Raw genomic sequence first — 115,343 nt, 5'->3', positions numbered from 1 at the left:
GCATGATTCTATTTCATTAAAAATTGGGAAAAATGATAGCCGGCCGCTTATGTCGCCGGCTCGCTATTATCGTCTTTAGCGGCAAACACAAGCAGCAGCAACCAAGCCAGGATGAAGGCAACACCGCCCAGCGGCGTGATCATACCGAGCCATTTCAGCTTCAGCAGGACAAGCAGATAAAGACTGCCAGAGAACAAGAGAATACCGGTGAACATCAGCCACCCCGCCCAGCGTAACAGAGTCGACGCTGGCGACGCCCGACTGCAAACGGCGATCAGTCCAAGCCCTAAGGCATGCCACATCTGATAAGTCACCGCCGTCTGATAAACTGCCAACATTTCGGCCGTCAGCAGTTGTTTCAGGCCGTGCGCGCCAAAGGCGCCCATCGCTACGGCCACTAACGCCATCAAGGCGCTTAACATTAAAAAAAGGGAGCGCATTATTTCTCCATCAGTCTCGGCATTAACTGGACCAGGTTACACGGCTTGGTGCGATAATCCAGCTGTTCTTTGATTAATTCATCCCACGCGGTGCGGCAGGCGCCGGAAGAACCGGGCAGGCAAAACAGAAACGTGCCGTTGGCGACGCCGGCAAGCGCCCTCGATTGCATCGTCGAGGTCTTGATGTCGCGATAGGAAAGCATCCGAAACACTTCGCCGAAGCCGTCTAGCGTCTTATCCAGCAATGGCGCCACCGCTTCCGGCGTACCGTCGCGACCGGTCACGCCGGTGCCGCCAGTCGTGATAACGACATTGACCCGATCATCGGCAATCCAGTTGGACACCGCCGCCCTGATACGGTAGACATCGTCAGGCACGATGGTTTTTTGGCGCACTTGGTGACCTGCCAGCTCAACTCGCTCGGCCAAGGTCTGACCCGATACGTCATCGGCTTCTTGACGGGTATCCGATACCGTCAGTAAGGCGATATTCAAGGGTATGAATTGAGAGATTTGATTCATTTTAGGTTCAAGGTTCAAGGTTCAAGGTTCAAGGTTCAAGGTTCAAGGTTCAGATTTTACCCCGAACCTTTCAGCAATGTTATTTCAACACCAAAAAGAACGCCTCGCCGCCTCTTTGAATGTTGATTAACAAGGGCCGACGCGGATCAATAACTCGTCTCAATTCATCCAGATTCCTGGTCCGATAGCGATTAGCCGAAACGATGATGTCTCCGGGACGCAATCCAACACGCCAAGGGTAGGAACCCGCCTTGATTTTTTCCAACAAAACACCTTCGACCTGGCCTTTTTGCGTTGTCGCCAATATCGTCCCATCCAGCGTTCTATGCAACTGGTCGCCAGCCAACATCTGCCGCTGAGGCTTGCCGATGGTCGCACGAATCGTTTTTCTCTGCTCACCCCGAATCACGCCGATGTCGACATGATCGCCAATTTCCATCAAACCGATCATATTGCGGATCTGATGACTGCCTTTGACCTTGCGACCATTCAAGGACACGATGATATCACCCGGCTCCAGGCCGGCCTTGGCAGCAGCCGATGACGCCTCGACACGACTGATCACGGCGCCATGCTTGCTTTTTAGGCCGAAGGCATTGACCAATTCGGCCGTCAAATCTTGCGTCGTCACTCCCAGCAAGCCGCGCCTGACTTCACCGTGCTCAACCAACGAGTCTACCAACGTCATCACCATATTGGAGGGAATCGCGAAACCGATACCGACATTGCCGCCGCCGGGGGCCAAGATCGCCGTGTTCATACCGATAAACTCACCGCGCAAATTCACCAACGCGCCTCCGGAATTACCGGGGTTAATCGACGCATCGGTTTGAATAAAGTCTTCATAGCCCTCAATGCCTAGCCCGCTCCGCCCCAAGGCGCTGATAATGCCGGAAGTCACCGTCTGGCCGAGACCGAAAGGGTTGCCGATGGCGACGGCAAAATCACCGACCTTCAGCATTCTTGAATCGGCGATCGACAACGCGGTCAGATTATCGGCCGGTATCTGAATGACCGCGACATCCGCTTCCGGGTCGGCGCCCAATAATTCGGCATTAAACTGCCTCCCGTCGCTTAGTGTGACCATGATTTTATCGGCCTTATCGATGACATGATTATTGGTCACCACATAGCCTTTTTGACCATCGATAATGACGCCCGAGCCCAGGCTATTCTTCTGTTGGCGTCTAGGAGGATGCGGCAATTGGAAGAAATACCTAAAAAAAGGATCATTTAATAGTGGATTTTCCGCAACCGCCTTAGTCGTCGAGATGTTGACCACCGCCGGCATGCTGCGTTCCAACATAGGCGCCAACGAAGGCAAGGTTTTGCCCTCAACATTAGCCGGCAAGGCCGCCTCCGCGCCGACATTCATCAATAACAAGACCGCCAGCGCGGCGCCCCCTGTCAATTTCTTTACTAAATTCGTCATTCCCAAAATCCTTAATGTTTAATAATCAGCGCATAGGCTCGATATCGTCAGAAATATTTAGGCTTCATTACTATTTTGCCATATATTCAATATGAAGATGATTATTTGCTTTTAAAGGGCTAGACCTGGTCGGCCATCGATGCAAATCTTCCTCTAAAGGCGTATTTTCAGCTGGAAACAGCATAAATCTGCTGTTTTATTAACAGAACAAAGGCGCAATATGCTCTATCATTTGCCCTGAAACTCCAATCCGAATAGTTTGACTCTTTGCCATATGACTATTGACCCCCGTTCTAAAGAAGCTAGCGCGATTCGACAATTGATTCCGCTAAAAAGAATCCCTCAGGATTGCTTTGATGACCTCTGCGCACAGATTGCTGTCGCCGAGCTTAAAGCCGGCAGCTTCTTATTCAAACAAGGCGATGACGGAAACGATTTGTTTTATTTGCTAGATGGCCGTATCAGCTTGCAAACCGAAGAGTTCAAGGTGGAAACGATTAGCTCAGGCAGCGAGGCGTCGAAATTCGCGCTAGCCCATCAAATTCCAAGAAAAATCGACGCTCTAGCCGAAACAGACATTCGTTTTTTACGCCTTAATGCTGATATGATTAATCAAGAACATAATACGCCTTACCAAGAGGAAAAAAATTATATGGTCGTTGACGATCTTGAAGATAACGATGACTGGATGACAACGCTGCTAAAATCCCCTATTTTCAGAGCATTACCGCCCGCCAACTTGCAGCGCATTATCATCGGGCTTGAAGAAGTCTGTTATGAACAAGGCGAAAGCATAATCACCCAAGGGGAACCGGGTGATTATTATTATCTAATCAAAAGTGGTCAATGCCTGATCACACGCAAACCTACACCGACCGCCAAGGACATCAAGCTGGGGCAACTGAAAAGCCAGGAAACCTTTGGCGAGGATGCCTTATTATCCGGCGAACCACGCAATGTGACCGTCCGAGCCCTGACCAATGTGGTGTTATTGCGGCTCAACAAAGAAAATTTCATTAACCTGATCAAGAAGCCGACCCTACAATTCATCGATTATCCACAAGCCCAGACTGAAATAAGTCAGGGCGCCACGCTGCTGGATGTCAGGCCGCCTGACGAATATCAAAAAAATCATTTGGAACACAGCATCAATGCGCCATTTTTTTCCCTGCGCATGACCTTGAAAACACTGAACAAAAAGCAGCCAATCATCGTCGTCTGTGAAAACGGCAAAACCAGTGAGGCCGCCGCCTTCCTGCTGTTAAGAAACCGCATCAAGGCCTTTGTTCTGCAAGGTGGCATGGAGAAGGTTCCCGACCAGCCGGTTGATAAGCCAGCCACCTTCGCCGTGGACGAGCATGACGATGAAACGCCTTTAAGCGTCGATGAAGCGGCTAAAACAGCGGCCGAACAACCGGGACTCAATTCAGAACCCGATAGCGAACAACTGAAACAGACTATCGCGCAACTGGAAGTAAAATGCCAAACACTGAGGCAAGAAAGGGACGAGCTCGCCAGAAAATATAAGCAGCTATTCAAGCAATCTGAAAAAATGAAAGCCTTTCTGGACTCACTGAGAAACGGCAACAACCAATGAGCTCAGCTTTGCCTTGGAGGAAGGACGCCTTTGTCGATTCCGGCAAAGGCGCTTAAGCCATTACTTGATTTTGGCTTCTTTATACATCACATGCTTACGAACAACGGGATCAAACTTTTTGATCTCCATTTTCTCGGGCATGGTTCTTTTATTTTTTGTCGTAGTATAAAAATGACCAGTTCCTTCGCTGGAAACTAATTTAATTTTATCGCGCATTTTTCAGACTCCTTAAATATTTTCGCCACGTTTACGAATATCGGCCAAGACCTCATCGATACCTTTCTTATCGATGATACGCATCCCTTTGGCGGAAACTCTCAGACGAACCCAGCGATTTTCGCTTTCAACCCAGAATCTGTGCTGATGGAGGTTCGGACTAAAACGTCTTTTGGTTTTGTTTTGTGCGTGTGATACGTTATTTCCGGTAACAGGGCGCTTACCCGTTACTTGACATACTCTGGACATGATTACCTCTAATGCGTGCCTTTATTCAAAAGTTAGCCGCTCTTTATACCAAAAAATCTTTTTCAGGTAAACAACCCATAGCAAAATATATTTGGTAGAATTATCATTTTACATGGCTATCAATAACAACGCCGTACTTTTTAGCGCAGCGTGCTTACCCATTGTTTTTTCAAGATCACCGCCACCTCATGGCGCCTGATGATCAATCAGCAACAACCCGGGAAATTTAACCGCCATGTATCTATGCCGCGTAATTGACAGAATAACGCTCGAGCTTTAAAGAATCACTTTTTGCCTTATTCCTTAAATAACCAATCATTAACAGGCTGACCGATGCGCATAAAGTTAGGTATGGTGATGGACCCCATCGACCGGATCAATATTAAAAAAGACACCAGTTTCGCGATGCTGCTGGAAGCCCAGAGTAGAAATTGGGAGCTTCATTATATGGAGCTGAACGACCTTTTCTTGCATGACGGCCGGGTTTACGCCAGAACCCGGACTCTGCGGGTACAGCGAGACCCAAAGCGATGGTTCGAATTCATCGACGAACAGGAAATGGCGCTATCTGATCTCGATGTCATCATCATGCGCAAGGACCCACCGTTTGACCAAGAATACATCTATGTCACTTACCTGCTGGAACAAGCGGAGAAAGCCGGCAGCCTGGTCATTAACAAGCCACAATCGCTAAGAGACGCCAACGAAAAACTGTTTACCGCATGGTTTCCGCAATGCTGCGCTCCTACCCTGGTCGCCAGGGAACCGCAGCGCATACGTTCATTTCTGCAACAACACCGGGAAATCATTCTGAAGCCCTTGGACGGCATGGGCGGCGCCTCCATTTTCCATATCCGAGAAAACGACCCTAACCTTAGCGTGATTCTGGAAACGATGACCCAACACGCCAGCCGCTTCATCATGGCTCAGCGTTACCTACCCGAAATCAAGGACGGCGACAAACGTATTTTGCTGATCGACGGCGAACCGGTGCCTTATAGCCTGGCCCGTATTCCGGCTAGCGGTGAAACCCGTGGCAACCTCGCCGCCGGAGGCAGGGCGGAAGGCCGGGAGCTGACTGAACGCGACTGGTGGATAGCTCGTCAGGTTGGCCCAACCCTAAAGGAAAAAGGCTTGGCTTTCGTTGGTATCGACGTGATCGGTGCTTACCTGACCGAGATCAATGTCACCAGCCCCACCTGCGTCCAGGAACTGGATCGACAATTCGGACTCAATATTAGCGCCCAATTGATGGATTATATTGAAAACAGATTATCATGACGTCTTCATTTTCCTACAATCCCCCTCCGATATCGCATAGCGATTCATTGCTGACGGCGCTGTTCATCGCCGCCGTCGTCCACGCCATCATCCTGATGGGGCTTAATTTCAGCATTCCAGAACCGGAAAAAGTGGGCAAGTCGATCGAGATCACTCTGTCCAACACGCCGGCAAAAAAAGCGCCGAAAAAGGCCGAATACCTGGCTCAGGACAATCAAATCGGCGCAGGCAAGGAAAACAAAAAACCGGAGGCTCCCAAGCAAAAACTGCCCAGCCACAACAGCGGCAAGCGTCGGCAACCGGCGCCACGGAAAAGCGCGAGCAAAGCGGCGAAGGCCTCCAAGAAGGTAACCGTGAAACAGGCCGTGGAAAAAATCGAAACGGCTAACAAGCCGGTTATCCCGGCCCAGGCCAGCCAACCAAAACCGCAACTGACCGCCGCATCGTTGCAAAAGCAGATTGCCCAGCTAGGCGAACAGATTCGGCAAAGCCAGAGCAGCGCCGAACAAAACAAAATCAAATTTGTTAATTCCGTCAGCACCCATAAATATATCGCCGCTCAATACATGAAAGACTGGGAAAATAAGGTTGAACGCACCGGCAACCTAAATTATCCTGAAGTCGCGCGTAAAAAAGGCTTTTCCGGCACCTTGACGATGGACGTCGGCATCAACGCCGACGGCAGCATATACAGCATACGGATCACCAAGTCCTCAGGCAATCAAGCCCTGGATGACGCCGCCAAACGCATCGTACAGATGAGTGCGCCGTTTGCCGCGCTGCCGGCTGAATTGCTGCAGGAACTGGATGTCTTGGTCATCACCCGAGTATGGAAATTTTCTGACGAATCAGGCATGACAACCCGGTAAACAACCATGACTACAGCTAATTACTTGAACAATCAGTTTCTGATCGCCATGCCCAACCTAACCGACCCCAGCTTTAGTCATACCGTGACCTATTTGTGTCAACACAATGAGGAAGGCGCCTTAGGCATCGTCATCAATCGCTCAGCAGGACTGACTCTCAGCGATATTTTCGAACAAATGAAGATCAACTCCAGCGATGAACAGATCAATGAGACGCCGATTTTAATCGGCGGCCCGGTGCAGCAAGACCGCGGTTTTGTTCTCCACAGCTACCGCGACCAGAGCTGGGATTCGACGGTCGCCACCTCCGACACCACCGCCTTAACCAGTTCGCGCGACATCCTCGAAGCGATTGCCGCCGGCGAAGGCCCGGACCATTTCCTAATCGCGTTAGGATATGCCGGTTGGGGCAGCGGTCAGTTGGAAAAAGAAATCATCGACAACGCCTGGCTGAACACGCCCTGCGGAGAAAATATTTTATATGACATGCCGATCAATCAGCGCTGGAATGCGGCCGCCAGCCAACTGGGCGTCGACATCAACAAGCTGACCGCCCCAGCCGGACATGCCTAATAAAGATCCGTTGGCCAGTAAAATCAGCAGCGACACCTACCTGGGTTTCGACTTCGGCAATAAAAAAATCGGCGTCGCCATCGGCCAAACCACCACTGGCACGGCCAGTCCCTTGCAAACGATCCGTTCGATCAATCAGCGCCCCGACTGGGACGCCATCGGCAAACTGATCGCCGAATGGCAACCGGCCGGCCTGGTGGTTGGAATTTCCAAGCAGTCGGACGGCTCCGACAACATCATCACACCGAGAATGCGGAAATTTTGTCGACAGCTGGAAGGGCGCTTCCAGCTGCCTGTCTATCAGATCGACGAAGCCTTATCGACCTTCGAGGCGAAACAGCTATTATTTGATGAGCTTGGGGTCCGTGCTGGTAAACTATGGGAAGTACAAGATCAATTGGCCGCCCAGTTAATACTGCAAAGCTGGCTTAACAACCATTCATCATTATGACATTAACGACACAAGACATTCCTAGCTTACTCGATACATTGGAAAGCAAACTCAGACAGCAAATCGCCTCCAGAAACCTGCATAACCCCTTGATGATAGGCATACATAGCGGCGGCGCCTGGATTGCCGAGCACATGCACAAACGCCTGAACATAGAGGAGCCATTGGGTCTGATCGATATTTCCTTTTATCGCGACGATTTTTCCCAAATCGGCATGCACCCCAAAATCAAACCCAGCCAATTACCCGCACACCTGGAAGGTCGTGACATCATCCTGATCGATGATGTATTCTATACCGGCCGGACCGTACGCGCTGCGCTGAATGAAATTTTCGATTACGGACGCCCCAACCAAGTGCTGCTGGCGGTGTTGATCGAAAGAGACGGACGCCAGATCCCTTTGCGTCCGGATTGCTGCGCCTGCAATATCCAGATGCAGCCGGGCCAGCGCATCAAATTAACCGGCCCCGAACCGCTGAGCATCCATATACAATCCTTTGATCACGCCGCCTGAAACGATGAGCGCCAATCTGCAATTGAATGATGAAGGTAAATTGAAGCACTTCTTGACCATCGACGGTTTCAGCCGGGAAATGCTCAATGAAATCCTCGATACCGCCACCTCGTTTGCCGGCATGTCCGAGCATCAGGTCAAAAAGGTGCCGTTATTGCGCGGTAAAACCATCGTCAATCTGTTTTTTGAAAACAGCACTCGCACCCGCACTACCTTTGAACTGGCCGCGACCCGTTTATCCGCCGACGTGCTGAATATCAATATCGCCACCTCGGCGACCTCGAAAGGGGAAAGTCTGCTCGATACGATACGAAACCTGGAGGCGATGCATGTCGACATGTTTGTGGTCAGGCATGGTATCAGCGGCGCCGCGCAATTTATCGCCGAAAACTGCGCGCCGCATATCAGCGTCATCAATGCCGGAGACGGTCAACACGCCCACCCCACCCAGGCGATGCTGGACATGTTCACGATACGTCAGCATAAACAGGATTTCAGCCGACTGAAAGTCGCAATTATCGGCGATATCCTGCATTCACGGGTGGCCCGCTCGCAAATTCAGGCCTTGAACACGCTGGGCGCCGAAGAAGTCCGGGTTATTGCCCCGAAAACGTTGTTGCCTGCCCATATCGAAAAACTCGGCGTCACCCCTTTTCACGACATGAAAGCGGGCTTAGCCGATATCGACGTAATCATCATGCTGCGCCTGCAGAAAGAACGCATGAACTCCTCTCTACTCCCCAGCGAAAGCGAATATTTCAAATGTTTCGGCCTGACCGAGGATAAGGTCAGACTGGCCAAGCCGGACGCCATCGTCATGCATCCCGGCCCGATCAATCGGGGCGTCGAAATTGAATCCAGCGTCGCCGACGGCGCGCAATCGGTCATCCTGGAACAAGTCAGCAATGGCATTGCAGTGCGTATGGCGGTCATGTCGATGGCCATGCAGAGCACAGGAGGCGGCGCATGAGCAAAATCGCAATCCGCAACGGCCGCATCATCGATCCGGCCAATCAACGGGACCGCATCGGCTCGCTATACATCGCCGACGGCAAAATCCTCTCGCTAAGCGATGAAGTCGCGGACTTTACCCCCGACCAGATCATCGATGCGCAAAACCAAATCGTCAGCCCCGGCTTCATCGACTTGAGCGTGCGTTTGCGCGAACCCGGCCACACCCGCAAGGGCAACATCCAGTCGGAAACCCGCGCCGCGGCGGCGGCCGGCGTGACTTCGCTATGCCTGCCCCCGGACACCAAGCCGGTCATCGACACGCCTGCAGTCGCCGAATATATCAAGGACAAGGCGGAAAAAGCCGGTTATGAACAGATTTATCCGATCGGCGCCCTGACCCAACGTTTAGCGGGCGCCGAACTCAGTTCGATGTTTGCACTGAAACAGGCGGGCTGTATTGCAGTCAGCAACGCCGATATTCCGCTCGCCAACCTGCAGATTCTGCGCCGAGCGATGGAATATGCCGACAGCCACGACCTATTGTTGATTTACCACGCCAACGAACCTTCATTGCATGCCGGCGGCTGCGCCCATGATGGCGCGGTCGCTAGTCGCTATGGCCTGCCAGGCATTCCGTCCGCAGCGGAAACGGTGGCCGTCGCACAATGCCTGGAACTGGCGAAACTGACCGGTTGCCGAGTCCATTTTAGCCGTCTCAGCTGCAAAGGCTCAGTCATCAAGATACAACAAGCCAAAAAATATGGTCTGAACGTCAGCGCCGATGTCGCCGTCCACCAACTGCACCTAACCGAAGATGACATGACCCCTTTCGACAGCGCCTATCATGTCGACCCGCCATTACGCACCCAGAGCGACTTGCAGTTTTTACGCGAGGGTTTGGCCAACGGCACCCTGGACGCGATTTGTTCGGATCACCAGCCGCATGATATCGACGCCAAACTTGGCGCCTTTCCGGAAACGGAAGCCGGCGCTTCGACACTGGAAACGCTATTGCCGCTGACTCTGCAACTCAGCCGGCAAAACGCCATCGATTTGTCGCAGGCGATTGCCGCGTTGACACTAAAACCCGCCAACATACTGGGACTGCCATTAGGCGCATTAACCCCTGGCTTGCAAGCGGACATATGCATCTTCGATCCGAACGAAACATGGCGGGTTCAGCAAGAAAACTGGCGTAGCGCCGGACGCAACACCCCTTACTGGAACAAGCCGCAGCAAGGCAAGGTCACTTATACGATACAGGCCGGCAGAATTATCTACCCAAATTGAGGACACTATGCGCAGCACAATGACGATATCCTTATCCGCGTTAGCCATCGCCTTGATCGCAGGCTGTTCGCGCGACTATGATCCAGCCCCCGAAGCCAGCGGCGAACAAATTTATCAGGCCGCCTGCATAGAATGCCATCCAGCCGATGAAAAAGGCATCATATTCCATATCGACAGCAAAAACGCCAATCCTACCTATATTGCCCATAAGGTCAAAACCGGATCATTGATGATGCCCAAGTTTCCGAACATCAAAGCGGAAGATTTAAAAAAGCTCAGCGCCTATGCTCTCGAGCACAGCGCAAGCAAATAAGCAATCGGCTGGCTGCTTAGCTCCAAGCTCTAAAACCTCCATCGGCCTCGATATTAACAGAGCGATGGAGCCTTGCCTCCTTTATCGCTATAGACCCTGCGCCGGAAATATGGGATAGTCTGTGTTCAATAATGCCATGTCGTCATCTGTTAATAACGTCAATATTGCATTCTGGTGATATTAGCCCGGATATTTCAACGTTTGGGAAAGCGTGAGTACGTTTTTCTTTACCCGCCAAGGTCAATTACTTGTTAGGATTGATCTTGCTCGCGAGGTCCTGGAAAAAGCCTGATTTACCAGCATTCCCATCGCTTAAATCTTCGCTTATTACGTCTCAAAAGGCCAAGAACAATGAAAACAAAAAAGCACTTGCAGATTTTATTGATCGTCATCACCTTCATGCTTGGTGGACTGGTCCTAGCCGGCGAAGAGCTGATCGAACAGGCAAGCAATCAATCCATTGAGGCGGCTGTTGAGCAGGACATTGCATCCAAAGCGGCGGCGTCGGCTAAGACTTTCAGAAAAATCGTCATTGCCAAAGCGACACTGGAAAGCCCCGCAAAATCATCAACCAACAGCGCGATTACGCCGGCCAGATACCGTGAAATGTTGGCGAACAAGCAGGATGTATCGATGCTGAATTTCCTGCCATTCTTGATTGTCGCTTTGGGCTGGTTTTTATTCAAGGACGAATCGGCGACCGCGCAGCGCCAAACAGAGGAAAGCCAGCCGCAAACAGCAAAAATCAGGCAAACCGCCATTACCGCAGCAGAAAGCAAAGACAAAGGTGCAAGGCCAGAGCCGCAAAGCACCGAGGAAAAAGGCGAACAGGCCATGCTAGACCTAGCGAAAAGCGCCACTCGATGTCAGGCCGAAACGGCCAAGGGCAGCCGCTGCAGCCGAACCGGCAACCTTGAAACGATCGTCATCACGCTGAAAAACAGACTCTACCGATTCGCCACCTGCAAGCAACATAATAAAGACGGCTTCAAGCCTCATCCTAAGGTGCTCAAGAAACGTTGAATCGGGTTTTAGCCACCTTCCGATATCTCCGGCTCAAGCTCACTCTTTATTCTTCGCCTAAACCGGCTTTTTCGGTCAGCGACTTAGGCAATTTTTTTCTCACCTTGACGCCCAGCTTCTCGAAACTGCTGGCCTGACGCAGCAGATTGCCCTGGCCGCGGGTCAGCTTATTCATGACGCCATCATAAGTCTTGTTGACCGTGGCCAACTGCTGGCCGAGCTTGTCCAACTCTTCGACAAATCCTCTGATTTTATCGTACAACGCACCGGCCTTATCGGCGATGACCTTGGCGTTTTCGTTCTGCTGCTCGTAGCGCCAAAGATTCTGTATCGTTCTCAGCGTCGCCAGCAAGGTCGTCGGCGTCACAACGATGATCTTATGCTCTAAGGCTTCGCCGAGCAACTGCTCGTCGGCCTGAAAAGCGGCCATGAACGCCGCCTCGATAGGCATGAACAATAGCACAAAATCCAGCGAGCGCAGCCCCTGCAACGAGGCATAGTCCTTGCCGCTCAAACTCTTGATATGTTGTCTGATCGCATCGCCATGCTCCTTCAGCGCCTGGCGCCGCTCCTGCTCATCTTCCGCGGAACAATAGCGCTCATAGGCCAACAGCGACACCTTCGAATCGATGACCACATCCTTGTCTTCGGGTAAACGTATGATGACATCCGGCTTGAATAATTGATTGCCCGCATCCCTGAAGGCGCTCTGGGTTTCATATTCGACGCCTTTCCGCAAGCCGGACTGCTCCAGGACCTTTTCCAGAATCATCTCGCCCCAGTTTCCCTGGGTCTTTTTGTCGCCTTTCAGCGCCCGGGTCAAGTTCAAGGCCTCCTGATTCATTTTCGCGGTATCGCGCCGTAATGAAACAATTTCCTCGCGCAGTGAGATACGATCCTTGCTTTCGTTATCGTAAACCGCTTCCAGGCGGCTTTTGAAATCGCCCAGTTGTTGTTTCAGCGGGGAGACCAGATGCTCGATACTGCTTTTATTGTGTTCGCTGAATTGTTTATTACGCTCCTCAAAAATGCGATTGGCCAGATTTTCAAATTGCGTTTTCAGCTGGCTTTCAGCATCATGCAGCAATTGTATCTTCTCGGCGCTGCTTTTTTGCTGTTCCTGCAAACGGCTCTGCAATTCCGCATAAGCGGTTTTGCTATCGAGCAACTGCTGCTGCAACTGCTGACAGTCGACCTCCTTGTTCACATAATGAGCGAGCCTTTCTTCGCTAACGGCCAGCTTGACGACGACCTGTTGCTGTTCTTCGGCCTTAATCGCCAAACGCTGTTCCAGCTCAGCGACGCGCACCCGCTGTCGGCTATGGCGCCTTGCGCTTAACAACCAAGCGATGAGAAAACCGGCTATGGCCGCCAGCGACGATAGCCAGGGTTCCCGCAACCATTCCATTACAAGGATTTGAAAGCCTTGCCTGCGGCCTCCAAAGTCTGCTGTATATCAGCATCGCTGTGCGCCGCGGACACGAATCCCGCCTCGAATGCCGAAGGCGCTAAATAAACGCCCTGATCGAGCATCGCATGAAAGAAGCGCTTGAAAAGTTGCTGATCACAGCGCATCACCTGGGCAAACCGGCTGATGTTTTCCTCGTCGCTGAAAAACAACCCGAACATGCCGCCGACCTGATTACAGGTCAAAGCGACGCCCGCCGATGCGGCCTGCTGTTTAAGGCCGCTCACCAGCTGCTCGGTTTTCTCGCTCAATTTTCGATAAAAATCGGGCGCCGAAATCAGCTCCAGCGTCTTCAACCCAGCCGCCATCGCCACCGGATTACCGGACAAGGTGCCGGCTTGATAAACCGGACCGAGCGGCGCCAAGTGCTCCATGATTTCACGACGACCGCCGAATGCGCCGACCGGCATTCCGCCGCCAATAATCTTGCCCAACGTCGTCAAGTCCGGCGTGACTCGATAATAACCCTGGGCGCTGTGCAATCCCACTCTGAAACCGGTCATCACCTCATCAAAAATCAACACGCTGCCATATTGATCGCAAACGGCTCGCAAGGTCTCCAGGAAACCCGGCTCCGGCGGAATGCAATTCATGTTGCCGGCCACCGGCTCGACGATGATGCAGGCGATTTGCTCACCGAGTTCGGCAAAGACCTGTTTGACCGCCTCGCTGTCGTTATAGGTCAACGTGATCGTATCGGCGGCCAACGAGGCCGGCACCCCCGGCGAACTGGGCACGCCCAACGTCAACGCCCCGGAACCGGCCTTCACCAGCAAAGAATCGGAGTGGCCGTGATAACAGCCTTCGAATTTAACGATTTTGTCACGCCCGCTGTAACCACGCGCCAAGCGCAACGCGCTCATCGTCGCTTCGGTGCCGGAACTGACCATGCGCACCAAATCCACCGAAGGCAGCAATTCGCAGATCTTAGCAGCCATGCGGGTCTCTATTTCGGTCGGCGCGCCGAAACTAAGGCCTTTTTCCGCCGCGTCCTTGACCGCAGCGATGACCTCGGGATGAGCATGCCCGAGTATCATCGGCCCCCACGAACCGACATAATCGATATAGCGCTTATTGTCACTGTCGAAGACATAAGGGCCCGAGGCATGATCAATATAAACCGGCGTGCCGCCGACGCCGCCGAATGAACGGACCGGCGAATTAACGCCACCGGGAATCACTGTTTTGGCCTGGGAAAATAATTCGTCTGACTGGGTCATTGCTTTCACTTAGATTATTAGAACTTCATCGCGGGGACGCTGAGATCAGCCGCTGCCGTGTCAACAGAAAACCTGAGAGCGGCGGGCTGAAAAACCAACCCGCCCCTGAACTCTGCGCCTCGGCGGTTAACAGGATAGCCGGGGTATTTAGCGCTTACCGAACAATTGCGGTGATTTGGGCTGAGACTTTTGCTGCAGACAATGGTAGGCGGCGTTTTCGAAACGGATTCTCAAAGATTGGGTGTCCTTGTGTTCCTGCAAGAATTTTTCCGCTTCCACCGCGGTCAGATCTTTCATCATGTAAGTCGCGATACAAAGGCAAGGCTTCGCGTAGCGCTTTCTATCCTCGGTCTTGTTGACCGAATTCTTGATTTCGCGCTCGACGCATTGTTCGGCAAAATCATGCTCAAACTTATGTTTGACTAAATCGGTGACATCGGCGCCATGAGAATGATCAAAAGGATTGTGCTCGGCTTTTTTGGCGACAACTTTCGGCTTATCCTCTGAACAGCCGGACAAGGCGCCGGCGAAGACAAACACAGCCGCCAGCGCAACAAACATTTTTATCGTAAGATTCGTTTTTTTCATGGATTGATCGTCAATATTTTGACAAATGACTGATAACAAGAGCTGAACTGTACCACTTTATCCGCATGGATTCCACTCCATGCCTAACCCCCAGCAATTCCCAGTTTGAGCGTTTTAGCGGTGTTTAGGGTCTGGGGAGCGTCTGTCGAGGAACGCGGAGAACCCCGCACCTAAACTATCCTGGAATGTAAATATAGCTAAAAGCGATGGAATTTAGGTGCGGGGTAAACTCATACTTGGCGGCTGGACGGCAGACTCCCTGCCGCCGACATCCTCGCCAAACAAACCCCGCGTTTCCTGAATATCAGGCTTTTTTTTCGCTCCAACAGGGGCTGTGATAGGGTATTCGCTGGCTTGAACCGCGGGTGTGGGAGGCAGGAGCCGACCCCAAGCGCACAGGGATGTGTTTACAGCGTCCCGCGGAGCAAGCTAGCGGATGCCCGCCTTCCTTAACGGCATTATTTCTGCGGTCCGAAGCTTTGCTCAACTTTGTCGCAGGCAAGGGGCTGTATCTGCCGAGAGAACCCCGCACCTAAACTATCCTGGAATGTAAATATAGCCAAAAGCCATGGAATTTAGGTGCGGGGTAAACCCATACTTGGCGGCTGGACGGCGGACTCCCTGCCGCCCGACATCCTCGCCAATCAAATCCCGCGTTTCCTGAATATCAGTTTTTTCGCTCCAACAGAGGCTATGATAGGGTATCCGCTGGCTTGAACCGCGGGTGTGGGAGGCAGGAGCCGACCCCAAGCGCACAGGGATGTGTTTACAGCGTCCCGCGGAGCAAGCTAGCGGATGGCCGCTTTCCTTAACGGCATTATTTCAGCGCTCCGCCAGGGATTGATACAGAGGCACCGAAAAATCAGCCAATAAGGCTTGCGCCTGTTCGTCATTGGCGCAGGCCAAGGCCTGCTTGACGACGTCGACCGACAGGTGCGGGGCGAACATTTCGATGAAGCGAAACAGATAGGCTTTCAGATACTTGTCCTTTCTGATCGCAAGCCGACTAGTGCTGACGCCAAACAACGCCGTTGCATCCAGTGTTTCAAGGTCTTTATCTTGCTCACGGCTGAACGCCATATCGGCTATGATGCCGATACCCAATCCCAACCGTACATAGGTTTTGATCACATCGGCATCGACCGCGGTCAACACGATATCCGGTTGCAATTGATGCCTGGCAAAGGCTTCGTCCAACATATAACGACCGGTAAATCCCTGCACATAGGTGACAATCGGATATTGAGTGATGTCTTCCAGCGTGACGGAGCGTTGCGCGGCCAAGGGATGATGCTTCTGGGTAATGATACTGCGCCCCCAACGATAACACGGCAGCGCCAACAAGCCTTCCCGCCCGGACAACGCTTCGGTGGCGATCGCGATATCGGCCTCCCCCCGCTCCAGCATCGCGGCGACCTGAGTCGGCGTGCCCTGATGAATATGAAGATTGATATCGGGATAACACCGCATGAATTGGCTGACTATCGCCGGCAACACATAGCGAGCCTGTGTATGGGTCGTGGCGATGATCAGAGACTGGTTTTGCTGATTGGCTTCTTTCGCCAACTGGCGGATATCGTCAACCTTACTGAGGGCTTCACGGGCCAATTGCAAGACTTCCTCACCGACCTCGCTGAATGCCACGAGATGTTTGCCCTTACGCCTGAACAGTTGGATAGCCAACTCTTGCTCCAACAATTGGATCTGCTTGCTAACCCCGGATTGCGACGTGCAGAGACTGGCCGCCGCCTTGGTGATGTTTAATTGCTGACGCTGTATTTCAGACAAATAGCGCAACTGCTGTAACTTCATAATCTTTTTTTGGAATATATATACAATATTTTATTACTTTCCAATATACATCATATCCGTTATATTTTCCCGACTCTAGGTAGACACGGAGTTAATGATGGAACTGATTCATATCGGCGCGGGATGTTTAGTAGGTCTGGTGATCGGCTTAACCGGCGTCGGCGGCGGCTCACTGATGACGCCGATATTGGTGATGGGCTTCGGCTATGCACCGGCGATCGCAGTGGGCACCGACTTGCTTTATGCCGCGATCACTAAATGCAGCGGCGTGTTTTTTCATCATAAAAACGGCACGGTGGATTGGAAAGTGGTGCTATTGCTCGGCAGCGGTAGTGTGCCTTGCTCGCTGTTGACCATTGCGCTGCTGGAACGCTTACGCACGCACGGCGTCAATTACGATCACCTGATCATCAGCACGCTCGGCGTCATGTTGGTGCTGACCGCGGTGATCATCATCATCAAGAACCGTCTGCTGGAATTTATTCACCGTCGCCATAACCGCAACCCTCTGGTCAATCTGATCAGACAGCAACGCCCGATCATCACCATGCTTGCCGGTTGCCTGCTCGGCATCGTCGTGACGCTGTCGTCAGTCGGCGCCGGGGCGATCGGCTCTGCGATTCTGTTTTTGATGTACCCGCACAAACGACCGATCAACGTGGTGGGCACTGACCTCGCCCATGCCGTACCCCTGACTGCGATCGCCGGGTTCGGCCATATGCATTTCGGCTCGATTGACTTCAATTTGCTGCTAGGGTTGCTGGCAGGCGGTTTGCCGGCCATCTACCTCGGCAGCCTGTTGGGCAAGAAACTGCCGGACCGGATCTTGCGTCCCGTGATCGCGACACTGCTTTCACTGATGGGCGTCAAGCTGTTGTTGACCCAGGATTTTGTCAATGACGCGCTGCAGTCGTGCGCTCACCAAACAATGCAGACCCTATCCTCACTAGCGTCGACCCTTCAGCAATGGCAGCTTTGAGATCGCCGCTCATGCCGAAGGAAAAGGTATCCAGCTCGTCCAGCCCCAATGCGGACACGGCTTGATACAATTGGCGATAAGGCTGGCGTTGGCGCTGATATTCGCTTTCCGGCTCCGGAATCGCCATCACGCCGCGCAAACACAGATTCGGCAAAGCCTTAACTTCATCGACCAGGCGCGGCAGTTCGGCCAGCATGATGCCGGACTTGCTGCTCTCGCCGCTGATATTGACCTGTAAACAGATATTCAGCGGCGGCCGTCCTTCCGGACGCTGTTCACTCAAGCGTTTGGCAATTTTCAGGCGATCAACGCTGTGCACCCAGTCGAAATGTGCGGCGATCGCTCGAGTCTTATTCGATTGAATCGGGCCGATAAAATGCCAGGTAATATCATACCCCGCCAGCGCCTGTTGCTTGGTCAGCGCCTCCTGCAAATAACTTTCGCCGAAATGGCGTTGTCCTAGTCGGTAGGCGTCCGCAACAACCTGCGCCGACTTAGTCTTACTGACCGCCAATAAGGCGACGCTGCCGCGAGGCCGGTTAGCAGCAATTTCGGCATGGCTGATTTGAGAACGGACGCGTTTAAACCTTTGCTCTATAGTTGGCATAAATAACCTTGCATTGAATCGGGCCTGTTATTAAACAACACGACTTCAAAAAAACAAAGAACTGAACTATGGTTATAGTTCGTTATTATAGCCAGCGCCAATCTACAACGACATGTTAGCAATTGGACGGCTGGATATCGGCGCCCCATCAGGGAACACCGCGATAGCTAGGGCGTCATGATTTATCATTCGAAGTACACGGGGACCCTTATATGGACATCGCTGAATTATTGGCTTTTTCGGTAAAAAACAACGCATCAGATTTACACCTTTCAGCCGGCCTGCCGCCGATGATCAGAGTGGATGGCGACATACGCCGCATCAATATCCCCGCCCTCGATCACAAGGAAGTCCATGCGTTGATTTACGACATCATGAACGACAAACAACGCCGCGATTATGAAGAATTTCTGGAAACGGATTTTTCCTTCGCGTTGCCGAATGTCGCCCGTTTCCGGGTCAATGCCTTCAATCAGGAACGGGGAGCTGGGGCGGTTTTCCGCACCATTCCCTCGGAAGTCTTATCGCTGGAGCAACTCAATGCGCCGAAGTTCTTTGCCGAAGTCTGTAAGAAACCGAGAGGGTTGATCCTGGTGACCGGCCCAACCGGTTCCGGTAAATCGACGACGCTGGCGGCGATGATCAATCACATCAACTCCACCGAATACGCCCACATTCTGACCGTCGAAGACCCGATCGAATTTGTCCACGACAGTCAGAAATCGCTGATCAACCAACGCGAAGTCCATCGCGATACGCTGGGATTCAATGAAGCCTTACGTTCGGCGCTACGGGAAGACCCCGACATCATCTTGGTCGGCGAGATGCGGGACCTGGAAACGATACGTTTGGCGTTGACCGCGGCGGAAACCGGCCACCTGGTTTTCGGCACCCTGCATACCACCTCGGCCGCGAAAACCATCGACCGGATCATCGACGTGTTCCCGGCGGCGGAGAAAGACATGATCCGCTCGATGCTGTCGGAATCGCTGCAAGCCGTGATCTCTCAGACCCTGCTGAAAAAAATCGGCGGCGGCCGGATCGCTGCCCATGAAATCATGGTGGGTACGCCGGCGATACGCAACTTAATCCGGGAGGCAAAGGTCGCGCAAATGTACTCCGCGATTCAAACCGGTCGTAAAGAGGGCATGCAGACGTTGGATCAAAACCTGAAGGAGTTGGTCCAAAAGGGCATGATCAATGCCAAAATCGCGATGGTCAAAGCCGTCAACAAAGACATGTTCCGCTAATCGTACGGAGAGAAAACGATGGATTTTAATGCGCTGCTGGCACTGATGGTGCAAAAAAAGGCCTCTGACCTGTTTATTACCGCTGGCAAACCGCCGGCGATGAAAGTCGACGGCAAGGTCGTCGAAGTGTCTAAGACCCCGTTAACGGCGGCGCAAGCAAGGTCCGTGGTATTAGGCATCATGGAGCAACGACAACGGGATGAATTCGACAACACCAAGGAATGCCAATTTGCCCTGAGCACCCCTAAGCTCGGGCGCTTCCGAGTCAGCGCCTTCACTCAACGGGATGCCGCCGGCATGGTGCTTAGACGGATCGAAAGCGAAATTCCCGAGGCCGATGACATTCATCTACCGCCAGTGCTGAAAGAACTGATCATGCATAAACGCGGCCTGGTGATTTTCGTCGGCGCAACCGGCACCGGTAAATCAACCTCATTGGCGGCCTTGATCCGCCATCGCAACGAAAACACCAGCGGCCATATCATCACCATCGAAGACCCGATCGAATTCGAACATCCACACCTGGGCTGCATTATCACCCAGCGAGAAGTCGGCATAGATACAGAATCTTATGAGGTCGCCCTGAAAAACACGCTAAGGCAAGCGCCCGATGTCATCCTGATCGGCGAGGTGCGCTCTCGCGAAACCATGCAACACGCAATCACCTTTGCCGAAACCGGTCATTTATGCCTATGCACACTGCATGCCAACAACGCCAACCAAGCCATAGACCGCATTCTACACTTCTTCCCCGATGAAATGCATGGTCAGCTGTTCATGGATTTATCGCTGAACTTGCGCGGCATCGTCGCCCAACAGCTGATCAAACGCGCCGACGGCAACGGCCGTTATCCGGCGATCGAAATACTGTTGAATACACCGCTGGTCTCCGACTTGATCCGCAAGGGCGAAGTCCACAAGCTGAAAGAGCTGATGAAAAACTCGCGCGAACACGGCATGCAAACCTTTGATCAGGCGCTCTACGACCTCTACACCGCCGGCAAAATCAGCTATGAGGATGCATTGAATTCAGCCGACTCCAGAAACGAGGTCCGCTTGATGATCAAGTTGGGCGCCGAAAATGCCGGCACGCTGGAAGGTGAAGGCGGCATGACCTTGGAAGAAACCGATGAAGACGCCGGCGGCAGCTTGTATTAATAGGCGACCTTCGCAGGATATCACAATCCCCGACTCTCCCTGATCGTCTCGTAGGCCTTCCTGACCTGTTGGGTCTTTTCCTTGGCGAGAGTCATCATTTCTTCCGGCAGGCCTTTAGCGACCAGTTTATCCGGGTGGTGCTGGCCCATCAGCCGGCGATAAGCCTTTTTGACCTCGCCGTCGCTGGCGCTCGAATCAATCCCCAATACCGCATAGGCGTCATGCAAACGGTTTCTTGACGCCCTGCCCGGATATTGCTGGCTTTGTCGGTAAAAACGCTGTTGCGCCTGAAATTGCAATTTAATGCTTTCGTATTCGAAACGAGATATCCCAAGGTGGGCGCAGATATTCTGCAACACCATCTCTTCGCTCCGATTCAGCACGCCGTCGGCATAAGCGGCCTGAACCTGAATTTCCATGAACATCCGTATGAGGTTGGTGCGTCGATGGCACTCCTTACGAAATTGCGTCAAAGCCGCCTGCAGAGGAAAATCGGCCTTTTTACCCTGCTGAAACAGATTGATCGCGGCTTCGCGCATATCGCCGGATAATCTCATTTCGTCCATCACGCGTCTGGCCAGACTGATTTCCGCCTCGGAAACGCGGCCGTCAACCTTGGCCAAATGCCCCATCACCGAAAAAGTCGCGGTAAAAAAAGCCATTTGCACGCGATGCTGCGCGCCGGGGCTGAGATCTTCGTCAAGATCCAGCCCTTCCATGCCGGCATCGAACTGATGGCCGACCGAAGCCCCCAAAATCGCCCCCAAGGGCCCGCCCAGCAAAAAGCCGAACGCGCCGCCCACAACCTTGCCCAACCAACTCATATGACTATCAATCCCGTCGTTAAATGATAAAATGTCGTCGTTTAATCGTAGCGATTCAAGTTCATGCACTGAAAAACGCAATAACGCCGAATCATTACGTCCCATCATGCCATTAAAATAGCTATTATGAATGCTCCTGCCGCACTTTACGAATCCTCGATCCCCAACCTCAAACTGCTGGCTCGCGGTAAAGTCCGCGATATTTACGAGATTGACGCCCACCACTTGTTGATCGTCACGACCGACAGGATGTCGGCATTCGACGTCATTCTGCCTGACCCGATTCCCGGCAAAGGCCGTGTGCTGACCAGTGTTTCCAACTTCTGGTTCGACAAGATGAAGGACGTCATACCCAATCATCTCGCCGGCGACCTGACCTTGGAACAGGTCATTCCCGATGCCGACGCCCGCGCCCAGGTCAAAGGCCGTGCCATCATCGTCAAACGCCTGCAACCGCTGCCGGTCGAGGCCATCGTACGCGGCTACCTGATCGGCTCGGGCTGGAAAGATTACCAGAAAACCGGCTCGGTATGCGGCATTCAGTTGCCTGCCGGCCTGCAACAGGCCCAGCAGCTGCCGGAAGCGATCTATACGCCATCGACCAAGGCCGAAGTCGGCGATCACGACATCAACATCTCATTTGCCGAAACCGTTCCGTTGCTCGGCCAAGACATGGCGGAAAAGGTTCGCGACGCCAGCCTCCGACTCTATACGGAGGCCGCCGACTACGCCAGGCAACGCGGCATCATCATCGCCGACACCAAATTCGAGTTCGGTCTCGACGAGGCGGGCGAATTATATCTGATCGACGAGGCGCTGACCCCCGATTCATCAAGATTTTGGCCAGCCGAGCAATACCGGGTCGGCATCAGCCCACCGAGTTTTGATAAGCAATATTTGCGCGATTATCTGGAAACGCTGGACTGGGATAAAACCGCCCCGGGACCGTCACTGCCTGCGGAGGTGACGGAGCTGTGCGCGGCGAAATATCGTGAAGCGGAAATCAAACTGACTCAAAACTAAGCGGACAATCTTGACGACCTACCGTGCTTTACAGCAAACCATGTTCGGCGAACGAATACGGCAGGCCGTCGCCGATGACGAAGTGATCCAACACCCGAATATCGAACAAACCTAAGGCCTGCTTCAGCTTATCGGTGATCATCCGGTCCGCCTGACTGGGCTCGCTGATGCCAGACGGATGATTGTGGGCGAAAATGACCGCCGCGGCATTATGCAGCAGGGCCTTTTTGGCGACTTCGCGAGGATAGACGCTGGCGCCGTCTATCGTACCGCGGAACAATTCCTCGAAACGCAATACCCGGTGCTGATTATCCATAAACAGGCAGGCGAAGACCTCGTAACTATAGCCGCGCAGCTGCGCGCTCAAATAGGCGCGAGTAATGTCCGGGCTCGTCAAGGCGTCTCCCCGCTGTATGATTTCCTCAAAATGGCGCCTAGCCATTTGCAGTACCGCCTGTAACTGCGCATATTTGGCCGCCCCCAAACCGTTAGCCTGACAAAAACGCAACTGGTCGGCCTCCAGCAACGCCTTCAATGAACCGAACTCTTCGAGCAGCTCCCTGGCCAGATCAACGGCCGACTTTCCCTGCGTACCGGTGCGTAAGAAGATCGCCAACAATTCCGCATCGGTTAATGCCGACGCGCCTTTTTGTAACAGTTTTTCTCTAGGACGTTCTTCCGCGGGCCAGTCTTTAATCGCCATCACCTTGCACCTTTTACCTTGCATCTGTGAAATTAAGCATAGAAGATTACCCCAGCCTTTGCCATAATTAACTGTTATTTATCTGTACCGGGAAAAAGCCATTAACAAACGAATTTTATTAGGCGTTTGCGGCGGCATCGCCGCCTATAAATCCGCTGAGCTGGTCCGTCTGTTGCGCCAACGCGACATCGAGGTGCGCGTCGTGATGACCGAAGCGGCGATGCGCTTCATCGCCCCGTTAACGTTCCAGGCCTTGTCCGGCCACCCAGTCCACAGTCAATTGTTGGATGCCGAGCAAGAAAACGCGATGAACCATATCAGTCTGGCGCGCTGGGCGGATGCGATCATCATCGCCCCGGCCACGGCCAACATGATCGCGAAAATCAGCCACGGCCTGGCCGACGACTTGTTGTCCACTCTTTGTCTGGCCGCCAATTGCCCTATCCATTTCGCCCCGGCGATGAATCAAGCGATGTGGCACAATGCGTTGACCCAGGAGAACATCGCCCGCTTACAGCAGCAAGGATATCGAATCATCGGTCCTGAAGCCGGCGAACAGGCTTGCGGAGAAATAGGCTGGGGGCGAATGTCTGATGCGGAAAACATTTGCGCCGAACTCGTTCGCCCCCCCGGCAAGCGACCTTTGCAGAACAAAAAGGTTCTGATCAGCGCCGGACCGACTCGGGAAGCGTTGGACCCGGTTCGTTACCTCAGTAATCGCAGTTCCGGCAAAATGGGCTATGCTATTGCTAAAGCCGCGCAAAAAGCCGGCGCATCGGTCACATTGGTCAGTGGGCCGGTCAATCTGCCGGCGCCGAACGACATAGAACGGATCGACGTGGAAAGCGCGTTGCAGATGTACGATGCGATCGTACCGCGAGCGTCTGCTTACGATATTTATATCGGCGCCGCGGCGGTCGCCGATTACCGCCCTGCGGAAATTCAGCCCCATAAAATCAAAAAACAACAGACCGACAGCGTGATTCATTTGCAACGCAACCCCGACATCGTCGCCGATGTCGCCGCACTAGCCAGAAAACCGTTCGTAGTCGGCTTCGCCGCCGAAACCGATGATCTGGACACCTACGCCCTGAATAAGATGCGCGACAAAAAACTGGATATGATCGCCGCAAATTGGGTCGGCAAGCTAACTGGCGGTTTCGATAGCGATCTGAACGCCCTGAAGGTCTTCTGGCCCGATGGCGGTAAAACATTGGCGATGACCGACAAACAACAATTGGCGGAACAGCTGATAGCTTTGATAGCAGAGAGGATTGATGAAAAAAATACAGCTTAAGAGACTGGATAAGCGCCTGGGCAATGAAATACCCTTGCCCGAATACGCCACCGCGGGCTCGGCTGGCCTCGATTTGAGAGCCTGCCTCGATGAAGCTGCCACCCTAAAGCCCGGCGAAACGCTGTTGATCCCCACCGGACTCGCGATACATATCGATGATCCGGGCCTGGCCGCGGTTTTGTTACCGCGCTCCGGCCTGGGCCACAAACATGGCGTGGTGCTGGGCAACTTGGTCGGCCTGATCGATTCTGATTATCAGGGCCAGGTTTTCGTATCCTGCTGGAACCGCGGCGATAAGCCTTTTACCATTGAGATAGGTGAACGCATCGCGCAAATGGTGTTCGTGCCGGTGGTGCAGGCGGAATTTGAATGCGTCAACGAGTTTGACCAGAGTCATCGCGGCGAAGGCGGGTTTGGCCATAGCGGCCGCCACTAGCCGGATTAACAGGGAGAACAGCATGGCCCGCATCTTCACATTATTATCAGTCATTGCCGTGACGCTGATTTTGCTCGTCGGCGCCAGCGTCTACTGGTTTTCACTGCCGGATATCAGACAGGCGAAACAGAACACGACCCGGGCCATGGCCAAAGGCATTTCGCTCGCTATTTCCAGCCAACTGGACATGCTTCAACAAAGCCTCGATGGCTTGGCGCATAATCCGGAAGTAATCGATGCGCTGCAGCGCGGCAATGACGCCGAATTAGAAAAGCTAGCGGCTCAGCTGGAGCCGCTGATGCCTAAAGCGCAGAAACTGCGTCTATTGCCCCCCCATGTCAGAGAAACCGACCAGTCCTCCGTCCCTCACATGGGCTTTGCCGACCTGGAGATGGTAAAGGCCACCTTGGCCGAGAAACAACCGGCGATGATTCAAGGACAAGGCCCAAACCGCCATCTGGCCATCACCAGTTTGGTCAGCCAGGATGGGAAAGCGCTAGGGGTGTTGTTGGCCAGTCTAAGATTCGACTTTGTTAACGACGCCGTCAGACATGCCGCCATCGATGAGGGCTTGATAAAAATCAAACAACAACGCAACGTTCTTATCAGCGCCGGAAACGTGAAAAATATGGCCGAACCGGCGTATAAAATCCCCATTCCCCATTCCGCCTGGCAAATTCTGTACTGGCCTGACCAACAAATCGGCAGCAATGAGTTAACCCTGATCTTATCGACCATCGCCCTATGTGGACTGAGCGCCTGCCTGGCTTTTTTCATCGGCTATCGAAAACTGGCCGGCTATCTCCGAGAGGACCAAGGCAGCATTACCAAAGTCGCCAAAGACCTGTTGGCGGGCAAAATAGCCGGCAACTACCCGGTGCAATTGCAGGAAATGAAGGCGATAATCACCACACTGATTCAGTTTAAACGCGTCATCGACAACGAGGAGGAAATCAATAGCTCCAGCGAAGTCGACTTCGACGACGGCTTCTTCGATGAGGGCCTGGACACCGAATTTCTGGACCAAGGCACTGAGCCGGACAACGAACAAAAAACACCGGCTGTCGAGGCTATAACGCCCAAACCTAAGGCAAATAATCCGGCTAGCAAACCGTCCAGTCCGTTGCCCATCAAGACCTCTGCTGACACGGACGCAATCTTCAGGGCTTATGATATTCGCGGCATTGTCGACCAAACTTTGACCCCGGACATCGTTTTTAAAATCGGCCAGGCATTTGCCAGTGAAGCCAAAGCCTTAAACATTAAGACCATCGTGCTAGGCCGGGATGGCCGTCCTTCCAGCCGGACTTTTGCCAAATCATTGGCCGAAGGCATCGTCACCAGTGGTTGCGATGTCTTGGATATAGGCCTGATCCCGACGCCGATGCTGTATTTCGTCGCCCATCACAGCGCAGGCCGCTCGGGCGTGATGGTGACCGGCAGCCACAACCCGCCCAATTACAATGGCATCAAAATGATGTTGAACGGCGAGACGCTAGCCGAAAAAAAAATCCAAGGACTGAAACAACGCATCGATCGCGGCGATATAGCCAGCGGCGAGCGCGGCTCGATCGAACAAAACACGATGTTTACCAATGAGTATATCGGCCTCATCTCCGAGGACATTCATATCGTCCGACCGATGAAAATCGTCCTCGACTGCGGCAACGGCGCAGCCGGGGAACTGGCGCCGGTGCTGTTGAGAACCATTGGCTGTGAGGTCGTCGAATTGTATTGCGATGTCGACGGCAACTTTCCGAATCACCATCCGGACCCGAGTAAACCGGAAAACCTCGACGACCTGATCGCCTCGGTGAAACATCATCAAGCCGATGTCGGTATCGCCCTCGACGGTGACGGCGATCGCCTCGGCATCGTCGATTGCAATGGCAAGATCATCTGGCCCGACAGACAACTGATGCTGTTCGCAAAAGACGTGCTATCGGCCAAACCAGGCGCGGAAATCATCTTCGACGTCAAATGTTCCCGCCACCTTGGCGAACAGATCATCAAGAACGGCGGCCGACCGCTGATGTGGAAAACAGGCCATGCCCTGTTGAAGGCCAAGCTGAAGGAAACCGGCGCGCCGCTGGCCGGGGAAATGAGCGGCCATATCATCTTTTACGACCGTTGGTTCGGCTTCGACGACGGCCTTTACGCCGCCGCCCGAATGATCGAGATTTTATCGGCCGACAGCCGGCCTAGCAACGAGGTGTTTGCCGATCTACCGGATAGCGTCAACACGCCGGAACTGACGGTGACGATGGCCGAAGGCGAGAACCAGCGCTTTGTCGAACAGCTGCTTGAACATGCCGATTTTCACGACGGCAGCATCCTCCATATCGACGGCATGCGCGTCGATTTCGATGACGGCTGGGGGCTGGTCAGGGCGTCGAATACGACGCCATCGTTGGTGCTGCGCTTTGAAGCGGACACTCAGGAGGCGCTGACACGGATACAGACGCAGTTCAAGAACCTGATGCTGAGAATCAAACCGGATCTGACCCTCCCCTTTTAGCTCGACTTTGCGCCAGGGGTTCTAAATAACCGACCCCTGCATTAAAATGGCCTTCCCTTATTTTCAGCCTATTGGATTCCGCCTGTCTATGAAACAAAACACCGCTCACCAGATTGCCCACGTCCTGATCGAAGCACTGCCCTATATACAGAAGTTCAAGGACAAAACCGTTGTCATCAAATTCGGCGGCAACGCCATGATCGACGAAGCGCTGAAACACAGCTTCGCCAGGGATATCGTGCTGATGAAGCTGGTTGGCATCAATCCGGTGGTCGTACATGGCGGCGGCCCGCAAATCGGCCATTTACTGAAAAAAATAGGCAAGTCCACCGAATTCATCGACGGCATGCGCGTCACCGACAGCGAGACGATGGATGTCGTGGAAATGGTGTTAGGCGGGTTAGTCAACAAACAGATCGTCAATCTGATCAACGTGCATGGCGGCAAGGCGGTGGGCCTGACCGGCAAGGACGGCAACTTCATCCACGCTCGTAAAATCAATTTACAGAAAACCTCTCCCGAAATGGACGCCCCGGAAATCATCGACCTTGGCCATGTCGGCGAAGTCAGCAGCATCGATGCTTCGGTAGTCGACATGTTGGTGCACAGCGATTTCATTCCGGTCATTGCGCCGATCGGTGTCGGCGATGACGGCCATTCTTACAATATCAACGCCGACCTGGTCGCCGGCAAGGTAGCGGAAGTATTGAAGGCGGAAAAATTAATGCTGCTGACCAATACCCCGGGAATCCTGGATAAACGCCAGCAGCTGTTAACCGGACTGTCCTTGACCGACATAGACAATCTGATTGACGATGGCACGATTTCCGGCGGCATGATCCCGAAAACCCGTTGCGCGACCGATGCCTTAAAAGGCGGGGTCAACAGCGTGCATATCATCGATGGCCGGGTCGATCATGCGGTGCTGCTGGAACTATTTACCGACCAGGGAGTGGGAACTTTATTGCTGAGACGCTAAGGCGGAGACAATGAACTGGTTAAAGGAGTGACGAATATGCTTGACCTTGGGACTGGCGCATAATTCCACCCCTAAGGTAGATTGACGACAGCGGATATCCAAAAAAATCTGCTGCCGGTTTTGCTCCAAATCCATTTTCGAAACCGACAGACTGAGATCATCATCGTAGCGCGGCGGTGCGCGCATAATCAACTTGTCGGTATCGATATCAATCGCGGTGGTGGAATATTTGTCGACAAAGCGGCGAGCCACGTTCCATGCCCGATCGCATTGCCGCTTGCTTTCGCAAATGAACAAACCTAGCTCGACGGCGGCTATCTTTTCCGCGCTCTTGTCGCTTAATCTGCCGCCTCCATTCTTGCCTTGCGTTAAAAAAATAAAACGCTCGATATCTTTCTCGAAGGCTTTCTTGACCACCAGCTTTTTCTCTAGATGCCTCAGGATCTCGGTCTTGGCATCACCGATTTGTTGTTTGGAAGCCTCGATATCGGCCAATAGTTTTTTCGGCACTTTCTTGCCGCCACGTTCGAAAACGGCCGCCTGCTTTTGCTGTTGGCTCAGCTGTTGTTCTAAACGCACCAAGTTACCTTCGGCCACCTTTCTCTGCGCGTTCAGCGCCGACATTTTCCCCTGCAAAGCCATCTTCATGTCTTCGACATTGCGAAAGGTGCTGCGCAACACCTTATCGTGCGACTGTTGTTTGGCGATGATTTTCTGTTGCGCCTGACGCAGTTTTTTAAGCCTTTTTTCCAACGCGACCTGTTCCTCGGTCTTGGCCTCCTCAACGACCTCAACGACCCGGGCTTTTTCGTTCAGCGCTTCTCTTTTATGTTGAATCTGATCCTGCGGAACCTGGTCCGAAAAAAATACCCGACCGTCCTCGTCAACCCAACGATACATTTTTGCCGACAGGTTCGGCGCAACCAACATCAGGAACATAAACAAGATGGCCATGAACTTTGCAAAACTAGAACTCAACATCTGGCTACCTGAATCAATAGACGTGATTAAATCTCGACGAGCCATCATCAACCAATCAGACTGGCTAGTTGCTGTAAAGGCGGGAGTATCATCATCTTCGCCAATTGCAGCAACACCAAGCCCACCAGGGGCGATAAGTCTATCCCGCCCATGTCCGGTACGATTTTTCGGCATATATTCAGCACCGGCTCGGTCAAGCTATATAGGATCGACGAGGCGGTATTATAGTGGCCGGGATCGAACCAACTGAGAATTGCCCGGGCAAAGATAGCGAAGATAAAGACATTGAGAAATAACGAGACCAGCTGGCTCAGCGACAAAATCATCAAAGCCGGCAAACTAATCATCAAGCCTTTCAGCGCCAAGATGGAGAAATCGGCAATTATCTGCAATAGCACGACCAAGACTAACGATGAAGTATCGATTCTACCGACCGAAGGCACGAAACGTCGCAACATCTTCAATGGCGGATGAGTGATTTTGACCAGAAACTGCGAAATCGGATTATAGAAGTCGGCATTGGTCCACTGCAGCAAAAATCGCAACACCACCGCCAGGATATATAATGAGAACAAGGTATCGATCAAGAAGATCACCGGATTGGTCATATATGCGCTGCCCATTATTGTTCCCCTAATTCTTTAGACATTTTGACCGACCTATCTCTGGCGGCATGCATCGCTTTCGATACTAACTGAACGAATTCGCCTTGCTGAAAAGTTTCGATAGCCTGTTGGGTCGTGCCCCCCGGTGACGTGACTCGAGCCCGGAGTTGCGCCGGCGACTCTTCAGATTCCAACGCAATCTTAGCCGCCCCCAACGCGGTTTGCTGAACCAGCAGCCTGGCGGTACCTTCGCTGAGCCCGAGCTCCTGGGCAGCCTTTTCCATCGCCTCCATCAACAAGAAATAATAAGCCGGGCCGCTGCCGGAAACGGCCGTGACCGCATCCAGCTCGGATTCCTGTTCCACCCACAACGTCAAACCGACGGCGCGCAAAATATTTTCCGCCAGATCTTTCTGCTCGTCGTTGACCTTGACATTGGCGTGCAAGGCAGTCGCGCCGCTCAGCACCAACGCCGGCGTATTCGGCATGCATCGCACGATCGGCACCTGCTGTCCCAACCATTGCGATAGGCTTTGTTGGCTGATGCCGGCGGCAATCGACACCAACAGCACCTTGTTGCGCTGCACCGCGTCCGCGACTTGGCTCGCCACTTGTCGCAACACCTGAGGTTTAACCGCCATCACCACGACATCAGATTCATTAATCACCGTTTCATTATTGATGGTGACGTTAATCTTCAACTTAGCCGCAAGCGATTGCAGTAGCTCCTCATTGATATCGGAAACCCATATCTGCTTAGGTGAATGCCCACTTTCGATCAAACCGGTGATTAAACTGGCGGCCATATTGCCGCCTCCGATAAATCCAATTGCTTTTGTCTTCATACCTGTCAATGTCAATATACTTGTAAAAAGAAAACTCGACTTTTCAGCATAATATTCTGAAAAAGCTGAAAATTAGCGAAACTTTCGCAAAACCCTGCGCTATTCTACCTTAACTAATAGGTGCTGTGACAAAACTATGCCGACATCGATCCCGTCGTTTTTCGCAACAATTCCCATATATGGCGTTCAAAAAGGGCATGGGGTGTGTTTGGCGAGGATGTCGGCAGCAAGGATGCGGCCGTCAAGGCCCCTAGGGATGGGTTTACCCAGCACCTAAATTCCATGGTTACTGGACTATATTTTACATTCCAGGATAATTTAGGTGCTGGGTGAACGGCGCTCCTCGACAAACACACCCCATGCCCTAAACACAGCAAGAATGCTCAAACTGAATTGCTACGTTTTTCGCCCTATCGCCCCGACAAATGCCTGACGCGAAAACCGGATAACAACAAAGCCAGCCCGTAAACCAACGCGCCCGTTGCGATGATCAGCGCCAGATTGATGATGCGCTGCTGCGCCTGCCAATCATATTGCCATATCAGCTCGACAACGTGATGAAGAAACACCGCCATGATTTCATTGGCGAGGATGATCCGCAGAATAAAGACTCGCCACTGCTTGCCCGGCCGATAGATACGGTCTTTCAGCAACTTAGCCAATAATAACGAGGCGTTGAAAAAGGCGCCCAGCGAAGTCGCCAACGCCAAACCGGCATGCGCCAGCGGAAAGACCAAGGCGACATTCAACAGCATATTAACCAGCATCGCATAAATGCCGAAACGCACCGGCGTCTTGGTATCTTTGCGTGAAGTAAAGCCCGGCACCAGCACCTTGACCAGGATGAAGCCCAGCAAGCCGACGGCATACGCCTTCAGACTTTGTCCGGCCAAGCGCACGTCTTCGACGGCAAATTCGTCATATTGGAACAAGGTCGACAGCATCGGTTCGGCCAACAACAACAAGCCCAGCGAAGCCGGCGCGCCGATCAACAAGACCAGACGCAACCCCCAATCCAACGAACGCGAAAAGGTCTCGGTATCGGCGACGGCATGGTTTTTCGACAGACTCGGCAAAATCACCGTGGCCAGCGCGATGCCGAAGACCCCTAGCGGAAATTCCACCAGCCGGTCTGAATAATAAAGCCACGACACGCTGCCGGCGGCCAAAAACGAAGCGATCAGCGTATCCAGCAACAGATTGATCTGGGTGACCGAGACGCCAAAAATAGCCGGCAACATCAATTTCATTATACGCTTCACCCCGGCATCGATGAAACCGAACCTGAGTCTGGGCAGCAAACCTAATCGCATCAATGCCGGAAATTGAAACAGCAACTGCACCAAGCCGGCGGCGAATACGCCCCAAGCCAAGGCCACAACCGGATCGGGCATTAGCGGCGCCAGCCAGAGTGCGGCCGCGATCAAGCAGAGATTGAGAAAAACCGGGGTGAACGCCGGAACGGCGAACTTGCCATGGGCGTTCAAGATGCCGCCGGCAAACGCCACCGACGAAATAAAAAACAGATAGGGAAAGGTGATACGCAACATCTGTACGGCCAGCTCATACTGCCTGTCTTCCCACAAGAAGCCTGGCGCGAACAGCGTAATGAGCACCGGCGCCGCGACCACACCGACCACCGTCACCATCATCAACACCAAAGCCAGCGTCCCGCCAGTTCGGTCGATAAACAATTTAAGCGCCTCCCGACTGCCTTGCTCCTTGTAATCCGACAACACCGGCACAAAAGCCTGGGCAAAGGCGCCTTCGGCGAACAAGCGGCGTAAAAAATTGGGGATCTTAAAGGCGACGAAGAACGCATCGGTAGCCGAATCGACGCCAAAAATGCGGGCAAACAACATATCCCGGATGAAGCCGAGAATACGAGAAATCATCGTCATGCTGCTGACGATCGCGGTGGACTTAAACAGCTGCCTGCTCAATGTCTTGCTCCATCAATGGCTAATAAATTTGACAATAATAACATTTAAACAGATAATACTGGGTTCTTAATTAACACAGATTAGAATTGATATACCATGGCTAATTCACCACAAGCTAGAAAAAGAGCGCGCCAGGCTGAGAAGAGCCGTGTTCGCAACGCGGGACAACGCAGCAACTTGCGCACTTTCACAAAAAGAGTCTCCGCGGCAGTCGAAGCGGGCGATAAAGAGCAAGCACAAGCGGCGTTCAGAAAAGCAGTGCCCATTATCGATTCGGCTGTAAACAAAGGCTTGATCCACAAAAACAAAGCCGCGCGCAGCAAAAGCAGATTGAACGCCAAAGTTCGCAGCATGGCTTAAGGCAAGGCCCTGCTCGAACTCAAAAAAAGCCGCTCGGCATCGCCGGCGGCTTTTTTATGCGCGACACAAGCGCAAAAACTCAACGAAGCAAGACCAGATTATCCCGATGGATCAACTCCTGCTCATCGGAGTAACCCAGCAGGAACTCGAATTCGGAACTGGACTTGCCGGCAATCTTCGCAACCTCCTCGGAACCGTAATTAACCAAGCCTCGCGCCAACTCAACACCTTGTGAATCGAGACAGGTCACCAGATCGCCGCGCCTAAAACGGCCTTCTACTGACTTTACTCCGACCGCCAGCAAGCTCTTACCGTCATTCTTCAAGCTATACACCGCACCATCATCTAAGTGCAAACAGCCCTTGCTTTGCAATTGCCCGGCCAACCAACGCTTTCTCGCCGCCAACGGCGCAATGTTCGGCACCAGAAACGTGCCCAGCTCTACACCCTCGACGACTTCGGAAATCACGTCATCCAACTGCCCCGACACAATCACCGTCGCCGCGCCGGACCGGGCCGCCAACCTGGCCGCTCTGACCTTGGTATACATGCCGCCACGCCCCAAGCCGCTACGACTGCCGCCGGCCACCCGATCCAACAAGGGATCGTTGACATCGGCCGACGAAATCAAGCCCGCCCGCGGATTGACGCTCGGATCGGAATCATACAGACCGGTCTGATCGGTCAGGATGATCAGCAAGTCAGCCTCAACCAGATTGGCGACCAACGCCCCCAAGGTATCATTATCGCCGAAACGAATCTCATCGGTGGCGACCGCGTCATTCTCATTGATCACCGGCACCACGGCAAAATCCAGCAGAGTCAGCAAGGTGCTGCGGGCATTCAAATAGCGCTTGCGATCCGACAAATCATCATGGGTTAGCAACACCTGCGCGGTCAACAGACCATGCTGGCGAAAGTTGTTCTCAAAGTTGCGAACCAAACCCATCTGACCCACCGAAGCCGCCGCCTGCAACTCATGCAAGGTCTCCGGGCGCGCCCTCAACTTCAATCGACACATCCCTTCGGCCACCGAACCGGACGACACCAACACCACATCCTTGCCCTGCCGCCTAAGCGCCGCCATTTGCGCAACCCAGCCGGCAATCGCCTGCTTATTCAAGCCCTGCCCGCCATTGGTCAACAGGGAACTGCCGATCTTGACGACGACTCTTTTCGCCTTACGGAAATCAATCCTGTTCACGTTGCGCTCGCCGCTCCTGTTCCAGAAATTCCATAATCGCGTACATCAGCTCCTGAGTACCCTGTTTTTTCAAGGCTGAAATTTTAAACACCGAACCCTCCCAGCCCAACTGATCGACGATCAGCCGACAATGCTCCTCGACTTCATCTTCAGGCAACCGATCGATCTTGTTCAACACCAGCCAGCGCGGCTTGTGCGCCAATTCATCACTCCATTTTTCAACCTCATGGATGATTTTTTGCGCCGCCTCAACCGGCGTTTCCATGCTTTCGTAAGGCGCCACATCGACCATATGCAATAGCAAGCCGGTTCTGGACAGGTGACGCAAAAACTGCAAACCGAGCCCAGCGCCTTCCGCCGCCCCTTCGATGACGCCGGGAATATCAGCTATGACAAAACTGCGCAGCTCGTCGACACTGACGACACCGAGGTTAGGATGCAGCGTCGTGAACGGATAATCAGCCACCTTCGGCCGGGCAGACGACACCGAACGTATCAAACTGGATTTGCCGGCATTGGGCATACCCAAAAGACCGACATCGGCAATCACCATCAACTCCAACCGCAATATACGATGCTCCCCGGACGAGCCCTTGCTGAATTGCTGCGGCGCGCGATTGACACTGCTCTTGAATCGGGTATTCCCGAGACCGTGAAAACCTCCTTTGGCGACCAGCAGCTGCTCACCGACCCGAGTCAGATCGCCGATCTTCTCGCCGGTTTCCGCCTCATAAACGATCGTACCGGGCGGCACCTTCACATAACAATCATCCCCTTTCCTGCCGGTACAATTGCGCCCCATGCCATTCTGCCCACGCTGCGCCCGATGCACGGAATGATAGCGAAAATCGACCAGCGTATTGACATTTTCGGTCGCAACCAAATAGACGCTGCCGCCGTCGCCGCCGTCGCCGCCATCCGGCCCACCCATGGGAATATATTTTTCCCGGCGAAAAGTGGCGATGCCGTTGCCGCCATCGCCGGCCTCAACCCGGATTTCCGCCTCGTCTACAAATCTCATAACCCTACCATTAAAAACAAAAAAGCCCCGCCATACATGGACGAGGCTTTTATCAGATTCTGCTGGCGCCGTAAAGAACAGCTAAAAAATCTTATGCAGCGGCAATACTGATGTATTTGCGGTTTTTTGGACCTTTCACCTCAAAAACCACTTTTCCGTCAGCCGTTGCGAACAAAGTATGGTCCTTACCGATGCCGACATTAGAACCGGCATGGAATTTAGTGCCGCGCTGGCGAACTAAAATATTGCCCGCCTTGACTTCCTGGCCGCCAAAGCGCTTTACGCCCAGTCGCTGAGCATTCGAATCACGTCCGTTCCGGGTACTACCACCCGCTTTCTTATGAGCCATTTTTCCAACCCCTTTATGTTATGCAGAAATACCAGTAATCTTGACTTCTGTATAGTACTGACGATGACCCATTTGCTTCATGTGGTGCTTACGTCGTTTAAATTTAATAATTTTTACTTTCTTGTGTCTACCTTGGGAAACGACCTCCGCCGTCACCTTGCCGCCATCGACATAAGGTTGACCGACCTTAACAGCACTGTCTGATTTCACCATCAGCACTTTGTCAAACTCAATGCTGTCGCCTGTTCCCAGTTCAAGTTTCTCTATTTTTAAGGTCGCACCTTCTTCGACTCGGTACTGTTTACCACCTGTTTGAATTACCGCATACATCAGCGCAAGCTCCATCAAGCATTTAATCTGTTAAAAGTGAACAGATAATTATATTTATAAAAAAATATGCCGTCAAACTTTAATTTAGACGGCAAGATGAATTAGGCATAAAATAGCACAACAAAGTCATTGACACCACCCCCTGTTTTTAAATAGCATGGCGGGTTATTTTAATATTCCCTAATGGAATACCGAACCTCGACTAAAAAATGGCAGTAGAAGATTCATTCAACGCTTCGGCACCAATTGATTTTAATTCAATAAAAAACCTGACTACAGCGGAAGCCAAAGCTGTTGATCGCCTGATCCTGGATGAACTGAGCTCCGATGTCGTGCTCATCAATCAAATGGGCCATTACATCATCGGCAGCGGCGGCAAGAGATTACGGCCGATGCTGTTATTGCTCGCTGCCAAGGCCCTGGGCGAAACCCGCCATGATCATCTGGTCCTGGCCGCAGTGATTGAATTCATTCATACCGCGACGCTGCTGCATGATGATGTCGTCGACGAATCGGATCTGCGACGCGGCAAAGACTCCGCCAACGCGGTCTGGGGCAACGCCGCCAGCGTACTGGTCGGCGATTATCTTTACTCCAGCGCTTTCGAAATGATGGTGCGCACCAACAATATGCGCGTCATGGAAATCCTGTCCAAGACCACCACGGCCATCGCCGAAGGCGAAGTGCTGCAGTTATTAAACTGCAACAATCCGGAAACGACCGAACAAAAATACCTGGAGGTCATCGCCCGCAAAACGGCGATCCTGTTCAGCGCAGCCACTCGCTTGGCCGCAGTGCTTTCCGACGCCGATGCGCAAACCGAGGAAGCATTGGCGACCTACGGCCAGGAACTCGGCGTCGCCTTCCAATTGATCGACGATGCATTGGATTACAAGGCCAACGCCGAAGAACTCGGCAAGAACCTCGGCGACGACCTAGCCGAAGGCAAACCGACACTGCCGTTAATCCATGCGATACAGCACGGCACACCGGAACAAGCCGCCACGGTCACGAACGCGATCAAACAAGGCTCCCGCGAAGCGTTTGCCGAAGTCTATGAAATCGTCAAGGCGACGAACGCGATCGAATACACCGAAAAATGCGCCGATGACGCCGCGCAAAAGGCCATCGACGCCCTGGCCTGCTTGCCTGATTCCGAATACAAACAAGCGCTGGAACAGTTAGCCCGTTTTTCGGTGCAGCGGGACCACTAAGGCGTCAGTGCTGTCCTGACGACCCATCAGCACGCCGGCTCATCGGCCAACATTAATTTTGCCGTCAAACCACTGTCCCGCATCACCTTTTGCTCGACAGCCTCGATAAAAACCGACTTGGAGGCCATGACCCGAACCAGGGATCGCGCCCGGGTAATGCCGGTATAGAGCAACTCCTTGGTCAACACCGGGTTCAATTGCTCGGCCAGCACGAGCAATACCTGATCGAATTCCGAGCCTTGGCTTTTATGTATCGTCATCGCATAAACCGTTTCACAGCGCGGCAATCGACCGGGCAACACCGTTTTGACGCCGCCATCCGGGCGCAAAAAATAGACGCGTAACTGACCGGACTCGGCATCGGCCAGACACAAGCCGATATCGCCATTATAGAGCTGCATCGCCGCATTATTTTCACTCACCATCACCGGCCTGCCGACATACCAGCGCCCATGCGGCTGAATATCCCCCTGTTCGGCCAGCCTTTGCTCCACCCGATGATTGATATCGCTCACCGAGCGCGGCCCGTTGCGGTTGGAGCACAGCGCCTGAAAGCGGCTGAATTCTGCAAGCACCCGCTTAAAATCAGCCCCTTCGGCAATCAGCTGCAGATATCGACGGTATTGGGCTGCAATAAAAGTCACTAGGTCACCGGCCAACAATGCCGTCGACGAACTTTCTTGCCGCAACAACTCCCAAGCCCGCTCGCCCTGTTGGCGATTAACCGCTTCGGCTAGCGCCTTGATCTCGCCTTGGAAGCGATGGGACTTGCGCAGCTCCACCGTATGATCCGGCAGACTGGCGGTCAGATCGGCCAGCACTGCGCCGGACTCGACCGAGGCCAATTGATCCTTATCCCCCAATAAGATCAGTCGGGCTCCCGGCTTCAAGGCGTCGAGCAACTTACTCATCAGGGCGAGATCAATCATCGAGGCCTCATCGATGACCAACAGATCGAAAGGCAGCGGCGATGCAGCATCATGCCTAAAATAAGGCGAAGGTGGTTGCGCGCCCAGCAAATGGTGGATGGTCGTGACTTTCTCAGGGATATGGTCTTTGATCTGCTCTGCGCAAGGCAGCCCTGGCTTGCTCGCGCCGATGGACTCCTGCAGGCGCATCGCCGCCTTCCCGGTCGGCGCCGCCAGCGCAATATGCAACGGCCGCTCGGCCAAGGCCTGCAACAGCCCGAGGATTTTCACTACCGTCGTGGTCTTGCCGGTGCCGGGCCCGCCGGTGATGATACAGAAGGCCTGGGTCAGCGCTTTTTCCGCCGCCAACTTCTGCCAATCGGGCCGATCACCCGAGACGGGAAAATAACGATCGATCAGCGCGGTCGAATCGCCCGCCTCGAAATGCAAGGCGCACAAACGTTTGATCTGCGTCGCTAGCTGCTGCTCATAATGCCAATAACGCTGGGTATAGAGCCTGTCCCGCTCCAACACCAGCGGCGCCGTGGCCGAATCGGACAGCAAGCCCGAAGCGCGCAGCAAATCCTTAGCGCCGCGATCGACGCGGATACAACTATGGCCGCTCGCCTGCTGGGCCGACAAATGCGCGGCTAGCGCCTCCAGCGCCTCCCGCTGGGCGCCGGACAGCGCGGAACGTCCGCCGAGAAAGCGGGCGAAGGCAAAATCGAGACGACTGCAGGTTTGTTCCGAAGACATGGTTAATTCACCGGGCGTTTGCTAACAGCGCAATTATACCCTTGATTCATCCCGTTATTCACTCGGCCTAATATTCGATTAAACGCAGAAGACTTAAACGACTCGCGCAGAAACGTTAACCGCGACTATGGCAAGGTAAACTGCCTAACTAAGGCCTGTAGATTGTCGCTGACGACCGTGAGATCGTCGGCGCTGGTCTTGTTATTCTGCGCCTCCTGTAAGGAATCCCCGGCCGCGGCGGCGGTCTTTCCTATACCTTCGGTGACTTCCGCGGTGACTGCGGACTGCTGTTCGACCGCCGCCGCGATCAGTGCGCTCTTTTCGTGTATATCGACGATCGAGGCATGAATGCCGGCGAACACCCGGTCGATGTCTTCGACGGCCTGCGTCGTCTGTCCGGCCGTTTGCTGCTGCGCCTGCATCAGCGCCACCGTCTGCCGAGTGGCGCTGTTCAGCTTTTCGACCAGTAGATGAATTTCGCTTGCCGACGCAGCGGTATGCGACGCCAGTTTTCGCACTTCATCGGCCACCACGGCAAAGCCGCGCCCGTGCTCTCCGGCGCGCGCCGCTTCAATCGCTGCATTCAGGGCCAGCAAATTGGTCTGTTCGGTAAAGCCCTCGATGACGCCCAACACACCTTCGATGGCTTTAGCGTCTTCCTGCAGCGCCATCAGCGCCGCCGAGGTATTATTGATCACCGCGGAAAGCTCGTCGACCTGATCGCGGGTATTGCGCATTTTTTTTACGCCTTCCTCGATGTTTTCCTGCGCCGAAGTCGTCGCATTTCGGGTTTCCGCGGCATTGCCCGCAACCTCTTGAAACGACAGCGACAATTGTTGCATTTGCTCGGCGGAAATCACGCTCAATTGCTGCTGATCGGCGACGATGCTTTTCATATTTTGTGTGCCGCTCACCACAGCCTGCTGACATTTATCGAGGGTCGCCGTTTCTCGATCGATGTTGCTGATCAGCACCTTGAAATATTCTCGCAGTTGGGCAATGGCCTGTTGTAGCTGATTGGCTTCGGTGACCTTGCTCGATAAGCGAAACGATCCGCATAAATCTCCGGAAGCCAATTTAAGCAAGTATTCAGCGCTTTGATTAATGATCATCGCGATATGTCGCAGCAACAACACCAACGCCACGCCCACCGCCACGATTAGAAGCAAACAAACGGAGACCAGGCCATATAATTTATTTTCAGTCGCCTGATAATCCGTCGAGATGCTTTGCCCCAATCGCTGCAGTCGCTGTTGTATCTCGACCATTTGCTCTGCCGTTTTTTGACGACCGGCTTTTTTCTGCTCGATGAAACGCCGGGCGTTTCGCAGCTCTTTAGGATAGCGTTTGATCAGCGAAGACACTTCGGCAACATGCTCAGCGCTCTTGTCTACCTTTTCAACGGACTCGTCGTCCCAGCCCAACAATTGCGCCATATCATTGTCACGTTCCTGCCGACTATAGATGGCAAGCGGAGGATAGGCGCTCAATTCAGCCGCCCTATCGGTCAACTCCTGGTGATAGGATGCAATGGTTTGCAACGTCGCCTCGTTCGAGCTGACAAAATAATTCCGTCGGGTGGCGGCCAAACGCTGCAGCGCTCGCTGCAACTTGCCCAGAATCACAAAATATTGCTGCTTGGTTTGAGCGCTCACCGCCGTTGACTGCTCGACATAGGCGAACAACATGGCGATTTCATCGGCCAGCTGATTCTCATTGTTGACCAATAAAACTTGCGGATCGGCCAATTTGCCGGCGGCCCGCAAATCAATGACCACCGCCTCGTTAATCGTCTCCAGCAGCCGAACAAAAACCGCACGCGCCTTATCCGACAAGGCCCGATCATGCCGGACATCGGCCGTCAAGCGCTGAATATTCTCTTCGATATCAACCAATAAAGCCGCATCGCCGGAATCAAGATAGGCATTGATCGGCACATGAACGCGGCGAGTCACCTGCTCCTTTAGCTGCCCATATCGCTCCACACCCTGAAATGCGCGGCTCAGATGATTCAACGACCAGGCGAGGGCGCTGATAAATATAACCATAGCGACGGCCAGCATGACCGCCATCCAGCGTGAAATATGAATAATTTTCACTCCACGATCCCTATTCATTGAAACGATTAAGATTATCCGGCGACTTTAAGCGGCCCTTGTTCAGGATCCTGACGAGAGTTCTGATCGATGTTTTTCCGAACAGACGGGCAACGGTTGATAAGATAAGGATTGCTCTGTCTTTTTTCGTTGAATAGCGATGCGGATATTTCGGTGACCGCCTGGGCCGACGGACGGGCGAAATAATAGCCCTGGGCAAGATCAAGCCCTAGCGCTTGAACGACATGATATTCGCCCGCGGTTTCCACCCCCTCGGCGATGACCCGACAATGAGTCGCCGCCGCCATGCTTTGCAGGGAGCGAACGAACTTCAGCTTTACTGCATCTTTGTCTATATCCTGAATAAAATGTCGGTCGATTTTGACATAATCAGGCAACAATTCGGTCCATAAGCGTAAGCCGGAATAACCTGCGCCCAGATCATCCAACGCAATCTCGAAGCCCATGCCGCGATAATGACTGACTGCATCACGCATTAACGGGAAATTATCGGTGGGTTGTTGCTCGGTAATTTCGATGACGATGCGGCCGGCATCGATGCCGGCCTGACGAAGAAATGCCAGGGTCTTGCCTTTTTTGAAAGCCGGATCCATCAGCACCGCCGGCCTAACATTCAAAAAAAGTTTTTGCGGCAAGCCTTGTGCGGCAAACTGCCTGATGCTGACTTTACGGCAGGCGTGCTCCAATGCCAGCGACTGTTGTAGCCGGTCGGCAGCGGCGAACAAATTGATAGGCTTATGCAATGGACTGCCCGACGGTCCTCTGATCAGCGCCTCATGAGCAAAAATACTTTTCCCTTTCAGGTCTACAATCGGTTGAAACAGCGAGGTTAATTGGTGATGCCGAATAATCGTTATCAAATGGTCATGAAGCTCATGCATTCGTTTGGTTCCTGAACAGACCGCAATGCCGGTTAATGATGTAGGCCGGTAAGCACCGCCCTGCTAGGCGGTTCAGTATACAAGGCGAATATGACAATCAGATTACACCCAGCCTCCGAACCATCACACCATTCCTGTTAAGTAGGGTAGCCAAAAACTGATGGTTAGACGTTTTGTCGAACGAGTAACGCAATCAGGTTAATCGCAGCAATTCCCAATTTGAGTATTTTTGCGGGGTTTAGGGCATGGGGTGTGTCTGTCGAGGAGCGCCGTTCACCCAGCACCTAAATTATCCTGGAATGTAAAATATAGTCCAGTAACCATGGAATTTAGGTGCTGGGTTAATCGTCATCACCCGGCGGAAATTTCGCCAGTATCGATTTAATGGCGCGGCCCACATAGCGCTGTTTCTTTTCCTGCGTGGTGTGGGGGCTGATGTCCTCATAAGCCATGCCGCGCCATAGCAGTTTCTTGCTTTTCGGATCGACGATATCGATGATCAAGGTGCCGCGTTGATATTCATAGACACGATGCTCAGGATAATAGCTCCAGGCGAAAGAACTAAAAGAACTATAATAATAACGGTGATAACCGAAGCGCCAGCTGTAGGGATAATCATAATAAGGACTCAACACCGTCACTCGAGTTTTGTTTTCCACCACCACTCGGTAAAGCACCAGGAAATCGGCCTCATCGACTTCAGTTTTTCGGTAACCATGCCGGGCAAACCAAGCATCGATCCCCTGGTGTATCCGGTCGTGCAACAAGTTATTGGTATCGAGCAGGGTGTTACCGGAAGACGGCGGCTTCTCTTCCAGCCAAGCGTATCTTTTCAGCTGACTGAAATCGGCGGCGCCATCATAATCGACATCGACTTTGACCGTCGCACAGGAACTGAGCAACAAAAATAAGGGGAAGATCAGCAATGCTTTCCTATTCACGATGGTCTCCTATTGCGTTTTTCATGAGACTAAACAGCCTGCCCAGCAGTTCCATAACGGCATGCTGAGTCAATCACTATATGGCAGCAATTTCCAATGTGGATAACAAAGAAGGCTCGAGGTGTGTTCCTCGACAGACACACTCCAGACCGTAAACAGCGCAAAAACGCCCATATATGGGAATGACTGATTATATGGTAAAGATTAGATTAATATTTGCACTCGGTACATAATAAACTGCAAATTCTGGCTAATTTCCAATCGACGCCTTATGAGTCAAAACCATTTAGTTTCCAGGTTCAAATACATCATCATTTTTTTGCTGTTGATGCTGATCGACGTCAGTCCCATTCCGGTGACGGCGTTAATAGGTCTCTATGTCGTGTTATTCCGTCCGCGCTGGTTCATGCAAATGATCGACAACATTTACTGAGCCCTAAGGCGGATTTGCATCAGTTTGAGTATTTTTGCGGGGTTTAGGGCATGGGGTGTGTCTGTCGAGGAGTGCCGTAAACCCATCCCTGGGGGCTTGACGGCAGCATCCTTGCTGCCGACATCCTCGCCAAACACACCCCATGCCCTTTTTGAACGCCAAAGTGGGAATTGCTGGCGGATTTGACCGCAAAACAAAAAAGAATCATTTCCCGGTATAATTTCGACTTTTAATCTCTTTATTGACCATCGCTTATGACCACAGTTAATACCGAAAAGCTTTCCAGCGCCCGTTTTGCCGAAGCAACGGATGCCTTTGTTGAAGTATTTACCGCTTCTGTTGATTTTGACCAGCGCATGGCCCAGCAAGATATTCAGGGATCGCTGGCGCATGCCGAAATGCTGGCAAAAATCGGTATTCTAAGCGCCGAGGAATTGAACGATATCAAGCGCGGCCTGACGCAGATCGCCGAGGAAATCGCCGGCGGCGACTTTAACTGGTCGATCAAACAGGAAGATGTGCATATGAATATCGAGGCGCGACTGACCGAACTGATCGGCGTCGCCGGCAAAAAACTGCATACCGGCCGCTCCCGCAATGACCAGGTCGCAACCGATATCCGCCTCTATCTGCGCAGCGAAATAGGCACTATCGAAGCCCAATTAACTCGCCTACAAAACGCCTTGCTGGTTTTGGCGGAACGAGAAGCCGACACCATCATGCCCGGCTTCACCCACCTGCAAGTCGCCCAGCCGGTCACCTTCGGCCATCATCTAATGGCCTGGTTCGAAATGTTGAGCCGCGACCGGGAGCGCCTGCAGGACTGCTGCAAACGCGTCAACGTCATGCCGCTGGGCGCCGCCGCGCTGGCCGGCACCAGCTATCCAATCGATCGCCAGATGACCGCCGAATTGCTGGGTTTCAGCAGACCGTCAAACAATTCTCTGGATTCGGTCAGCGACCGTGATTTCGCCATCGAATTCTGCGCCGCCGCCAGCCTGATCATGCTCCACTTGTCGCGTTTCTCCGAAGAACTGATACTTTGGTCCAGCGCCCAATTCGATTTCATCGACATGCCTGACGCCTTCTGCACCGGTTCATCGATCATGCCACAAAAAAAGAACCCCGATGTTCCGGAACTGGTGCGCGGCAAATCGGGACGAGTCACCGGCCACCTGGTTTCCTTGTTAATGCTGATGAAAAGCCAGCCGCTAGCCTATAACAAGGACAACCAGGAAGACAAAGAACCGTTGTTCGATACCGCGGACACATTGATCAATTGCCTACGCGCCTTTGCCGACATGATGCCGAACATACGCGCCAAAAAAGATAATATGTATCAAGCCGCGAAGCAGGGTTATGCGACCGCTACCGATCTGGCCGATTACCTGGTTCGCAAAGGCATGCCGTTCCGCGACGCCCATGAGGTGGTCGGATTAGCGGTGCGATTAGGCATCGAAACACAGCGCGACCTGTCCGAGATTTCGCTGACCGAACTGCAACAGTTTTCCAGCCAGATCGGCGACGACGTGTTCGACATCTTGAAACTGGAAGGTTCGGTCGCCGCCCGCAATCATATCGGCGGCACCGCGCCGGCATCGGTCAGGGCGGCGATTGAAGCCGCTAGAGCGCAATTGCAGGGATCGTGAAAACGACGACGATCGACCTGCTCCGCCATGGGGAAGCCCTGGGCGGAGCCTGTTATCGTGGCCGCACCGATGACCCGCTGACGCCGCTTGGGTGGCGACAAATGCAGCGGCAGACCGCAGACCAATGCTGGGATCGTATCATCAGTTCACCATTAGCCCGTTGTCATGATTTCGCGAAGCAATTGGCTAAGCAGAAAAATCTTCCGTTACACGTCGACGCGCGCTGGCAAGAAATCGATTTCGGTGATTGGGACGGCAAGACCGCCGCGCAAATCGAACAGCGATCGCCAGCAGCCCTGACACGCTATTATGCCGACCCATGCGGCAACACGCCGCCGCATGGCGAAAAACACGCCGATTTTAGTCGACGGGTGGACCGCGCCTGGCAAGCATTGCTAAGTCGCTATCCTGAACAACATCTGTTAGTCGTCACGCATGCCGGCGTGATTCGCACCTTATTGTCACAGCTGCTGGGCATCCCATTCAGACAGAGTTTTCAAATCGGCATCGGCCACGCCTGCTTGAGTCGCTTGAACTGTTATCATCAAACAAGCGATACCTATACCCAGTTAATCTTGCACAAGCCGCTGTAATTTTTTCTATACTTAATCTACATTCGGAATAAACAAATGCCCAACTGGTTGAGAGACATGAGTATCAGGCGTTGATGGAAGAAGTATAATCAATAGCCTATGGTATTTAGGTGCTGGGTGAACGGCGTCTTCTGGAATCGCCGCCTGATACTCTTTACGTTTCTTAACCGAACCGAGGTATATACTTAACTAAACGATTCTCTTTGCCTAAGCTGTCTTGAAAAAAAATTACCTTCCCATCACGCTCGGTTCACCCGGCGAAGACATCAGCACCAAAGATCTGCACGCCATTATTCAGCGCTTCAAGAACCTGAATCAGTATCGGCTGCTCAACGTGCAAAACTTTCTGCAGCCGAGACAGCGGAACTTTCTGCACCTGCTGCCGCTCATTTTTCATCAAAACCTCCCCTTGCTGCCCGGCTTCATATCCACCGAAACACCGGCCGGCATTCCCGACTACGCGCCGAACAAAACCAGTCTGCAGGCGGCGAAACAATTTTCCAAGAGTTTTCGCTATACCCGCAAGGCGCTGCGCGATTATCCCATCGAAGGGATTTTCCTGATGGGCAGCGTCGGCAGCATCGCCTTTTCCAAAACCAGCGACATGGATATCTGGCTTTGTCATTCCTCTAAGCTGGATAGCACAGCCATCGAGGAACTGCAACAAAAAGCCATCGCGGTGGAAAAATGGGCGCAGTCATTGAATATCGAGGCGCATTTTTTTCTCATCAACAGCGAACAATTCCGACGCGGCGAAAATGCCCCGATTTCCACGGAAAGCAGCGGCAAAACCCAACATTATCTGCTGTTGGAGGAGTTTTACCGAACTGCGATTTATCTGGCCGGCAAAGTTCCCGCCTGGTGGGCAGTCCCTCCGCACCAGGAACACAATTACACCGGCTATGTCAATCATTTACTGGAAAACCGCTTCATATCGGCTCATGAAGTCATCGATTTCGGCAGCCTACAAGCGGTCCCCGCCGAAGAATTCATCAGCGCCACGCTGTGGCATATCTATAAATCATTAGCTTCGCCCTATAAATCGCTGCTGAAACTTTTTTTGATGGAATGCTATGCCAGCGAATATCCGCATCCCCAATGGATTAGCTGGAGTCTTAAACGCGCCATTTATCAAGGCCAATTCGATATCGATAAACTGGACCCCTACCTGTTGATCTACGAAAAGGTCGAAGACTACCTGCACTTGGTCGCCTCACGAAAACGCCTGGCGCTATCGCGACAATGCTTTTATCTGAAAATCATCGGCTCCTCCCCGAAGTCCCTGGACCCCAGGTCGCGTGCGCTACGCGAACATTACTTGCAGAACATAGCCGAACAATGGCGTTGGCCCGGCGATATGCTGGAAAAATTCAGCAAACACCGGTATTGGGACATCAACAAAGCCAAGCACGAACACGCCATTATTCGCGATCAATTGAAGCAGTGCCTACGCATGATTTTGCGCTTTGCCGGCCAACATGCTCAAGGAAATTATCACGACAATAACGACCTGAAACTAATCGGCAGAAAATTACATGCCTTTTTGGAATATAAGCCGGGCAAGATCGAAATCATCACCACCTGCGCCAGCATTCATAAAAAAGAAGAGCTGTTGTCGGTGATCGAGATCGACCAGGAACACGCCGAGCCGCTCTGGCGGCTATACTGCGGTTATGTCGAGCGCAACAAAGTGGCGGCGGCAAGCGCCGTGACCGAAGGCGAAAGCTTGCTGGAAATTCTCTCCTGGGTGGTAATTAACGGCCTGTATCAGACTAAGCTGAAGATACATCTGCAGTCCAACAACCTGAACGTTAATGAAGCGGAAACGCTACAAATATTGAAGCGATTGCAGGAGTTTTTTTCCACGATTCAGCATTCGTCCGCCGATTCATTGGCGGTTTATAATCACCCGAATCGTTTACGTGCGTCGCTACTATTCATCAATCTAGGCGAAACGCTACAAGAGAGGCGCGATGACGACCAAGTGATCATGAGCCACCGTTCCGACCCATTGAGCTATGGCGAGAATCGCCAATGTTTCGTGCAACGCATCGACCGGGTTTCGTTATCCACTTGGGGGGAAGTCACGACGGCGAAATACCAGGGCATCGAAGGTTTTTTCCATTGCCTCAGCGAAATTTTCAATAACACCGAGGCGCCACTGACAGCCGATAGCCTGCAGTTAGTTTGTCATACCCCATTAAGGGCGAAAAGCATCGTCTTGCGCATCCAAACCATCTTCAATCGACTGTTAAAGCTTTTCAATCATCCGCAATCAAACTGGCGTTATATTTTGCCCGCCCAGAACGGTTATCTTGTCTTTACCCGGCGGGACCAGCAGTTAACTCTTTGCCGCCTGGAGAGCAATGATTTGCTACTGCAGGAACTCTCCGCAACTCAGCAACATTTCGCCCCGGTACATTTTGATGACCATGTGCTCAGCGACACTTATATTCCCTACTTATACGGCCAAATCAAGGCCAACACCATTCAGGTTTTCTACCATGTCGGGAAAAAACATGTCGCCCTCTATATCATCGATGAAAAGGCAGCGCTGTTTACCCGACAACACGTCAATACCAAACCGGAACAAATCCTGAGCAACTATGCCGCCTTTCTGCATGGCCTGGTCGACCAAGCCAAAGTGCCTAATGATATATACATCCGCTTTTTTGAAATTCACAAGAATTCGGCTGGCGTCGTCTCCTGCCAGGCCATCAAAGTAAAACCTCGATTATCGTTGATGGCGCTGAACATCCGCATTACCGCCAAAACAACCCCGAACCGGCGCAACCCTATCGTGATATTCTGCAATGACCACAAATTCTCATCGTCCAGCAACGACAAGCTATTTACCGATGTCAGGAAACATATACTGGCATTCAGAAGCGGTCATGACGATTACCCCTTCCATATCAATGAAATCGACGTTCCCCCCCACATCCTCGGCGTCGCCAGCCTCAGCCAAGCACACACCGTCCATTTTTTACAATACAAACAAAAAATCGAATCCCGTTTATTGAATTAAGGAAAGGCTGATTACTTCAGAATTTCCTGGAGTTCCGGGATGCACGATCAAAATCGATCGCAATAAGCGATAGATTTTGTGAGATCAAGAGAAATCGCCTTTTCCTTAACCGGGCGCAGAGAAATCCAGGATGAATTTATTCAGCGCTTCCTTAATAATTACGCCTAAAGTAAGTTAAACGTTTAGGGCGTGTTAAATAACCCGCCCCGCGTGCATTGAATGATTTTAGCCGATCCGCTGCGCGCGATCCATCTCACGAATGTGGGTAGGGTGTGCTGACGATAGGAAGCGCACCGGTTTTTGATGCGCTTCACGCAGTTCAGCACATCCGAATGCAAAACGGTGCTTTGCGTAGGAGCGCCGCCCTCGGCGCGAAAAGCAAGTAGCCTGCATGTTCGCTATGCGACATGCAGGACAACGAGGTCCTAAACGGTTCAGCTGTAATTAGAGTAAGCTAAACGTTTAAGGCGGGTTAAATAACTCGCCTCGCCCAGGGATCAGCAATTCCCATATATGGACTCCTCTCCAATTGCAAGCCAAGATTGTTCAAAAATGATGTTTCCAACAGAGATCGAGATTGCCGCCATATATTCGGCCTCTTGATGAAGGTATTTATCGACCTTCGGGCCCTGATGAAGCTATCCGCGCGCTTTTATCTCTATCACTTTGCCGATTTCAAGGAATCTTCGGGAATAACGGATTTTAAAAGCGCCGGTCTGACCTGTTGAATGTCATCACTTTGAGAGTCTTGCCTCCGCAATTTGGTTGAACTCGTTTACTACAGTGTTGTTAGGGTTATCCACGCTTTGTCCACATGCGTAGAGCCCTTCAATCGTGCTCGGAGCTTGTGGGCAAAGGGAGGATAACCCGGTTTTCATCGGCTTAGGCCATTTGTGGCACGTAATCGCCGCCACGCGTTGCCAGCGCCCAAATGATCCGGGCGTTCTTGTTGGCCAAAGCCACGGCCGCTTTGTTGAAGCCTCGCCGTTCAATCAAGCCTTTGAGCCACAGGCTCAAGGGGTCGCTCTTGTCACCGCAGTATTTCAGCACCGCTCTTGCCCCGTGAATCAAGGATGTGCGCAATTGGCGGTTGCCGCGTTTACTGATACCCAGTAATACCTGCTTATCGCCGCTGCTGTGCTGCCTTGGCACCACCCCCAAGCTGGCCGCGTAATCTCGGCTCGAATCATAACCCTTGCCATCGCCGACGTCAGCCGTGGCCAAAATGGCGGTCAAAGGACCGATACCCGGTATGTCAAGCAATCGTCGGGCTAAGGCATTGTTTTGGCATACTGCCGTAATTTCCCGGTCCAGAGCCCGGATCGCTTCGTCCAAGGCTTTCAGCGCTTGATACTGCTCGGCAAACAGCTTCCGGCTCAGCGTGCTGAGGTCATTTTCCCCGTCCTCCAGAATACTGGGCAGTTGTTTTCTGAACTGATTCACGCTACGCGGCAGCACGATGCCTCGTTCAGCCAGATAACCGCGCATTTGATTGACCAAGGCCGTGCGTTCGTCCACCTTACCTCGCCGGACACCTTGCAGCATGGCTAAGTCTTGCTGCTCAATGCCTTTGATCGCCACGCTGCGTTTGTTCGGCTGGCAGGCCGCCGTGTAAATCGCCTCGGCGTCGTTGTAATCGTTTTTATTGCCAACCACGAATGCCTTCACGAAGCGAGTATTCAACAGCACTACTTCGTGGCCCAGGGCCTGAAATGCCCGGGCCCAATGATGAGCGCCGCCGCAGGCTTCCATCGCGATCACGCTCACCGGCATCTGAGCCACAAAGGCCAACAGTTCCGACCGTTTCAATTTCTTTTTCTTTGCTTTGCCGTCTTGCATCATGAACATATGAAACACTAGTTTTGCAATATCTAAACCCACTACGTTAAGATTCATCTCGAACTCCTCTTTGTTCTGTTTAAGTTGTTAGTAGGTGTATTGTGACACCGTTAGAGGGTGGAGAGGAGTCCATATCATCACTTTGGCATTCAAAAAGGGCATGGGGTGTGTTTGGCGAGGATGTCGGCAGCAAGGATGCTGCCGTCAAGCCCCCAGGGATGGGTTTACCCAGCACCTAAATTCCATAGTTACTGGACTATATTTTACATTCCAGGATAATTTAGGTGCTGGGTGAACGGCGCTCCTCGACAGACACACCCCATGCCCTAAACACAGCAAAAATGCTCAAACTGGGAATTGCTGCCCAGGGATACATTAGCTGCCAGAGATGTATTCACCCAGCGCCTAAATACCATAGACTCTTGGCTATGATTAATAATCGTCGTTTATTTAGGTGCTGGATGAACGCGTCCTGAGAAATCAATGACCTACTGCCTAAATCTTGAAAGACACTGAATAGTTACAAATAAACTTTACCCGATTAGGAATTAACGCCTATACTCAACACGCTAGTCAGATCAAGGGGACAAAAATGGACCAAGAAAAACGCGTTCACCCTCGATTTCTGCCGAAGGACCTGTTCGCCGACGTCATCATCGAACCGCCAGCTCCCGAGGAAGAAATCGTCGTGGAAGGCGATATCGTCAATTTGAGTTATAGCGGCATCAAGATAAGACTGAGAAGTCCGTTACATACCGAAATTGACCACTGCAACATCAAGATTGCCATCATCATGCCGCAGTCCGGTATTCCGATTTCAATTCACGGCCTCGTCAAATACATTAACGAGCCCTATGAATATGGCCTGCAATTCGCCGCCGACCATACCGAACAGAGTGTCGACAACTTGATGTTTGAATGCATCAGACTGGCCGAACAATCAGTTCAATTCTAAAGCAAGACGCCAAGCCTCGCGGAGGCTGTTAATACCTTAGCAGCCCCTTTCGACTCACTTCATCATAACATCCGAGCCTTTAAAAACGCCTGTTCCGAAACCCTCCCCCACTGCGAGACCTGCTGACGAAATCGCATCACCGAATCATAAATCTTTTTCGCCTGCGCATCCTTCTCCGATAGTTCCTGCACGACTTGGTCGGACAATTGACGCAAGGTTTTCAACACCTCGTCAGGTAACGGCATGACTTTGACCTTGTGCTTATTGATCAAGGTATCCAAGGCCTGATTGTTACGCGCGGTATATTCCGAAATCATATCCATATTCGCCGCCTTGCAAGCGACCAGAACGATTTGCTGCAAATCCTTGGGCAACGCGTTAAAAGCCTTTTCGTTAATCAAGGCCTCCATCGTTGAACCCGGCTCATGCCAGCCCGGATAATAGTAATACTTGGCCACCTTATGCAGGCCGAAGGCCAGATCGTTATAGGGTCCGACCCACTCGGTGGCGTCCAGCGCACCGGATTGCAGCGAAGTAAACAATTCACCGCCCGGCATATTGACGGTGGTGCCTCCGGCTCTGCGCAGCACCTCGCCACCTAAGCCTGGTATGCGCATTTTCAAGCCTTTCAGGTCATCGACGTTGTTAATTTCACGGTTAAACCACCCCGCCATTTGCACGCCGGAATTGCCGGTGGGCGCGGGGATAATGCCGAAAGGCTTATAGAGCTCCCGCCATAATTCCAGGCCGCCGCCGTAATACAACCAGGCATTCATTTCCTGTGCCGTCAAACCGAACGGCACCGCGGAAAAAAACTGCGTCGCCTCCGATTTGCCTTTCCAATAATAGGCGCCGGCATGGCCCATCTCGGCCGTGCCCTTCGCCACTGCATCAAATACCTCAAAAGCCGGTACTAATTCTCTAGCGCCGTAGACTTTGACGTTGATACGGCCGCCGCTCATCTCGGTAATCATTTCAGCCAATAAATTGGCATTAGTGCCTAAGCCAGGAAAATTTTTCGGCCAAGCCGTGACCATCTTCCATTTAAATTCGCTTGCCGCCCTCGCGATGCCGGGCGTAGCCAGCGCCGCTCCCGCCATCAACGAACCTGAGCCTGCCTTACAAATAAATTCACGCCTTTTCATAGTTCCTCTCACTGGAAAATCATAGTTATTTGTTATTTTTTTCTTCATGCTAAGGCAGTTCAGCTTTTATTGGCAACTGTTAACCGGCCTAGCCTTTGCCAGCAATTCCCATCAGTTTGAGTATTTTTGCAGGGTTTAGGGGCATGGGGTGTGTCTGTCGAGGAGCGCCGTTCACCCAGCCCCTAAATTATCCTGGAATGTAAAATATAGTCCAGTAGCCATGGAATTTAGGTGCTGGGTAAACCCATCCCTGGGGGCTTGACGGCAGCATCCTTGCTGCCGACATCCTCGCCAAACACACCCCATGCCCTTTTTGAACGCCAAAGTGGGAATTGCTGAACCTTTGCTTAGTTATAGACGAATACCCTATTAATTTGCTATAGTAAAGCGATTTTTCAAGTGCCTTCCGGCACATTCCTAATGCTTTTCACTTTCACTCCGGAGAACATTCTATGGCAATTAAAGTTGCAATCAATGGCTATGGCCGTATTGGACGTAACGTCGTTCGCGCATTGTACGAATCAGGTCGCACCGATGAGATTCAGATTGTTGCAATCAACGATCTGGGCGATGCGGAGACCAATGCTCACTTGACTCAATACGACTCCGCTCACGGCAAATTCCCTGGAGAAGTCAGCGTTGAAGGTGAATACCTGGTAATCAACGGCGACAAAATCAAAGTTTTGGCGGAAAGAGACCCCTCCAAACTACCTTGGGCCGAACTGGACGTCGATGTCGTGCATGAATGCACCGGCTTTTTCGCCAACAAAGCCAAGGCTTCAGCCCACCTCGATGCCGGCGCGAAAAAAGTGATCATCTCGGCGCCTGGCGGCAGCGATGTCGACGCCACCATCGTCTACGGCGTCAACCATGAGACCCTAAAAGCATCCGACACCGTTATTTCCAATGCGTCTTGCACAACCAACTGTCTGGCCCCGCTGGTCAAACCGCTGATCGATACCATCGGTATTGAACAAGGCCTGATGACGACCATTCACTCATACACCAACGACCAAGTTCTAACCGACGTTTATCACTCCGACCTGCGTCGCGCCCGTTCGGCGACACAATCGATGATTCCAACCAAAACCGGCGCAGCGGCAGCCGTGGGCCTGGTATTGCCAGAGATGGCCGGCAAACTGGATGGTTTCGCGATTCGCGTACCAACCATCAACGTCTCTGTCGTCGACTTGACCTTCACCGCCAGTCGCGCCACCAGCAAAGAAGAAATCGACGAAATTCTGACTGCGGCATCCGAAGGTCCGTTGAAAGGTATCCTGGACATCAATGCGAAACCACTGGTTTCAATCGACTTCAACCACAACCCGGCCTCTTCAACTTATGACAAATCGTTAACGAAAGTCATCAACGGTAACTTCATCAAAGTGCTGTCCTGGTACGACAACGAATGGGGTTTCTCAAACCGCATGCTGGACACCACTGTTGCCTTAGTTAACGCTAAATAACCCTTAAATAATTCAAATAATCTATGTTACGAAGAACCAAAATCCTGGCTACACTGGGCCCGGCTACCGATAAACCTGGCGTACTGGAAGGTTTATTTGACGCCGGTCTGGACGTGGTGCGCATGAACTTTTCTCATGGTTCAGCCCAGGATCACATTGACCGAGCTAACAGGGTTCGTGAATTGAGCAGGACAACCGGCCGTCGGGTCGGTATCCTCTGCGACCTGCAAGGACCTAAAATCCGTATCGCCCGCTTCAAAGACACTAAAGTTAGGCTGGAGGAAGGCCAGGCCTTTGCATTGGATATCAATCTAGGTGAGAACGATGGCGACAACACTCAAGTCGGCATCACTTACGAACCGTTGGCGCAAGAAGTAAAACCCGGCAGCCGACTATTGCTGGATGACGGCCGCGTCGTTTTAGACGTGGTCGATACCGATGGCAAACGCGTCAATTGCACCGTCGTGGTCGGCGGCGATTTATCCAACAACAAGGGCATTAACTTGCTAGGCGGAGGGCTTTCCGCCGCCGCGCTGACCGAAAAGGACAAGGAGGATATTAAAACGATCGGCAAAATCAAGGCCGATTTCGTAGCGGTATCCTTCCCGCGTTGCGCCGAAGATTTGCATGAGGCGCGCCGCTTGCTCGAAGCCGTAGGCAGCACCGCCGGCATCGTAGCCAAGGTGGAGCGCGCCGAAGCGATGGAAGTGATCGATGAAATCATCCTGGCTTCCGACGTTATCATGGTCGCTCGTGGCGACCTGGGTGTGGAAATCGGCGACGCCCGACTCCCTGAAGCGCAAAAACATCTGATCAAACGCTCGAGAGAGCTGAAAAGAGCGGTCATTACCGCGACGCAGATGATGGAATCGATGATTGAAAATCCGATTCCGACCCGCGCCGAGGTCTTCGACGTCGCCAACGCCATCGTTGACGGAACCGATGCGATCATGCTGTCGGCCGAAACGGCTTCCGGCCGCTACCCGGTCAAAGCGGTCGAGGCGATGGTGCGCATCTGCCAGGAAACGGAAAAACAGCCCAGCGTCAGAACCTCTACACATCGCGTCTCGGAAAACTTTGAACGCGTCGATGAGGCGATTGCGATGTCGACCATGTATTTGGCCAACCACACCAAGATCGCCGGCATCGCCGCGTTGACGGAGTCCGGCTCCACGCCGTTGTGGATGTCACGGGTCAGATCGGGCATACCGATTTTCGCCTTCAGCAATCACGAAGAGACCTTGGGTAAGGTCACGCTTTATCGCGGCGTTTTCCCGGTGCCGTTCGAATTTCAGGCCGCCGATCATGCCGAGGTCAACCGCGACATCATCAATAAGCTGAAAGAGCGTGGCCAGGCCAAACAAGGCGATCAGTTCATCATCACCAAGGGCGACCTGACCGGCCAAGCCGGCGGCACCAACGCCCTGAAGGTTGTCATCGTAGGCGAAGGCCTAACGCCTTAGCAATCAATCGCCCATCGGCGTACGCGCCGGGTCAGAGCTTGAATGATCAACGCCGTATTCGATAAATATCGAATACGGCGTTTTTTTTACCCTCTTCTTTACTGTTTCATTCAGGTAAACCAGCAATTCCCAGTTTGAGTATTTTTGCGGGGTTTAGGGCATGGGGTGTGTCTGTCGAGGAGCGCCGTAAACCCATCCCTGGGGGCTTGACGGCAGCATCCTTGCTGCCGACATCCTCGCCAAACACACCCCATGCCCTTTTTGAACGCCAAAGTGGGAATTGCTGCAGGTAAACAACCTATTCCTAGTTTCATGCCATATTTGGTTATAATAAAAACATTATTGAAACCAGTCTTTGGAGATTACTATGCCTAGCCGCCGTGATTTTGCTAATGCGATTCGCGCCTTATCGATGGATGCCGTGCAAAAGGCCAATTCAGGACACCCCGGAGCCCCTATGGGCATGGCGGATATCGCCGAAGTATTGTGGAACGATTTTTTAAGACATAACCCGACCAATCCTTCCTGGCCGGATCGAGACCGCTTCGTCCTATCAAACGGCCACGGCTCGATGCTGCTCTACTCGCTGCTCCATCTGAGCGGATATGACGTCAGCATCGATGACCTGAAAAACTTCAGACAATTGCATTCCAAGACCCCGGGCCACCCTGAATTAGGCTACACGCCCGGCGTCGAAACGACGACCGGGCCGTTGGGCCAGGGCATCAGCAATGCGGTGGGCATGGCGCTGGCGGAAAGGACGTTAGCGGCCCAGTTCAACCGCCATGACCATACCATCGTCGATCATTACACCTATGCCTTTCTCGGCGACGGCTGCCTGATGGAAGGCGTGTCTCATGAGACCTGTTCATTGGCCGGCACGATGGGCCTCGGCAAACTGATTGCATTCTACGACGCCAACGGCATTTCGATCGATGGCGAAGTCAGAGGCTGGTTCACCGACAACACGGTGAAACGATTTGACGCCTATAACTGGCACGTCATCGCCCGAGTCGATGGTCATAACCCCGAGGCAATCCGGGCCGCGATCGAAGAGGCCAGATCGGTCACGAATAAACCCTCATTGATCATCTGCAAGACCACGATCGGCTATGGCTCGCCCAATAAACAAGGACAGGAATCCTGTCACGGCGCGCCCTTGGGCGAAGAAGAAATCGCCTTGACGAAAAAACTGCTGAACTGGCCGCATCCGGCCTTTGAAATTCCGGACGACATCCGCCAGGGCTGGGACGCCCAAGCAAAAGGCGCGCATATGGAACAGGACTGGCAGCAGCGTTACGACACCTATCGCAACGCTTACCCTAAATTGGCCGAGGAATTCGAACGACGCCTGCGGGGCGAACTGCCGGCGGAATGGTCGGAAAAATCGGCCGCATTCATTGCAGAGGTCAATTCCAAGGCGGAAAATATCGCCAGCCGCAAGGCCTCGCAAAACAGCTTGAACGCCTTCGGCCCCTTGTTGCCTGAAATTATCGGAGGCTCGGCCGACCTAGCCGGTTCAAACCTGACGCTGTGGGAAGGCAGCAAGGATGTCAACAAAGATGATCATGCCGGCAATTACATTTATTATGGTGTCCGCGAATTCGGCATGACCGCGATCATGAACGGCATAGCCGTGCATGGCGGCTTCATTCCGTACGGCGCCACCTTCCTGATGTTCTCGGAATACGCCCGCAACGCCATTCGCATGTCGGCGTTGATGAAAATTCGCACCATCAACGTCTTCACTCACGACTCCATCGGCTTGGGCGAGGACGGCCCAACCCACCAACCCATCGAGCAAACCGCTACCTTGCGCATGATTCCGAATATGGCGGTCTGGCGTCCTTGTGACGCGGTCGAATCGGCCGTCGCCTGGCAGGCCGCGATCGAACGACAGGAGGGCCCGAGCTGCCTGATTTTCTCGCGCCAGGCCCTGGCCCATCAAAAACGGAACCAGCAACAACTTGCCGATATCAAGCGCGGCGCCTATATCTTGAAAGAGCCCAACAAGGCGCCGAAGGCGATCATCATCGCCACCGGCTCAGAAGTCGAAATCGCGATGGAAGCGGCCAGCATGCTGGGACGCCGCCGCATTCCGGTGCGCGTCGTCTCGATGCCTAGCACCTCGGTATTCGACGCCCAGGACCCTGCTTATCAGGAACACGTTTTACCGGCGGAACTCAGCGCACGCGTCGCGGTGGAAGCCGGCGTCACCCCTTTCTGGCGACAGTATGTCGGCCTGCACGGCAAGGTCGTCGGCATCGATCGTTTCGGTGAATCGGCCCCGGCGCAACAATTATTCGAAGAATTCGGCCTCACCGCCAAACATGTCGTCGAGGCGGTTAAGTCGCTGGTTAAATAAGGACCAGAATGGCGGGACTTACGCTCGGCAGTCCCGCTATCCCATACCGGTGCTGCCGAGCCGCGCCGATCTCATAAGGCTTCCAGCTTGGCGTAAGACACCATCAGCCATTTCAAGCCGACCTCGTGGAAATTGATCTGCACCCGCTCCTGGGCGCCCTCTCCTTCCATCTGCAATACCACGCCCTCGCCGAATTTAGCGTGGCTGACGCGTTGGCCGAGTTTATAGCTGCCGCCCAGCATCGATGAACGGGGCTGCACCGTCGCCGTCACCGGACGACTCACATTGGCGCGCAGGCGAATTTCCTGGATAAATTCGGGCGGAATTTCACGAATGAAACGGGAGGGGCGTGGATAACTTTCCTTGCCGTACAGACGCCTGGATTCGGCATGGGTCAGATACAATTGCTCCATGGCCCGGGTAATGCCGACATAACAGAGGCGCCTTTCTTCCTCCAGGCGAGCGGGGTCCTCGGTCGATTGCAGCGACGGAAACAGCCCATCCTCCAAACCGACCAGGAACACCTGTTTGAACTCCAATCCTTTCGCCGAGTGCAGGGTCATCAGCTGCACACAGTCCTCGTAATCGTCGCCCTGCATGTCGCCGGCCTCCAATGCGGCATGGGCTAGAAACATGTCCAGCTCACCGAGATTTTCTCCGTTATCGTCGTCATAATCGAACAACCTCGCCGCATTAACCAGTTCTTCCAGGTTTTCCACCCGGGCTTCGCCCTTATCACCCTTCTCCTTTTTATATAATCCGATCAGGCCACTGTGTTCGACGACCGCCTTGACCTTTTCAAACAACTCCTTGTCTTCGACCTCATCGGCCAGCTGCTTGATCAGCGCCATGAAGCCCTTCATGGCGTTGGCCGCTCGCGCGGATAGCTTGCCCTGCGCAATCGACTCGGCGGCCGCCTGCCACAACGAAATCCCCTGCCCCCTCGCCAACGCTCGGATATCGTCCAGCGTTTTCGCGCCGAGGCCTCGGGCAGGCGTATTGACCACCCGTTCAAACGAGGCATCGTCATGGCGGTTGCTCATCAAGCGCAAATAAGCCAGCGCATTTTTGATTTCCATCCGCTCGAAAAAACGCAAGCCACCATAAACCCGGTAGGGTGTGCCGGTGCTCATCAATTTTTCCTCGAATTGGCGCGACTGGGCGTTGGAGCGGTAAAGAATCGCGACATCGCTGCGCCTGCCGCCATCGTTAACCCATTGGCGAATTTTTTCCACGACGAAATAGGCTTCGTCCTGCTCGTTGAAGGCGGTATATAGCGAGATCGGCTCGCCATCGCCGGCGTCCGTCCACAACTCCTTGCCCATCCGACCGTCGTTATTGGCGATCAAGCTGTTCGCCGCCTTCAGAATCTGTCCGCTGGAGCGATAATTCTGCTCCAATCGCACCACCTTATGATTGGGGTAATGGGACTGAAAATTATAAATATTTTCTATTTTCGCGCCACGCCAGCCATAGATGGACTGATCGTCATCGCCGACGACGAACAGGTTGTCGCGACCCTCGGTCAACAAACGCAACCAAGCATACTGAATCGTGTTGGTATCCTGAAACTCATCGACATGGACGAAGCGAAAACGCTGTTGATAGAAGGCCAACACATCCTCGTTGTCACGCAGCAATTCATGCGCCCTAAGCAGCAATTCGGCGAAATCGACCAAGCTGGAGCGCTCGCATACTTCTTCGTAGGCGCGATAAATCGCAATCATCTGGCGTTGATAAAAATCCCCGGAATCCAACATATGCTTAGCCCGGACACCTTCATCCTTCTGCGCATTGATGAACCACTGCGCCTGCTTCGGCGGCCATTTCGCCTCGTCCAGACTAAGGTTTTTAAGCAATCGTTTGATCAGGCGCAGCTGGTCATCGGCATCGATCACTTGAAAGGACTCCGTCAAACCGGCCTGTTTGGCGTGACGCCTCAGTAGGCGATGCGCCAGACCGTGAAAAGTGCCTATCCACATCGAACGGGCGGAGATATTTAACAGCTCCTCGATGCGACCACGCATTTCGGTCGCCGCCTTGTTGGTGAAGGTCACCGCCAGGATATTATGCGGCGACACGCCGTCGACTTGAATATGCCAGGCGATACGGTGCACCAGCACCCGAGTCTTGCCGCTACCGGCGCCGGCCAAAACCAGCATAGCCTGTCCCGGCGCCGAAACGGCGACACGCTGAGCATCGTTAAGGGAATTGATTATTGAACTTATTTCCATCTTTTATAACTTGCACATTTCTAGGAGCTGTGTATATTTGCTGTTTACGGTAAAATGCCTTTAATCAGGACGGCATAATAATAACGACATAACGAGGGTTTGAAGATGAGCTTTGATGTAAAACGTATGATTAAATTTGAACATAACGTCGGTGAAAAAGAAAAAAAAATTCGCCTGGCGGCCGGAGCGGCCCTACTGCTGATTTCTCTTTTCACCGCTAGCATAATATTGCTGCTTCTGGGCGTCGTCCTGGTCGCAACCGGTTATTCCGGCTGGTGCCCGGCTTATTCAGGCCTGGAAAGAAACTCCCTCGAGGAACATGAAAAAGGCGCCGAGAATTAATCAGCGAACATCTCTGAGTCCATGTCGAAGCATAAAAGTTCAGGCATGGGCTCAGCACAACCGCCTATTATGACGAGCAAAACGATGCCGGTCTAGCCGGATTTTAATCGCTCCGCTGTTTCGAAACGGCCCCTAGTCGGCTAGCGCTTGTTTTCGAGCAAGTCGTCAGAAACAGCACCTGTAAAATAACCCAGCGCCATTACCACTTGTGACCACGCTCTTCCCCCTGCCAGACAATCATCCGCAACGATTCAAGTTACACAATGAGGTTCATGCTCGCTCCTCGGTGATCCTGGATCTCCCGGTAAGCGCCTCCCATCTCACCTTGATGCAGAGCAGTGACGAGAAAAAACAAGACCGCATTCATCTGATTGAGCTATGCGAACGTTTCGGCGTCACGCCTCCCAAACAGGACGCCAACCATTTCAGCGCCCGTTACGATAATTTTCAGTTGCGCTGGGAACAGCACGGCGAATTTACCACCTACACCTTCTATGTGCATAAGCAGCAGCAGTCAGACCCCTTCAAGGAGCCGGCGCTGAAAAGCGTTCCGGTGGACTGGATGGCGCAGCTGGTGGGCAAAGTGATCGTCGCGGCGCACGCCGCCATTATTCCTGCCTCTGAAACGACCGACGACATTGAAGCGATGGCGCATTTTTTCGCCGGTAATGCGCTGATTGGCGCCAAGGTCAGCGGCGGCGCCGCCCAAGCCTATACCGACTTCAGGATACATATCGACGGTTTCAGCCGTTTTCTGATCGTCGATGATCATCTGAAAAACGCCCAGGCCGGCCGCCTGCTGCAACGCCTGTTTGAAATCGAAGTCTATCGGGTCATGGCCCTGCTGGCTTTCCCGATCGCCCGCAAACTGACGCCTGTCTTGATCAAGGCCGACCACCAGCTGATCGCCATTACCGCGGCGATGGCGGAAGCCGGTTGCGACGACGGCAAATTGCTCGACGAACTGACCACGCTGGCCGCCGAGGTGGAAAATCATATTTCCTGCAACCATTACCGTTTTGGCGCCGCCAGCGCCTATTATAACCTGGTCAACCAGCGTATCGAGGATTTACGCGAAAAACGCATCCAGGGCTTGCAGACGTTCAGCGAATTCATGGGCAGACGCCTGGAGCCGGCGATCAACACCTGCCAATCCACCGCTAAACGCTTTAATTTGCTGTCCGAACGCATCAGTAACGCCGGCGAACTGTTACGCACCCGCGTCGACATTTCGATCGAACGTCAAAACCAGGACTTATTGAAATCGGTGAGCACCCACGCCAAAATGCAGGTGCGCCTGCAAGGAACCGTGGAAGGCGTGTCTATTTTCGCAATCACCAGTTACGCGGTCAGCCTGATCGGTTCGATCGCGCAGGCGATGAAATCGGCCGATTGGGATGTTAATCCGCCGTTGGTCATCGGCATTTCGATCCCATTTGTGCTGACGGTCGTCGCCATCGGCGTGCGCCGCATACATAAATTGATTCAAAAAATAGACGAGGATTGAACTCAATCTTCTTTCTTATATTCGCCTTCGATGACGTCTGGCGCCGCCCTGTCACGGCGCTGGAAAGGCGAACCGCCGTGCGCGACGATCAGGTGGTTTTCGATCACATATCGAGCTATTTTTCTGCGTAGCTTTGGCACTAAACAGGCAAAGCCCAGCACATCGGTAAAAAAACCGGGGGTCAGCAGTAGCGCCCCGCCGACCAGCAGCATCGGTCCTTCGATCATTTCATAGGCCGGAATCGCTCCCTGATTCAGGTTGGCCTGAAAGCGCTGCCAAGTCGCCAAGCCTTGCTTACGCAATAACCAGGCGCCCAGCACCGCGGTAAACACGACCATGAACACGGTCGGAAACACCCCGATCACCCCGCCGATTTGCAGCAACAGATAAATTTCCACAAACGGTACAATCAGGAAAAACAAGAAAATGATTTGCACGATCTTCATTTAGTATACTCGATAAAAATTGAATTAACGTCAGACTAGTCATGCTAATTTCCGACGACATTAGTTCAATAGTATGGGCATCCGGCCCGAATTTCCAGGATAATATGACAAACAATGTAACATTGAACCATGCACCAAATTATTCTTTGCTCCTGTCCAGACCAATGCACGGCGAAAAAAATCGCCAGTCATCTGATAGAAGCGCAGCTAGCGGCCTGCATCAACATCCTGCCATCGGTAACCTCGGTCTATCTTTGGCAAGGAAAGGTCGAAACCGAACAGGAACAGCTGTTGCTGATCAAATCACATAGCGGGCAATACCCGGAACTGGAGCGTCAAATCAAGGCTCTGCACCCCTATGAACTTCCGGAGATCATCGCAGTCTCAATCGACCGTGGCCTCCCCGACTATTTGAAATGGATAGACTCATGTCTCGTTGCTTCTTAATTGTTGCGTTTTTATTGACTTTTTTCAGTCAACAACTTGCCGCCATCACCGCTGAAGAATTACTCCCCCCGGAACAGGCCTTCAAGTTGTCAGCCCAGGCCTTGTCCAAAAACCGAATCGAACTGAACTGGGAAATACACGAGGGCTATTATCTATATCGCAACAAATTGGCTTTCGCCTCGCAAAGCGACGGCATCGCGGCCGAAACCGCCGAACTGCCGGGCGGCAAAATCAAGCATGATGAGTTTTTTGGCGATGTCGAAATTTACCGCGACCACCTCAAAGTCATTCTGCCGCTCACCGGCGTTCAACAACAAACCCAGTTACGGCTGCTAGTCAAATATCAAGGCTGCGCCGATATCGGCGTCTGCTATCCACCGCAGAAGACCGTCTTGGAAATCGACCTGCCTAGACGACAAAACCCGGCCGACGATGCCATCGGACAGCTACTGAAAGGCGTCAAGGGCATGGCCTTGAATCTGTTCGAAGACGAATTGCTGCCGGCTGAACAAGCCTTTCGCTTTTACGCCAGCGTCAAGGATGCTCACACCCTGCATGTCAACTGGATCATCGCCGAGGGTTACTATCTGTACCGCGACAAGATCCAATTACACCTACAAGAGAATCCTAACACCCGCCTGGGTCGGTTTCAGATACCCCGCGGCGAACCCTATCGCGACGCAGAATTCGGCCAGGTGGAAATTTTCCACCGCGAACTGAGCTTTGATATCCCGCTGCAACGCCTGGATAAAGCAGCGCAAACCCTGCGCTTGACCGCCAACTATCAAGGTTGCGCTGAGCGCGGGGTCTGTTATCCGCCGATGCAATCGAGCATCGATTTAGCCTTACCGGCCGCACAGACACTGACCGACTCCACCGCACCGGCTCTTTCGGAACAGGATCAGATCGTCAACTCTCTGCAACAAGACACCTTGCCGCTGACCCTAATCAGTTTCTTCGGTTTTGGTCTGCTGTTGGCATTCACTCCCTGCGTTTTCCCGATGATTCCGATACTCTCCGGCATCATCGTCGGCCATGGCAAGGAAATGACCCAGCGCAAGGCCTTCCTGCTATCGCTCAGTTATGTGCTGGCCTCGGCATTGACTTATACCGCATTCGGCATCCTCGCCGCACTGTTCGGCAGCAATCTCCAGGCCATCTTCCAGGAGCCCTGGGTCATCGCGCTGTTCAGCGGCATATTCATCTTATTGTCGCTGTCGATGTTCGGCTTCTATAACCTGGAAATGCCGAAGTCGATACAGAGCCGTCTGCATCAATCCAGCGATAAGCACCGAGACGGCTCTTATGCCGGCGCCTTCATCATGGGAGCCCTATCGTCGCTGATCGTCGGCCCTTGCGTAGCTGCGCCGCTGGCCGCGGCGCTGGTTTATATCGGCCAGACCGGCGATGCGCTGCTGGGTGGCTCGGCCTTGTTCGTGATGGGCCTGGGCATGGGAGCGCCATTACTATTGCTCGGCGCCTCCGCCGGCAGGCTGTTGCCTAGAGCCGGACACTGGCTCAATTCCACCAAAGCGGTGTTTGGCGTGATCATGTTGGCGGTCGCCGTCTGGATGTTGGACCGTATACTGCCGGGTTCGGTGACGATGGTGTTATGGTCGATGTTGCTGATCATCCCGGCCATCTATCTGAACGCCATCGATCCGCTGCCGCAGGAAGCCTCGAACTGGCGCCGGCTATGGAAAGGCCTCGGCCTGATCATGCTGGTCTACGGGGTGTTGCTGCTGATCGGCGTCAGCGCCGGCAACGACAACCCACTACAGCCTTTGCGCGGTCTGGCCAGTCATAGCGCAGCGCCGGAGCAGGAAAGCCTACCCTTCCAACGCATCAAAACCACCGAGGATCTGCATCGGCAGCTGCGCCTAGCCGACGCCCAGCACCAGATGGTGATGCTAGATTTTTATGCCGATTGGTGCATTTCCTGCAAGGAAATGGAGGCCTATACCTTCAGCGACCCGGCCATCAAACGACAATTGGCCGATTTCATGCTGCTGCAGGCCGATGTCACGGCAAACGATGAGGCCGACCAGGCTCTCTTAAAACAATTCAATCTGATCGGTCCGCCGGGCATTATATTTTTCGATAGCGACCAGCGTGAAATCATCCACGCCAGGGTCATCGGCTATCAGGACGCCGCAACCTTCAGTCAGACATTAAGCAAGCTATGAAACAAAACCTGATCATCGCCATCGTCGCCCTGTTCGCCTTAGCGGGCGGCGTCGCGGTACAAAACATAACGGCTGTTTCCGCCGGCCCTTCGACACAGACCGAGAACGGTTTAGATTTCAGCCTGCCCGACATATCCGGGACGGTGCGCAACATCGAGGAATGGCGGGGCAAGATTCTGATCGTCAACTTCTGGGCCACGTGGTGCCCCCCTTGTTTGAAAGAAATTCCCGAATTCATTAAACTGCAGGAACAGCTAGGTGTTCGAGACGTCCAGTTTATCGGCGTCGCCATCGAGGAAAAAGAACCGGTCGCGGAATTTCTCAACAGCCATACGATCAATTACCCGATACTGATCGGCGGTGATGCCGGTATTAGCTTGTCGCAGCAGCTGGGCAACATCATCGGCGCCGTCCCTTACACCGTCATCGTCAATCAACAAGGCCAAATCATCCATAGACATCCAGGTGAATTAGACCGGACCAAGCTGCTTCAGATCTTAAAGCCCTTGCTGTAGCGCCCCCGCTGAACCTTGAAACAAAGTTCAGGGTCGATAGTTCAATGATTTGCAATAGACAACAAGGTGATCTTAATGCCCATTAGTGTTTTCGATATCTTTAAAATCGGCATTGGACCTTCCAGTTCCCATACCGTCGGACCGATGCGCGCGGCTAGGCTATTCGCCGAGCAACTGCAAGAACAACACAGGCTTGAGCAGGTCACCCGCCTTAAAATCGACTTGTTCGGCTCCCTGGGCGCAACCGGCAAGGGTCATGGCACTAACAAAGCCATACTGCTCGGACTCGAAGGCGAAAAACCCGATCAAATCGCCCCCGATACGATCCCCGCAAGGCTGGACGCTATTCGCAACCAAAAACGACTGCAACTGCTGCATAAGACAGCGGTGCCGTTCGACGAGGATACGGACCTGCATTACCATCTCAAGGCCTTGCCTTTCCATGCCAACGGCATGCGTTTCAGCGCCTTTTCCGGAACGGAAATCCTGCTGAAAAAAGACTATTTCTCGATCGGCGGCGGTTTCATCAGCAGCGGAGAAATCCCGCAAGCCGCCGACAACGGCGGTGAAAATTGCCTGCCCTATCCGTTTAAAAGCTCCGACGAACTGCTCAAATTATGCCTGCTGCATAAATGTTCGATCAGCACGATCATGCTCAATAACGAAAAAGCCTGGTTAAGTCAGCAGGAAATTCGGGAAAACTTGTTGGCAATCTGGGCCGTCATGCAAGCCTGTGTACAACGGGGCATCAAACAGCAAGGCATCTTGCCGGGCGGCTTGAACGTCAAACGCCGGGCGGCTGACCTCTATAAGCAACTGCAGGAAGAGAGTGAAAAAAATCCGGTCCCGCTAGGACAACTGGATTGGGTCAATATGTTCGCCTTGGCGGTCAGCGAAGAAAACGCCGCGGGCGGACGGGTCGTTACTGCGCCGACCAACGGCGCAGCCGGCATAATTCCGGCCGTATTGCATTATTACTGGCAATTCTGCCACAACGCGAACGAAGAAGGCGTAGTGCGTTTTTTATTGACCGCCGGCGCCTTCGCCATCCTGTATAAAGAAAACGCCTCGATTTCCGGCGCCGAAGTCGGCTGTCAAGGTGAGGTCGGCGTCGCCTGTTCGATGGCCGCCGGCGCCTTGACGGAAATCTTGGGCGGCAATCCGGAACAGGTGGAAAACGCCGCCGAAATCGGCATGGAACACAATCTCGGCCTGACCTGCGATCCGATCGGCGGCCTGGTGCAAATCCCCTGTATCGAGCGCAATGCGATGGGCGCCGTCAAGGCGATCAATGCCGCACGTATGGCGCTCAGAGGCACCGGTACGCATTTGGTGTCATTGGATAAGGTCATCAAAACGATGCGCGAGACCGGCGCCGACATGCAAAGCAAATACAAAGAAACCTCACAGGGTGGATTGGCTGTCAATGTAACGGAGTGCTGAGGAAACGCTAATTCACCTCAGTTCGGGATAAATGAGCCATATATTGCATCGGTGGACCCCAAGTCATTCATTGTGTAAGCAAGCGGCAAACCGCTTCGTCGCCGAGCGACCGCCGAAAGGCCCGGAGATGGCTTGATCCTTCGTTTGCCTAACAGACCTCTCGCCTCCCGATGCACTCGGTTTTATCGCGCTGGCCAGCAATTCGGCCGCTGCGTTAAAAAACCATTAAATTCCGATTAAAGCGACATAAAATTGAAGTTTCTGCCGCTATCTGACATGAAACCACATATATCTGGACAAAACCTCGCAAATTAGGCAAAATTATCGACCTTGAGTATTTTCGATTCAACAACCTAATGGCAACAATAATTATTCTAAACGGCCCGAACCTAAACCTGTTAGGCGTCCGCGAACCAGGACATTATGGAACAAAAACACTCGAAGATATCCAGAACTCACTGGAATTAATGGCCGAAGACCTAGGCCATCGACTCGATTTCCACCAAAACAATGCCGAACATGAAATTGTCGAGCATATACACGGTGCCTTGCATAACCAGGCCGATTTCATCATCATCAATCCGGCGGCATTCACTCACACCAGCGTTGCCATCCGGGATGCCCTATTGGCCAGTAAAATTCCCTTTATTGAAGTGCATTTATCAAACGTTCATGCGCGTGAGCCATTCAGAAAACATTCCTATTTATCCGATATCGCCGAAGGCGTTATTTGCGGACTGGGGGCGAGCGGCTATGAACTTGCGTTACAAGCCGCTCATCAGATATTAGCAGAGAGAAACTAACACCATGGATATTAGAAAAATAAAAAAACTGATTGAAATCATCGAGGATTCTGACATCGCCGAACTGGAAATTAGCGAAGGCGAAGAATCGGTCAGAATCAGCCGACTTTCATCCATCAACCCACCACAAGTCGCCGTCGCCGCCCCGTCGCCGCGGCGCCTGCCGCGCCTGCCGGCACAGAAGCGGCTCCTGCCGCCGCGGCTGAGGAACCAACAATCAGCGGTCATGCGGTTAAATCGCCGATGGTCGGCACCTTCTACCGCGCGGCATCACCCGGCGCCAAAGCCTTTGTCGAGCTGGGACAGTCGGTCACGGTCGGCGATACATTGTGCATCATTGAAGCGATGAAAATTCTCAATCAAATTGAAGCGGACAAAAGCGGCACGATCAAACAGATTCTGGTTGAAAATGCGCAGCCTGTCGAATATGACCAACCTTTATTCATCATCGAATAACTTATAGGTGAAGAATCATGTTCGATAAAATTGTCATCGCCAACCGAGGCGAGATCGCACTACGCATATTACGCGCCTGCCGAGAATTGGGCGTCAAAGCCGTAGCCGTTCATTCCGTCGCCGATCGCGACCTTAAACATGTGCGCCTAGCGGACGAAGCCGTCTGCATCGGCCCGGCCGCATCGGCGGATAGCTACCTGAACATCCCGGCTATCATCAGCGCCGCCGAAGTCACCGACGCGGAGGCGATTCATCCTGGCTATGGGTTTTTATCCGAAAACGCCGACTTTGCCGAAAAAGTCAGCCAGAGCGGCTTCACCTTCATCGGTCCGAGAGCCGAAACCATCCGCATTATGGGCGATAAGATCGCCGCCAAGAAAGCCATGATAGCCGCCGGCATCCCTTGTGTCCCGGGCAACGGCGAACCGCTGGGCAACGATAACGCCACCAATCTGAAAATGGCTCAGGAAATAGGCTACCCGGTCATCATCAAGGCTGCCGGCGGCGGTGGCGGTCGCGGCATGCGCACCGTACACACCGAAGCGGCGCTGATCAACGCGATCACGATGACCAAGGCCGAAGCATCCTCTGCGTTCGGTAACGGCACGGTCTATATGGAAAAGTTCCTGGAGGATCCGCGCCACATAGAATTTCAAGTGCTGGCCGATGCCCATGGCAACGCCATCCACCTGGGAGAGCGCGACTGTTCGATGCAACGACGCCATCAAAAAGTCGTCGAAGAAGCGCCGGCCCCCGGCATCACCGAAGAAGAGCGCAACCGAATGGGCGAACAGTGCGCGAAGGCCTGTGTCGACATCGGTTATTTAGGCGCCGGCACCTTCGAATTCCTGTATGAAAAAGGCGAGTTCTATTTCATTGAGATGAACACCCGGGTACAGGTTGAACACCCGGTCACCGAAATGATTACCAGCTTCGACATCGTCAAAGAGCAATTGCGCATTGCCGCCGGCGAACCGTTATCGATCAGCCAAGACCAAGTCACCTTCACCGGCCACGCCATCGAGTGTCGACTGAACGCCGAAGATCCTAAAACGTTCATGCCTAGCCCGGGCACCATCGATCAATTTCATATGCCGGGCGGACCGGGAATCCGCTGTGAAACCCATATTTACAACGGCTACAAAGTACCGCCCTTCTATGATTCGATGATCGGCAAACTGATTGCCCATGGGGACGATCGGCAAAGCGCCATTGCCCGCATGAAGACGGCCTTGAGTGAAATGGTGATCGACGGCATCAAGACCAATATCCCATTGCAGCAGGATATTATGGCCGACAGCGCCTTTGCTCAGGGCTGTCAAAATATCCATTACCTGGAAAAGAAACTGGGTACCAATAAATAAGCCCCCCGGGTTTCCGAAAGTGACCGCGGAAACCCGGCCTAGCAATTTCGAACAGACTATGGCCTGGCATCAACTCTCGGTGATCACCGACCCAAAAACAGCGCCCGACTTGTCGGATTTTTTCAGCAACCTGGGCGCCGTTTCCGTGACTTACATGGACGCAGAGGATCAACCGGTCTATGAACCTCCGCCCGGTGAAACTCGCATCTGGAATCGAACCAAAGTCATTGCCTTGTTTGAGCTGGAGATCGAGGCGGAGCAGATCAAAACCCTGATTTTCGCTCAGTTCAACGAACAACTGTTGTTGGATTGGTCTGAGGAATTGATCGAGGATCAAGCCTGGGAACGGGCCTGGATGGAACATTACCAGCCGATGAAATTCGGCGAACGGCTATGGGTTTGTCCCACCGGCCAGGAACAACACGAACCCGGCTGCGTCTGCATGACGCTGGATCCCGGCTTGGCGTTCGGCACCGGCACTCATCCGACGACCGCCTTATGTCTTGAGTGGCTTGCCAGCCATGCCATTCGCGATCAAGTCATCGTCGATTACGGTTGCGGTTCCGGCATTCTGGCCGTGGCCGCCTTATTGCTGGGAACGAAACACGCCTATTGTATCGACATCGATCCTCAAGCATTGGAAGCGACGCAAAGCAATGCGCTAAAAAATGGCGTCCAAGATCGCATTTCCACTTATCTACCGAAACAATTTTCGCCGCAGCCCGGCGATGTGGTGTTGGCCAATATTCTGGCGAAACCCTTGGTCGAACTGTCCAAGCCGATCAGCGCTCTGGTAAAGCCGGGCGGTCAGTTGGTGTTATCCGGGATACTGAATGAACAAGCCGACTCGGTCGCCGCCGCCTACCGACAACAAGGCCTGCAGATCAGCTCACCGGTCAGCCGGGAAGACTGGTGCCGCCTGGATGGCATGAAAAACTAAATCATGTTTACCCAATGCCCGGAATGCAAAAGCCAGCATATCGTTAGCACCGAAGATTTGCGCGCTTGCCGAGGCATGATGAAATGCAGCAACTGCGCGACGATGTTTGACGCGCTGGAATACATCAGCGACCAACCGATAACAGATGAGCGGCAACGACAAAGCATCCAACCCTTCTCCGCCAGCGATGAAGGCGCTAAACCGCGCACCAAGTTATGGCTGTTCGGTTTTCTACTGGGACTAATGATCTTGCTTGGCCAGTTTTTCTATTTCGAAGCTTATCACTTAAGCCAAGATCCAGCGCTGCGCCCTTGGCTGTTGAAAACATGTCAAACGTTCGATTGCCAGCTACCCGACTATAAAAACCCCAATGAAATTAGTATAATGCATGGAACACTGGAGGCCAACGGCGAATACAGCTACCGCTTCAAAGCGATCATCGTCAATCAGGCCGGGTTTGCCCAAGCCTATCCGGACATTCAATTGACCCTGCTCAACTTTACCGGCGAGCCCTTCGCGGAAAGAGTGTTTTCCGCCCGACACTATCAGTCTTCCGGCGCCCCACTTGCCGTCGACGAAAGCGCGGAAATCGTGTTCGATATCGCCGCCCCGAGTCATAAAATCGGCGGCTACACTTTCAAGTTACGCTAACCATCATGTCCATTCCTGAATTATTGTTAAAAAAACATGAAGACAAGCGTCTTCGCAAAGGCCATCTATGGGTGTTCAGCAATGAGGTCGATAATAAACGCAGCCCTTTGGAACAATTTGCGCCCGGCGATCTAGCTGTCGTCAAGGATCACGCCGGCAAGGCGTTAGGCGCCGCCTATGTCAACCCCAATACGCTGATCTGCGCCCGCCTCTTGTCCAGAAAAGCGAACCTCAAAGTAGGGGCGAACTTCTTTAAATCACGCCTGGCCACCGCGCTGACCTTACGAGAGCGGCTATTTGACAAACCCTATTACCGCCTGGTGTTTGGCGAGAGCGACGGTCTTCCCGGCCTGGTCATAGACCGCTTCGGCTCCGTGCTGTCGGTGCAGATCACCACCGCCGGCATCGAAAAACACAAAGAGGTGCTGATTTCCTGTTTAATCGAATTGCTGCAACCCGAGGCCATCCTATTAAAAAACGACAACGGCCAGAGGCAACTGGAAAACCTGTCGCTGGAACCGGAAATCGTCTACGGCAAAGTCCCCGAGGCATTGATCATCGAGGAAAACAAGGCCCGCTTCAACATCTCCATCCTGGCGGGACAAAAAACCGGCTGGTTTTACGATCACCGCGATAGTCGCGCCAGATTGGCCGCATTATCGCGCGGCCTGAAGGTGCTGGACTTATTTTCCTATTCGGGCGCATGGGGCATACCAGCGGCAATGGCGGGGGCTTCCGAAGTCACCTGTGTCGACAGTTCCGAATCGGCGCTGGCAATGGCCGCCAGCAGCGCGGAATTAAACGGTGTCGGCGACATCCTGCGCCTTGTCCGCAGCGACGTGTTTGACTTTCTCCGCCAGGCGCGGGAACAAAACGAGCATTATGACATCGTGGTATTGGACCCGCCGGCATTAATCAAACGTAAGAAAGATTTCAAGGCCGGCTACGAAGCTTATCGACGATTGAACCACCTAGCGTTGCAAGTGCTGGAAAGAAACGGCATCCTGGTATCGGCTTCTTGTTCGCACCACCTGAGCCGCGCAAACCTTCACGAGATTCTGCGCTCTTCCGCCCGCCATATCGATCGCCACCTGATATTCTTTGCCGACGGCGGCCAAGGACCGGACCACCCCATTCACCCGGCAGTGATGGAAACGGATTATTTAAAAACCTTTTTCTGTTCGGTGTCCCCCAGCTTATAGGCGCATCATGGCTGAAAACAACGAACCCTGCGCCCTATGCGGCGAACCGGTCGTCATTACCGGTTTCAGCTTAACCGACCAGAATGATGAAAAACATTTCTGTTGTGAAGGCTGCCTGTGTATCTATCGCTTACTTAATGAAGACCAATTACCATCCCATCCACCAGAGGAGAAAAAATGAAAGCCTGCGAATCCTGTTCAGAACGAGTCAAAATTGGCTGCAACCATAAAAAAATGCCGGTGCTGTCACGGGCCATAGGCCTGCTGTTTATTTATCTGCCCATCTTGACGCTGCCCTTCGTCATCACCAGCGCCTATCTGACCTATTTCAGTCTGAAGCTGGTCGGCGCCGAAAACGTCAAGACCTGGGGCGACTTCCTGCCCGACCGCGCCAGTCACCGTTACGACCTAAAAAGCCAGGTGACTATGGACGGCACCTTCAAACTGAGCCTGGCGCAATCGAAACTGTACTGGATTCTGAACTGCACTTGGTATTGTCCTTACAGCGTCGCGCTGTTCGAGTGGCATGCCTATTTGGTAAAAGTCGTCGAGAACTGGTGGTGCCCGTTCACTCACTCGCGTAAAGACGGCTATACCGATGGCGCTATCGACCAGTCTTTCTGGCATATTTACCCGGGTGATAAAGCCAAACTGCACGAAGACGATAAAAACAACCCGATTTTCACCGAAACTCCGGAAAAACAGGAAACACAACAAACGCCTGAAAAATAACGTTACGTTATGGCTCCCACGCTCTGCGCTCATCGTTATACATAAGTCTCGTCATACCCGCCGGGAGCGGGTATCCAGAGTCAAGGATGACAAGCCAAATACATCCTTGTAGCCTGGATTTCGGCAATCCCTGCCGGAATGACATGGTTCACATAAAGATGTGTATAACGATGAGCGCTCTGCGTGGAAGCCCGGTCAGGGACGCTCCCGCGTCCCGAACCGCAGAACGGTTCAGATATCATTCCCGCGCAGAGCGCGGGAATGATGAAACGCCCTGTCACCCAGCAACTCCCATCAGTTTGAACGTTTTAGCGGTGTTTAGTAGGGCTTGGGATGTGTCTGTCGAGGAGCGCCGTAAACCCATCCCTGGGGGCTTGACGGCAGCATCCTTGCTGCCGACATCCTCGCCAAACACATCCCATGCCCTTTTTGAACGCCAAACTGATGCCTTTCACCTTTCGGCGTTTTTAGGTAGAATAGCCGACCTTTTCGCAGCACCCTACGCACATGCAGATCGGCCCGTATAAACTCGCTAACAACCTGATCCTTGCGCCGATGGCGGGCATTACCGACCGCCCGTTCAGGGAGCTGTGCAAGCAATTCGGCGCGGGCCTGACGGTCTCGGAAATGGTCGCCTCCAGCCCTCAGCTGCAAAATCACAAAAGAACCTTGCAAAAAACCGACCATAGCGGCGACAGCGGTTTGCGTTCGGTACAGATACTCGGCACCGACCCCGAACAAATGGCCGCCGCGGCAACAATCAATGTCGCCCGTGGCGCGCATATCATCGACATCAACATGGGCTGTCCGGCGAAAAAGGTCTGTTCGGTCGCGGCCGGCTCGGCCTTGTTAAGAGACGAAGCCCTGGTGGAAAAAATCCTGACTCGTGTCGTCGACGCCGTGTCCGTTCCGGTCACGCTGAAGATACGCACAGGATGGGACAAACAAAACCGCAATGCGCTGGCCATCGCCAAAATAGCCGAAAACTGCGGCATACAAGCCTTAGCGATCCATGGCCGCACCAGGGCCTGTAAATTCAATGGCGCAGCGGAATATGACACGATCAAGCGGGTTAAACAAACGGTCGCCATTCCGGTCATCGCCAATGGCGATATCGACTCCGCCGAGAAAGCCAAAAAAGTCCTGCACGAAACCGGCGCCGATGCCGTCATGATCGGCCGTGCGGCACAAGGCAAGCCTTGGATATTTCAGGAAATACAGAATCGACTCGATGCTTCGGCACACTACGCTATGCCAACGCGGAGCGAAGCTCAATCGATAATTAATAATCATCTGGAAAACTTATACAGCTTCTACGGGAATATCAGCGGTGTTAGAATAGCGCGCAAGCATATCGGCTGGTATTTTGACAAACTGGGCTCTCTTCCCGCGGCCCGCAAACAAGAGATTAATCAGGCGCAACTCCCGGCAGCTCAACTGGCGCTGGTTAATTTATCGTTCAACGACATCACGCACAATACAGCTTGAATAATGATCGCACCCCAAATTGACAAAGACAGTATACCTATCAGCTCCGCCAACGACAGCACCCGGCCGTTATCCGAGCATGTCCGCTATGCCGTCGACGGCTATTTTTCCCAGCTCAATGGCCACGATTCCTCCGGCCTATACGCCTTGGTGCTGGCCGAAGTTGAAAAACCGTTGCTGGAAACCGCGCTCAAGCACGCCAATTATAATCAGACCAAAACCGCCAAAATCTTGGGTCTGAGCCGCAGCACATTGCGCAAAAAGCTGGACCAATACGGCATCAGTTAATTTTAAAAAATCCCCTGAGGTTTGTTTACATGAAGAAAAAAGTTACCCGCGCCCTGGTCAGCGTCTCGGACAAAACCGGCGTGCTTGAATTTTGCCAGCAGCTGACGCAACTGGGCATAGAATTGCTGTCGACAGGCGGTACCGCCAAACTGCTGCAGCAAAACCAAGTCGCCGTCACCGAAGTGTCCGATTACACAGGCTTTCCTGAAATGATGGCCGGCCGGGTCAAGACCCTACATCCGAAGGTCCATGGCGGCATACTCGGGCGTCGCGGCATCGATGATGAAGTGATGGCGGCTAACGATATCAAAGCCATCGATATGGTGGTCGTCAACCTCTATCCCTTCGAGCAAACCGTCGCGAATCCCGATTGCGACCTGGAAACGGCGATCGAAAACATCGATATCGGCGGTCCGACGATGCTGCGCGCGGCGGCCAAGAATCACGCCGATGTCGCCGTCGTCGTCAATCCTGACGATTATCAAGCCATCCTGAGCGAACTGCAGGCCAATGACGTCAGCCTGAGTCAGCAAACACGTTTCGATCTGGCGCTGAAAGGCTTCGAACACACCGCCCGTTATGATACAGCGATTTCCGCCTATTTGGCCGGCGTCAATCAGCAAGCCTTCCCCGATACGTTGAATCTGCAGTTTCATCGCCTACAGACGATGCGCTATGGCGAGAATCCTCATCAAAAAGCGGCGTTCTACCGGGAAAAAGATGCGCAATCCGGCACCATTTCGGCGGCCAAACAATTGCAAGGCAAGGAACTGTCCTATAACAACATTGCCGACGCCGACGCCGCGCTGGAATGCGTTAAGGAATTCGACGAACAGGCGGCCTGCGTCATCGTCAAACACGCCAACCCCTGCGGCGTGGCGATTGCCGACGATATTTTCACGGCCTATGACCTGGCTTACGCGACCGACCCGACTTCCGCGTTCGGCGGCATCATCGCCTTCAACCGCGAATTGGACGAACAAACCGCGGCCGAAATCATCAAGCGCCAATTCGTCGAAGTGATCATCGCCCCGACCGTGACCCCGGCCGCGCAACAGGTGCTGGCAGCCAAACAAAACGTGCGCGTGCTGGAAGCCGGCCTATGGAACAGCGGCCATGCCCCCGCGCTGGATTTCAAACGCGTCTCCGGCGGTCTGCTGGTGCAAGACAAGGATTATGGCAGCATCAGCGCCGCCGAAGTCAAGGTCGTCAGCAAACGGGCGCCAACGGAACAGGAAATGAACGACTTGTTGTTTACTTGGAAAGTCGCCAAGTTCGTCAAGTCCAATGCGATCGTCTACGGCAAAGGCGGACGCACGATCGGCGTCGGCGCCGGCCAAATGAGCCGAGTCTATTCGGCCAAGATCGCCGGCATCAAGGCGGCCGACGAAGGCCTGGAAGTGCCCGGCTCGGTGATGGCTTCGGACGCCTTCTTCCCGTTCCGCGATGGCATCGACGCCGCCGCCGCTGCCGGCGTCACCGCAGTCATTCATCCGGGCGGCTCGATGCGCGACGAGGAAGTCATCGCCGCCGCCGACGAACACGGCCTAGCGATGGTATTGACCGGCATGCGTCATTTCCGTCATTAATCCCTTTCTGTAGGATGTGCTGACGATAGGAAGCGCATCGATCGTAATTCAACGATGCGCTTCACTTTGTTCAGCACATCCTACAATAGATAATTCAACTTCAGCCCGCAAAGATACTCATGAAAATCCTCATCGTTGGCAGTGGCGGCCGTGAACATGCACTGGCCTGGAAAGCGAAACAATCAAGCAAAGTCAGCCGCGTCTATGTCGCGCCCGGCAACGCCGGCACCGCGTTGGAAGACGGCATCGAAAACGTCGCGATCGGCGTCGACGACATTCCCGCTCTAGTCGAATTCGCCCAGCAAGAACAAATCGGCCTGACTATCATCGGCCCGGAAGCGCCGCTGGTCGCCGGCATCGTCGACAGCTTTCAGGCCGCAGGTTTAGCCTGCTTCGGCCCATCAGCCGCCGCCGCGCAACTGGAAGGCTCCAAAGCCTTCTGTAAGGATTTCATGGCCCGCCACAATATTCCGACCGCCGAATACCAGACCTTCACCGATACCCGGGCGGCCATCGATTATATTAAAACCAAGGGCGCGCCTATCGTGGTCAAAGCCGACGGCCTAGCGGCCGGTAAAGGCGTGATCGTCGCGCAAAGCGAACAAGAGGCGACAGACGCGGTCGAAGACATGCTGTCCGGCAACAGCTTCGGCGAAGCCGGCCACCGCGTCGTGATCGAGGAATTCCTCGACGGCGAGGAAGCCAGCTTCATCGTCATCGCCGACGGAGAGCATGCGCTGCCGATGGCGACCTCGCAAGACCACAAGGCCCGCGACAACGGCGACGCCGGCCCGAACACCGGCGGCATGGGCGCGTATTCGCCGGCGCCGGTGGTCACCGACGAAATCTACCAACGCGTGATGAATGAAGTCATCAACCCGACGCTGCAAGGCATGCGCGAAGACGGCCACCCATATACCGGCTTCCTCTATGCCGGTCTGATGATCAACAAAGATGGCTCGATCAAGGTGCTGGAATACAACTGCCGCTTCGGCGATCCGGAAACCCAGCCGATCATGATGCGCCTTCAAAGCGACCTGGTCGATCTGTGTCAGGCGGCCCTGGACCAGAGCCTGGATAAAACCGAAACGCAGTGGGACCAACGCCCCGCATTGGGCGTGGTATTGGCGGCCGGCGGCTATCCCGACAACTACCGCAAGGGTGATGTTATTTCAGGCCTGCCTGAACAGGAAACTGCCGACAGCAAGGTATTCCATGCCGGCACCCAACAAAGCGAACAAGGCGTCGTCACCGCCGGCGGCCGCGTGCTGTGCGCCACCGCCTTGGGCAACAGCATCGCCGACGCGCAAGACAAAGCCTATCAATTGACCCGGCAAATCAGCTGGGACGGCGTCTATTACCGCACCGACATCGGCTTTAAGGCAATTAAAGCGGGTTGATCTGTATGATTAATTTGTCGGGTTAGGCATTCCTAACCCGACCGACACTGATAGAAGCAGAAGCAAGTAGCCCGCATGAAGCCTTGCGGAATGCGGAACAACGCACCCTAGCCCTTTCTTCAATCGGGCATCGGTTATGACGTATCCTGACCTGACTGCGAGATACCTTCGATGAATGAGAAAGACTCTTTACAGGCCAACCTGGCTGAACTAAACAAAGACGTGCTGGCGGAGTTCACCGCCAGTTTGCATGGCGCCATAGATAAGAGCATTGACCAACGCATCGAGCGCCTCCTCTTAATAGAAGATTGCGATGCCTTGGAAAAATCATTGCGAAAACAAATCACGAGCCTGAAACGGGGAAGAAAGTTTTACGATTATTACGAAACCGACGCCTTTGGCGATGAAATTCAACAACTGCTTGCCGAAATTGAACAACATATTCTGCCAAAGTCTCCCGAGCAGGCATTCGCGCTGCTGGATGCATTTCTGAATACCGCAGCCAACAGCCTGGAGCGATGCGATGACTCCAACGGTTATGTCGGCGATCTGTATCAACAAGCTTGTCTGTTATGGTTGCAAGCAGCCAAGCGCAGCCCAGAGCCACCGGAAGGATGGTTGGAGCGGGTCAAACGCATGGCCAATGACAACGATTACGCCATTTTCGATCCCTTACTGCCCAATGCCCATTTGCTGTTAAGCAAAGATGAGTTGCGCCAGCTGGCTTTCTATTACGAAACGGGGCTGCGCAAGGCGTTGGATCAAGGCGCAGAAGACCTGAGGTATTTGAGCTGGAAAGTCAATCTCCTAGCAATCGCCGAAGCCTTGAAAGATACGGACTTATATCGGCGCGCAGTCCTCTTGGCCAGTTCGCAACCAAACCCCATGCAGCTCGAAGATCTGGCGCGCTTCTATATGCGCTGTGAAGATTATCAAGGGGCTTTACAGTGGTTGACCGAACCTTGGCCAACGACTGCTTGGCGAGATGAAAATATCGAACGTTTGTCTTTACTGGCGCAATGCCGCCAAGCGCTACAGCAACCGCAACAACAACTGGAAGCCTTAAGATCGCGTCTCGAACTCAGTCCGACCTTCGAAAATCTGCAGGCGCTCATTCCCCTGGTCACCAAGGACGAAGCGACACGCCTACGCCAACAGGCAATCGATTTGGTCATGCAAAAAAATTCCGCAGTCGCCAAACTGGAATTGCTACTCAGATTGGAAGAGTTCGAACTGGCGCGTGAAAGCGTCGTGGCGGACCAGAAAGAACTGGCGCAGTGCCATTATGCGACATTGACCCGTTTGCTGGAGTTGACGCCGGCCGCAGCAATACATGTCCGTATCGTGTTACAGCGCTGCCTGCTTGACGACATTCTGAATCGAGGCAAGTCCCAAGCTTATCGGCATGCCGCAGACTATCTGAAGAAACTGCGCACACTGGATCAGCAGAATCCCGAATACGCGCCTTTGATTAGCCATGCCGACTATGAACAACAGTTACGCGAACAACATGGACGAAAACGAAGCTTCTGGCCTTTAGTGGATAACAACTAACCAACCTACAGTATAACGTAAGGCGAGAGCCGGCATGACATCACTCTCAACCCAAAACACCCTCGGCGATCAGGCTTTTGAACACCGAAAGACATCCTTTCTGTGATCCACGCTCCGGCTTCTCTGTATCCCAAGCTCTTGCTCTCATCGTTATACACATCTTGTCTCGACATCGCGTTGAGCCTCATGCGCAATGACGTCGGAGTAAAAAAGCTTGAGCTTTTTTAAGCAAAAGCTCAAGCTTTTGCACTCCCGGGAGCATTCCGGCACAGAGCACAGGCATGCTTGTGAGGACATCCATCAACATTGAATCCCATCAATCTCCAACGGAACGCTCACTCTTTACGCCGATCGGAATACATCTTATCAATCAATCCTGTGACAATATAGAAAGCGCATTGGTTTTTTTGACTTATGTATAACGATGAACTGGAGCTTGGGAAACAGAGCCACTCTAGCTCCTCAGTTGCCTTAGCTTCGGTTTGGTAGACAGGACTATAGCAATCTCTTCTTGATAAGACGATAACTCGGCGTTATATTTAGGCCATGCTTCTGCTAATTAGTCGCTGATAACAATATTATCTTGTTGTATGTATCTGCTGTGATTTCTCGTTGATACTATTTTTATCTGAATTGGCTTATTCCTTAATTTCATAACAATATTTTAACTGTTTTAATTATATTAATTTCGAGAATGCTATGAACAATTTTAAAATGGGATTAGAAGATAGCTTAGTTTACATGGATAATACTAAGAAAGGAATTTTGAAAAAAGTGGGAGCAGCTTTAGTTTCACTTCCACTGATGTTGGGGAATGTTTCTGTTCATAAACAGGAAAATAACGAAATGACTGGACAGAAAGGACCACTTACAGAATATGTTGTTAAGGCGGGATTTAATGAGGCGGATGCTAAAGAAATTAAAAATATCCCCGATGTTGTTAGAGGAAATCGTTTTTTATTTGATATTTGGACCGAATATGAGGCAAATTTTAATTTTGAGAGTAGACCAAATGCAATTAGAAAATTTGATAATGTTTTTTATAGTAAAAATAATGAAATTAGAGAAAAAAATTTTCCAGGATATATTGTGGCAGCTAAATTCAAGGATAGGCCAAGTCCATATGCTTTAAAAAGAGAAAATCCACTACTTGGAGATTTAGTTCATGGATATTATATGTTTTTAGATGGAAGTTATTCTCATGCACAACCTTTACTTGCAAATGCAATGTTTGGATATGCACAAAAACTTGGATATTAAACAGAAACAGATAGAAGAATATTGGCAGACAGATTTTTAAAAATGTCGCCACAACAAATGAAAGCAGTTTTAGATGAAATAGCTAAAAAAATACCTAAAGAAATTCATATAGAACATATATATGATGGGAAAGAGGACCCATGTAACGATGCTTATTTGACTTATCAGGCGGCTGGAATTCTAGGGATGGATTTAGCATTACAAGGTAAAAGAGAATTTGCTCAAAACTTAATTGATAGTAATTTATACCAACTTTCAAAAAAAAAATTAAAATTAAGCACTTTTGATTCAAAATTAAACTTTTAAAATAATTAAGTCTTATTTATTATTATAAGAGTCTAATTCTTGATTTTCGTCTCCCTTATCTTCTTCACTTTCAGGAGGATTATCAGTTCCTCCATAAACATCATTAAGTATTTCTTCGCCACAACTTCCAGTTTTTCCTGGAGAGTTTACATTAAAAGTTATTTTTCCAGTTTTGAAGACATCATTGCCGGTTTTAATTGTGTAACTGAAAAAGCCTTTTTCAGTTTTGCTTTTGGCAATAAAGTCTAAAGCAGGAGAGAAGTCTAAACTGATTTTTCCATTTTTAATGTGACCTAAGTCTAATTCGTTATCTTTTGATGAAAGTCCTACTTTGTATCTTTCCAAGTCGTAAGAATAGTCTTTTCCATCTGATGCGTATCTAGTGCTTGATTGGCCAACTGTCTTGAAAAGAACGTTTGTTGCAATGTCACAAACAGCAATTCCCATAAGACGCTCACAATAAGAACCTTTTCCTGTTCTCGTAATTATCTGAGGCAGATGGATTTGATCTATATTACCCTTAAGTAGTAAGTATTTGGGAAGCTGGAGCTTGGAAAGCAGCGAAATTAGCTCTATAAACAGCACTCTGTTATCCAAGCTCCGGCTTGGATAATAAGACTCGGAAGCTCCAGCTTCCTGATTAAACCCGCAGGAAAGCCAAAATGACAAAAAGCAGCTACCGTGTCCTGATGAACCCCTGCCCGCATTTCCTGACGGCAACGGTCAACGCTTGGCTGCCGCTATTCACTCAGCCGCAGACTGTCGATATCGTTTTAGATTCCTGGCGATTTCTGCAGAACTCCGGCAAATTCAAGTTATACGGCTATGTGATTCTGGAAAATCATTTGCATCTGATTGCCGCATCGGACGATTTAAGTCGTGATATGCAACGCTTCAAGTCTTACACGGCGAAACAGATCATCGCTCACTTAGAACAACAAAATGCCGAACGGCTGTTAGGATTACTGGCTTTTTTTAAGCGTGCTCATAAGACGGAAAGTCGCTATCAAATTTGGGAGGAAGGCAGCCATCCGAAAATGATCGAATCCGAGTCGGTAATGCGGCAGAAGTTAGAGTATATTCATCAGAATCCCGTGAAACGCGGTTATGTCGACCGACCGGAACATTGGCGTTATTCCAGTGCGCGGAATTATTTGGGGCAGCCGGGATTGATCGATGTTGTTCGAGAGTGGTGAGAGTTCGGGAAGCTGGAGCTTCCCGGTTTGGTTTCCCAAGCTCGAGCTTTGGGAAACAGCACTGGAGCAGCAGAACCCCGGATACGCCCCTTTGCTCAGCCATGCCGACGCGGAAATCATACTTTAAGCGTCCTGCAATTCTGGCAGAACGGATCATTCAGCCAAGATCAAATATCCTCCTCAAGAATCTGGCCATGCTTGCGCAGCCATTGCTTCGCCTTATCCATATTGGGGGTCTGGGCCCGAACAATATTCCAAAACCGTGGCGTGTGATTCGCTTCCAACAGATGCGCAAGCTCTCGGCAATGGTCGATTCAGCGTCCAGATAGGCATCGCGCGAGCCGTAACCCAAAATATCCAGCCGCTCTTCCAACTTGTATTCGCTGAAGACATCGGCAAAGGCGCTGTCCATCTGTTTTTGATCGGTCACCTCGGTTTGGCTATCCCTATCAGCCGACAAATAACTACCTTTACCCCGTCAACTGATGTTATGTTTCAGACTGCAATCTTGGTCTGGGGGCAGCAATGAAGCTAACGATTTTTTTCACGCTATTATTTCTCTCTACTGTCACATCGGGCGATGAAGGGCTGAAAATACTCAGCATCCATCCATCCGGCGAAGACGTTCCGGCCGGTCGCCAGATCGTCATTCAGTTCGATAGAGCCGTCGTCCCTATCGGCCGGATGGAGCGAACTCCAGAAGAAGTCGCGATCACCCTCTCTCCCCATCTGGATTGCCAATGGCGCTGGCTGGACCGCTCCTCACTGGCCTGCCAACTGGGCGAGAAAGCGGCCATGCAACAGGCGACCCGCTACGCCTTGACCGTCTGGCCCGGCCTCAAAGCCCAGGACGGTTCCCTCATCGAACAACCTTTCGTGCACCAATTCATCACCGAACGCCCCAGGGTTAGGCATGTTCGTTTTAAAACCTGGCAAGCACCGGGTCATCCGCTGTTGCAGGCGACTTTCAATCAGCCGGTCAGCCGCGACTCGGTACAACGACATCTGTATTTTTCGGCGCCGACTGCTCAGACATCGACGAGGATTGCGCTGATCGCCAAGGCCGATCCCGATGCTCATCAAGCGCCGCGCTTGCTAACTCTCCCCGGTGAAAAGACGTCGCTCGATTTCGGCAAACAACAAAGCCGCAGAGTGGACGACGAAGCAACACTCACCGGAACGCTGGAAGCCCGACGGGTCTGGTTACTGAGCCCTGCCAGCGAATTGCCGCTGAACAGCCCGGTACAACTTAAATCGGAACCCGGCCTGGTCTCGGCATTCGGTGAAGAACGGGGAATAGCATCCAGGACGCTGGTAAGCTTCGACACCTTTCCCGAGTTCCGATTTAACGGCATCTCATGCCGTTCCAACGCTAACGAAACACTGTTGATCACGCCGGAAAATTCCGACGCTGCCAGACTATGCAATCCGCTGGAACGCATCGCCTTGAGTTTTTCCTCGCCGCTGCTGAATTCCGAAGTCAAAGACAAACTATCGATCACCCCGGACCTGGCTGGAGAACGGAAGGATTACGATCCTTGGGCCAATGTTGGTGATTATTCCCGTTTGAGTTGGACGCATAAAAAAGGCCAAAACTACCTGGTATGGCTGCCGGAAACGTTAAAGGCCGCGCAGCAGTACCGGGTTCGGGTTAAAGAGGGGATGAGGCTGAACGATGAATTCGGCCGAGAACTAGACACCGCTATAAACATGACTTTTTGGACCGACCATCGCAAACCGGATTTCACCCGAGTCTACCGGCACTCGGTGCTGGAGCAGCAAACCGATTCGGAGCTGCCGCTCTATGTCACCAACCTGGACAAAATCACGTTAAACTACCGCACGCTGACGCCGCGGGGCGGACAAGAAAACCAATCGGTACGGCTCGATGTGCCGCAGGCCGAAGACGTTTCCTTCGCCATACCGTTGACAATAAGACAGCTGCTGAACGGCGAAAGCGGAGCCGTTTACGGCGCAATCGATTCCACACCGGCCGTCGCCAAAGACCGCCAGGCCAGGGTTTTCTTTTCCCAGGTTTCGCCTTATCAGCTGCATGTCAAACTGGGACACTTCAACAGCCTGGTTTGGGTGACCGATTTCGCCACAGGCGAACCGGTCGCCGACGCCAAGGTGTCAATCTATAAGGATGCGCTCACCAAGCTGCAGGCCGACCCGACGATGCTCGCGCAAGGCGTCACCGACCGGGACGGCGTCACCCTGCTGCCGGGTAGCGATAAGTTGGACCCCAAGCTGCAAACCTTCGGTTGGCGCTGTCATCAGGACAATTGTCAGCGTTTGTTCGTCAAAGTCGAAAAACAAGGCCAGATGGCTTTGATGCCGCTGAACCATCATTTCGAGGTCAATACCTATCGGGCCTCTTCCTATTCGGTCTATGCCTCGCAGCAACAGGAATTCGGCCATATACACGCCTGGGGCACGACGGCGCAAGGCATATACCGCGCCGGCGATACGATGCAGTTCAAACTTTATCTGCGCAATCAGGACAAACAGACCTTTGTCCCGCCGCCCCGCCAGGGTTATCGACTGGAAATCATCGACCCTGCCGGGAAGACCGTGCATCAAATAGACGAACTTGAATTATCCGAATTCGGCGCCTATCATGGCGCCTATAAAATCCCGCAAAGCGCGACGATCGGCTGGTATCGTTTTCGGCTGAAGGCGGCGTTCACTTCCCGTCAATGGCAGCCCCTCAAGGTCTTGGTCAGCGATTTCACGCCGTCGCCGTTCAAGGTTAGCAACGAACTGAACGGCGACCGTTTCCATGCCGGCGACGAACTGCGCCTTCACACCCTGGCCCGACTGCATTCCGGCGGCGCCTATCAAGACGCCCAAGCCAGGGTGAGCATCGATTTAGCGTCGCGCCAGTTCAATTCGGCCCACCCCCTGGCCCGCGGCTTTCACTTCGACAGCTATCGGGGGCAAAACGACCGACAACTGTTGCAACAAACGCAAGCGCTCGATGATCGAGGCGAAACCCAGGTGAGCATGGAATTGCCGGATACCGACATCATCTATGGCAAATTAACGGTTGAAAGCAGCGTCCGGGATGAACGCGGTAAATATATCGCCGCCGTCACCTCGGCCGACTATCTGGCGGTCGACCGTCTGGTCGGCCTGAAAAGCACGCAATGGTTGTTCAACGAAGATGAGCCGGCCGTTATCGACTATCTGGTCGTCGATGCCGCCGGCAAGCCGGCGGCGGGAACGCCGGTATCGTTGACGATACAACGTGAAGAAACGGTTTCGGCCCGAGTCAAGGGCGCCGGCAACGCCTATGTCAGCCAGTTCAGCAGTCGCTGGCTCGACGCTGGACACTGCCAAGGCGTTTCGCAACAACAGTCGTCAAGCTGCGAATTCATCCCCGATCAACCCGGCAACTATAAGATCACCGCCACGATCAAGGACAGTCAAGGCAAGCCTCATACAACGGTGCTGACGGTCTGGGTGGCCGGCAAAGGCCGGGTGGTTTGGCGACAGCCGAATGACAACAGCCTGCAGCTCATCCCGGAAAAAACCGAATATCAGGTAGGCGACACCGCCCGCTACCTGGTCAAGAATCCTTATCCCGGCGCCGATGCGCTGGTCACGCTGGAGCGTTACGGCGTGATCAAACAATGGCGGCAGAAACTCACGGCAAGCACGCCGGTCATCGAGTTCGACATCGATGAAGAGCTGTTGCCCGGGTTTTATTTTTCGGTCGTGGTGATGTCGCCACGGGTCGAAAAACCGCTGGGCGACGGCAAGATCGACTTAGGCAAACCGGCCTTCAAAATCGGTTACCTGAAGGTTCCGGTCAGAGATCCGTGGAAAGAAATCGACGTGGCGATCGAAACGGATGCCGAAATCTACAAGCCGGGAGCCAAGGTCAAGGCGCATCTGCAGGCCAAGCCCAGAAATCCTGACGGCAACCAGCCGATAGAGCTCGCCGTCGTGGTGCTGGACGAAGCGGTGCTGGACTTGATCGCCGGCGGTAGCCGTTATTTCGCCCCCTATCGGGGCTTCTATCGTCTGGAAGCGCTGGATGTCAAAAACTACAGCTTGTTGACTCGATTGCTGGGGCGCCAGAAGTTCGAAAAGAAAGGCGCCAGCAGCGGCGGTGACGGCGGCGGAGCCTTGAGCATGCGTTCGCTGTTCAAATACGTCAGTTACTGGAACCCATCCATCAAAACCGACGACGCTGGCAATGCGGACATCGAATTCACCTTACCGGATAATTTGACCGGCTGGCGCATCCTGGCGCTGGCGGTCACCCCCGGCGACCGCATGGGGCTAGGGCAACAAAGCTTCAAGGTCAATCAGCCGACCGAGATCCGCCCGGTCATGCCCAACCAGGTCAGCGAAGGCGACCGCTTCATGGCCGGTTTCAGCATCATGAACCGCAGCGATCAAAAGCGCAGCATCCAGGTCGTCATCAGCGCCGAAGGCGATCTCGACAAGGCGTTCAGCCTGACCAAAACGCTGGAGTTGGATGCTTATCAACGCCAGACCGTTTATGCCGAAACCCTTGCTTCATCGATCAAACTGAGCCGCGATCTCGATCAGGACGAAATCCGTTTCAACGTCACCGCTGTCGACGAACGGGACGGCGACGCACTGCGGCATGCCATCCCGATATTGAAACGGCGCGCGCTGATCACCGCCGCCGATTATGGCAGCACTCGCGACGATCAAGTCACAGCCGCACTAGCCGTGCCGAAACAAATCCATCCGGATATCGGCGACATCAGCGTCGAATTGTCGCCTTCGGTGATCGGCAATATCGGCGGCGCATTCCGCTATCTGCGCGATTACCCTTATCATTGTTGGGAGCAGCAGCTCAGCCAAGCGGTGATGGCGGCGCATTTCCAGCGCCTACACGATTATTTGCCGGATGAGCTCAGCTGGCCGGAAAGCGCCGGACTGCCGCGAGAAATACTGGCCCGGGCGGCCGACTTTCAGGCGCCGAACGGCGGCATGACTTATTACCTCCCGCAAAACGACTATGTCAGTCCCTATCTGAGCGCCTACACGGCGCTCGCCTTCAACTGGCTGCGCGACGCCGGCCATGATATCCCGGCCCCCGTCGAACGGCAGTTGCATGCTTATCTGCAGACCTTGTTACGCAAGGATGCCTCGCCGACTTTCTACAGCAAGGGCATGGCCGCGACCGTGCGTGCGGTCGCGCTGGCTGCCTTGAGCGCTCAGGGCAAGGTCGGCCTGTCCGACCTACGCCGCTATCGCCCTCATGTCCCCTACATGAGCTTGTTCGGCAAGGCCCATTATCTGCAGGCGGCCTTGGCCGTCCAAGGCGGAGAACGGCTCGTGGCCGAGGTCCGCGACATGATCATCAGCCACGCCCAGCAGTCGGGCGGCAAGCTTTCCTTCAACGAGGAGCTGGACGACAGCTATACACGCATATTAGCGACGCCGTTGCGGGCCAATTGTGCGATCCTGTCGGCATTGATCCAAAGCAAGCAGCCCGGCGACAGTCCGTTCAAGCTGGTCAGAACGATCACTCAGGCCCGGGGCAAGCGCGATCACTGGGAAAACACCCAAGAAAACCTGTTTTGCATGCAGGCGCTGACCGATTACAGCCGGCGTTACGAAAGTGAGCAACCGGCCTTGGAAGTCAGCGTCGCTGTCGAAAACGAGCCCCTCGGCGACGTCGCCTTTGACGACCGGCGCGATCGGGCCAAGACGCTGACCCTGCCGCTGCACGAAGACATGCTCGGTCAAGCGCGAACGGTGACGATAACCCGACAAGGACGCGGGCGCCTTTATCACAGCACCCGCTTATCCTATGCGCCGCGTGAAGGCATAAGTCAGCCGATCAACGCCGGCATCGACCTGCGCCGGGAATACAGCGTCGAGCGCAATGGTCGATGGCTGCTGCTGGATAGCCGCGACCCCCATGCCGACAGCGTGACGAACATAAGCCGGGGCGAACTGGTGCGGGTCGACCTATATCTGTCGCTGCCGGCGGCCAGGCATTTCGTCGTCGTCGAAGATCCGGTGCCGGGCGGACTGGAACCGGTCAACCGCGATCTGGCCACAGCCTCCGGCGTCGACGCCGCTAAAGGCGAAAGGGCGATGGCCGGGGGCGCCTGGTGGTTCCAGTTCGACGACTGGATCGGCTATAACGTCTCGCGCTGGAGTTTCTATCACCGCGAAATCAAACATGATACGGTGCGTTTTTATTCCGATTATCTCCCGGCCGGCCGTTACCATTTGAGTTACACGGCTCAAGCCATTGCCGTCGGTGAATTTAGCAGGCAAGCGGCGCACGCCGAGGAGATGTATGATCCCGATGTCTTCGGCAAGAGTCAGACAGGCAGATTACGGGTCGAAGAAAAGTGAATAAGAAAGGTCGGTGGCATGGCTCGCTTTTATACCGCTATTTCGCGGCGGCGCTGTTAACCTTCGCGGGCCTGGCCGCCGTCACCGCTCATGCCTTGTTGCCGATTCCGGCTACATTGACGAAGATATTGGCGGAAGCGGACAAGATGCAGCTGCTGGACCGACATCGACAGCCGCTTTCCATCACCTATCAAAATCGCTGGAATGTGCATGATTTGACGCCATTGCATCGGATACCAGCCTTCTTGCGCCTAGCCTTGATCAAGGCCGAAGACCAGCGTTTTTACCGGCACGCGGGCATCGATTGGCTCGCCCGGCTGCATGCCTTATATCAAAACATGATCAATCTGCGCACCGTACGCGGCGCCAGCACACTGTCCGAACAGGTCGTCAAGATGCTACACCCTAGACCCAGAACGGTCTGGTCGCGTTGGCTGGAAGGCTGGGAGGCGCGCCAATTGGAACGCTCGGTCGGCAAACGACAAATCCTGTGGTTTTATCTAAACCAGGCGCCCTATGCCGCCAAGCGCCGGGGCGTTAAACAGGCGGCACGCTATTATTTCGACCGCGATCTGGAGACCCTAAGTAAAAAGGAGATGCTGGCGCTAGCGGTCTTGGTCAGGGCGCCGTCGCGGCTGGATATTTATAAAAAAACCGCGGCGTTGGAACAAGCGATACAACGCCTGGGCGCCCACTTATTGCCGCCCGACGAGATGGCAACGTTGGCCCGGGAACCATTCGCGTTAAAGAAACCGGCCTTAGCCGTTCAAGCCTCCCATTTTGTGCGTCATGTGCTGCGCAACTACGACGGCGATGAAAAAAAACTGGTCACGACGCTGGACGGCGTGTTGCAACAAAAACTGCAAGGCTTGCTGGACCAGCGCATGACGATTTTATCCGAGCATCATGTCGACAATGCCGCGTTATTGGTCGTCGATCATCGACGCAGCGAAATACTGGCCTGGGTTGTCGCCGGCGCGGGAAATCGGCAGCAACCGGCAGCGATGATAGACGGCGTCACGACGCTAAGGCAGCCCGGTTCTGCCTTGAAGCCTTTCCTCTATGCGATGGCCCTGGAAAAAGGCTGGACGGCGGCGGCGATCATCGACGATGCCCCGCTGGCGGAATCGGTCGGATACGGACTGCATGAGTATCAAAATTACAGCCGGGTATTCTACGGCCCGGTCAGTCTCCGCGAAGCCTTGGGTAATTCGCTGAATATCCCCGCGTTGCGCACGATACAATATGTTGGCGTACAACGCTATTTGACTCGTTTAAGGCAGCTGGGCTTCGCCGACCTGACCCGCCACCCGGAGGTCTATGGCGACGGCCTGGCCTTGGGCAACGCCGAAGTCTCTTTGTTGCAATTAGTACAGGGCTTTTCGACGCTGGCCAATCGCGGCGTCTCGCGACCGCTGCAGTTTGAAAAAAACAAGGCGGAGGCAGGCAAACGCCTGTTTTCGTCAGCGGTCGCCTCGCTGGTCGGCAATATTCTTTCCGACCCGGAGGCGCGCAGACTGGAATTCGGTTCCGCCAGCGTCTTGAACCTGCCGCAACAAACGGCGATCAAAACCGGCACCTCCAGCGATTTCAGGGACAGTTGGGCGGTCGGTTTCAATGACCGCTACACGGTCGGGGTCTGGATGGGCAACCTGAATAATCGGCCGACCGACGGCTTGACCGGCGCACGCGGGCCTGGTTTGCTGCTGCGCAGCGTTTTTTCGCGCGTGAATCAACAACGACAAACCCAGCCGCTGTATTTAAGTCCCCAACTGATCCGCAAGACCGTCTGCCGAACAACAGGACAGCCGGTGGCGACCCATAGCGCATGCCAATCATTGCGCGAAGAATACTTTCTCCCCACTAAACAAGCCGCCTCAAAGGCCGAAAAGATCCAGCCATTGCCCATCAGATTCAGACAGCCTAGTCCTGGCTTGCACTTGGCGATCGACCCGAGAATTCCGGCGGCGAAACAACGCTTCGAATTTATTTTACAGGGCATAAATCCCGACGATCGCGTGGAATGGCGTATCGATGGCCGAGCCGTTGCGAAGACCGTAGGAGGTCGTCACTTATGGACCTTGCGCCGCGGCCGGCACCGGGTGTCGGCGACGATCTGGCGTCACGGTGAAAAATTATTGCAGACCGAGCCGGTAGACTATCGGGTCAATTGATCGATCTTGCGAAAGGTCAGGTTGATTCTGGCCTTTTTCGTTTTTCTGGTTTTCGGCAATTCATGCTTCCAATGGTGCTGCAACTCGCCGGCCATCAGCAACAGATCGCCATGCCTCAGCTCGAGGTCGAGTTTCTGCCGGCTTTGATTATGGCGAAAACGCAGCAATCTTCGTTCCCCTAAACTCAGCGAGGCAATCAGCGGATTCCTCCCTAATTCCTTTTCGTCATCGGCATGGCAGCCCATCGAATCCCGACCGTTTCGGTATAAATTGGCCAGCACGCTGTTGAAGGACGCCCCGCACGCAGACTCGACATCGACCTTGATGGTCAGCAAGCTATCGGTCCATGGCAAAGGCTCGTGATCGACTCCGGAATAACGATAATGCCTGCCGGGGTCGCCATACCAACACATCAGGCGAGGCACGTCGATCCAGCGGCCATAAATGAACAGGCGCTCCTGCCGCCAGTCCAGCTGCGCTAATAACTGTTGAAATAAACGATCGGCCTGCTGCGCCCTATAAAAAGCCCTGATCAAATAAAGCTCTCCGTCTCGCGGAGCGAGGTTTTCCGCCGTCAATGTCGTCATCAAAAATGAATCGACGTCTCAAGATAAAAGCTTTGTCCCGGAATCGGCAGATTGTCCGGATAGGCCGAGATCGCCGGCTCCCTGCCATCGCTGTCGAACACGTTGCGCACCGACGCCGTCACATCGACCACGCCAAAAAGCTTTTTCCCATTCAGCGTGATATCGACTGTTTCATAATCCTCCAACATCCGGCTATCGCCCACCGGACTGATTCGGTGTCCGACCCAATTCAGCTGGGTTTGCAATCGCCACTGCGGCATGAAACTCCAGACCAACGCCGAATAAAGCTTATGCTCGGGCACGCCGCTGACCCGCCTTTTGAAATCCTCGTTGCGGGCATATTGCCAGGCATAGTTGCCGCGGAATTTCCAGTTTTGCTGGAATTGCCAATCCCATTCCAGCTCCATGCCATAGCCGTGCTGTCCCTCGCCGTTCACCACACCCGGCTCGGAGGCATCGATAAAAGCCGCTTCGTTGCCGATCAAGTTCTCGATCTGATAATAATAAACATTCAGCGCCGTACGCAGCGTCCGCATCGGCCGATAATCGAAGGCCAATTCGACGGTTTCGATCTCTTCCGGCTCCAGATCGGCGTTGCCGATAAACAATTGGCTGTTCTGCTGGTATTGTTCGAGAAAACTCGGCGCCCGATAAGCCTGGCCGTATAACAGTTTAGTCGTCAGTTGTTCGTTGACATCCCACACCAGCGCCGCGCGGGGATTGAGGGTGCTGCCAAAGTCCGAATACTCGTCATAACGAATGCCGGCGGTCAACTGCCATCCTTTAGCGATCTGCCATTCGTCCTGCAAGGCGAACGACCAGATATCGCGGTGCCGGTCGGGCAAAAATATCGCGTCTGTGCCGGTGACGTCGACCAACTCAGCAGCGGAAGGCGGAATAATCGCGCCATCGAGAATGCCGACGCCGTAATTCCTGCTTTCCGACGTATTCAGTTCTTCATAGCGGTAGCCGGCAATGAAGCGGATTAAATGATCGTCAAGGCCCTTATAGAGACTGCTCAGTTCCAAGCTCGGCACCTTGTTCTTGATGCCGATATCGGTGCGCATGCCTTCTGGGAAAAACACCAGGCCTCGGCTATCCATGACCTCCGCGGTGAAATTGCCATCCGCACCGATCGGCACGACGCTGCCGGCCGGGAAATTGAAGATCTCGCTGTCGATGGCGGTATTCAAATAGCTGAAATGGGCCTGTAATTCCCAGTCTTCCAATGCGTCTTCGGTCGAAAACCGGACGTCGGCTAGATAATGCTCGCCATCGACGCTGCCGACATTATCCAATGCGCCTCCGGCGCCGGCACGAAAACCAGCATCGACCTCGCTGAAAGCCCAAAAATTGATGTCGATATGCTTGCGTTGCAGATTGAGATGCGCATTCCACCGTTCGGCCTGCGTCTGCATCGCGCCCGGCGCGTTCGACGCGCGTGTGCCTAAGACTTCATCCAAGCTCGTTTGCGCATCGGCGGCGATGATGCGATCGTCATCGGCATTGTTATGGCTGTATTGCAGACTGGCGGCGACATCCCAGCCCAGCCAATTGCCGCCATGTTGGCCCCAAATGCTCTGGCTGTCCCACGAACCGCCCCTGACGCCTGCAACGGCGCCATCGATATCGCCGGCTTTCTTGGTAATGATGTTGATCACGCCGGCAAAGGCATCGGCGCCATATAACGCAGAACCCGGGCCGCGGATCACCTCGATGCGCTGTATCGCTTCGACCGGAATCTCCATCCCGGTCATGTAACTGCCTTTATACGGCACCGAATAACGGGTGCCGTTCATCATGACCAACACTTCATTATTGGTGTTGTTGGCGATGCCGCGCATGCTGTAGACATAATCATTGGTGACCGGCTGTATGCTGACATGCAGACCGGGGACGGTCTCCAACACCTCATGCAGTTCGGTCGCCCCCATTTCGTCGATCTGTTCCGCGGTGATCACGCTGGTGACGGCGGCCGAACGGTAGACAGGCTTGGCTGTCCCGGTGGCGATGGTGACCGGTATATCGGCCAGTTCCGCCGGCGACAGCGAGAGAAAATCCTCCATGTTTTCCTCACCGTGGCTGCTGGCGCTGAAACAGAGCAAACACATTAGCGAGTGGAGTCGTTTAAGCGATCTTATGTTCATATAAGATTCCAATAACCCCTTACAATTCATCCAGCGGAATCGGTTTCGCAATGCCATAGCCCTGGGCGTAATCGACCCCAAGCTCATCAAGTTGAGCCAGGATAGCCTCGTTCTCGACGAATTCGGCAATCGTCTTCTTGCCCATCACATGACCGACCGAATTGATCGATTCGACCATGGCCCGGTCGACTTCATCGTCAAGGATATCCTTGACAAACAAGCCGTCGATTTTTATAAAATCCACCGGCAGATTCTTCAGGTAAGCGAACGAAGACAGGCCGCTGCCGAAGTCGTCGAGCGAAAACAAACAACCTTTTTGTCGCAGGCTATCGATGAACTGTCTGGCATTATTTAAGTTACTGATCGCCGCGGTCTCGGTGATCTCAAAACAAATTTTCTGGGTCGGAATTTCCCAACGCTTAAACTGCTGATCGATAAATGTCAACATACTTTCATCAGACAAGGACAACCCCGATAGATTAACAGAACATAGGGATAGTTTAGTTAAAAAATCCGGTTTGCCAGCCAGCCAGGCAAATAAATTTTCGATCACCCAGCGATCGAGCGCCGCCGCCATGTTATAGCGCTCCGCCGCGGGCAGGAACGCCCCCGGTGGGATGGTCGCGCCATTTCTGTTCCGATATCGAATCAAGGTTTCAAAATGCAAACCTTCCTGGCGTCCGTCTATCGGCACAATCAACTGGCCGTATAGGCGAAAACAATTTTCCTCGATGCCGCGTTGAATTTTCTGCACCCATTGCATTTCACCCTGGCGGGAAGCCAGCTCCTCATCATCGGGTCTGAACACATGAACCCGATTGCGCCCTTTTTCCTTGGCGGCGTAACAAGCGGCATCGGCCTCTTTTAACAACTCGACGGCATTGCCGCTGGCGTAGTTGATGCGGGTCACGCCGATGCTAACGCCGACGCTGAAGCTTCTGTTCTCCCAGCCGAATTGAAAGTCGCGCACGACATTACGTAATTTCTCGCTGACGTTGATGGCCTGGCGCAACGTACAGTCATACATCAACACGCCAAATTCATCGCCCCCCAAACGAGCCAGAATATCTTTCTGACGAATATTATGTCGCAACAATTCGCCCAGTTGCCGCAACAGCTCGTCGCCAGCCATATGCCCGCAGGTATCGTTGATGACCTTGAACTGATCTAGATCCAGGTAACACAAGGCATGCTCGGTCTTGTTCAGCTGCGCCGTTTCAACGATTTTTTGCACATAACCATCAAATTCCCTTCTATTGACCAGCCCGGTCAATGCATCGTGGCTGGCTTGATATTCAATTTTTTCCGCCAGGCGCTTGGTTTCGGTCACATCTTCACAAACCAGCAGTAAATTGCTCTGATTCTGTTGCCTATTGACCAATAAACGAGCCGACTCCCTAACCCAGATCACTTCCTTGTCGCGGCAGATTTTTCTGACCTCCTGCTTATAGACTTTGTTTGGACTCAGTCGACATAACTCAAACAAGGCCTTGGTCGCATTCAGATCATCCGGATGAACAAAATCATAAATCGACTGCCCCTGCACCTGTTCGGCCGTTAAACCGAGCTGTTTAGCGCCAAAACGGTTAACCGACAATATCAGGCCATCCATATTCAGATAAAACACCATAGTCGGATTGTTGTCATAGAGCGCCAGATAGTTGTTTTTAACACTGACCAAGGTCTTGTTCTGCTGATCGACGGTGCTGATCATATTATTGAAGGCGTCCACCAGCACCCCCAACTCATCGTCGCTGTGTTTCGCCGCCCGCAACGCATAATCCTTTTCCCGACTGATCCTACGGGCGACATGGGCCAGCCTGATGATCGGTTCGGACACCCAGCCCAACAGCGGCGCGGTCAGCAGGAAGGTAATCAGCGAGGCGATAAAGAGGATAAACAATACCAGACCGATGAATTGCAATCTGCGCCACAATAATGGTTCTAAATCGGCGATGATGTACACGCCACCAATTTGTTCCTTATCCAACCGCACCGGTTCAAATATAGCCAGCGACATCCGTTCGAAATGAGTCGACAAGCCGTTGTCGGTCGTCGGACAACCTTGGTTTCGTCCTTGATAAAGTGAGGTAAAGATCCGCCCCTGTTGATCATAGAGACAGGCGGCTGTCACTTCATTCATCTCCTTTAACGCCGTCAGATTTTCCCTAGCCACCGCCTTGTCATCAAAACTCAAGGCTGCGGTGCTGCGATTGGCGACCAGACTGCCCATCGCGGTCAAATCGCTACGAACCTTGCTTTTTAACTCGGTGACTTCAACAAAAACCAACAGCAACAAGGCCAAAAACAACGAGAGGATACTGGAAAAGGTCAGTATCGATAGCAATTTCCATTTGATCGACAACTTTCTGAAATGCTTATTCATCGTAGTCTCCTACGACCAGCTCGGCCACTTCCATGAGTTTTGCACTGATCTTCAAGCCATTTTTCTTCAATGCAGCCAAATTAACCTGCAATCTAACCCGCCCCTCTTTGATGACGAAGCCGATCATGCCGCCGCTTTTGGCAAATGAAGGCTGACTGCTCACCGTTAATACGCCATGGAGAGAATTGACGGCCGAAGAGGCCGCTAGTTCTGCTGAACGAACACGTGTTTCATCGCCGATATAAAGCATATGACATTGTCGGGCCTGATCTAGGGTATCAAGCCGAATGAGATGTATCGGTTTATCCATCGCGGACCGCTGCTCTAACGGCTTCAGCAGGGGGCCAAAAGGATCCTCTCCCAAAATACAGAGATTAAAGGTTTCACTCTGTTTGTCAGGCCAGCTGATGAATTTAGTGAAATTATAGAGATATGCCGCCTTAACCTTATACTCCAGAGCCGGCTGCTTAGCGAAAACCAGCGCCGAAAAACAAAAAAAGATTATTACGGTCCGTATCAACAGCATCAGATTATGAACACTGTGGCCAGAAAAAGCCCGACAAGCAGTTCGTCCTTTCTAGTGATGAAATATAGTCTATAGCATAGCGGATACCCCATGTAATTCAATCAGCCGGTAAAAAAACAAGCCAATACCCGAATCAAATCATGATGGTCTTGAACACCGGCGCTCTCGCGGGCGCTATGCATCGCCCACATCGGGTTACCGACATCGATGCTGCGAATGCCCAGCCTCGCCGAGGCCATCGGACCGATTGTGCTGCCACAGGCAATATCGGTGCGATGCGCATAATGTTGCCAATTCACGCCGGCCTGCTTACACCAATCCACGAACATCGCTTCCGATAAACTTTCCGAAGTATAGCGCAGATTGGCGTTGACCTTGATGACCGGCCCATTATTGACCATGACCTTATGATCGGGTTCATAGGCATTGGGAAAGTTAGGTTGATAGGCATGCGCCATATCGGCGCTGATCATATAACTTTGCGCCAGCGAGCGCCGATATCCTTCCCGGTCGACATCGATAGACAACGCCATTCTTTCTAAGATATCCGGCAGAAAGGATCCATCTGCGCCTTTATGACTTTCGCTGCCGATTTCTTCATGATCGAAAAAGGCGCATACCAGTGTATTGCCGGAACGCAGCACCTGTTCATCCAATAAGGCGCTGAGCCCGGCATGGCATGAGGCTAAATTATCCAGTTGGCCATTGGCGTAAAATTCCTGTTCCGGTCCCCAGAACACTCCCTTCTGGGTATCATAGACATTGAGTTCCCAGCTTAGAATTTGCTCTTTTTTGACTGTCGCCGCTTGCTCCAACAAGCGGTAAAAATAATCCGGCGGCAACTGCTCTTCCGCAAAGGTCGTTAACAACAACGGCAACTCGTTTTGCTTGTCGAATTTCAGACCTTCGCTGTTAACGTTCCGATTCATGTGTATCGCCAGGTTCGGCAAGCGTAACAAGGCCTGATCGAAACGCAGCAAACGACTGACAATCACGCCATCATCGGCCTTGTAACTAAACCGGCCGGCCAAACTCAGATCGCGATCACTAAAGGTCGCCAAAATCGGCCCGCCATAGACTTCGACGCCCAGCCTGACGACGCCATCGACTAAGACCGCCGCATTAGGCTTCACTCTCAAGCCCGGCGAATCGGTATGCGCGCCGAAAATTTTAAAGCCGGTTTCCGGCAACGACTTCCGCCCTATCACGAAGGCGACCAGAGAGGAGTCATCACGAACCACATAATACCGTTCGCCGGCGCTTAGGCGCCATTTATCGGCCTCGTACAAACGCTTAAAACCATATTGCTGCAGACGTTGCTCCGACGTCGCCACGGCATGCCAGGGACTAGGACTGACGTCGATGAAATTCAGCAGATCCTGAACGTGTTCCCTTGCCTTCATGTTCTTTCCTTTAAATCCAGCGCGGCGGAATTAATGCAATAACGTAAGCCAGTCGGCTGAGGCCCGTCTTCAAACACATGACCGAGATGGGCGCCACAGGATTGACAGGTAACTTCCACCCGACGCATGCCATGGCTTTCGTCGACCGCTTGATCCAGGCTGTGCTCGTTTAGCACATCCCAGAAACTGGGCCAACCGGACCCTGAGTCGTATTTTGTCGCGGAATCGAACAAAGGATTACCGCAACAGACGCAATGATAAATGCCGTCCTCTTTACAGTCGGCGTATTTGCCGGTAAAAGGCGGCTCCGTGCCTTTCAGGCGGCAGATATTGAACTGCTCCGGCGTCAATTTGTCACGCCATTCCTGTTCTGTCATCTGTTCATCAACCATGGTTAACCTTCAGTTTCGTAAAAGTTTCATTGTACGCCGTCAATACCGCCACACCCAAACAGACCAGATAAATCGTCTGCAACTCGGTCTCAGCCGACACAAACTGCTGTATCGTAGTCAAGGCGATTTCCGCGGCCTGTTCAAGCGGAAACCGATAGACGCCGCAGGAGATGGCCGGAAAGGCGATGCTTTTTAAGCGATATTGTTTAGCCAGTTTCAGGCATTCTCGGTAACAGGAGGCCAACAATGCCGCTTCGTCGCGCTCACCATTCGACCAGACTGGCCCGACGGTATGAATGACATAGCTCGCCGGCAAGCAATAGCCTCGGGTGATCTTCGCTTGCCCGGTTTCACAACCCTGCAGCTGCTTGCAGGCCGCCAACAATTCCGGCCCCGCCGCGCGGTGAATGGCGCCATCGACGCCGCCGCCACCGAGCAGTGAGTTGTTGGCGGCATTGACGATGGCATCGACCTTCAGCCGGGTGATATCCGTTTGTATAATTTCGATGTCAGTCATATTGGGACCTATTGCAATAGCCTGATGAGTTTAAGGATAACTTCGATACTTAACCGCAGGGAAACAGAGGCGCTGAGTTCTTATTTAAGCCCAGTTCGTAATAAAAGAATCTCATATTCCAAAGGGTTAAGACGGTATCAGCTAGCTCTGGAAGAACCATCTGATACCGTCTGGTTTCTTAACCCGAACTCAGGTTAAACACAGCAAAAATGCTCAAACCGGGAAACTTCAGTAAAAGTAGCCTGTCCCCTTTTCCATGCCGCCCCCTTTTCCATGTCCTCTTTTCCATTTTCTGTCCCATTTTTTGCCCTTTTTTCTGGAGTTCAAAAAGGGCATGGGGAGTGTTTGGCGAGGATGTCGGCAGAAAGGATGCTGCCGTCAAGCCCCCAGGGATGGGTTTACGGCGCTCCTCGACAGACACACCCCATGCCCTAAACACAGCAAAAATGCTCAAACCGGGAAACTTCAGTAAAAGTAGCCTGTCCCCTTTTCTCTCTATTGCAACAGCCTGATGAGTTTAAGGATAACTTCGATACTTAACCGCAGGGAAACAGAGGCGCTGAGTTCTTATTTAGTAAAGTCGTAGGTCATGTTGCCGCGCCAGCGGTTACGTGACGCTTCGAAATAACCGCACTAACTATTCAATATCTTTCGGGTTTTAGGCCACTGCGTCTCCTCAAGCGCCTACTTCATCCGATTCCGTCAACAAGCCGCGATGCGACATTGCTGATTCAGCGCTCCCTCTTGAGAATCAACGAGGTATTGATGCCGCCGAAGGCGAAATTATTGCTCATCAAATACTCGCAATCGATGCGGCGAATATCGCCGCTGATGTAATCGAGTTCCGCACAAGCGGGATCGACGTTATCCAGGTTAGCGGTCGGATGAAACCAGCCCTCATTCATCATTTGCACCGCCGTCCAGGCCTCGATCGCGCCGCAGGCGCCCAAAGTATGCCCTGTATAGCTTTTCATCGAGCTGATCGGGATGCGCTCACCGAACACCGCGGCCGTGGCATGACTCTCGGCGACATCGCCTAACTCCGTCGCGGTGCCGTGAGCGCTGACATAATCGATCGCCGCCGCATCCAGCCCGGCGTCCTGCAAGGCCAGCTTCATCGCCACCTGCATACTGTCGCTATTGGGCTGGGTCACATGCAAACCGTCTGAGTTGGTGCCGAAGCCGACGATCTCGGCATAGATAGGCGCGCCACGGCTAAGCGCGCGCTCTCTTTCCTCCAAAATAAACGTGGCGCCGCCTTCCCCGATCACCAAACCGTCGCGGTCTTTATCGAACGGACGCGGCGTCTTATTCGCCTCATCATTACGCAGACTGGTCGCAAACAAGGTATCGAACACCGCCGCCTGTGAAGCCGACAATTCGTCGCTGCCGCCGGCGACCATCACCGTTTGCAGCCCCTGCTTGATCGTTTCATAAGCATATCCAATGCCTTGACTGCTGGAGGTGCAGGCGCTGGATGTGGGAATGATGCGCCCGTTGATGCCAAAATGCAGCCCGATATTGACAGGGCAGGTGTGCCCCATCATGCGAATGTAGGAGGTCGCATTCAGTCCGCCCTTATCATAATTCAGCAGCATCTTGGTGAAATCGATCAAACCGTCGAAACTCCCGGAAGAACTGCCGTAAGCCACCCCTGTTTGCCCGCTGTGCAAACACGGATCATTCAACAGGCCGGCATCGATCAACGCCAGTTCCGACGCATAGGTCGCCAGCATCGCCACCCGGCCCATGCCTCTCACCTGCTTGCGGCTATAATGCGACGGCCTGGAAAAATCGACCGGCGCGCCCAGACGAGTGTTCAGACCTTTGTATTTATCCCAATCGTCCATGTATCGAATGCCGGTCGTTTGCGCTTTCAGCCTTTGCGCGACCGTCTCCCAATCATTGCCCACCGGCGTAATCGCGGCCATGCCGGTCACCACGACACGTTTCATCAGCACAGCCCTCCGTTAACCGAAATCACCTGGCGGGTAATATAGGCTGCATCCTCGGACAATAAAAAAGCCACCGCAGCCGCCACTTCTTTCGCGGCGCCGACCCGTCTCATCGGAATCATTTTTTTGATCTCGTCCAGCGGCAATTCCTCCAGCATTTCCGTGTCGATCAAACCTGGCGCGACGCAATTGACGGTGATGCGACGCTTCGCCAGCTCCAGCGCCAAGGCCTTGGTCGCACCGATGATGCCGGCTTTAGCGGCGCTGTAATTGACCTGACCACGATTACCGATCAAGCCGGAAACGGAGGACAAGGTCACGATCCGCGCCGGCTGACGCCGCCTGATCATCGGCATGATCAAGGGGTTAAGCACATTATAGAAGCCGTCCAGATTGGTATGGACGACATTGTCCCATTCCTCGCCGCTCAACGCCGGAAAGGCGTTATCGGCGGTCATGCCCGCATTGCAAACGACGCCATAATAAGCCTCATGCCGTTCGATATCTTGCGCTAATTGTTCCGCGCACTGTCGCCTGTCCGCCAGGTCGAACTGCAAGACCCTGGCCTCGCGTCCCATCTCGCCGATTTCGGCTGCAACCTGCTCCGCCTCGGCTCGACGGCTACGGCAGTGCACCACCACATCATATCCTTGCTGTCCCAAATATAGGGCAATGGCTCTGCCGATGCCTCGGCTGGAACCTGTCACCAAAACTGTTTTTCTCATACTATTCTTTTATTCGGTTATCACCCGGTTCACCGTCGAATCGGGCTGATAGACATTCAATTTGGCCGCCGCCACTATCCCTTCGGCGCTAATCCGGCAGTCAAAAACCCCTAGCCCCTGATCCTGCACCAAGCGTGTAACGGCGACGATGAGCACGGTTCCCACGGCAAACTTATCGACATTACAATCATAGCGCCGAGTCCCCAATAAGAAACCAAGATTAAGCGGTTTTCCGGCCAATCGGCGTTTCATGCCGCCCAAAGCCGCGATGGTTTGCGCCATATATTCTATGCCCAGCCAGGCCGGCACCGTGTTGGCGTCGGCGAACAGACCACCATCACGCACGATGACTTCGGCGCGCATCGTGTCTTCACCATAGTCGATCACCCGGTTCAACAACACCATATTGCCGGCATGCGGCAGCAATTCTTCAACTGAAAATTCCTTCATGTCCGGGAAACGATAATCGATATATTGTTGCCGCCAAAGGCGAATGAATTACTCTGACAATGCCTCATCGGTCTTCCCAAGACTTGTCCGGGGCTTACATAGTTCAAAGCCGGCAACGAGGAATCGATGACATCGTCATTGATATTCGGGACCAACAAGCCCGTTTGATCGTCTTGTGTCAACAATAACCAGCAGATCCCCAGTTCCAGCGCGGCTGCCGCGCCCAGGGCGTGACCGGTCATGCCTTTACTGGAGCTGACCGCCACCGCCTCGCCAAACACGCTATGCAGCGCCTTGCTTTCCATCGCATCGTTCAAAGGAGTCGCGGTGCCATGCAGGTTGACATAGTCGATCTGCTCCGGCCGTATCTTCGCATCAGTCAGCGCCATTTGCATCGCGGCGATCACCGCGTTGCCGGCGGGGTCGGGCGCGGAAAAATGATAAGCGTCGCTGCTGGAGCCGATACCTTGCAGGGTCACCGGCCCTTCATCCTTGCTCAACACGAACAAGCTCGCCGCCTCGGCCAGATTAATGCCGTCCCGGTGCCGACCAAAAGGTTTGCAACGTCCGGCCGATACCGATTCCAATGCATCAAACCCGCATACGGTAAAACGACACAAGCTGTCGGCGCCACCGACGATGACGGCGTCGCAGAGTCCCAAGGCGATCAATCGACGCGCCGAGGCGAACGCCCTTCCGCTGGATGAACAGGCGGTCGAAATGGCGTAAGCCGGTCCAGTCACGCCCAACAGATGAGCCAGGAAGTCGGCGCCGCCGGCAAACTGCTGTTGTTTGTAATGAAATTGTGGCGGTTTGGGACGCCCCCGGGCGATCTCAGCCAGCGCCAGCTCGGTATTTCTGACGCCGGACGAGCTGGTGCCGATCACCACGCCGACCCTCGCTTTTCCATAACACCTAATCATGCCGTCGACCGTCGGCAAAATCTGATTCAGCGCCGCCAACAGCAATTGATTGTTTCGGCAAGCGTAAACACCATATTTGGACTCGATCTCCGGCAACTCTCCCTGTACCGCCCCCACATAGAACGGCTGACCGGGAGAGTACTTATCGGTTCTGATCAATCCGCTACGGTCCCCGGCCAGCAGGCGAGCCAACATGTCTTTGCCATCATTGCCGGCGGCCGACAGGATGCCAAGGTCATTCAGATAAAGCTTCAAGCCGGTCATGCCTCGCGACAAAGTTCAACCAACGTCCTCAAGCGAAGTCGGGAGTTTTTAACATAGGGATTGCTTTCATCCCACACATAACCGGCCAGTATCGAGCAAATCATCTGTTTAATATTATTTTTTTGCTCGGCCTTCTTCAGATGACGATAAAACACCACATCCTGAAAACCGCCGTCATACCATGAGGTCACGAAGGTGCGAAACGTTTCCACGCCTTTTTGCAACGGTTCGGCAAAATCGCGTTGCCAGTCTACCGGCTCACCGCTTAGTTGCCGGTCCAACACCTCGACCGCCAGGCAAGCCGACTTCATCGCGATCGTCACGCCCGAGGAAAAAACCGGATCGAGGAACTCGCCGGCATTGCCCAGCAATGCATACCCCGGACCGTGCAAACTTGTGACATTGGCGCTGTAACCGTTGAGGCTGTTGACCGCTGTATCAAAGCGCGCATTCTGCAACAGCGCCGACAGCCCGGGCTCCTCGGCGATAAAACGATGCAGGACCGCCTGCTTATCGTCACCTGGAGAATCGAAAACCTGTGTTTCGCCGACCACCCCGAGACTACAACGCCCGTTACTGAACGGAATCAGCCAATACCAGACATCGCTGAGTTCGGGATGAACGATAATGCGAATTTTATCGCGGTCATAGCTGGCGTCATCGATACGGTCTTCGAGGTGGGTAAACAAGGCCTGACGCATCGGAAAATCGGAAGGTTTTTCCAGAGCCAGCAAGCGCGGCAGCACCCTGCCGAAGCCGCTGGCGTCGAGAACGAAATCGCCGGCCAATTGATAATCCTGTCCGCTAACCAGATCACGAACCGTCAACTCCGGCTGACCGCCAGTAAAATCGGCCGCGATTACCTGCTGTCGCCAGCGAATTTCACAGCCCATACGCTGAGCCTCATCGGCCAGCAAGGCGTCGAAGCGGTCGCGCTGCACCTGATAGGTAAAATCGAAGCCCGGGGTATACTTGTCGGCAAAGCAAAATTCAGAATATTTATCGCGATGCAAGAAGGCCGCACCGGTTTTCAGCTGAAAACCGGCCTCTCTGACCGCATCGAGCATGCCTGCCTGCTCGATGAATTCCATGCATTGCGGCAACAAACTCTCGCCGATACTGAAGCGGGGGAAAGCCTCGCGTTCCACGATGGAGACCTGATAGCCTTTGTTATTCAATAATGCCGCGGCGATAGCGCCGGCCGGGCCTGCGCCAATGATAATGACGTGCGCTCTATCCCCCATGAATCCAGCCTGCTTGCATCTCCATGATCATGCTATCTATCTCTCTAAAAAAATCCATCGCAGACCATGCCTGCAATATTTAAGCGTATCGGCCCCGGCTTTCGCGGCCCCTTTCTCGTTAACCTACGTGACTATTTTAGCTCTAATCAGCTATCATTTAAGCAATTAAGTATACCCTACAAAAGCCATGAAAAAGAAACTACGCGATTTTATCTTTCAGGAACTCGTTTTTGTCGCCGACCCGCAGCAATTCGGCGATCACGATGATCTGTTGGAAGCCGGACTGGATAGCATGGGCATCATGCGCCTGATTATGTTTATCGAGAATGAATACGGCGTCACCCTGCCCGACACCGAAATTGAACCGGATAATGTGCAGACCTTTGCTGCGCTGGAACAATGGATCTTACGGCATCAAAACAGATGAGCATTAACAAGGAAACTATTCTGGAAAGACTGAACCCGGCCGACAGTTTCACGCTGGCAATGGATGAGGAAATTCGCCACGACGGCCTCGCCGGCAGTTACGGCTGTTTTGCGCTGGAATTGAGCAACATGCCCGATACCGATGCGCTGTCTCAGCGCATCGACGAATTCACCGAACGCTTTCCGGTCGCCCAGGCCTGCCTACGGCAAATCGGCCGCCGCTATTACTGGTGCAAACGCGACGAGCCGCCAACGCTGTTTTTCGATCACCGCTGTCCGGAAGGTCAGCACGAGGACGATTTCCAGCGAGACGTCATCGACCGGCTCATCAACGAAAAACAAGCCCGTGAAGACACCACGCCTATCGAATTTCATCTGATAAGTGGCCCGACCCAACAGACTTTTTTCACCCGCTGGATCCATCCGTTCTGCGATGCCCGCGGCGCAGACCTGATCCTGAAATACCTATGCACCGCCGATGAAGCAAAACGCCGGCAATTCGGCCAACCCGAAACCGATCCCCTGGTTAACGTGCAACTGGGAAAATATCGCTGGTGGCAAAAAATTGGTCTGCTGTGGAAAGGCAAGCGTTATATCGACAGCCTGGACAGCCTGAAAAGCATCCAGCCTTTCGACTGTGAAGCGCCTCCTCAACGCCTGAACTACAGCATCCAAAGGCTCAGCGAAGAACAAACCGAGCGGGTCATCAAACTTGCCAGGCAACACGTCGGCTTGACCGGCACCAGCCTTTATTACATCGGTTGCCTGATGCGCGCATTGGCAAAGATGGCCCCCGATAACCCGGGCGCCGCCTATTGCGCGCCCTATGCCTTCAATTTGCGCAAGCAACGCGCCCTGACGCCGATGACCGGCAACCATGTCTGCGCGTTATTTGCCCAGGCCCCCCGAGAGCTCGTCGAAGACCGGCAAGCACTCTTCGACCATCTGAAACGACAAAACGTCCAGGTGATACGTCAACAACTCGACTATGCCTTCCTGCCGTTGATGTGGGCCGGTAGCTGGTTGTCACTAGCCGAATACGGCAAGACCCTACGCCTGTCTTATGGTTCCGGCAAGGAGCGCAGCTCCTTCTGGTTTTCCGATATCGGCCGGCTCGATATCCCGGCGGGCAGCTTTCCCGGGGCCGAGATCCGCGGCGTTTACCCTGTCTGTCAAGTCACGACCCCACCGGGGCTGGCCTTCCTAAGCAGCATCTATCGCAACCGCTTGACCCTGAGCTATAACTTCGTCGAGCCCATCTGCAATCCCGACCAGATCGAGCAATTACACCGATTAATGTTGGCGGAACTGCTGGGAGAAGCCGCCTAAGTCGCTTTCGCGCGCCAATCTTAAAACAAGGGCCAATATCTGCATAAAATGTCGCTACTCACCGCTTTCCACCGACAATGCCAACGCGCGCCGGACCACATCGCCTTCGCCGAAGGTCAACGCCGGTTCAGTTATGCTCAGGTCAAACAACAGGCCAGCGTACTTGGCGCCTATCTTGCGCAACGGAACATTCAAGGCCAGCGCGTCGTCATCGCGCTGGAGCGCGGCATCGACGCCGCCGTCGCCATTATTTCGGCATTGGGCGCAGGCGCCTGCTACATTCCGCTAGACACTAAAAATCCGCCTAGCCGGCTAAATTTCATCGTCAACGATGCCGCCCCTCATTGCGTGATCGGCAAGGGAGCCTGTCCCGAATGGCTGGAAACTCCGGATCTGTGGCTGAATATCGATCAGCCGCCTCCGGCGCAGGCCGCTGATTGGCCTTTAACGATAGCTAACGAAGAAACGCTGGCCGCGATACTCTATACCTCCGGCTCCACCGGCGCCCCTAAGGGCGTCGCCTTAAGTCACCGGGCGATGCGCAATTTCGCCGACTGGGCTTCTTGCACGTTCGCCATCGGCGCCGGCGACCGCATCGCCTCACTGGCGCCGTTTCATTTCGATCTGTCCGTATTCGATTTGTTCAGCAGTTTAAGCGCCGGCGCAGCCGTCCATTTCGTGCCGACCGGCCTGACCTTGTCGCCCAGTCGGCTGACAGCCTGGCTCAGCGATCAGCGCATCAGCGTTTTTTATACGGTGCCGTCCTTACTCGGCTTTATCGCTCTAAAAGGCTCACTAGCTGACAACGCGCTGCCTGACTTGAAAACGATATTGTTTGCCGGCGAAGTATTTCCGACGCCTCAATTGAAAAAACTGTGCGAATTACTGCCTAACGTCGATTTTTACAACCTCTACGGACCGACTGAAACCAATGTCTGCTGTTATTGGCCGGTAGAACGGGATCGCCTGCACGATGATCAAGCCGTTCCGATCGGGATGCCCGCTTGCGGCGCCGTCTTGTCTGTCGATGCGACAACAGGCGAGTTGCGCGTCAAAAGCGCCAACAATCTAAGCGGCTATTGGCAACATGGCCGTTTGACGCCGCCGGCGCTGTCGGACGACGAGTTCTATGCGACCGGCGACAAAGTATCGTTAAATGAGCGGGGCGAATATTGCTATCACGGCCGCCTCGACCGCATGTTGAAATGTTCCGGCTATCGGGTTGAACCGGCGGAAATAGAGTCTGTCATAATGACATGCCCGGCAGTATCTTCCTGCGCGGTAACAGGCATCCCGGACAGCGCCAGCGGCCGGCGACCGGCCGCCGCCCTAGTACTGAAACCCGGCGCCACATTGAACGACGTCGTCAAGACGGCCAAACAAAGACTACCGGCCTATATGCACCCTTGCAAGTTCATTGTGCTGGAATCGCTGCCTTGTTTAAGCAACGGTAAGACCGATTATCAGACATTGCAACAGCAACTGGAGAACTCCTGAATGAACATGGATCTGAGCGAACTGCCCTGTAAAGACGATGCCACGGCCTCCTTGGGCCGTTTTCTCTATTGCTCTCGCCAGGGCTTGCTGAAACACGCCATCCCATCCCGTCACAACGGTTACGGCAACCGTTTCGCCGATTTGGTGGAGGCGCATGAAGCACTGGGTAGGGCCTGCCAGGATACCGGCTTAGTCTTGTCGATCAACGCCCACCTGTGGGGAGCCCTGTTTCCTCTTCTCAATTTCGGCAGCGTTGAACAGCAAGAACGCTACTTAAACAAATTGATCAGCGGTCGTCTGGTCGGCGGACATGCCATTACCGAGCCACAGGCCGGTTCGGACCTTAATGCGCTGACGATGAACGCCGAACGATGCGAAGAAGGTTTTATTCTGAACGGCCGCAAGCGCTACATCACCAATACGCCGATCGCCGACATGCTGGTCGTTTACGCCCGGTTGGACAATAAATTATCGGCCTTCATCGTGCATAGCGATGATGACGGCGCCAATTTTTTGGATTATCCTCAGGTCTCCGGCTGCCAAACCGCACCGATGGGCGATGTGATATTGGAAAACTGCCGCGTTGCCGATGATCGACTGCTCGGTAAATCCGGCGCCGGAAACCTGATGATCCAACAGGTCCTGGAATTGGAGCGGGCGTTTATTTTCGCCGGCATTGCCGGCGTCATGGAATGGCAACTGGACAGTGCGGTCGAATTCAGCCGTGAACGCAGAATCAACGGCGCCCACTTAGGCAGGAACCAGGCCATTAGTCATAAAATTGCCGACATGAAACTGAGGCTGGACACGATCAGGCTGTGGGTTCATGAATGCGCCCGGTTGAAAGACAATAACAAGCGTATTTCCCTGGCCAGCGCCCAGACCAAACTCTATGCCGCCGAGGCCTTTCTGCAGTCCAGCCTGGATGCAGTCCAAATCTACGGCAGTTGCGGCCTGGTAACCGGCAGCCCGATGTCCGAACTGGTTGGCGACGCCCTCGCCAGCCGCCTGTTTTCCGGCTCCTCGGAAGTGCAGAAAAACATCATCGCAGCCCTGCTTGGAACCGGCGAAGGATTCAAGGTGAGCAATGTTTAGCCCGGATATTTCATGAAGAGAGATGACTTATACAACCAAACTTATTACCAATTTGTCAGGAAAACATGCCCCCCTATTTAATCCCAATGTATTCTTACTACATAACGATTCAGATTCTTTAAGGATTTAAGCAGCAGGTCATTGATTTCTCGGGACTGCAACATTTGACCATCAGGGACGATGGAAATGCTGATTTTGCAGGTAGAAAATTGCTCCTGCAATTTTACATGTCCGCCTCCCTTGGCGGTCGGTCAGAGCAAAAATCTGCCTGTTGCAGACAGCCCAATAAATCAATAACCGACTCCCTCTGATAAAACTACGCAAAATAATTACCCTAAAGACTTATTTCAAAGACCAAGGCCGCCATGAGAAATCACCGGGCTTAGAGATGACGACTTTATGCTTTAGCCCTTGTCGCCATTGCCTATCGACATCAGCGCGACCACCAGCATAATAATAAACAGTATCGGCGAAAAATAAGGCGCCACCAGCATCAGCCCTCCAAAGGCAAAAAGCAATGCGAGAAAAAAGAAAAATACGCCGACACCGAAGCACACCAACAACATCAGTACAGCGCTGAATATCAATACCAGTAGCATGACCGGAATTGCCGCCAAACCAGCCCAGGGCTCCGGCACCGGCTCCCCGTTTATGATCAAACTCAGCTGTCCAACGCCAGGATGAAATAAATACACCAGCGCCGCGATCAATATACCGAGGAATAAGACCTTGGCAATCAGATGACTGTTTGGATGATTCATCATGCCCTCCCATTGACTATGATGACTCAAGTGATTTTGCAGCATAATCTATTAACTAAACTCAAAACACCATTATTCGATAATTATTAACCATGTCAGATAAACAAGACCGCAATTTCGACAAACTAATCGACAAATTCGAACAAAAGATCTATTCGACGGCAAAGGGCGACTGGCGCTTGAAACTGATCAAAGAAGATCTGGGTTTTTTGCATCAACGGGTCCCATTGGATATCTGGGATGCCGGCTGCGGCTTTGCCCAGATCGGCCAATGGTTTGCTGAACAGGGGCACCGGTTGACCTTATGCGATCTGTCGAAAAAGATGCTGCAGCGCGCACAGGAAAATTTCGCCGAAGCCGGTTTGCCGGCCGAATTTCATCACCGGCCAGCCCAATCGCTGGCGGCTGAGTTGCCTGATTTCGATGTCGTACTGCTGCATGCGGTGCTGGAATGGCTGGCCGATCCGTTGACCAGTTTGCGAACCATAGCTCAGCGAGTGCGCCCCGGCGGTTATTTGTCGCTGCTGTTTTATAACCGCAACGCGATGGTTTACAGCAATACCTTGAAAGGTGGCTGGCGCTTGAAAAACCTGCTCAACGACAGTTATCTGGGCAAGGGCAGCAAGTTAACCCCGCCCAACCCGCAATATCCCCATCGCGTTATCGCCGAACTGGAACAGTGTGGTTTCGAGACGATCCGCCATACCGGCATTCGTGTCTTCCATGATTATTTAACGCCCGAGGCGCTGGCGCACAGTGCGCAGGATGAATTATTCGCGCTGGAATACCGTTATTGCCGCATGCCGACTTATCGCGACATGGGCCGCTATGTGCATATCCTGTTTCGGCGTCAGTAAAGGGGCATATCGGCCAACATAAGCATAAACGCGCCTTCCTTAACTATGTCATTTCACCTACAAACTGCGGCTAATAACATAGCAATCTATTATTAATGAATTAATGACTAATACAATTCACAGACTTAAGAATGGCATGAATACTGCTGACTGACTTGTAACCAAACCAACGTTTGGTCTTAGTGACTCCATTTTGAGGTAATGAATGAAAACAAAAATCCTGACAGGCTGCTATGCCTTCACCTTAATGCTTTCGGCTCAACCGATGGCTTGGGCCGCCGATATCAACTGCGCCGATGCTTCCGCCCCCAAAGGAAAAATACCGATGTGCGACGGCGTTCCGGCGACTTGCGTCGGCACCGGAGAGGATGATTATATCGTTGGCAGCGATGGCGATGACGTGATCTATGCCGGCAACGGTAACGATGAAGTCTATGCCGGTGACGGCAATGACATCGTTTGCGGCGGCAACGGCGACGACATGCTCGATAGCGGGATTGGCGACAACACCTTGTTGGGCGGCAACGGGGACGACTATTTGTCCGGCAGCCGCCGATCAGAAGACCGGGACATATTGATCGGCGGCAACGGCGATGACACGTTACATGCCCATCCCGGCGACGATACCCTGTATGGCGACCGGGGCGACGATTTTGTCGGCGCGGGTCCCGGCGATGACAACGCATCCGGCGGCCCAGGCGATGACTTTCTGGGAGGCGGTCCCGGCGACGATATCCTCGATGGCGGCACCGGCACTGACAGCTGCATAAGCGGCCCTCGCAGGGACGACGACACGGTAACAAACTGCGAGTGATTTAACCAAACAGCCTTCGGTGCTGACCCAAGGCTGTCAGCCCTACAAGACAACATCTAACCTGCCATTTCCAAAAATGGCTATATATCTAAACCACAGGTTACCTGAAACAGAGGCTTTCCTGTTAGGTTTTCGAGATTGTCGACAGCAGGGATGCTAGCGCCAAGGCTACAGGGAGGGTATTAACGCCGTATCATGAAAGAAAGCCTGACAGGAAACAACCGGCGGTAAGCTCAGCCATTTTTCCAAAAGCGCCCTCGTCAGTCAAAAATTCAGTGCTTCGATGGCCACGCTAGTGCGTCCGGAAAAGTTTTCTTCGAACTGGCCAAGCACGCCCGCTTCCCTGGCCAGACGGCGGAAATTGTCCGAGCGATTGGTCATTTCCGAAGCGACTAGAATCAATTCCAATTCCAACGGCGGCAGCGACTTCATCAGATTTTTCACCAATCCCGGATTGACGCCGTTGCTGCCGAAATCACCCAGCGACAAAGCGCGCGAAAAACCGTAAAACTGCTGCATGCGACTTTCGCATAGCTGACTGTAGCGCAAGCGTTGTTTGCTGTTCTTCAACGACTCCTTGATCGCCAGCGTTGCGGCGGCCGCGTTGTACAAGGCGTTCTGCACGCCGTGCGAAAAGATGGGGTCGACAAAGGCGCCGGAATCGCCGATACAATAGTAGTTTTCACCGCAGACATTAGTCGAATAATAGGAATAATCCGGCCTGAACTGCAATGACCCCTCGATGAAGCTTGCCGGCTCCAGCAATTGACTCAGATATGGCAAACTCGCGCAGGTTTGCTTGAAAAACACCTCGCGCTGTCGACGGTCCATGCCGCGGGTGCGATCGGTCGGCACGATCAAGCCGACGCTGGTTTTACCCCGCAACACGATATGCCAAAGCCAACCGCCTTCAAACGACATCACCAAGGTTACCGGTTTGACGTTGGTCAAGTCCTGTTCCGCATGACTGCAGCGGTCGACGCCGACGAAGCGGGAATTGTGAAAATACCCCCATAACGCCAAGAAATTCAACTGTGAGCTAATAGTCTGACGGGACTTAAATTGATTGGCCAGAAAAGAGCTGTGGCCGCTGGCGTCGATGATATATTGGCAACGAATTGCGCCGTCATGATTACCATGGCCGCGTTTGTCGGTATAAAAGGCTTGCGGCCAGCGGCTATCGCCGAAATCGATGTCTCTGACCGCCACCTCATTAAACACCGAAGCGCCGCAGCTTTCGGCATGCTTCAACAAAATATCGTCGAAAATGTCCCGCTCGACATGCAGGCCCGGCCGGGTATAGCCGAAATCGGAAAACAGAATCTGATGGATTTTGTCGTCCCAGACGGTAATGCCGCCGGCCTTGGCCAGGAAGCCTTCTCGCTCGATTTTTTCCGACACGCCGGTCATGTCGGTATATTTCCAAATATGGGGAATCAGGCTTTCGCCGACCTGATTCCTGGGAAAAACGGCGCGCTCCAGCAACACGACATCGATGCCGGACTGCGCCAGATGGGTCGCAGCACTGCTGCCGGCCGGCCCGCCGCCTATCACCAGCACGTCACATGAACGGGGAATTTCTGTCATGACTGTGTTTTATAGATCCCCTAACACGGCATGTGAACTCGGATGAGCCAGCCATTCCGAGACATCCCTTCCCAAAGCCTTGACGCAGCGCCCTAGAATCGCGCACGTGCCTTTATAAGCGCCAAACATGCCGCCGCCGGAATAACGCCGTGCTTTAAAATCTCCCAACGGCTTGCCGTTTTGGCTTAACGTGCCGTTGATCACCACCGATTTGGCGCCTGACCAGGCTCCGCCGGCGCCCCCCTGCACCTGCTCAATTTCCACCGTCATGACCTGCGCATCGGCGGTCGAGGCTTGGCCGTCGATGATGATATTCGCGTACTGGTCGGCCGCGTATTGCTCTATGAATTGAGCCAATTTACCATCCAAGTTACATTCCTGCTTCACTGCCTCCCTGATATAGGCATCCTTGTTGAAACCGATCGGTTTGATGATCAAGGTGCCAGTGCCGGTATGCTGAACGGCCTGAGTTGACTGTTTACCGTTGGTCGCGCAGCCGCTTGCCGCGAATAGAACGACAAACAACGTCAAAAAACTGTATTTCATATTTCCACCCAATAAATAAAAATTGCAATCAAGTAAACTTGCAAGAATAGCATTTCTATTTATAGGCTGTGCGACTTTTTCCAGTCCGCTTTTAAGGAAACACCGCCGCAATCAATCGACGGAAAATTGTGACGGGTCACCACGGATCGAGACCGTTGCGCCATAAATTCGCCTCGGCCTGTCTACGCTTATGCAAACCGGAACTGGGGCCCCACAATCGCTGCATCGATAGAATCTGGTCTTCAACGTCAGTCAGAATCATCTTCCTTTTCAATTTATGCAACGCGGGATTATCGGCCTGGGCCAGGATATTCCTGATTTCGCGCATTTCTCTTCTGCGCGGCCCTTTTAGGCTATTGCCTCGATTGAAAACGATACTGACCAGGGCGGAACGACAGAGGGCGGGCAACCCATCCAGTGAAGGATAAATCATCTGTGTTTCCTGATAAAACCTGGGCAGCGTTCCCTCGACAAAAACCGGCCAGGCGAATTTAAAGGGAATCTCGAAGTCCATTTTTTTTAATTCTTTGACCCTTTTTTTACTGCCTGGTTTGCCGATATCCTTAGCTAACTCATCCAGCATGTTATCGGGAAGCCGATCGCCCCATAACATCCGAAAGTCGTCCTCCGAATTAAACCTTAGGTCATAACCGACACCGATGGTGATGCCGCTGGCTAAACCGGGAAAATGCGGCCATCGAGTGACGGCATGATAATAGGCCAAACCGCCGGTTTCCTCCTTGGCGATAAAGGCCACGCCATTGGTCGCAAGTTCTGGGCAGGGATCGGGCTGACTTTCCAGCCATTGCCAGAGCTCATCATCGACCGTACCGGTGCTCAGCCGTCCGATGATGTCCTGGGCATAGCGGACGCCTCTTTCCGTGCCGCTGCCGAAATCGCCATCGACAACGAGCATCGCACCGACCTTATTCAGATGAGTCTGAAGCTCCCTAACCGCATCCCCTTTATCGCCTCTGTTCAGTTCCGGATAATTCATCTCCCCTCCTGCGCTCAATCAACATGGCCTTGAAGTCATTGCTGCTTAAATAACTTATATCAAAAATCAAGGTCGTGGTGATGAAATATCCGAGCGCCTCCCCCGACATAGTCAACGACCTAAGGGATTGATATCGCCGACAGCGGCCAACAATTGCGGCATCGAAAAGGACAGATCCGCTTGTTTAGCCAATAACGAAACATCGCTGTGCTCGATTAAACCGACAAAGACTTCGGCCAATATTCTGCTGCCCACCGGCCCCAGACGATTGCCGTCATGCCTGACCTTGGCTTCCCGCAATATGTAATACCATAACGGCGTCTGACGATGAAAACCGTGAGCATTAAGTATCTCGTCATGGGCTCCCCCCAAGATGTCGTCGTCGGCGATCGGATCGATCGCGATACCTGCCGCTTGCATCGCATTCGCCACCTCCTGACCGCTGGGTAGCGAGACTAACCGGCCTCTCAACAGGTTTCGGGTCGCCAATGAAATAAAAACAGGCGGCACATTGGTTTTTTGAAATTCGGGCAGCGTTTTTAGCGCGAAGGATAATTTTGTATCGATTTTGCGGGTGAAATTCAAGTCCTCATGACTCACTATCCCCGCCACTTCGGCGAAGTCATAGAACCGTGTCCAATCGATAATCCAGTTCGACGGCAACGTCGGCTTGCCAAAAAATGGATCATCGCCATCGCCGCGCGTACCGCTGACTTCGGAGAATTCAAACAGCAATTCGAAAGTCGCCGGCACCGCCGATGAATTGAACACCTTGTTCCATTCATAAACCGGCCGCACCAAGCTGTGCCCCAAGCGATAGGCGCCGACCGAAAACTCTATCGGCATACAATGCCGATGTTCATCGCGATAAAGTTTCCTGCCGTTAGCCAACACATCCTGCAATACCTCCGGCTCGACCAGTCTCGGCAGAAAATCGGTCAAGACGATGCTTTGATAATGCAGTATCACTTGTTCCCTAGCAGCCTTAAACAAGGCTTCACCGGTCAGTTCAGGATGCTTGACCGCGATTTCATCGGCCTGTTTATTATGAAATTTAA

The 115,343-nt window shown here is 53.2% G+C and carries 105 protein-coding genes and 1 pseudogene (2 of these 106 running past the window's edge); 58 read left to right on the top strand and 48 right to left on the bottom strand.

The genetic code is table 11. The annotated features are described in order from the left end of the window. The 4 genes from pepN to Q9L42_RS06195 all read right to left on the bottom strand — a co-directional run. Nucleotides 1-4, bottom strand: partial view of an aminopeptidase N gene (gene pepN, locus Q9L42_RS06210; protein WP_305909289.1) — the 5' portion only. Its footprint begins 2,642 nt before the window's first position; only the first 4 of its 2,646 coding nucleotides appear in the window; the start codon lies at nucleotides 2-4; the stop codon falls past the left edge of the window. Between the two features lie 43 nt (nucleotides 5-47). Beyond that, on the bottom strand, nucleotides 48-440 hold the full coding sequence (locus Q9L42_RS06205) for a DUF423 domain-containing protein (protein WP_349432315.1): 393 nt from the start codon (nucleotides 438-440) through the stop codon (nucleotides 48-50). Then, the gene (gene moaB / locus Q9L42_RS06200; RefSeq protein ID WP_349432314.1) at nucleotides 440-961 is read right to left on the bottom strand and encodes a molybdenum cofactor biosynthesis protein B; all 522 of its coding nucleotides are present in this window, start codon (nucleotides 959-961) and stop codon (nucleotides 440-442) included. Before moaB ends, Q9L42_RS06205 begins: the two co-directional genes overlap by 1 nt. Before the next feature lie 79 nt (nucleotides 962-1,040). Next, on the bottom strand, nucleotides 1,041-2,336 hold the full coding sequence (locus Q9L42_RS06195; protein WP_305909291.1) for a DegQ family serine endoprotease: 1,296 nt from the start codon (nucleotides 2,334-2,336) through the stop codon (nucleotides 1,041-1,043). 331 nt (nucleotides 2,337-2,667) lie between these two features. On the opposite strand from Q9L42_RS06195, the gene Q9L42_RS06190 reads away from it, so the two are divergent. Further along, entirely contained in the window at nucleotides 2,668-3,990 is a 1,323-nt protein-coding gene (locus tag Q9L42_RS06190) for a cyclic nucleotide-binding domain-containing protein (protein WP_349432313.1), read from the top strand. A gap of 60 nt (nucleotides 3,991-4,050) precedes the next feature. On the opposite strand, the gene rpmG is transcribed toward Q9L42_RS06190, so the two are convergent. Both rpmG and rpmB read right to left on the bottom strand, forming a co-directional pair. Further along, on the bottom strand, nucleotides 4,051-4,206 hold the full coding sequence (rpmG, locus tag Q9L42_RS06185; protein WP_014150284.1) for a 50S ribosomal protein L33: 156 nt from the start codon (nucleotides 4,204-4,206) through the stop codon (nucleotides 4,051-4,053). Between the two features lie 12 nt (nucleotides 4,207-4,218). Then, nucleotides 4,219-4,455 carry a 50S ribosomal protein L28 gene (rpmB, locus tag Q9L42_RS06180; protein WP_305909294.1) on the bottom strand — a complete coding sequence of 79 codons (237 nt, stop codon included), beginning with the start codon at nucleotides 4,453-4,455 and terminating at the stop codon, nucleotides 4,219-4,221. A 333-nt stretch (nucleotides 4,456-4,788) separates the two neighbouring features. Here rpmB and gshB point away from each other — a divergent pair, with 333 nt between their 5' ends. The 9 genes from gshB to Q9L42_RS06135 all read left to right on the top strand — a co-directional run bounded on the left by gshB (nucleotide 4,789) and on the right by Q9L42_RS06135 (nucleotide 11,724). After that, nucleotides 4,789-5,736 (top strand): glutathione synthase, encoded by a 948-nt coding sequence (gene gshB / locus Q9L42_RS06175; RefSeq protein ID WP_305909295.1) that lies wholly within the window; start codon nucleotides 4,789-4,791, stop codon nucleotides 5,734-5,736. Then, the gene (locus Q9L42_RS06170; protein WP_349432311.1) at nucleotides 5,733-6,605 is read left to right on the top strand and encodes an energy transducer TonB; all 873 of its coding nucleotides are present in this window, start codon (nucleotides 5,733-5,735) and stop codon (nucleotides 6,603-6,605) included. The genes gshB and Q9L42_RS06170 overlap by 4 nt, the downstream gene beginning before the upstream one ends. A gap of 6 nt (nucleotides 6,606-6,611) precedes the next feature. Further along, the gene (locus Q9L42_RS06165; protein WP_305909296.1) at nucleotides 6,612-7,178 is read left to right on the top strand and encodes a YqgE/AlgH family protein; all 567 of its coding nucleotides are present in this window, start codon (nucleotides 6,612-6,614) and stop codon (nucleotides 7,176-7,178) included. Next, nucleotides 7,171-7,629 (top strand): Holliday junction resolvase RuvX, encoded by a 459-nt coding sequence (ruvX, locus tag Q9L42_RS06160; RefSeq protein ID WP_305909297.1) that lies wholly within the window; start codon nucleotides 7,171-7,173, stop codon nucleotides 7,627-7,629. Before Q9L42_RS06165 ends, ruvX begins: the two co-directional genes overlap by 8 nt. Further along, a complete protein-coding gene (gene pyrR / locus Q9L42_RS06155) occupies nucleotides 7,626-8,144 on the top strand; it encodes a bifunctional pyr operon transcriptional regulator/uracil phosphoribosyltransferase PyrR (RefSeq protein WP_305909298.1) in 519 nt (172 codons plus the stop codon). The genes ruvX and pyrR overlap by 4 nt, the downstream gene beginning before the upstream one ends. A 4-nt stretch (nucleotides 8,145-8,148) precedes the next feature. Next, nucleotides 8,149-9,114 (top strand): aspartate carbamoyltransferase catalytic subunit, encoded by a 966-nt coding sequence (locus tag Q9L42_RS06150; protein ID WP_305909299.1) that lies wholly within the window; start codon nucleotides 8,149-8,151, stop codon nucleotides 9,112-9,114. Beyond that, nucleotides 9,111-10,388 carry a dihydroorotase gene (locus Q9L42_RS06145; protein ID WP_305909300.1) on the top strand — a complete coding sequence of 426 codons (1,278 nt, stop codon included), beginning with the start codon at nucleotides 9,111-9,113 and terminating at the stop codon, nucleotides 10,386-10,388. The genes Q9L42_RS06150 and Q9L42_RS06145 overlap by 4 nt, the downstream gene beginning before the upstream one ends. 7 nt (nucleotides 10,389-10,395) lie before the next feature. After that, nucleotides 10,396-10,701: a c-type cytochrome gene (locus Q9L42_RS06140; protein WP_349432307.1), complete on the top strand. Its 306-nt coding sequence runs from the start codon at nucleotides 10,396-10,398 to the stop codon at nucleotides 10,699-10,701. Between the two features lie 351 nt (nucleotides 10,702-11,052). Next, nucleotides 11,053-11,724, top strand: a complete 672-nt coding sequence (locus Q9L42_RS06135) for a hypothetical protein (RefSeq protein WP_305909302.1) — start codon at nucleotides 11,053-11,055, stop codon at nucleotides 11,722-11,724. Nucleotides 11,725-11,770: 46 nt separating this feature from the next. On the opposite strand, the gene Q9L42_RS06130 is transcribed toward Q9L42_RS06135, so the two are convergent. The 4 genes from Q9L42_RS06130 to cysB form a co-directional block, all read right to left on the bottom strand. Next, complete coding sequence (locus Q9L42_RS06130; RefSeq protein WP_349432305.1) at nucleotides 11,771-13,132, bottom strand: DNA recombination protein RmuC; 1,362 nt, start codon at nucleotides 13,130-13,132, stop codon at nucleotides 11,771-11,773. Further along, nucleotides 13,132-14,412: a glutamate-1-semialdehyde 2,1-aminomutase gene (gene hemL, locus Q9L42_RS06125; RefSeq protein WP_305909304.1), complete on the bottom strand. Its 1,281-nt coding sequence runs from the start codon at nucleotides 14,410-14,412 to the stop codon at nucleotides 13,132-13,134. The genes Q9L42_RS06130 and hemL overlap by 1 nt, the downstream gene beginning before the upstream one ends. Before the next feature lie 147 nt (nucleotides 14,413-14,559). After that, entirely contained in the window at nucleotides 14,560-15,000 is a 441-nt protein-coding gene (locus Q9L42_RS06120; protein ID WP_305909305.1) for a hypothetical protein, read from the bottom strand. 822 nt (nucleotides 15,001-15,822) lie between these two features. Beyond that, nucleotides 15,823-16,812, bottom strand: coding sequence for an HTH-type transcriptional regulator CysB (gene cysB / locus Q9L42_RS06115; RefSeq protein WP_349432303.1), 990 nt, complete (start codon nucleotides 16,810-16,812; stop codon nucleotides 15,823-15,825). A gap of 97 nt (nucleotides 16,813-16,909) precedes the next feature. Between cysB and Q9L42_RS06110 the strand changes: the two genes are divergently transcribed. Beyond that, on the top strand, nucleotides 16,910-17,791 hold the full coding sequence (locus Q9L42_RS06110) for a sulfite exporter TauE/SafE family protein (protein WP_349432301.1): 882 nt from the start codon (nucleotides 16,910-16,912) through the stop codon (nucleotides 17,789-17,791). Here the strand turns inward: Q9L42_RS06110 and Q9L42_RS06105 are convergent. Continuing rightward, the gene (locus tag Q9L42_RS06105; RefSeq protein ID WP_305909308.1) at nucleotides 17,706-18,398 is read right to left on the bottom strand and encodes a YggS family pyridoxal phosphate-dependent enzyme; all 693 of its coding nucleotides are present in this window, start codon (nucleotides 18,396-18,398) and stop codon (nucleotides 17,706-17,708) included. The two genes, Q9L42_RS06110 and Q9L42_RS06105, sit on opposite strands and share 86 nt — an antisense overlap. 212 nt (nucleotides 18,399-18,610) lie before the next feature. Between Q9L42_RS06105 and Q9L42_RS06100 the strand changes: the two genes are divergently transcribed. Then, the gene (locus Q9L42_RS06100) at nucleotides 18,611-19,648 is read left to right on the top strand and encodes a type IV pilus twitching motility protein PilT (protein WP_305909309.1); all 1,038 of its coding nucleotides are present in this window, start codon (nucleotides 18,611-18,613) and stop codon (nucleotides 19,646-19,648) included. Between the two features lie 18 nt (nucleotides 19,649-19,666). Continuing rightward, nucleotides 19,667-20,806, top strand: a complete 1,140-nt coding sequence (locus tag Q9L42_RS06095; protein ID WP_349432298.1) for a PilT/PilU family type 4a pilus ATPase — start codon at nucleotides 19,667-19,669, stop codon at nucleotides 20,804-20,806. 20 nt (nucleotides 20,807-20,826) lie between these two features. Here Q9L42_RS06095 and djlA read toward each other — a convergent pair whose 3' ends face one another. Further along, the gene (gene djlA, locus Q9L42_RS06090) at nucleotides 20,827-21,738 is read right to left on the bottom strand and encodes a co-chaperone DjlA (RefSeq protein ID WP_349432296.1); all 912 of its coding nucleotides are present in this window, start codon (nucleotides 21,736-21,738) and stop codon (nucleotides 20,827-20,829) included. A gap of 18 nt (nucleotides 21,739-21,756) precedes the next feature. On the opposite strand from djlA, the gene Q9L42_RS06085 reads away from it, so the two are divergent. Next, nucleotides 21,757-22,653: a phosphoribosylaminoimidazolesuccinocarboxamide synthase gene (locus Q9L42_RS06085; protein ID WP_305909311.1), complete on the top strand. Its 897-nt coding sequence runs from the start codon at nucleotides 21,757-21,759 to the stop codon at nucleotides 22,651-22,653. 28 nt (nucleotides 22,654-22,681) lie between these two features. Here Q9L42_RS06085 and radC read toward each other — a convergent pair whose 3' ends face one another. Further along, nucleotides 22,682-23,356 carry a RadC family protein gene (gene radC, locus Q9L42_RS06080; protein ID WP_305909312.1) on the bottom strand — a complete coding sequence of 225 codons (675 nt, stop codon included), beginning with the start codon at nucleotides 23,354-23,356 and terminating at the stop codon, nucleotides 22,682-22,684. An 82-nt stretch (nucleotides 23,357-23,438) separates the two neighbouring features. Between radC and coaBC the strand changes: the two genes are divergently transcribed. From coaBC to argB, 4 genes are all read left to right on the top strand, one after another. Continuing rightward, on the top strand, nucleotides 23,439-24,653 hold the full coding sequence (coaBC, locus tag Q9L42_RS06075; RefSeq protein ID WP_349432741.1) for a bifunctional phosphopantothenoylcysteine decarboxylase/phosphopantothenate--cysteine ligase CoaBC: 1,215 nt from the start codon (nucleotides 23,439-23,441) through the stop codon (nucleotides 24,651-24,653). Beyond that, nucleotides 24,634-25,089 (top strand): dUTP diphosphatase, encoded by a 456-nt coding sequence (gene dut / locus Q9L42_RS06070; protein WP_349432294.1) that lies wholly within the window; start codon nucleotides 24,634-24,636, stop codon nucleotides 25,087-25,089. The genes coaBC and dut overlap by 20 nt, the downstream gene beginning before the upstream one ends. Nucleotides 25,090-25,111: 22 nt before the next feature. Continuing rightward, nucleotides 25,112-27,607, top strand: a complete 2,496-nt coding sequence (locus Q9L42_RS06065; protein ID WP_349432292.1) for a phosphomannomutase/phosphoglucomutase — start codon at nucleotides 25,112-25,114, stop codon at nucleotides 27,605-27,607. An 88-nt stretch (nucleotides 27,608-27,695) separates the two neighbouring features. After that, nucleotides 27,696-28,586, top strand: coding sequence for an acetylglutamate kinase (gene argB / locus Q9L42_RS06060; RefSeq protein ID WP_305909315.1), 891 nt, complete (start codon nucleotides 27,696-27,698; stop codon nucleotides 28,584-28,586). Here argB and Q9L42_RS06055 read toward each other — a convergent pair. From Q9L42_RS06055 to murJ, 4 genes are all read right to left on the bottom strand, one after another. Continuing rightward, complete coding sequence (locus tag Q9L42_RS06055; RefSeq protein ID WP_349432290.1) at nucleotides 28,569-29,567, bottom strand: DUF4124 domain-containing protein; 999 nt, start codon at nucleotides 29,565-29,567, stop codon at nucleotides 28,569-28,571. The genes argB and Q9L42_RS06055 overlap by 18 nt on opposite strands. 47 nt (nucleotides 29,568-29,614) lie before the next feature. Further along, nucleotides 29,615-30,190, bottom strand: a complete 576-nt coding sequence (locus Q9L42_RS06050; protein WP_305909317.1) for a YggT family protein — start codon at nucleotides 30,188-30,190, stop codon at nucleotides 29,615-29,617. Continuing rightward, the gene (gene proC / locus Q9L42_RS06045) at nucleotides 30,190-31,017 is read right to left on the bottom strand and encodes a pyrroline-5-carboxylate reductase (RefSeq protein WP_305909318.1); all 828 of its coding nucleotides are present in this window, start codon (nucleotides 31,015-31,017) and stop codon (nucleotides 30,190-30,192) included. Before proC ends, Q9L42_RS06050 begins: the two co-directional genes overlap by 1 nt. 410 nt (nucleotides 31,018-31,427) lie before the next feature. Beyond that, nucleotides 31,428-32,960: a murein biosynthesis integral membrane protein MurJ gene (gene murJ, locus Q9L42_RS06040; RefSeq protein WP_305909319.1), complete on the bottom strand. Its 1,533-nt coding sequence runs from the start codon at nucleotides 32,958-32,960 to the stop codon at nucleotides 31,428-31,430. Nucleotides 32,961-33,056: 96 nt separating this feature from the next. On the opposite strand from murJ, the gene rpsT reads away from it, so the two are divergent. Further along, nucleotides 33,057-33,320 (top strand): 30S ribosomal protein S20, encoded by a 264-nt coding sequence (gene rpsT, locus Q9L42_RS06035; protein ID WP_305909320.1) that lies wholly within the window; start codon nucleotides 33,057-33,059, stop codon nucleotides 33,318-33,320. Nucleotides 33,321-33,399: 79 nt separating this feature from the next. Here rpsT and proB read toward each other — a convergent pair whose 3' ends face one another. The 4 genes from proB to rplU form a co-directional block, all read right to left on the bottom strand. Continuing rightward, the gene (gene proB / locus Q9L42_RS06030) at nucleotides 33,400-34,524 is read right to left on the bottom strand and encodes a glutamate 5-kinase (protein ID WP_305909321.1); all 1,125 of its coding nucleotides are present in this window, start codon (nucleotides 34,522-34,524) and stop codon (nucleotides 33,400-33,402) included. Further along, nucleotides 34,511-35,545 (bottom strand): Obg family GTPase CgtA, encoded by a 1,035-nt coding sequence (gene cgtA / locus Q9L42_RS06025; RefSeq protein WP_305909322.1) that lies wholly within the window; start codon nucleotides 35,543-35,545, stop codon nucleotides 34,511-34,513. Before cgtA ends, proB begins: the two co-directional genes overlap by 14 nt. A gap of 91 nt (nucleotides 35,546-35,636) precedes the next feature. After that, nucleotides 35,637-35,894: a 50S ribosomal protein L27 gene (rpmA, locus tag Q9L42_RS06020; RefSeq protein WP_305909323.1), complete on the bottom strand. Its 258-nt coding sequence runs from the start codon at nucleotides 35,892-35,894 to the stop codon at nucleotides 35,637-35,639. A gap of 18 nt (nucleotides 35,895-35,912) precedes the next feature. Next, on the bottom strand, nucleotides 35,913-36,224 hold the full coding sequence (gene rplU / locus Q9L42_RS06015) for a 50S ribosomal protein L21 (RefSeq protein ID WP_305910280.1): 312 nt from the start codon (nucleotides 36,222-36,224) through the stop codon (nucleotides 35,913-35,915). 209 nt (nucleotides 36,225-36,433) lie between these two features. Between rplU and ispB the strand changes: the two genes are divergently transcribed. Beyond that, complete coding sequence (gene ispB / locus Q9L42_RS06010; RefSeq protein ID WP_305909324.1) at nucleotides 36,434-37,438, top strand: octaprenyl diphosphate synthase; 1,005 nt, start codon at nucleotides 36,434-36,436, stop codon at nucleotides 37,436-37,438. A gap of 26 nt (nucleotides 37,439-37,464) precedes the next feature. On the opposite strand, the gene recD is transcribed toward ispB, so the two are convergent. The 4 genes from recD to Q9L42_RS05990 form a co-directional block, all read right to left on the bottom strand. Beyond that, a complete protein-coding gene (gene recD, locus Q9L42_RS06005) occupies nucleotides 37,465-39,102 on the bottom strand; it encodes an exodeoxyribonuclease V subunit alpha (protein ID WP_305909325.1) in 1,638 nt (545 codons plus the stop codon). Nucleotides 39,103-39,227: 125 nt separating this feature from the next. Further along, on the bottom strand, nucleotides 39,228-41,201 hold the full coding sequence (locus Q9L42_RS06000; RefSeq protein WP_349432285.1) for a methyl-accepting chemotaxis protein: 1,974 nt from the start codon (nucleotides 41,199-41,201) through the stop codon (nucleotides 39,228-39,230). Between the two features lie 32 nt (nucleotides 41,202-41,233). Continuing rightward, complete coding sequence (locus tag Q9L42_RS05995) at nucleotides 41,234-42,100, bottom strand: EAL domain-containing protein (RefSeq protein WP_349432283.1); 867 nt, start codon at nucleotides 42,098-42,100, stop codon at nucleotides 41,234-41,236. Nucleotides 42,101-42,441: 341 nt separating this feature from the next. Then, complete coding sequence (locus tag Q9L42_RS05990; protein WP_305909330.1) at nucleotides 42,442-43,041, bottom strand: DUF4136 domain-containing protein; 600 nt, start codon at nucleotides 43,039-43,041, stop codon at nucleotides 42,442-42,444. A 271-nt stretch (nucleotides 43,042-43,312) separates the two neighbouring features. On the opposite strand from Q9L42_RS05990, the gene Q9L42_RS05985 reads away from it, so the two are divergent. The 4 genes from Q9L42_RS05985 (at nucleotide 43,313) to Q9L42_RS05970 (ending at nucleotide 48,744) form a co-directional block, all read left to right on the top strand. Continuing rightward, nucleotides 43,313-43,474: a hypothetical protein gene (locus Q9L42_RS05985; RefSeq protein ID WP_305909331.1), complete on the top strand. Its 162-nt coding sequence runs from the start codon at nucleotides 43,313-43,315 to the stop codon at nucleotides 43,472-43,474. Nucleotides 43,475-43,728: 254 nt separating this feature from the next. After that, on the top strand, nucleotides 43,729-45,123 hold the full coding sequence (gene argH, locus Q9L42_RS05980) for an argininosuccinate lyase (RefSeq protein WP_305909332.1): 1,395 nt from the start codon (nucleotides 43,729-43,731) through the stop codon (nucleotides 45,121-45,123). Beyond that, nucleotides 45,120-45,716: a histidine phosphatase family protein gene (locus Q9L42_RS05975; protein ID WP_305909333.1), complete on the top strand. Its 597-nt coding sequence runs from the start codon at nucleotides 45,120-45,122 to the stop codon at nucleotides 45,714-45,716. The genes argH and Q9L42_RS05975 overlap by 4 nt, the downstream gene beginning before the upstream one ends. A gap of 217 nt (nucleotides 45,717-45,933) precedes the next feature. Beyond that, the gene (locus Q9L42_RS05970; protein WP_349432281.1) at nucleotides 45,934-48,744 is read left to right on the top strand and encodes a class I adenylate cyclase; all 2,811 of its coding nucleotides are present in this window, start codon (nucleotides 45,934-45,936) and stop codon (nucleotides 48,742-48,744) included. A gap of 882 nt (nucleotides 48,745-49,626) precedes the next feature. Here the strand turns inward: Q9L42_RS05970 and Q9L42_RS05965 are convergent. Next, a complete protein-coding gene (locus Q9L42_RS05965; RefSeq protein WP_305907107.1) occupies nucleotides 49,627-50,640 on the bottom strand; it encodes an IS110 family transposase in 1,014 nt (337 codons plus the stop codon). 535 nt (nucleotides 50,641-51,175) lie between these two features. Between Q9L42_RS05965 and Q9L42_RS05960 the strand changes: the two genes are divergently transcribed. Further along, on the top strand, nucleotides 51,176-51,538 hold the full coding sequence (locus Q9L42_RS05960) for a PilZ domain-containing protein (RefSeq protein ID WP_305909336.1): 363 nt from the start codon (nucleotides 51,176-51,178) through the stop codon (nucleotides 51,536-51,538). A 62-nt stretch (nucleotides 51,539-51,600) separates the two neighbouring features. Here Q9L42_RS05960 and Q9L42_RS05955 read toward each other — a convergent pair whose 3' ends face one another. Then, a complete protein-coding gene (locus Q9L42_RS05955; protein ID WP_305909337.1) occupies nucleotides 51,601-52,683 on the bottom strand; it encodes a TRAP transporter substrate-binding protein in 1,083 nt (360 codons plus the stop codon). 452 nt (nucleotides 52,684-53,135) lie between these two features. On the opposite strand from Q9L42_RS05955, the gene gap reads away from it, so the two are divergent. The 3 genes from gap to tkt all read left to right on the top strand — a co-directional run bounded on the left by gap (nucleotide 53,136) and on the right by tkt (nucleotide 57,977). Then, entirely contained in the window at nucleotides 53,136-54,149 is a 1,014-nt protein-coding gene (gap, locus tag Q9L42_RS05950; protein WP_349432280.1) for a type I glyceraldehyde-3-phosphate dehydrogenase, read from the top strand. Nucleotides 54,150-54,172: 23 nt separating this feature from the next. Beyond that, nucleotides 54,173-55,612, top strand: coding sequence for a pyruvate kinase (gene pyk / locus Q9L42_RS05945; RefSeq protein ID WP_305909338.1), 1,440 nt, complete (start codon nucleotides 54,173-54,175; stop codon nucleotides 55,610-55,612). A gap of 367 nt (nucleotides 55,613-55,979) precedes the next feature. Then, nucleotides 55,980-57,977 (top strand): transketolase, encoded by a 1,998-nt coding sequence (tkt, locus tag Q9L42_RS05940; protein ID WP_305909339.1) that lies wholly within the window; start codon nucleotides 55,980-55,982, stop codon nucleotides 57,975-57,977. 71 nt (nucleotides 57,978-58,048) lie between these two features. Here the strand turns inward: tkt and uvrD are convergent, their stop codons facing one another. Next, complete coding sequence (uvrD, locus tag Q9L42_RS05935) at nucleotides 58,049-60,211, bottom strand: DNA helicase II (protein WP_305909340.1); 2,163 nt, start codon at nucleotides 60,209-60,211, stop codon at nucleotides 58,049-58,051. Between the two features lie 105 nt (nucleotides 60,212-60,316). Here uvrD and Q9L42_RS05930 point away from each other — a divergent pair, with 105 nt between their 5' ends. Further along, entirely contained in the window at nucleotides 60,317-60,553 is a 237-nt protein-coding gene (locus Q9L42_RS05930; RefSeq protein WP_349432279.1) for a YgaP-like transmembrane domain, read from the top strand. A gap of 208 nt (nucleotides 60,554-60,761) precedes the next feature. Further along, nucleotides 60,762-62,060, top strand: a complete 1,299-nt coding sequence (locus tag Q9L42_RS05925; protein ID WP_305909341.1) for a DUF3422 family protein — start codon at nucleotides 60,762-60,764, stop codon at nucleotides 62,058-62,060. Nucleotides 62,061-62,062: 2 nt separating this feature from the next. Here Q9L42_RS05925 and Q9L42_RS05920 read toward each other — a convergent pair whose 3' ends face one another. Further along, nucleotides 62,063-62,506, bottom strand: a complete 444-nt coding sequence (locus tag Q9L42_RS05920; protein ID WP_305909342.1) for an FxsA family protein — start codon at nucleotides 62,504-62,506, stop codon at nucleotides 62,063-62,065. 129 nt (nucleotides 62,507-62,635) lie between these two features. Here Q9L42_RS05920 and cutA point away from each other — a divergent pair, with 129 nt between their 5' ends. The 19 genes and pseudogenes from cutA to Q9L42_RS05825 all read left to right on the top strand — a co-directional run bounded on the left by cutA (nucleotide 62,636) and on the right by Q9L42_RS05825 (nucleotide 81,130). Continuing rightward, nucleotides 62,636-62,953 carry a divalent-cation tolerance protein CutA gene (gene cutA, locus Q9L42_RS05915; protein ID WP_349432278.1) on the top strand — a complete coding sequence of 106 codons (318 nt, stop codon included), beginning with the start codon at nucleotides 62,636-62,638 and terminating at the stop codon, nucleotides 62,951-62,953. Further along, the gene (dsbD, locus tag Q9L42_RS05910) at nucleotides 62,935-65,139 is read left to right on the top strand and encodes a protein-disulfide reductase DsbD (protein WP_349432277.1); all 2,205 of its coding nucleotides are present in this window, start codon (nucleotides 62,935-62,937) and stop codon (nucleotides 65,137-65,139) included. The genes cutA and dsbD overlap by 19 nt, the downstream gene beginning before the upstream one ends. Beyond that, nucleotides 65,136-65,654, top strand: a complete 519-nt coding sequence (locus Q9L42_RS05905; protein ID WP_349432275.1) for a TlpA family protein disulfide reductase — start codon at nucleotides 65,136-65,138, stop codon at nucleotides 65,652-65,654. Before dsbD ends, Q9L42_RS05905 begins: the two co-directional genes overlap by 4 nt. Before the next feature lie 75 nt (nucleotides 65,655-65,729). Further along, entirely contained in the window at nucleotides 65,730-67,097 is a 1,368-nt protein-coding gene (locus tag Q9L42_RS05900) for an L-serine ammonia-lyase (protein ID WP_349432273.1), read from the top strand. A gap of 356 nt (nucleotides 67,098-67,453) precedes the next feature. Continuing rightward, the gene (gene aroQ / locus Q9L42_RS05895; RefSeq protein ID WP_305909348.1) at nucleotides 67,454-67,900 is read left to right on the top strand and encodes a type II 3-dehydroquinate dehydratase; all 447 of its coding nucleotides are present in this window, start codon (nucleotides 67,454-67,456) and stop codon (nucleotides 67,898-67,900) included. A gap of 4 nt (nucleotides 67,901-67,904) precedes the next feature. Then, nucleotides 67,905-68,356, top strand: a pseudogene (accB, locus tag Q9L42_RS05890) (acetyl-CoA carboxylase biotin carboxyl carrier protein). A gap of 17 nt (nucleotides 68,357-68,373) precedes the next feature. Continuing rightward, nucleotides 68,374-69,720: an acetyl-CoA carboxylase biotin carboxylase subunit gene (gene accC / locus Q9L42_RS05885; RefSeq protein ID WP_305909350.1), complete on the top strand. Its 1,347-nt coding sequence runs from the start codon at nucleotides 68,374-68,376 to the stop codon at nucleotides 69,718-69,720. Nucleotides 69,721-69,778: 58 nt separating this feature from the next. Beyond that, nucleotides 69,779-70,660 (top strand): 50S ribosomal protein L11 methyltransferase, encoded by an 882-nt coding sequence (gene prmA / locus Q9L42_RS05880; protein ID WP_305909351.1) that lies wholly within the window; start codon nucleotides 69,779-69,781, stop codon nucleotides 70,658-70,660. A 3-nt stretch (nucleotides 70,661-70,663) separates the two neighbouring features. Next, entirely contained in the window at nucleotides 70,664-71,311 is a 648-nt protein-coding gene (locus Q9L42_RS05875) for a zinc-ribbon and DUF3426 domain-containing protein (protein ID WP_305909352.1), read from the top strand. 5 nt (nucleotides 71,312-71,316) lie between these two features. Then, the gene (locus Q9L42_RS05870) at nucleotides 71,317-72,513 is read left to right on the top strand and encodes a class I SAM-dependent rRNA methyltransferase (RefSeq protein WP_305909353.1); all 1,197 of its coding nucleotides are present in this window, start codon (nucleotides 71,317-71,319) and stop codon (nucleotides 72,511-72,513) included. 7 nt (nucleotides 72,514-72,520) lie between these two features. Next, on the top strand, nucleotides 72,521-72,694 hold the full coding sequence (locus tag Q9L42_RS05865; protein ID WP_305909354.1) for a heavy metal translocating P-type ATPase metal-binding domain-containing protein: 174 nt from the start codon (nucleotides 72,521-72,523) through the stop codon (nucleotides 72,692-72,694). Then, nucleotides 72,691-73,245, top strand: a complete 555-nt coding sequence (locus Q9L42_RS05860) for a hypothetical protein (RefSeq protein ID WP_305909355.1) — start codon at nucleotides 72,691-72,693, stop codon at nucleotides 73,243-73,245. Before Q9L42_RS05865 ends, Q9L42_RS05860 begins: the two co-directional genes overlap by 4 nt. 507 nt (nucleotides 73,246-73,752) lie before the next feature. Further along, entirely contained in the window at nucleotides 73,753-74,733 is a 981-nt protein-coding gene (dusB, locus tag Q9L42_RS05855; RefSeq protein WP_305909356.1) for a tRNA dihydrouridine synthase DusB, read from the top strand. Nucleotides 74,734-74,736: 3 nt separating this feature from the next. Beyond that, nucleotides 74,737-75,021, top strand: coding sequence for a helix-turn-helix domain-containing protein (locus tag Q9L42_RS05850; RefSeq protein WP_305909357.1), 285 nt, complete (start codon nucleotides 74,737-74,739; stop codon nucleotides 75,019-75,021). A gap of 29 nt (nucleotides 75,022-75,050) precedes the next feature. After that, on the top strand, nucleotides 75,051-76,610 hold the full coding sequence (purH, locus tag Q9L42_RS05845) for a bifunctional phosphoribosylaminoimidazolecarboxamide formyltransferase/IMP cyclohydrolase (RefSeq protein ID WP_305909358.1): 1,560 nt from the start codon (nucleotides 75,051-75,053) through the stop codon (nucleotides 76,608-76,610). 119 nt (nucleotides 76,611-76,729) lie between these two features. Next, nucleotides 76,730-78,010 carry a phosphoribosylamine--glycine ligase gene (purD, locus tag Q9L42_RS05840; RefSeq protein WP_305909359.1) on the top strand — a complete coding sequence of 427 codons (1,281 nt, stop codon included), beginning with the start codon at nucleotides 76,730-76,732 and terminating at the stop codon, nucleotides 78,008-78,010. Between the two features lie 171 nt (nucleotides 78,011-78,181). Continuing rightward, nucleotides 78,182-79,564 (top strand): DUF6880 family protein, encoded by a 1,383-nt coding sequence (locus Q9L42_RS05835; protein WP_305909360.1) that lies wholly within the window; start codon nucleotides 78,182-78,184, stop codon nucleotides 79,562-79,564. Between the two features lie 699 nt (nucleotides 79,565-80,263). After that, nucleotides 80,264-80,824, top strand: a complete 561-nt coding sequence (locus Q9L42_RS05830) for a hypothetical protein (RefSeq protein ID WP_305909361.1) — start codon at nucleotides 80,264-80,266, stop codon at nucleotides 80,822-80,824. 21 nt (nucleotides 80,825-80,845) lie between these two features. Continuing rightward, nucleotides 80,846-81,130: a hypothetical protein gene (locus tag Q9L42_RS05825; RefSeq protein WP_349432267.1), complete on the top strand. Its 285-nt coding sequence runs from the start codon at nucleotides 80,846-80,848 to the stop codon at nucleotides 81,128-81,130. 12 nt (nucleotides 81,131-81,142) lie between these two features. Here the strand turns inward: Q9L42_RS05825 and Q9L42_RS05820 are convergent, their stop codons facing one another. Next, nucleotides 81,143-81,715 carry a hypothetical protein gene (locus Q9L42_RS05820; RefSeq protein WP_305909363.1) on the bottom strand — a complete coding sequence of 191 codons (573 nt, stop codon included), beginning with the start codon at nucleotides 81,713-81,715 and terminating at the stop codon, nucleotides 81,143-81,145. Nucleotides 81,716-81,792: 77 nt separating this feature from the next. Between Q9L42_RS05820 and Q9L42_RS05815 the strand changes: the two genes are divergently transcribed. Continuing rightward, complete coding sequence (locus Q9L42_RS05815) at nucleotides 81,793-82,326, top strand: REP-associated tyrosine transposase (RefSeq protein WP_305909364.1); 534 nt, start codon at nucleotides 81,793-81,795, stop codon at nucleotides 82,324-82,326. A 157-nt stretch (nucleotides 82,327-82,483) separates the two neighbouring features. On the opposite strand, the gene Q9L42_RS05810 is transcribed toward Q9L42_RS05815, so the two are convergent. After that, nucleotides 82,484-82,756, bottom strand: a complete 273-nt coding sequence (locus Q9L42_RS05810) for a hypothetical protein (protein WP_349432265.1) — start codon at nucleotides 82,754-82,756, stop codon at nucleotides 82,484-82,486. A 95-nt stretch (nucleotides 82,757-82,851) separates the two neighbouring features. On the opposite strand from Q9L42_RS05810, the gene Q9L42_RS05805 reads away from it, so the two are divergent. Together Q9L42_RS05805 and Q9L42_RS05800 are read left to right on the top strand one after the other, a co-directional pair. After that, nucleotides 82,852-88,683, top strand: coding sequence for an alpha-2-macroglobulin family protein (locus Q9L42_RS05805; RefSeq protein WP_349432263.1), 5,832 nt, complete (start codon nucleotides 82,852-82,854; stop codon nucleotides 88,681-88,683). Then, a complete protein-coding gene (locus tag Q9L42_RS05800) occupies nucleotides 88,680-90,857 on the top strand; it encodes a transglycosylase domain-containing protein (RefSeq protein ID WP_349432261.1) in 2,178 nt (725 codons plus the stop codon). The genes Q9L42_RS05805 and Q9L42_RS05800 overlap by 4 nt, the downstream gene beginning before the upstream one ends. On the opposite strand, the gene Q9L42_RS05795 is transcribed toward Q9L42_RS05800, so the two are convergent. The 12 genes from Q9L42_RS05795 to Q9L42_RS05740 form a co-directional block, all read right to left on the bottom strand. Next, nucleotides 90,842-91,444 carry an alpha-ketoglutarate-dependent dioxygenase AlkB family protein gene (locus tag Q9L42_RS05795; protein WP_305909370.1) on the bottom strand — a complete coding sequence of 201 codons (603 nt, stop codon included), beginning with the start codon at nucleotides 91,442-91,444 and terminating at the stop codon, nucleotides 90,842-90,844. The two genes, Q9L42_RS05800 and Q9L42_RS05795, sit on opposite strands and share 16 nt — an antisense overlap. After that, nucleotides 91,444-93,510 (bottom strand): TonB-dependent receptor plug domain-containing protein, encoded by a 2,067-nt coding sequence (locus Q9L42_RS05790; protein WP_305909371.1) that lies wholly within the window; start codon nucleotides 93,508-93,510, stop codon nucleotides 91,444-91,446. Before Q9L42_RS05790 ends, Q9L42_RS05795 begins: the two co-directional genes overlap by 1 nt. 100 nt (nucleotides 93,511-93,610) lie before the next feature. Next, entirely contained in the window at nucleotides 93,611-95,977 is a 2,367-nt protein-coding gene (locus Q9L42_RS05785) for an EAL domain-containing protein (RefSeq protein ID WP_349432259.1), read from the bottom strand. After that, nucleotides 95,970-96,503 carry a YfiR family protein gene (locus tag Q9L42_RS05780; RefSeq protein ID WP_305909374.1) on the bottom strand — a complete coding sequence of 178 codons (534 nt, stop codon included), beginning with the start codon at nucleotides 96,501-96,503 and terminating at the stop codon, nucleotides 95,970-95,972. Before Q9L42_RS05780 ends, Q9L42_RS05785 begins: the two co-directional genes overlap by 8 nt. 101 nt (nucleotides 96,504-96,604) lie before the next feature. Continuing rightward, entirely contained in the window at nucleotides 96,605-97,906 is a 1,302-nt protein-coding gene (locus tag Q9L42_RS05775) for a M18 family aminopeptidase (RefSeq protein ID WP_305909375.1), read from the bottom strand. Then, nucleotides 97,903-98,298, bottom strand: a complete 396-nt coding sequence (gene msrB / locus Q9L42_RS05770) for a peptide-methionine (R)-S-oxide reductase MsrB (protein ID WP_305909376.1) — start codon at nucleotides 98,296-98,298, stop codon at nucleotides 97,903-97,905. The genes Q9L42_RS05775 and msrB overlap by 4 nt, the downstream gene beginning before the upstream one ends. Continuing rightward, nucleotides 98,291-98,815, bottom strand: coding sequence for an O-acetyl-ADP-ribose deacetylase (locus tag Q9L42_RS05765; RefSeq protein ID WP_305909377.1), 525 nt, complete (start codon nucleotides 98,813-98,815; stop codon nucleotides 98,291-98,293). Before Q9L42_RS05765 ends, msrB begins: the two co-directional genes overlap by 8 nt. Before the next feature lie 731 nt (nucleotides 98,816-99,546). Next, a complete protein-coding gene (locus tag Q9L42_RS05760) occupies nucleotides 99,547-100,770 on the bottom strand; it encodes a beta-ketoacyl-ACP synthase (protein ID WP_305909378.1) in 1,224 nt (407 codons plus the stop codon). Further along, nucleotides 100,770-101,495, bottom strand: coding sequence for a 3-oxoacyl-ACP reductase FabG (gene fabG, locus Q9L42_RS05755; protein ID WP_305909379.1), 726 nt, complete (start codon nucleotides 101,493-101,495; stop codon nucleotides 100,770-100,772). The genes Q9L42_RS05760 and fabG overlap by 1 nt, the downstream gene beginning before the upstream one ends. Before the next feature lie 9 nt (nucleotides 101,496-101,504). Next, nucleotides 101,505-101,945 (bottom strand): hotdog family protein, encoded by a 441-nt coding sequence (locus Q9L42_RS05750; RefSeq protein WP_305909380.1) that lies wholly within the window; start codon nucleotides 101,943-101,945, stop codon nucleotides 101,505-101,507. Further along, on the bottom strand, nucleotides 101,942-103,144 hold the full coding sequence (locus tag Q9L42_RS05745) for a beta-ketoacyl-ACP synthase (protein ID WP_349432255.1): 1,203 nt from the start codon (nucleotides 103,142-103,144) through the stop codon (nucleotides 101,942-101,944). Before Q9L42_RS05745 ends, Q9L42_RS05750 begins: the two co-directional genes overlap by 4 nt. After that, nucleotides 103,129-104,376 (bottom strand): NAD(P)/FAD-dependent oxidoreductase, encoded by a 1,248-nt coding sequence (locus Q9L42_RS05740; RefSeq protein ID WP_305909382.1) that lies wholly within the window; start codon nucleotides 104,374-104,376, stop codon nucleotides 103,129-103,131. The genes Q9L42_RS05745 and Q9L42_RS05740 overlap by 16 nt, the downstream gene beginning before the upstream one ends. 187 nt (nucleotides 104,377-104,563) lie before the next feature. Here Q9L42_RS05740 and Q9L42_RS05735 point away from each other — a divergent pair, with 187 nt between their 5' ends. Genes Q9L42_RS05735 through Q9L42_RS05720 form a run of 4 tightly spaced genes read left to right on the top strand, consistent with a single transcriptional unit; the run spans nucleotide 104,564 to nucleotide 108,723 of the window. Further along, nucleotides 104,564-104,803, top strand: coding sequence for an acyl carrier protein (locus Q9L42_RS05735; RefSeq protein ID WP_305909383.1), 240 nt, complete (start codon nucleotides 104,564-104,566; stop codon nucleotides 104,801-104,803). Continuing rightward, nucleotides 104,800-106,131, top strand: coding sequence for a hypothetical protein (locus Q9L42_RS05730; protein ID WP_349432252.1), 1,332 nt, complete (start codon nucleotides 104,800-104,802; stop codon nucleotides 106,129-106,131). The genes Q9L42_RS05735 and Q9L42_RS05730 overlap by 4 nt, the downstream gene beginning before the upstream one ends. Before the next feature lie 48 nt (nucleotides 106,132-106,179). After that, nucleotides 106,180-107,628, top strand: a complete 1,449-nt coding sequence (locus Q9L42_RS05725; protein ID WP_305909386.1) for an amino acid adenylation domain-containing protein — start codon at nucleotides 106,180-106,182, stop codon at nucleotides 107,626-107,628. After that, complete coding sequence (locus tag Q9L42_RS05720) at nucleotides 107,629-108,723, top strand: acyl-CoA dehydrogenase family protein (RefSeq protein ID WP_305909387.1); 1,095 nt, start codon at nucleotides 107,629-107,631, stop codon at nucleotides 108,721-108,723. A 404-nt stretch (nucleotides 108,724-109,127) separates the two neighbouring features. Here Q9L42_RS05720 and Q9L42_RS05715 read toward each other — a convergent pair whose 3' ends face one another. Continuing rightward, nucleotides 109,128-109,529 carry a hypothetical protein gene (locus Q9L42_RS05715; protein WP_305909388.1) on the bottom strand — a complete coding sequence of 134 codons (402 nt, stop codon included), beginning with the start codon at nucleotides 109,527-109,529 and terminating at the stop codon, nucleotides 109,128-109,130. A gap of 47 nt (nucleotides 109,530-109,576) precedes the next feature. Here Q9L42_RS05715 and Q9L42_RS05710 point away from each other — a divergent pair, with 47 nt between their 5' ends. Both Q9L42_RS05710 and Q9L42_RS05705 read left to right on the top strand, forming a co-directional pair. Beyond that, a complete protein-coding gene (locus Q9L42_RS05710) occupies nucleotides 109,577-110,341 on the top strand; it encodes a methyltransferase domain-containing protein (protein WP_305909389.1) in 765 nt (254 codons plus the stop codon). A 205-nt stretch (nucleotides 110,342-110,546) separates the two neighbouring features. Then, nucleotides 110,547-111,155, top strand: a complete 609-nt coding sequence (locus tag Q9L42_RS05705) for a calcium-binding protein (RefSeq protein ID WP_305909390.1) — start codon at nucleotides 110,547-110,549, stop codon at nucleotides 111,153-111,155. A gap of 264 nt (nucleotides 111,156-111,419) precedes the next feature. Here Q9L42_RS05705 and Q9L42_RS05700 read toward each other — a convergent pair whose 3' ends face one another. From Q9L42_RS05700 to Q9L42_RS05685, 4 genes are all read right to left on the bottom strand, one after another. Then, the gene (locus tag Q9L42_RS05700) at nucleotides 111,420-112,742 is read right to left on the bottom strand and encodes an NAD(P)/FAD-dependent oxidoreductase (protein WP_305909391.1); all 1,323 of its coding nucleotides are present in this window, start codon (nucleotides 112,740-112,742) and stop codon (nucleotides 111,420-111,422) included. A 9-nt stretch (nucleotides 112,743-112,751) separates the two neighbouring features. Continuing rightward, entirely contained in the window at nucleotides 112,752-113,288 is a 537-nt protein-coding gene (locus Q9L42_RS05695) for a hypothetical protein (RefSeq protein ID WP_349432248.1), read from the bottom strand. A 136-nt stretch (nucleotides 113,289-113,424) separates the two neighbouring features. Next, nucleotides 113,425-114,285 (bottom strand): peptidoglycan-binding protein, encoded by an 861-nt coding sequence (locus Q9L42_RS05690; protein ID WP_349432246.1) that lies wholly within the window; start codon nucleotides 114,283-114,285, stop codon nucleotides 113,425-113,427. Between the two features lie 111 nt (nucleotides 114,286-114,396). Further along, on the bottom strand, nucleotides 114,397-115,343 hold the 3' portion of the coding sequence (locus Q9L42_RS05685) for a peroxidase family protein (RefSeq protein ID WP_349432244.1). 649 nt of this gene lie beyond the right edge of the window; 947 of the gene's 1,596 nt are visible here — the last part of the coding sequence; the start codon falls outside the window, past its right edge; the stop codon is at nucleotides 114,397-114,399.

The sequence above is a fragment of the Methylomarinum sp. Ch1-1 genome, from assembly GCF_030717995.2.
GTDB lineage: Bacteria > Pseudomonadota > Gammaproteobacteria > Methylococcales > Methylomonadaceae > Methylomarinum > Methylomarinum roseum.
The sequence above is the reverse complement of the archived record's forward strand: the minus strand, read 5'-3'. Positions and strand labels throughout refer to the sequence as shown.

Bases quoted from the DNA above. Each gene is read 5' to 3' on its own strand.
- Q9L42_RS06100 (WP_305909309.1), top strand. From the start codon at position 18,611: ATGGACATCGCTGAATTATTGGCTTTTTCGGTAAAAAACAACGCATCA.
- accC (WP_305909350.1), top strand. From the start codon at position 68,374: ATGTTCGATAAAATTGTCATCGCCAACCGAGGCGAGATCGCACTACGC.
- dusB (WP_305909356.1), top strand. From the start codon at position 73,753: ATGCAGATCGGCCCGTATAAACTCGCTAACAACCTGATCCTTGCGCCG.
- gshB (WP_305909295.1), top strand. From the start codon at position 4,789: ATGCGCATAAAGTTAGGTATGGTGATGGACCCCATCGACCGGATCAAT.
- Q9L42_RS05920 (WP_305909342.1), bottom strand. From the start codon at position 62,506: ATGAAGATCGTGCAAATCATTTTCTTGTTTTTCCTGATTGTACCGTTT.
- Q9L42_RS05955 (WP_305909337.1), bottom strand. From the start codon at position 52,683: ATGAAAAGGCGTGAATTTATTTGTAAGGCAGGCTCAGGTTCGTTGATG.
- dut (WP_349432294.1), top strand. From the start codon at position 24,634: ATGAAAAAAATACAGCTTAAGAGACTGGATAAGCGCCTGGGCAATGAA.
- rpmB (WP_305909294.1), bottom strand. From the start codon at position 4,455: ATGTCCAGAGTATGTCAAGTAACGGGTAAGCGCCCTGTTACCGGAAAT.
- Q9L42_RS06150 (WP_305909299.1), top strand. From the start codon at position 8,149: ATGAGCGCCAATCTGCAATTGAATGATGAAGGTAAATTGAAGCACTTC.
- fabG (WP_305909379.1), bottom strand. From the start codon at position 101,495: ATGAGAAAAACAGTTTTGGTGACAGGTTCCAGCCGAGGCATCGGCAGA.
- Q9L42_RS06105 (WP_305909308.1), bottom strand. From the start codon at position 18,398: ATGCCAACTATAGAGCAAAGGTTTAAACGCGTCCGTTCTCAAATCAGC.
- Q9L42_RS05875 (WP_305909352.1), top strand. From the start codon at position 70,664: ATGTTTACCCAATGCCCGGAATGCAAAAGCCAGCATATCGTTAGCACC.
- Q9L42_RS05995 (WP_349432283.1), bottom strand. From the start codon at position 42,100: ATGCATGAGCTTCATGACCATTTGATAACGATTATTCGGCATCACCAA.
- Q9L42_RS05930 (WP_349432279.1), top strand. From the start codon at position 60,317: ATGAGCTTTGATGTAAAACGTATGATTAAATTTGAACATAACGTCGGT.
- cutA (WP_349432278.1), top strand. From the start codon at position 62,636: ATGCACCAAATTATTCTTTGCTCCTGTCCAGACCAATGCACGGCGAAA.
- rpmG (WP_014150284.1), bottom strand. From the start codon at position 4,206: ATGCGCGATAAAATTAAATTAGTTTCCAGCGAAGGAACTGGTCATTTT.
- Q9L42_RS05720 (WP_305909387.1), top strand. From the start codon at position 107,629: ATGAACATGGATCTGAGCGAACTGCCCTGTAAAGACGATGCCACGGCC.
- Q9L42_RS05690 (WP_349432246.1), bottom strand. From the start codon at position 114,285: ATGAATTATCCGGAACTGAACAGAGGCGATAAAGGGGATGCGGTTAGG.
- Q9L42_RS06190 (WP_349432313.1), top strand. From the start codon at position 2,668: ATGACTATTGACCCCCGTTCTAAAGAAGCTAGCGCGATTCGACAATTG.
- Q9L42_RS05850 (WP_305909357.1), top strand. From the start codon at position 74,737: ATGATCGCACCCCAAATTGACAAAGACAGTATACCTATCAGCTCCGCC.
- Q9L42_RS06205 (WP_349432315.1), bottom strand. From the start codon at position 440: ATGCGCTCCCTTTTTTTAATGTTAAGCGCCTTGATGGCGTTAGTGGCC.
- Q9L42_RS06050 (WP_305909317.1), bottom strand. From the start codon at position 30,190: ATGGGCAGCGCATATATGACCAATCCGGTGATCTTCTTGATCGATACC.
- msrB (WP_305909376.1), bottom strand. From the start codon at position 98,298: ATGGTTGATGAACAGATGACAGAACAGGAATGGCGTGACAAATTGACG.
- Q9L42_RS06130 (WP_349432305.1), bottom strand. From the start codon at position 13,132: ATGGAATGGTTGCGGGAACCCTGGCTATCGTCGCTGGCGGCCATAGCC.
- Q9L42_RS05835 (WP_305909360.1), top strand. From the start codon at position 78,182: ATGAATGAGAAAGACTCTTTACAGGCCAACCTGGCTGAACTAAACAAA.
- djlA (WP_349432296.1), bottom strand. From the start codon at position 21,738: ATGATGGGACGTAATGATTCGGCGTTATTGCGTTTTTCAGTGCATGAA.
- Q9L42_RS05715 (WP_305909388.1), bottom strand. From the start codon at position 109,529: ATGCTGCAAAATCACTTGAGTCATCATAGTCAATGGGAGGGCATGATG.
- Q9L42_RS05750 (WP_305909380.1), bottom strand. From the start codon at position 101,945: ATGAAGGAATTTTCAGTTGAAGAATTGCTGCCGCATGCCGGCAATATG.
- Q9L42_RS05760 (WP_305909378.1), bottom strand. From the start codon at position 100,770: ATGAAACGTGTCGTGGTGACCGGCATGGCCGCGATTACGCCGGTGGGC.
- Q9L42_RS05905 (WP_349432275.1), top strand. From the start codon at position 65,136: ATGAAACAAAACCTGATCATCGCCATCGTCGCCCTGTTCGCCTTAGCG.
- Q9L42_RS06145 (WP_305909300.1), top strand. From the start codon at position 9,111: ATGAGCAAAATCGCAATCCGCAACGGCCGCATCATCGATCCGGCCAAT.
- Q9L42_RS05965 (WP_305907107.1), bottom strand. From the start codon at position 50,640: ATGAATCTTAACGTAGTGGGTTTAGATATTGCAAAACTAGTGTTTCAT.
- prmA (WP_305909351.1), top strand. From the start codon at position 69,779: ATGGCCTGGCATCAACTCTCGGTGATCACCGACCCAAAAACAGCGCCC.
- Q9L42_RS06165 (WP_305909296.1), top strand. From the start codon at position 6,612: ATGACTACAGCTAATTACTTGAACAATCAGTTTCTGATCGCCATGCCC.
- Q9L42_RS06110 (WP_349432301.1), top strand. From the start codon at position 16,910: ATGGAACTGATTCATATCGGCGCGGGATGTTTAGTAGGTCTGGTGATC.
- Q9L42_RS05865 (WP_305909354.1), top strand. From the start codon at position 72,521: ATGGCTGAAAACAACGAACCCTGCGCCCTATGCGGCGAACCGGTCGTC.
- ruvX (WP_305909297.1), top strand. From the start codon at position 7,171: ATGCCTAATAAAGATCCGTTGGCCAGTAAAATCAGCAGCGACACCTAC.
- Q9L42_RS06055 (WP_349432290.1), bottom strand. From the start codon at position 29,567: ATGTTGAGTTCTAGTTTTGCAAAGTTCATGGCCATCTTGTTTATGTTC.
- Q9L42_RS05775 (WP_305909375.1), bottom strand. From the start codon at position 97,906: ATGAAGGCAAGGGAACACGTTCAGGATCTGCTGAATTTCATCGACGTC.
- rpmA (WP_305909323.1), bottom strand. From the start codon at position 35,894: ATGGCTCATAAGAAAGCGGGTGGTAGTACCCGGAACGGACGTGATTCG.
- Q9L42_RS05960 (WP_305909336.1), top strand. From the start codon at position 51,176: ATGGACCAAGAAAAACGCGTTCACCCTCGATTTCTGCCGAAGGACCTG.
- Q9L42_RS05695 (WP_349432248.1), bottom strand. From the start codon at position 113,288: ATGAAATACAGTTTTTTGACGTTGTTTGTCGTTCTATTCGCGGCAAGC.
- pyrR (WP_305909298.1), top strand. From the start codon at position 7,626: ATGACATTAACGACACAAGACATTCCTAGCTTACTCGATACATTGGAA.
- Q9L42_RS05805 (WP_349432263.1), top strand. From the start codon at position 82,852: ATGAAGCTAACGATTTTTTTCACGCTATTATTTCTCTCTACTGTCACA.
- argB (WP_305909315.1), top strand. From the start codon at position 27,696: ATGAAACAAAACACCGCTCACCAGATTGCCCACGTCCTGATCGAAGCA.
- pyk (WP_305909338.1), top strand. From the start codon at position 54,173: ATGTTACGAAGAACCAAAATCCTGGCTACACTGGGCCCGGCTACCGAT.
- Q9L42_RS05710 (WP_305909389.1), top strand. From the start codon at position 109,577: ATGTCAGATAAACAAGACCGCAATTTCGACAAACTAATCGACAAATTC.
- aroQ (WP_305909348.1), top strand. From the start codon at position 67,454: ATGGCAACAATAATTATTCTAAACGGCCCGAACCTAAACCTGTTAGGC.
- Q9L42_RS06095 (WP_349432298.1), top strand. From the start codon at position 19,667: ATGGATTTTAATGCGCTGCTGGCACTGATGGTGCAAAAAAAGGCCTCT.
- Q9L42_RS05735 (WP_305909383.1), top strand. From the start codon at position 104,564: ATGAAAAAGAAACTACGCGATTTTATCTTTCAGGAACTCGTTTTTGTC.
- rpsT (WP_305909320.1), top strand. From the start codon at position 33,057: ATGGCTAATTCACCACAAGCTAGAAAAAGAGCGCGCCAGGCTGAGAAG.
- ispB (WP_305909324.1), top strand. From the start codon at position 36,434: ATGGCAGTAGAAGATTCATTCAACGCTTCGGCACCAATTGATTTTAAT.
- tkt (WP_305909339.1), top strand. From the start codon at position 55,980: ATGCCTAGCCGCCGTGATTTTGCTAATGCGATTCGCGCCTTATCGATG.
- Q9L42_RS05785 (WP_349432259.1), bottom strand. From the start codon at position 95,977: ATGAATAAGCATTTCAGAAAGTTGTCGATCAAATGGAAATTGCTATCG.
- Q9L42_RS05870 (WP_305909353.1), top strand. From the start codon at position 71,317: ATGTCCATTCCTGAATTATTGTTAAAAAAACATGAAGACAAGCGTCTT.
- proC (WP_305909318.1), bottom strand. From the start codon at position 31,017: ATGAAGACAAAAGCAATTGGATTTATCGGAGGCGGCAATATGGCCGCC.
- Q9L42_RS05700 (WP_305909391.1), bottom strand. From the start codon at position 112,742: ATGACAGAAATTCCCCGTTCATGTGACGTGCTGGTGATAGGCGGCGGG.
- Q9L42_RS06065 (WP_349432292.1), top strand. From the start codon at position 25,112: ATGGCCCGCATCTTCACATTATTATCAGTCATTGCCGTGACGCTGATT.
- radC (WP_305909312.1), bottom strand. From the start codon at position 23,356: ATGGCGATTAAAGACTGGCCCGCGGAAGAACGTCCTAGAGAAAAACTG.
- Q9L42_RS06140 (WP_349432307.1), top strand. From the start codon at position 10,396: ATGCGCAGCACAATGACGATATCCTTATCCGCGTTAGCCATCGCCTTG.
- Q9L42_RS05740 (WP_305909382.1), bottom strand. From the start codon at position 104,376: ATGGGGGATAGAGCGCACGTCATTATCATTGGCGCAGGCCCGGCCGGC.
- purD (WP_305909359.1), top strand. From the start codon at position 76,730: ATGAAAATCCTCATCGTTGGCAGTGGCGGCCGTGAACATGCACTGGCC.
- Q9L42_RS05900 (WP_349432273.1), top strand. From the start codon at position 65,730: ATGCCCATTAGTGTTTTCGATATCTTTAAAATCGGCATTGGACCTTCC.
- dsbD (WP_349432277.1), top strand. From the start codon at position 62,935: ATGTCTCGTTGCTTCTTAATTGTTGCGTTTTTATTGACTTTTTTCAGT.
- argH (WP_305909332.1), top strand. From the start codon at position 43,729: ATGACCACAGTTAATACCGAAAAGCTTTCCAGCGCCCGTTTTGCCGAA.
- cysB (WP_349432303.1), bottom strand. From the start codon at position 16,812: ATGAAGTTACAGCAGTTGCGCTATTTGTCTGAAATACAGCGTCAGCAA.
- Q9L42_RS06135 (WP_305909302.1), top strand. From the start codon at position 11,053: ATGAAAACAAAAAAGCACTTGCAGATTTTATTGATCGTCATCACCTTC.
- rplU (WP_305910280.1), bottom strand. From the start codon at position 36,224: ATGTATGCGGTAATTCAAACAGGTGGTAAACAGTACCGAGTCGAAGAA.
- Q9L42_RS05795 (WP_305909370.1), bottom strand. From the start codon at position 91,444: ATGACGACATTGACGGCGGAAAACCTCGCTCCGCGAGACGGAGAGCTT.
- Q9L42_RS05790 (WP_305909371.1), bottom strand. From the start codon at position 93,510: ATGGAGGATTTTCTCTCGCTGTCGCCGGCGGAACTGGCCGATATACCG.
- purH (WP_305909358.1), top strand. From the start codon at position 75,051: ATGAAGAAAAAAGTTACCCGCGCCCTGGTCAGCGTCTCGGACAAAACC.
- uvrD (WP_305909340.1), bottom strand. From the start codon at position 60,211: ATGGAAATAAGTTCAATAATCAATTCCCTTAACGATGCTCAGCGTGTC.
- Q9L42_RS05730 (WP_349432252.1), top strand. From the start codon at position 104,800: ATGAGCATTAACAAGGAAACTATTCTGGAAAGACTGAACCCGGCCGAC.
- hemL (WP_305909304.1), bottom strand. From the start codon at position 14,412: ATGACCCAGTCAGACGAATTATTTTCCCAGGCCAAAACAGTGATTCCC.
- moaB (WP_349432314.1), bottom strand. From the start codon at position 961: ATGAATCAAATCTCTCAATTCATACCCTTGAATATCGCCTTACTGACG.
- Q9L42_RS05815 (WP_305909364.1), top strand. From the start codon at position 81,793: ATGACAAAAAGCAGCTACCGTGTCCTGATGAACCCCTGCCCGCATTTC.
- Q9L42_RS05860 (WP_305909355.1), top strand. From the start codon at position 72,691: ATGAAAGCCTGCGAATCCTGTTCAGAACGAGTCAAAATTGGCTGCAAC.
- cgtA (WP_305909322.1), bottom strand. From the start codon at position 35,545: ATGAGATTTGTAGACGAGGCGGAAATCCGGGTTGAGGCCGGCGATGGC.
- Q9L42_RS05765 (WP_305909377.1), bottom strand. From the start codon at position 98,815: ATGACTGACATCGAAATTATACAAACGGATATCACCCGGCTGAAGGTC.
- Q9L42_RS05705 (WP_305909390.1), top strand. From the start codon at position 110,547: ATGAAAACAAAAATCCTGACAGGCTGCTATGCCTTCACCTTAATGCTT.
- Q9L42_RS05830 (WP_305909361.1), top strand. From the start codon at position 80,264: ATGAACAATTTTAAAATGGGATTAGAAGATAGCTTAGTTTACATGGAT.
- Q9L42_RS05985 (WP_305909331.1), top strand. From the start codon at position 43,313: ATGAGTCAAAACCATTTAGTTTCCAGGTTCAAATACATCATCATTTTT.
- Q9L42_RS06085 (WP_305909311.1), top strand. From the start codon at position 21,757: ATGAATGCTCCTGCCGCACTTTACGAATCCTCGATCCCCAACCTCAAA.
- Q9L42_RS06170 (WP_349432311.1), top strand. From the start codon at position 5,733: ATGACGTCTTCATTTTCCTACAATCCCCCTCCGATATCGCATAGCGAT.
- gap (WP_349432280.1), top strand. From the start codon at position 53,136: ATGGCAATTAAAGTTGCAATCAATGGCTATGGCCGTATTGGACGTAAC.
- Q9L42_RS06195 (WP_305909291.1), bottom strand. From the start codon at position 2,336: ATGAATGTCGGCGCGGAGGCGGCCTTGCCGGCTAATGTTGAGGGCAAA.
- Q9L42_RS06120 (WP_305909305.1), bottom strand. From the start codon at position 15,000: ATGAAAAAAACGAATCTTACGATAAAAATGTTTGTTGCGCTGGCGGCT.
- recD (WP_305909325.1), bottom strand. From the start codon at position 39,102: ATGTCTTCGGAACAAACCTGCAGTCGTCTCGATTTTGCCTTCGCCCGC.
- Q9L42_RS05725 (WP_305909386.1), top strand. From the start codon at position 106,180: ATGTCGCTACTCACCGCTTTCCACCGACAATGCCAACGCGCGCCGGAC.
- Q9L42_RS05780 (WP_305909374.1), bottom strand. From the start codon at position 96,503: ATGCTGTTGATACGGACCGTAATAATCTTTTTTTGTTTTTCGGCGCTG.